Source organism: Allgaiera indica, from assembly GCF_900106675.1.
Lineage (GTDB): Bacteria > Pseudomonadota > Alphaproteobacteria > Rhodobacterales > Rhodobacteraceae > Acidimangrovimonas > Acidimangrovimonas indica.
In genome coordinates, this window is record NZ_FNOB01000010.1 from 1 (window position 1) to 114002 (window position 114002).

Consider the following 114002-nt stretch of genomic DNA (forward strand, 5'->3'; position numbering starts at 1 on the left):
CTTGGTGTTCATGCCGCCCTTTGTCCGGCCAATCAGGCGTCCACGCCCCCCTTTTTCACGCCCATGCTGGTCGCTGTTCGGTGTGCCTTCAGGTAAGTGGCGTCGATCATCACAGTCTTCTTTTCGCCATGCTCGGCGGCCAGACCGGCCATCATCCGGGCGAAGATGCCCTTGTCACTCCACCGTTTCCAACGGTTGTACAGCGTCTTGTGCGGCCCATAGGCAGCAGGGGCATCGCGCCACCGTAAACCATTGCGATTGATAAAAATAATTCCACTCAACACGCGCCGATCATCAACGCGGGGTTTGCCGTGTGACTTGGGGAAGAAGGGCTCAAGACGCGCCATCTGCGCATCCGTCAGCCAGAAGAGATCAGACATGTTCACCGCTCGTTTTTCGAACTGTGAATCACGCGGCCAACCGGAAATCAATGGGTCCTGACCCTAGGCGCCCAAGGCACCCGCACCGGGCGACAATGGGACCTGGTCGCGCCCCAGGCCGCCAATTCGGGGGTTTCCCAATCCCCCCGATCCGCATTAGGTTCCGCGCCGAATGGAACCCGAGGCACGGACAATGCGCCCAGAGACCGGCGGCCCGCACCGCTCTGCCCTGCTGGCACTCTATCTCGGATTCAGCCGCCTCGCGCCGCCGCTGTTCCGTCGCGCCCAGCGTCGGCGCCTGGCGCAGGGCAAGGAGGACCCGGCGCGCGCAGCCGAGCGCTGGGGCCATGCCGCCGGCCCGCGCCCCGAGGGTCCGCTGATCTGGTTCCACGCAGCCAGCGTCGGCGAAAGCCTCTCGCTTCTCGGTCTGGTCGATGCGCTGCATGGCGCGCGCCCCGATCTGCGCGTTCTGGTCACCACCGGCACCGTCACCTCGGCCGCACTGATGGAGGACCGGCTGCCCGCCTTCGCCAGCCATGCCTTCGCTCCCTACGATACACCGGGCGCGATCAGGCGGTTCCTTGACCACTGGCGCCCCGACGTCGCCATCTGGGCGGAAAGCGAACTTTGGCCGCGCATGGTCCATGACACCCATGCCCGCGGCATCCCGATGCTGTTGATCAACGCCCGGCTGTCCGAGGCCTCGGCGAAGGGCTGGGCCCGGGCCCGCGGCCTTGCCCGCGCCATGCTGGGCCGGTTCGACGCGATCCTGGCGCAGGACGATCAGACCGCGCGCCGGCTGACCGCGCTGGGCGCCCCGGCCGCGCGGGTGCGGGTCACCGGCACGCTGAAGGAAGACGCCGCGGCGCCCGATTGCGACCCGGCCGAACTTGCCCGCCTGCAGGCATTGCTGGGCGCGCGTCCGCGCTGGCTGGCCGCCTCGACCCATCCGGGCGAAGAAGAGGTCGCCGCCAAGGCCCACCGCGCCTTTCCCGACCACCTGCTGATCCTCGCGCCGCGCCACCCCGAACGCGGCGCGGCACTTGCGGCAGAGCTGCGCGCGGCGGGCTGGACCGTCGCGCAACGCGCGGCGGGCGAGGATCCGGGCCCCGAGACCCGGATCTACCTGGCCGACACGCTGGGCGAGATGGGGCTGTGGTTCCGCCTCGCGCCGATCAGCTTCGTCGGCGGTTCGCTGACCGAGGTCGGCGGCCACAACCCCTATGAACCCGCGGCGTTGCATTCGGCCATCCTGCACGGGCCGCATGTGGCGAATTTCGCGCCGATCTACGCCCGCCTCGCCGCCGCCGACGGCGCGCTGGAGGTGCGCGACGCGGAAAGTCTGGCGCAGGCGCTGGCGGCGCTTTCTTCCGCCGGGGCGGCCCAGGCTCAGGCCGAGCGCGCCCGCGACGCGGCGACCGAGGCCGCCGGCGCCACCCGCACCGCGCTGGAAACGATCCTGTCGGCACTCGACCGCCCCGGCCCGGCCGAGGTGCTGGTGACCAACCTTCACCGCCGCTTCACCGGTGTCTCGGCCACCGCCGCCGCGGTCACCGCGCGGCACGCACGGCAGGGCCGTGCGGTCGCGCCAGTGGGCCAGCCGCTGCCGGGCTGCCCGGAACCGATGCCTGCCCGCGCGGCGCTGGCGCTGTCGCGCCGCCCGCCGCCGGGCCGCCGCTTCCGCATCTGGCATGTGCGCCGCGACCCCGAGATGGCACTGGCGATCCTGGCGCGCGATCTGCTGCGCCTGCCGATCCGCACGGTCTTCACCTCTGCCGCGATCCGGCGCCATTCGGCCCTGCCGCGCTGGATGATCTCGCGCATGGATGCGGTCATCGCCACGACCGAACGCGCCGCAAGCTTCGTGCCCAACACCACGGCGATCGTGCCGCACGGCGTTGATACCGCCCGTTTCGCCCCCGCCTCGGACCGCGCCGCCGCCTGGGCCGCGCTGGGCCATGGCGGCACACGTGGCATCGCCACCGTCGGCCGGATCCGCCCCGAGAAGGGCACCGACACCTTCGTCGCCGCGATGATCCGTCTGCTGCCCGAGATGCCCGGCACGACCGCCCTGGTGATCGGGGCGGCGAAGCCCCGGGACCAGCCTTTCCTGGACCGGCTGAAGACCCAGGTCGCCGCCGCCGGGCTGTCCGACCGCATCCTCTTTGTCGGCGAGATCCCCGCCGACCGGATGCCGAAGACGATGCGCGCGCTCAGCCTGCTGATCGCCACCCCGCGCTACGAAGGCTACGGTATGACCCCGCTCGAGGCGATGGCCGCCGCGGTTCCCTGCGTGCTGACCGAGACCGGCAATTTCGAGGCCTTCATCGGCAATGCCGACGCCGGCCGCATGGTCCCCTTCGGCGATGCCGAGGCCGCCGCCGAGGCCGCCCGCGCGCTGCTTGCCACCGGCCCCGCCGCGGGCGCCGCCGCGCGCACGCGCGCCGAAACCCTGTTCTCCCTGGACCGAGAGGCCGACGCGATCTGGAAGGTCTACGAAACGCTCTGGTCGGCGCCGGAACACCCCTGATCCACTTTCACTTTGGCGAAAATATCCCGGGCGCCGATCACGGCCCCGCAGCGGGTGCGGCGCGGGCCTCGGGGGGCAGCGCCCCCGCCCCGCGGCGCAGCCTCAGGCCAGCGGATCCTGCCACCATTCGGGAATGTCCTTCCAGCGCCGGTGAATCCAGAACCATTGCTCGGGATGCGCGCGGGTCAGGCGCTCAAGGCTGTCATTCATCGCCTGGGTCATCACCGCCGGATCGCCATGCTCGATCGGCGCCTCGACCACGATGTCGAAGGTCAGCCCGTCGGCCCGCCGGACGCCATAGGTCGGCACCACCAGCGCGTCGTATTTCAGCGCCAGATCCGCCGCCGACAGCGCCGTCAGCGCATCCTGGCCGAAGAACTGCAGCCGCGCACCGGTCTGCATCCATTGGTCCATCAACAGACCCAGCATCCCGCCGCCACGCAGGAATTTCACCATTTCGGCCATACCCCGACGCCCGCGCGCAAACAGCGGCGTGCCGATGCGCGATATGGCACGGACGTAATGATCGTTGAAGAACGGGTTCGACATCGGGCGGTAGAGCGCGCCGATGTTGTAGCCCCGCGCGATCAGCGCCGCGCGGCTGGCGTCGTAATTGCCGAAATGCCCGGTCACCAAGATCACCGGCCGCCCCGCCGCATGGGCCGCGTCCAGCGCCGCAAGCCCCGGCCCGGTCGGCGCCGACGCGGTACACCGGGCGACGAATTCCGCCCCCGAATAGATCTCGATCAAGGTGCGGCCCACGTTGTCGGGCACGGCGCGTTCCAGCCGGCGGACCTCTGCCTCGGGCAGATCGGGCAGCACCTTGGCCAGGTTCTCGCGCACCCTGCGCCGGTATCCGGCCAGCGGCGCAACCAGGCGCGACATCAACCAGCCGCACAGCGGCACACGCCAGGAATAGGGAAGCAGCAACAGTGCCCCTAGAACGCCCCGAAACAGACGGTCCTGCAGCCAGGGGCTCAGCCCGCGTCCTTCGGATGTCGTCATGCGCTAGAGGGCCTTGCGGCTAGGAAAAGAATGGTGCGGTCGAGAAGACTCGAACTTCCACGGGAGTTACCCCACAGCGACCTCAACGCTGCGCGTCTACCAATTCCGCCACGACCGCACTGCCTTGGCTTGATGCGCCGTCTCTTAGCCGAGCGCCCGGCGGATGTGAAGAGGATATTTCGGCGCCCGCGCGGGCAAACCGGCGCGGGCCGGCGCGGCGTTTCCCGCCCGCCCGGCGGCGCATGTCGCGGCACTGCCGGCCTGCGCCCGCCGCGCAGGTGGTTGCAATTCGGGCCCCGATCATCACATCACTGCCCAGATGACTGTACAACGCGGGCGCGCGGCATGGCGGCCCCGCGACCAGGAAGGACCAACGCGATGGTGGAATGGCGCCATTGGCCGGGGCGGGTGCCCTATGAGGCGGCTCTGGCCGCGATGGAGGAACGCGTCGCGCGAATCGCCGCCGGCGAGGCGGACGAGGCCGTCTGGCTGCTGGAACATCCGCCGCTGTACACTGCCGGCACCTCGGCCCGTCCCGAGGATCTGGTCGAGCCCGACCGCTTTCCGGTGTTCTCCGCCGGGCGCGGCGGGCAATACACCTATCACGGCCCGGGCCAGCGGGTCGCCTATGTGATGCTCAACCTCAACACCCGCGGCCGCGACGTGCGCTGCTTCGTGCGCCAGCTCGAGGATTGGGTAATCGCCGCGCTTGCCGAGTTCAACGTCAAGGGCGAGATCCGCGACGGCCGCGTCGGCGTCTGGGTGCAGCGCCCCGAGCGCCCGCCCGGCCCCGATGGCGAGGTGCCCGAGGACAAGATCGCCGCGATCGGGGTGAAACTGCGCCGCTGGGTCAGCTTCCATGGCCTGTCGATCAATGTCGAACCGGACCTTAGCCATTTTTCCGGCATCATCCCCTGCGGCATTCGCGATCACGGCGTGACCAGCCTGGTCGATCTGGGCCTGCCGGTGACGATGGAGGATGTGGATACCGCGCTGCGACACACCTTCGAGCGTGTCTTTTCCGCCCCGCCCGGAGGCGCCTGCGGCGAAGCCTCTCTTCCCTTTCGACCGAAGATGAATATGGTCGAAAGGCGCAACGAGTGACGAGGAGACGCCCGACATGAAACTTCATTTCCTTACCGCGCTGAGTGTGATCGCGCTGGCCAGCCCCGCCTTTGCCGCCGGCGACGCGGCGAAGGGCGAAAAGACCTTCCGCATGTGCAAAGCCTGCCATGCGATCACCGGACCGGAGGACAAGACGATCGTCCGCGGTGGTAGGGTGGGCCCGAACCTTTACGGCGTGATCGGCCGCAAGGCGGCAAGCGAACCGGGCTACAATTACGGCGCCGGAATCAAGGAAGCGGCGGAAAAGGGCCTGGTCTGGAACGAGGAAAATCTTGCCGAATACGTCAAGAACCCGACCGAATTCCTTGAAAAGTACACCGGCGATGGCGCCGCGCGCAGCAAGATGACCTTCAAGCTGCGCCGGGGCGGCGAGGACGTCGCGGCCTATCTGGCCTCGGTCGCGAAGCAATAAAGCGCGGCGCCGGGGGTTTCACGCCCCCGCCCCGCCCCGCCCCCGCGGGATATTTCCTAAAGAAAGAAAGTGGACGCGGCTCCGCACATGCAGGCATGTCTCGCCGGCGGAAGAGGCATGCAACGCGGCCGCAGGCTGCGGCATCGCGCCGCAGAGAGGGGTAATTCCGGCCCATCCGCGCGGCATTTCCGCCCTTCCAGGCACTGAACGATTGTTTTTCCATACGTCGTGCGCTCTAAAATGTGATCTTATATGATCATCGCGTGTGGCGGATCCACGTGCGGCGACGTCAGGAATGGGAGGCACTTCATGGCGGACGCAACCGTTCGGACACAGGACGGGCATGATCCTCGCGGCTTCTTCACCCGCTGGTTCATGTCGACCAATCACAAGGACATCGGGATTCTCTATCTGTTCACGGCTGCGGCGGTGGGCTTCATTTCGGTGGTCTTCACCGTCTACATGCGGATGGAGCTGATGGCACCCGGCACGCAGTTCATGTGCGCCGAGGGGATGCGCCTGATCCCGGCGGGCAATTGCGCGCCCGACGGCCACCTGTGGAACGTGATCATCACCGCGCATGGCATCCTGATGATGTTCTTCGTGGTGATCCCGGCGCTGTTCGGGGGGTTTGGCAACTACTTCATGCCGCTGCAGATCGGCGCGCCGGACATGGCCTTTCCGCGGATGAACAACCTGTCCTACTGGCTGTATGTCGCGGGCACCGCGCTGGCCATCGCGTCGGTCTTCGCCCCGGGGCAGGAAAATCAGGCGGGGTCGGGCGTGGGATGGGTGCTTTATCCGCCGCTCTCGACCCAGCCCGGGGGCTATTCGATCGACCTGGCCTTCTTTGCCGTGCACCTGTCGGGGGTGTCGTCGATCCTGGGGGCGATCAACATGATCACCACCTTCCTGAACATGCGCGCACCGGGGATGACGCTGCACAAGGTGCCGCTGTTTCCTTGGTCGATCTTCGTCACCGCCTGGCTGATCCTGCTGTCGTTGCCGGTGCTTGCCGGCGCGATCACCATGCTGATCACCGATCGCAACTTCGGCACCACCTTCTTCGATGCGGCCGGCGGCGGCGATCCGGTGCTGTATCAGCACATCCTGTGGTTCTTCGGCCACCCCGAGGTCTACATCATCATCGTCCCGGGCTTCGGCATCATCAGCCATGTGATCGCCACCTTCTCGAAGAAGCCGATCTTCGGCTACCTGCCGATGGTCTACGCCATGGTTGCGATCGCGGTGCTGGGCTTCGTGGTCTGGGCGCACCACATGTACACCGTGGGCCTGTCGCTGACGCAGCAAAGCTATTTCATGCTGGCGACGATGGTGATCGCGGTCCCCACCGGCGTGAAGGTATTCAGCTGGATCGCCACGATGTGGGGCGGCTCGATCGAGTTCAAGACACCGATGCTGTTCGCCGTCGGCTTCCTGTTCCTGTTCACCGTCGGCGGCGTGACCGGCGTGATCCTGAGCCAGGCGGCGGTCGACCGCTACTATCACGACACCTATTATGTCGTGGCGCATTTCCACTATGTGATGAGCCTGGGCGCCGTCTTCGCGATCTTTGCGGGCATCTATTTCTGGATCGGCAAGATGTCGGGCCGGCAATACCCGGAATGGGCCGGCAAGCTGCATTTCTGGGGCATGTTCATCGGCTCGAACCTGACCTTCTTCCCGATGCACTTCCTCGGCCGCCAGGGCATGCCGCGCCGCTACAGCGACTACCCCGAGGCCTTCTCGCTGTGGAACCACGTCGCCTCGATCGGCGCCTTCATCGCCTTCGCCTCCTTCGTGTGGTTCATCGGGGTGGTGGCCTACACGCTGTTTAGGGGCGCGAAGGTGACTCAGAACAACTACTGGAACGAATATGCCGACACGCTGGAATGGACCCTGCCCAGCCCGCCGCCGGAACATACGTTCGAGATCCTGCCGAAACCGTCGGATTGGGATCACAGCCGCTCCCATTAGGCGGGCCGCGCGTGCCCTACGAATGGGTCAGAAAACCAGAAGGGGCTTCGGAAGGATCCGAGGCCCCTTTTCCGTCGCCGACCGCCGAGCTGCACCTCTGGCCCCATCGCTCCTTGCCCCGGCGCGGCTTTGCGTGGGTGATCGCGATCATGGCCACCTTCCTGGCGTTGCCGCTCCTCGAGGTGCTGGGCACGCCGCTGCTTTGGGGGCTGTTGCCCTTCGTGCTTCTGGCCGGGGCCGGGCTATGGCTGGCGTTGAAGCGCAGCTACAGGGACGGGCAATTGATCGAGGAATTGCACCTGACACCCGAAAGCATTCGCCTGACCCGCCATAATACCCGCGCGCCGCGCCAGGTCTGGGAGGCCAACCCCTACTGGGTGGTGCTGCATCTGCACCCGACCGAGGGCCCGGTTCCGCAATACCTGACGCTAAGCGGCGCCGGCCGAGAGGTGGAGCTGGGCGCCTTCCTGACGCCAGAGGAACGGACGCGCCTGCACGGCGAACTCGCCCAAGCACTGGCACGGATCAGATCCGGCTGACCCATGTCGCCCGGATCCGGGGTCTCCGGGGTACGCTGAAAACAGTGGCCTCCCGGATTCACGCTGGCGGAAACCTCCCCGGGGGCACAGGCCGGCAGCCCCCCCGCAAGCCGCGCCTCAGCCCAGCCGGTCCTTGACCATCGGCCCGACCGCGCCGAAATCCATCTGGCCGGTGTATTTCGCCTTCAGCGCCGCCATGACCCGCCCCATGTCGCGGATCGAGCTGGCACCGGTTTCGGCGATCGCCGCATCCACGGCCGCGGCGATCTCTTCCTGCCCCAGCTGACGCGGCAGGTATTCCTCGATTACCGCGATCTCGGCGCGCTCCTTCTCGGCCAGCTCCAGCCGACCGCCTTCCTCATAGGCACGCGCGCTTTCCTGGCGCTGCTTCACCATGCGGCCCAGGATCGCCAGTATCTCGGCATCGGTGACCCCGCGTTCGCCCCCCTCGCCGCGCAGCGCGATCCCCTTGTCCTTGATCGCGGCGTTGATCAGACGCAGGGTGGAAAGGCGCTCGGCCTCCCTCATCTTCATCGCGTCCTTAAGCGACGCGGAGATCTGCTCTTGCAGGCTCATCGGTCGGACTTTCCCTTGCCTCGGTCATGACTTGGTCGGCGCCCTCCGGGGCCAAGCGGTCAAGATAATGACTAGCCGGATGGCTTTCAACCTATACCTTAGAGGAAAGCCATTGAAAATACTGACTAAATCAATTCACCACAGGGCCTTGACCCGCCCAGGCCCTCCCCTTAGTTTGCCGAAGATTTGAGCCGAGGAGTCGCCTCATGCCGCTACGCCAGCCGCAAACCGCGCCGCATCCCACCGCCTGTCTCGCCCTGGCGGACGGGACGATCTTCTATGGCCAAGGGTTCGGCGCCACCGGCGTGACCGTGGCGGAACTGTGCTTCAACACCGCGATGACCGGCTATCAGGAGATCATGACCGATCCGTCCTACGCCGGCCAGGTCGTGACCTTCACCTTTCCCCATATCGGCAATGTCGGCGTCAACGAGGACGATGACGAAACCGCCGAACCGGTGGCCGAGGGCATGGTGGTGAAATGGGATCCGACGGTGCCGTCGAACTGGCGCGCCACCGCTGATCTGACAGATTGGCTGCGACGCAAGGGCCGGATCTGCATCGGCGGCGTCGATACCAGGCGCCTGACCCGGGCGATCCGCCAGCAGGGCGCCCCGCACGTGGCGCTGGCCCATGATCCGGACGGCAAGTTCGACATCGCCGCGCTGGTCGCCAAGGCGCGCGCCTGGAAGGGGCTGGTCGGGCTTGATCTGGCGAAGGATGTCACCTGCGCGCAAAGCTATCACTGGGACGAAATGCGCTGGGCCTGGCCCGAGGGCTATACCAAGCGCACCACCCCCGGCCACAAGGTCGTGGCGATCGACTATGGCGCGAAGCGCAACATCCTGCGCTGCCTGGCCTCGGCCGGATGCGACGTGACGGTCCTGCCGGCCACCGCGACCGCCGACGATGTTCTGGCGCAGAATCCGGACGGCGTGTTCCTGTCCAACGGGCCGGGGGATCCGGCGGCGACCGGTGAATATGCCGTGCCGACGATCAAGGCGATCCTGGCCGCGGAGATTCCCGTCTTCGGGATCTGCCTGGGCCACCAGATGCTGGCCCTGGCGCTGGGCGCGAAGACCGTGAAGATGAACCACGGCCATCACGGCGCCAACCATCCCGTCAAGGACCGCGAGACCGGCAAGGTCGAGATCACCAGCATGAACCATGGCTTCACCGTGGACAGCCAGACCCTGCCCGCCGATGTCGTGGAAACCCACGTCAGCCTGTTCGACGGCTCGAACTGCGGCATCAGGGTGGCGGGCAAGCCGGTGTTCTCGGTCCAGTACCATCCCGAGGCCAGCCCCGGCCCCCAGGACAGCTACTACCTGTTCGAGCGCTTCTCCGAGGCGATGCAGGCCCGCCGCGCCGGCTGAACCCGGGTAGGCCTGGCCGCCGGCCGACGCGGAAACAGGTGCGACGCGTTAGCATTAACGACAAATTAAGTAAATTTGCCCGATCCTGCGCCGGCAGAGAACGGGTAAGGCATGGTCACGAAAATCCGAGCCATTTCCGGCGGCGCCACACAGCGCGGGGTTTCGGCACGCGGTGAATCGCAGCGGCTGACCGACGTGCTGATCGAGATGGGCGCGCTCGACCCCGCCGAGGAGCCCCCCGCCGTGGCCCTGGCCGCCCGGCAGGAGGCGCGGCTTGCCGATATCCTGTTCTACCAGGGGCTGGTCGGCGCGCCGCAGCTTCTTGCCGCCCAGGCGCGGCTTTTCGGGACCGAGGCGATCGACCCGCACGCAAGCCCCCCGGACCCGCGGCTGATCGATCGTTTCGGGGCGCATCGCTGCTTGCGCGAGGCGCTGGTCCCCTGGGCGCGGATCGGCGGCGCGGTGATGATCGCCACCGCCCGGCCCGAGATGTTCGAACGCCACCGGGCAGAGCTGCGGGCGCTGTTCGGACCCGTGGTGATGCGCCTTGCGCCGGAAGCCGAACTGACACGGGCGGTCCTGGCACTGCGCGCGCCCGCCCTGTCGCACCGCGCCGAGGGCCGCGTGGCCGAGGCCGAAAGCTGTCGGCCATGGCAACATGGGCGGGCCCGGGCCCTGGTGGTCGGCATGATGCTGGTCATCGCCGCGGGCCTGATCCTTGCACCAGCGCATGCGCTGCTGCTGCTGGGCGCCTGGGCCAGCCTGGCCATGACCAGCACGATCGTGATGAAAGCAATGGCCGCGTTGGCGATGATGCGCGGAAACGGCCGCCCGCCCCCCCGGGACGAAGCACCCGCCGAGCATCCGCAGATCGCCCGGCTACCCTGTGTCTCGATCATGGTGCCGCTCTACCATGAACCCGATATCGCGCCGCGGCTGATCCGACGCCTCGGCCGGCTCGACTATCCGCGCGAATTGCTCGACGTCCTTCTGCTGGTCGAGGCCGAGGACCGGCGCACACTGGAAACCCTGCGCCGCCATGGGCTTCCGCCCTGGATGCGCGTTGCCATCGCGCCGGCGGGCAAGCTGAAGACCAAGCCCCGGGCGCTGAATTTCGGGCTCGACCTCTGCCGCGGGTCGATCGTCGGCGTCTGGGACGCAGAGGACGCCCCGGATCCGCAGCAGATACATGACGTCGTCCGCCGCTTCCACGAGCGCGGCGCCGAAGTCGCCTGTCTTCAGGGGCAGCTGGATTATTTCAACCCGCGCACCAACTGGCTGGCCCGTTGCTTCACCATCGAATACGCGACCTGGTTTCGTGTGGTGCTTCCCGGGATCGAGCGGCTGGGCCTGGCGATTCCGCTGGGGGGAACGACACTGTTCTTTCGCCGCGCCGCGCTTGAGGCGCTGGACGGCTGGGATGCGCACAACGTCACCGAGGACGCCGACCTGGGGATGCGGCTGGCACGGCATGGCTACCGTGCCGAGATGATCGAGACTGTGACCGGCGAAGAGGCGAATTGCCGCCTTCTGCCCTGGATCCGGCAGCGCTCGCGTTGGCTGAAGGGGTTCATGATGACCTGGGCGGTGCACAACCGGGCGCCGCGCGAAACCCTGCGCCAACTGGGATGGAAGAAATTCCTGGGACTACAGGTGCTGCTTTTGGCAACGCTTTCCCAGGTCGTCCTTGCCCCCGTATCGTGGAGCTTCTGGTTGCTGGCCCTGGGCCTCGCCCATCCGCTGGCGGGGCTGCCGGCCTGGGCGGGGCAAAGCTTGATCGTGCTGTTCCTGTCCAGCGAGGCGGTCAATCTGGTTGTGGGGGTCTATGCCTGCCGCGGACGCCGGCATCGGTTCCTGATCCCCTGGGTACCGACGCTGACGCTGTATTTCCCGCTCGCCACGCTGGCCGCCTACAAGGCGCTGTGGGAACTGGTGACCCGGCCCTTCTATTGGGACAAGACGGCACACGGGCTGTTCGATATTGGCGATCTGGAATCGCAACCGCCCCTTAGGTCCGCCGAACGGCGCAGGCATTCAAACGGGCCGAACGGCGCCGTCCGTCGGACGTGAACCCGCGCCAGGCCCGATCTCGGCGCAGCGGGCGGACATGTCCATTCCCAAACTTGCCGCGCGGCACGCCCGCCCCTCCCCGGGACGCGTCCTGTCGCGACGACCCCGCCGGCGGTCTTATGGCCGCATTTGTCCCCGGGGGCCGGCCGTGCCGGGGCACCGGCCGGATCCGCGCCTCGCGACGCCCGAGCAGCATGACGGCAGCGGGCCCATGGCCAGGCCTTCGGACGGCCCCCGCCGCGCCGCGCCCTTCAGTGTCCGCGCGGCTGCAATTCCCCGGCATCCAGCTTCAACCGGGTCTCGAAGGCCTTCGAGATATGGCGGCGCAGCGTCTCGGCGGCGGCGGTTTCGTCGCGCGCCGCGATCGCCGCGACGATCGCGTCATGTTCGTCCAGCGCCACCTCGTCCCTGCCCTCGGCCGCGAAGGAGGTGGTTGCCAGCAGCGCCATGGAGCGGTGCACAAGATCAAGCTGCTGCACCAGGAACCGGTTGTGCGATGCCAGGTGGATCTGCTTGTGGAACCGCCGGTTGGCGCGGCTCAGCGCCTGGGCGTCGCCCAGCATCCGCCGGTCGGCGACCGCCATGTCGCGCAGCACCCGGATCTCTTCGTCGCTGGCGTGGCGGGCGGCCAGGCGCGCGGCCAGGGCCTCCAACTCGGTCCGCACGGCGTAAAGCTCGGCCAACTGGTTGTGATCAAGCGAGGCCACGATCAGGCTGCGCCCGTCGCGCGTCAGCATGGATTGCGTCTCAAGCCGCTGCAACGCCTCGCGGATCGGCGTGCGCGAGACACCGAAGCGTTCGGCCAATTCCGATTCCACCAGCCGGTCGCCGGGACGGTAAAGCCCGGTGTCGATCGCCTCGAGGATCAGCGAATAGGCATCCTTCTGGACGGGCTTGAGATCCTGCATCCTGTTCTCCGGCGCGCCAGCGCGCGATCGTGAAAGCCTAGCCGTGGGCGCCGGTGCCTTCAAGCCCGCGGCAACACCCCCCGGGGGGCCTGCCGCCGCCCCCGATAGCCCCCCCTTGCCGCCCCGCCACGGCGGGCCTAGGGTCCGGCCATGGTCGCGCAGCATTTTTCCCATGTCCGTGCCTGGGTCTTCGACCTGGACAACACACTTTACCCGCCCGAGGCCCGGCTCTTCGACCAGATCGAGGTGAAGATGACCGCCTGGGTCATGCAAAGCCTCGGCGTCCCCCGGGCCGAGGCCGACCGCCTGCGCCACCATTACTGGGCGACTTACGGCACCACCCTGGCCGGGCTGATGCGCGAACATGGCGTCGATCCCGGCCCCTATCTTGACGAGGTGCATGATATCTCGCTTGACCATCTGCAGCCCGACGCGGCACTGGCCGGCCATATCCGCGCCCTGCCCGGGCGCAAGATCGTCTATACCAACGGCTGCGCGCCCTATGCCGAACGCGTGCTGGCCGCGCGCGGCCTCGCGAACCTGTTCGACGCGGTCTACGGCGTCGAACACGCGGGTTTCCTGCCCAAACCCGAGCGCGCGGCGTTTGAGCGCATCTTCACCCGCGACGGCCTGTCGCCCGGTGAGGGCGCGATGTTCGAAGACGATCCGCGCAATCTGACGGCACCCCATGCGATGGGGATGCGTACCGTCCACGTCGCCCCGCGGCCCGAACCGGCACCCCATATCCACCACCATACCGCCGATCTGCGCGACTTCCTGTCGCGGATCTGATACCCCGAAGCCCCCTACTGCGGCCGCGACGCTTCGCCGCGCTGCGGCATCATGACGTTTCCGTGTGCGGACCAGAGCCGCTAGAACACCCCGGAATGCGAACAGGAGCCACGACATGACCGCCGCCGCGCTGCGCCGTACCTTCTTTGCCCTGCCGATCCTGGGCTGGATCGCCCGCGACATCGCCCACAAGGGCCAGGAAAACATCTGGTACGCACTGCTGACCTTCGTCAGCCTGGTCGCGATCGCGACGATCCTGTGGGGCCTGCCCGCCCTGTCGCTAAGCGCCCTGGCCATGGTGCCGGTGATGATGGCGCTGCTGGTCCGCATCGCCGCCGGCTGAGGCGCCCCCCTCCGCACAACCTTCCCGCGCCGCCCGCACCCGCCCGCAGCCGCCCGCAGCCGCCGGCGGGCAAAGCCTTTCCCCGCCCCGCGCCCGGGTCTAAGTTGCCGCGCAGGTATCGCGCAGGAACGGAGGCGGCGATGGAACGTGAAACGGTCGATATCCTGATCTCGGGCGGCGGCGTCGCCGGGCTGACGGCGGCGGCTGCCTTCGGAACCGCCGGCTATTCGGTGCTATGCGTCGATCCCGCGCCGCCGGTCACCTCGGAACAGGACGAGGGCGCCGATCTGCGCACCACCGCCTTTCTGCAACCCTCTGTCCCCGTGCTTACCGCCGCCGGGCTGTGGGAGCGGCTGGAACCCTTCGCGACGCCGCTGCAGATCATGCGTATCGTGGACGCGGGCGGCGACACGCCAGAGCCGCGGGTGATCAAGGATTTCGACGCCGCCGACATTTCCGACCAGCCCTTCGGCTGGAACCTGCCCAACTGGCTTTTGCGGCGCGAGATGGTGGCGCGGCTGGAACAGATCGAAACCGCCCAGTTCCGTCCCGGTACCGGCACGCGCTCGGTCCTGACGCGAGACAACGAGGTGCTGGTGACGCTGTCCGACGGCGCCCAGGTCTCGGCACGGCTGCTGATTGGCGCGGACGGGCGCAATTCGGCGGTGCGCGAAGCGCTGGGCATTGGCGCGCGCACCATCCGCTACGGCCAGAAGGCGCTTGCCTTCGCAGTGACGCACCCGATCCCGCATGCCAATGTCTCGACGGAGATCCACCGCTCTGGCGGCCCCTTTACCCTGGTGCCGCTACCCGACCGCGACGGGTATCCCTGTTCCGCCGTGGTCTGGATGGAACGCGGCCCCGAGGCCCAGCGCCTGGCCGCCCTGCCCGAGGCCGAATTCGAGGCCGCGATGTCGGAACGATCGTGCCACCTGTTCGGGCCGCTGAAGCTTGCCAGCCGCCGCAGCGTCTGGCCGATCATCAGCCAGATCGCGCAGCGGATGACGGGCGCGCGCACCGCGCTGATGGCCGAGGCCGCCCATGTCGTGCCGCCGATCGGCGCCCAGGGCCTGAACATGAGCCTCGCCGACCTGCGGGTGCTGCTGGAACTGGTCGAGGGTCATCCCGGCGACATCGGCGCGGCGTCGGTGCTGGAAAGCTACCACCGCCGCCGCCACCCCGAAGTGCTGGCACGGGTGACCGGGATCGACGCGCTGAACCGGGCCTCGATGCTGGGGGGGCAGGGGCTGCGCGATCTGCGCGCAGGCGCGCTGAATGCGCTTTATTCCCTCGCCCCGGTGCGCAAGACCTTGATGCGCGCCGGGCTGGGAATGCGCTGACCGGAGGCCCCGGCGGCGCCGCACGGGGTGGGCCGGACGAGGGGCGTCAGAGCACCTCGTCCATCACCTCTTTCAGCCGCGTGATCGTGCCGTCCACATCATAGAGCTTGTCCAACCCGAACAGGCCCAGCCGGAAGGTGCGAAAACCTTCGGGCTCATCGCATTGCAGCGGCACGCCGGCCGCGATCTGCAAACCCTTGGCCGCGAATTTCTTGCCGTTCTGGATATCGGGATCGTCGGTATAGCTGACCACCACGCCCGGCGCGCCGAAACCCTCGGCCGCGACCGAGCGCACGCCGTTCGCCGCCAACATCGCCCGCACGCCCTCGCCCAACTTCCACTGAGCCGATTTCAGCCGGTCGAAGCCATAGGCCCGGGTCTCAGCCATCGTGTCGCGGAAACCGGCCAGCGCATCGGTCGGCAGGGTGGCATGATAGGCATGGCCGCCGGCCTCATAGGCCTCCATGATCGCCAGCCACTTCTTCAGGTCCAGCGCGAAGCTGGTGGATTCGGTCGAATCGATGCGCGCCCGCGCCCTGTCCGACATCATCACCAAACCGGCCGATGGCGACGCCGACCATCCCTTCTGCGGCGCCGAGATCAGCACATCGACCCCCACCGCCTTCATATCCACCCAGACCGCGCCCGAGGCCACGCAATCCAGCACGAACAGCGCGCCCACATCGTGCGCCGCGGTCGCCAGTGCGCGCAGATAGCCGTCCGGCAGGATGATCCCGGCGGCGGTCTCGACATGCGGGGCGAAGACCACGTCGGGTTTCATGTCATGTATGCGCGCCACGACCTCGTCGATCGGCGCCGGCGCGAAAGGGGCCTGAACCTCGTTGCCGTTCTGGCGCGCCTTCATCGCCGTGGTCTCCGAAGCAAATCCCCCCGCCTCGAAGATCTGGCTCCACCGGAACGAGAACCAGCCATTGCGCACTACCAGCGCCTTGCGGCCGGAAGCGAACTGCCGTGCCACCGCCTCCATCGCGCAGGTGCCGCCGCCGGGCACCAGCGCCACCGAGGCCGCGTTGTAGACCTCCTTCAACATCGACGAGATATCGCGCATCACCGCCTGGAACCTCGCCGACATGTGGTTCAGCGACCGGTCCGTGAACACGACCGAGAATTCCTGCAGACCGTCGGGATCGACATCGGGGCGCAAAGCGGGCATGGGCCTCTCCATTCAGTTGCTGCCGAAGGTGTAGCCCGCCACCCCCAATCCGGCCAGCCCCTGATCTTCATCTTGGAAAAAATACTCCGGGGGAGTCGCGCCTGCGCGACGGGGGCAGAGCCCCCTGCCGGGGTGCCACAGGCACCTATCCGATCGGTCCCGGCAGGCGCTCTTCGCTCAACAGCACATTGGCATCGACCTGCCCGATCCCCGGCAAGGTCATGACCCGCCGCCGCAATACGCGTTCGAAATCCGCCAGATCGCGGGCTACCACGCGCAGTCGATAGTCATAGGCGCCCAGGATATACTGCACCGTCTGCACTTCGGGGATGGCACTGACGGCGCGCTCGAAGTCCTCCAGGCTCACCCGTCCCCGGGTCGCCAGCTTCACCCCCAGGAAGACGGTCACCGAAAATCCCAGCGCCTCGCGGTCGACCACCACCCGACGGGTGCGGATGACACCGGCCGAGGTCAGCCGCTTCAGCCGCCGCCAGGCCGCCGGCTGCGACAATCCGTAGCGTCGCCCCAACTCTCCGGCGGACAGCGTCGCATCCGCCACCAGCGCCCGCAGGAATGCCCGGTCGAGATCATCGAGCGCGATCACAACGGCAACCCCTCGGCCGACTTGATCACCGAGACATGCATCAGCGCCTCGATATCGGCGATATGGGGCAGGCCCAGGATCCGCTCGCGGTAGACCTGCTGGTAATGCGCCATGTCCCGCGCCACCAGATTCAGCCGCAGATCGACTTGACCCAGGAAAGTCTGGATCTCGATCACCTCGGGGATTTGACGTGCCTCGGCGATCAGCTCCTCAAAGGCGCGCGGCTGGGTCTTGTCGAGCGTCAGCCGCAGGCTCACCTCCACCTCGAAGCCCAGCGCGCGCCAGTCCAGCACCGCCTGCTGTCCCTTCAGCACGCCGCGTTCGCGCAATTTCTCGAGCCGGCGCCAGCACGTAGCGGTGGTCACCCCCGCCCGCGCGGCCAGATCGGGGGTGGACACATCCGGCTCTGCCATCAGCTGGCGCAGGATGCGGCGGTCGGTATCGTCGATCTGCATGAAATTTTCGTTATTATACAATTTTACACATGATATTTTCCATATTTCGCTGGGATGATCAAATCATGAACCGTAATTCGCCCAGATTTCTTTATCCTCCCCGATTGATGACGACCCAAGGAGAGAAGAATGCGCGTTTATTATGACCGCGATTGCGACATCAACCTGATCAAGGATAAGAAGGTCGCGATCCTCGGCTATGGCAGTCAGGGGCACGCCCACGCGCTGAACCTGCGCGATTCGGGGGCGAAGAACCTGGCGGTCGCGTTGCGCGAGGGTAGCCCTTCCGCGCAGAAGGCCGAAGCCGAAGGCCTGAAGGTCATGGGGATCGCGGAAGCCGCCGCCTGGTGCGACCTGATGATGTTCACCATGCCGGACGAGCTGCAGGCCGAAACCTACCGCAAATACGTCCACGACAATCTGCGCGAGGGCGCGGCGATCGCCTTCGCCCACGGCCTGAACGTGCATTTCGGCCTGATCGAGCCGAAGCCCGGCGTCGACGTGATCATGATGGCCCCGAAGGGCCCCGGCCACACGGTGCGCGGCGAATATGTCAAGGGCGGCGGCGTGCCCTGCCTTGTGGCGGTGCACAATGACGCCTCGGGCAAGGCGATGGAGATCGGGCTGTCCTATTGCTCGGCCATCGGCGGCGGCCGGTCGGGCATCATCGAGACCAACTTCCGCCAGGAATGCGAAACCGACCTGTTCGGCGAGCAGGCGGTGCTGTGCGGTGGCCTGGTGGAATTGATCCGCATGGGCTTCGAAACCCTGGTCGAGGCTGGCTATGAGCCCGAGATGGCCTATTTCGAATGCCTGCACGAAGTGAAGCTGATCGTGGATCTGATCTACGAGGGCGGCATCGCCAACATGAACTATTCGATCTCGAACACCGCCGAATACGGCGAATATGTCTCGGGGCCGCGCATCCTGCCCTATGCCGAGACCAAGGCGCGCATGAAGGAAGTGCTGGAAGACATCCAGTCGGGCCGCTTCGTGTCGAACTTCATGGCCGAAAATGCCGTGGGTCAGCCGTTCTTCAAGGCCACCCGCCGCCGCAACGACGAACACCAGATCGAGGCCGTGGGCGAAAAGCTGCGCGCCATGATGCCCTGGATCGGCGCCGGCAAGCTGGTCGACAAGGCCAAGAACTGAATTCCCCGTCAGGCCGGTCCCCCGGCCCTGACCGACTGGGCGCCCTTCGGGGCGCCCTTTTTCATCCGCGGTCCGGGTTCATCCGTGCTCCGGGGCCCTTCCCACACTTGGCGTCGCCCCCGTCCGGCCCCCGGCCCGCCGGCGGGAATTTCTGCCAAAGAGGATGGCAGCGGACGGGCCCGGTTTCCAGCGCAGCCAAACGCCCCCCGGGGACGCACCCGGCGGCCCCCGCGGCCACGGACACCCCGCGCGGGCCGCGGCACCGCCTTGCTCTGATTGACGTCTTCCCTCTGGCGCCCGCCCGCGTCTCACGCTAGCGAGAGCGCATGACCCGTGCGACACCCACCGACTGGCTGCTTCTCATCCTTCTGGGTGTCGTGTGGGGGGCTTCGTTCATGGGGGTAAAGCTGTCGCTCACCGGCTTCGGGCCGGCGCAGGTGGCGGCGATCCGGATCGCGCTGGGGGCGCTGGCGTTGACCGCCTTGGCCTATGGGCTGGGCAAGGGGCTGCCCGGGTTCGGCGCGCGCAGGCTTTGGCTGCATATCATCGGCATGGGGATGTTTTCCAACGCCTTCCCCTTCCTTCTCTTGGCCTGGGCGCAGAAATCGGTGACCTCGGGATTTGCCGGGATCACCATGGCGGTGGTGCCGCTTCTGGTGCTGCCGCTCGCCCATGTCTTCGTGCCGGGCGAAGAGCTGACCCGACGCAAGGGGATCGGCTTCATCGTCGGCTTCGCGGGCGTCGCGGCGCTGATCGGGCCGGCGGCTTTCGCCTCGACCGGCGCCGAAAGCGAAACCCTGGCACGGCTGGCTTGTATCGCCGCCGCCGGCTGCTATGCGATCGGTTCGATCATCACTCGCCGGGCGCCGCCCTCGAATCAGCTAAGCTTCGGCGCCGGCGCCCTGATCGCGGCCAGCTGCGTGATCGTCCCCGCCGCCCTGATCTGGGAACCGCGCCCCAGCCCCGACCCGACGGCGCTGGCGGCCGTGATCTACCTGGGCCTCTTTCCCACCGCGCTGGCCACGCTGATCCTGGTGCGGGTGATCACCTCTGCCGGGCCGACCTTCCTTACCCAGGTCAATTACCAGGTGCCGATCTGGTCGGTGCTGTTCGGCACCTTCCTGCTGCACGAGCAGATGCCCCCCACCTTCCTGATCGCGCTGGTCCTGATCCTGGCGGGCCTGGCGATATCGCGCGCGCCGGTCTGGCGCCGCCGTCCGTAACCGCCCCGGCCCCGCAACCACCTGGCCCGGCAACCACCTGGCCCGATGCGGAAAACCGCCGTTCCCCACCCCCCGACCGCCCGACCACACGGCGCCTTTGCGCCGGCAAAGGCCCCCCATCGGCCATCGGGCGCGCATTCTGCTGGCGGCCGCTCAGCGTGCCATTGATTTCGCGCCTGGGAATGCGCAGATGCTCCTCCGCTCTCCCTCGCATCGGGCGGGGAACGACTCAAGGATTTCGGCCATGCGCCTGACCCTGCTCGACGGCTTTCGCGGCTATTTTCTGCTGTTCATGACGGTCGCCCATGCGAACGTGTATCTCCACACCTTGCTTGGCAAGATCAACCACCAGTACATCGGCTGGGTCGAGGATGCGCAGGGTTTCGTCTTCATTTCCGGCTTCGTGGTCGGGCTGGTCTATACCAAGCGGATGCTGCGCCGGGGCGTGGCCGACATGCGCGACGCCGTGGGCAAACGCATGTTCCATATCTGGCGCTACCACGCGGTGCTGGCGATCGGGTTCCTTGTTGCCGCGCTGGCATTGGCACAACTGGACATCCCGGCCAAGATCCTGGCGCAACAGGCCAAAGAGCCGATCGTCTTCACGCTGGCAGAGCTTGGCCTGCTGACCGGAACGCTGCACATGGGCATCTTGCCGATGTATATCGTCTTCATGGCGTTCACCCCGCTGGTGCTGCGCGCCTTCCAATCCGGTTGCGCGCTGAGCGTGGCCGCAATGTCGCTGGTGGCCTGGCTGTTCGCGCAATCCGGGATGCCGGACCTGGCCGAGCGACCGGTGGAAGCGGCGCTGAAAGCCGCCGGACATCCGGTGCATATCGGTATCTATTTCAACGTCTTCGCCTGGCAGGTCCTGTATATGGGCGGGCTGTGGCTTGGGTATCTGATGGCCGCGGGCAAGCTGGATCTGGGCTTCTTCCGTCGCCCTCAATCCGAACGACTGTTCCACATAGCGCTTCTGGGTTTCGCCATGCTCGCGGTGATGGATGTCGCCGTCTATACCATGTCCTTCGGGATCGATTTCAGCCGGATGATCTGGCGCAAGCTCGATCGTGGCAACCTTGACGCGATCTACCTGCTGAATTTCGCGCTGGACCTCTACATCGTCGCCTGGCTGCTGAACGCCGGGGCCGACAGCCACCACGCGCTGACCCGAGCCGCCGCGGCGGGGCTGCACAAGCTGTTCACCTGGCGGCCGCTGGTGTTCCTTGGCCAGCATTCGCTGCAAGTCTTCACCGCGCACATCGTCCTGATCTACGCGCTTTCGATCTACCTCGACGGCCGCAAGCCCGGTGTGCTTGAGGCGAACCTGCTGCTGCTTGCCTGCCTGCCGCCGCTTTTCCTGGTCGCCTGGGCCCACAAATGGGCCAAATCCCGACCCGCTCCCGCCGCCGCCCTCACCGCGGAATAGCGGACAAGCCAAGGGGCGGCCCCGCATCCGGCCGCCCCTTTCATTGTTCCCCAAATACGCGAATCCCGGCCCTGGCAAATCCTGGCACCGGCCCGGGCAAGTCTAACCTGCCGCGAATTCCACCGCCGCCACGATCTCATCGACAACGCGGCCCAACAGCGCCTCGTCCTCGCATTCCGCCATCACCCGGATCAGCGGTTCCGTCCCCGACTTGCGGATCAGCAACCGCCCGCGATCGCCCAATCGCGCCTCGCCCGCCGCGATCGCCGAGCGCACCGGCGGCGCCTCCAACGGCGCGGCCCCCGCGGCATAGCGGACGTTCTTCAAAAGCTGCGGCACCGTCTCGAAGCTGTTCACCAACCCCGACGCGCGCCGACCCGACCGCGCCATCTCGGCCAGGAACTGCAGTCCCGCGATCAGCCCGTCGCCGGTGGTCGCGTAATCGGTCATCACGATATGGCCCGACTGCTCGCCGCCCAGGTTCCAGCCCCCGCGCCGCATCGCCTCGACGACATAGCGGTCGCCCACCGCAGTGCGTTCCAGCCGCAGGCCGCGGCCGGTCAGGAACCGCTCCAGCCCCAGGTTCGACATGACCGTCGCCACCAGCGTGCCGCCGTTCAACCGCCCCTCATCGGCCCAGCGCGCGGCCAGAAGCGCCATCAGCTGATCGCCATCGGCAACCCGGCCGGTCTCGTCCAGGATCATCACCCGGTCGGCATCGCCATCCAGGCAGATCCCCACGTCGGCGCCATGGGCCACCACCGCCTCGGCCGCGGTCTGGGTATGGGTGGAGCCGCAGCGCTCGTTGATGTTGAAGCCATCGGGCGAGACACCCACCGGCACCACCTCGGCGCCCAGTTCCCACAGCACCTCTGGCGCGGCGCGGTAGGCCGCGCCGTTGGCGCAATCCAGCACCACCTTCAGCCCGTCCAGCCGCAGCCCGCCCGGGAAGGTGGTCTTGGCATATTCCTGATAGCGCCCGCGGGCGTCGTCGATGCGTCGCGCGCGGCCGATATTCTGCGGCTGGGCCGGTTCGATCTCGCCCTCCAAAATCGCCTCGATCTCGGCCTCGGCCTCATCCGACAGCTTGAACCCGTCGGGGCCGAAGAACTTGATCCCGTTGTCCTGATGCGGGTTGTGGCTGGCCGAGATCATCACCCCCACGTCGGCCCGCATCGACCGCGTGAGGAACCCCACGGCGGGCGTCGGAACCGGCCCCAGCAGCAGCACGTTCATGCCGGTCGAGGTGAACCCGGCGGTCAACGCGTTTTCCAACATGTAACCGGACAACCTGGTGTCCTTGCCGATCACCACGCGGTGCACCCCGGCCTTGTCGCGGCGAAAATAGCGCCCCGCCGCGGCGCCCAGGCGCAACGCCATCTCGGCGGTCATCGGGTAGCGGTTGGCCTGCCCCCGCACCCCGTCGGTTCCAAATATCTTGCGCGCCATCTAAGCCCCTCCCCCGCATGTCACCGCCTGCCACAACGCCAGCGCCTGCACCGTTTCGGGCACGTCATGCACCCGCAGGATCTGCACCCCCTGGGCCACCCCGGCCAGCGCCACGGCAACCGAGCCGGGCATCCGATCGCCAGCCGCGGGCGCACCGCCGAGCGTGCCGATGAAACGCTTGCGCGACACCCCCAGAAGCAGCGCGCAGCCCAAGGCATGGAACAGCGACAGATGGCGCAGCAACACCAGATTGTGCTCTGCCGTCTTGCCGAAGCCGATGCCGGGATCGACACAGATCCGGTCGCGCGGAATGCCCGCGGCCTCGGCCGCCGCGATCCGCGCTTCCAGGTGATCGTAGACGTCCAGCAGCACGTCGTCATAACGCGGATCACGTTGCATCGTCTGGGGGTCGCCCTGCGCATGCATCAGGCACAGCACCGCGCCCGAACCCGCCACGACCCGCGCCATGTCCGGATCGAACACCATCGCCGAGACATCGTTCACCAGATCCGCCCCGGCCGCCAGCGCCGCCTGGGCCACGCTCGCCTTGCGCGTGTCGATCGAGATCGCGCCGCTGTCGCCGCGCGCGCGCAGCGCCGCGATCACCGGGGCGGTGCGGGCGGCTTCCGCGTCCACCGGCACCTCGGCCGCGCCGGGGCGGGTACTTTCGCCGCCGATATCGAGGATCTCGGCCCCTGCGGCGCGCATCGCGCTTGCATGGGCCAGTCCGGCCTCTGGCGCCTCATAGCGGCCGCCGTCGGAAAAGCTGTCGGGCGTGACGTTCAGGATACCCATCACCCGCGGCCGGTCCATCGCCAGCCCCGCCAGCGGCGCGCGCGGCGCGCTCAGCCGCGCGGCCACCTCCTCCGGCAGATCCGACGCCGCGATCACCTGCCGTGCCCCGCCCCGTTCGATCACCTCGACCCGGTCGAACCAGCACCAGCCGCCCGCCAGGGTCCGCGCGCCCCTGGGCCGCGCCGGATCCAGCATCGCAATCGGTCGGAAATAGCTCATGGCTTCGCGCAGGCTTTCTTTCTGGCTCAAGTGTCCCCGCCGGAGGCCTCTGCCGCGGGCAGACATCCGGCCATTGCGGACGGGATTAGGCCGCGCCCGAAGCCAAGGCAACCCCTCAGGCCGGCGCGCGCTCTACCCTCACGCGGCTTCCTGCCGGCAATGAAACATCGCCGTGAACGATCAGCCGCGCCGCCGCGAATTCCTCGGCCAGCCAAAGGGCCAGGCGCAGCGGATCGGCGCCGCCCGGGCCGTCGACCGCATCCAGCACCATCTTCGACGGCGCCCAGACGATCACCTGGCCCCGGTGCAGGGCGGAATCGATCTCGGTCCGGCTGGAAACCACCACGCAGCGCCGGTCGCGGCCGGCCAGAACCCAGGCGTTCTGCTCGATTGCCAGAAGGTCGATCCGCCGCCGGGCGGGCGCCACGGCGGAAACCGGGCGGCCACCATCAGGCAGGCCCACGCACAAGATGAGCGGAGCGCCGCCTTGTTGCAGCGCGTCCAGCCGCGCCGGAAGATCCGGCGCCGTAATCGTGTCATTGTCCAGAAACACCACATCGGGATGGATCGCGCCCGCGCCATCGACCGCACCCAGCGGCATCGCCGCGCGCGAGCGCACGATCTCGACCCCCAGTTCGAAAGGCCCTCGGTCGAGCTTGGCGATACGGACGAAGACCCGCATCGCCCGCGGCTCTTGCAGCAGGCGCTCGGCGACGCGCTCGGCCAGGGTCTCGAGCAGATTGAAACGCTCGGCCGCCAGGACCGCGTCGATCGCCTCGATGATCTTCTCGTAGGACAGGATGCGATCGACATCGTCGTCCAGCGGCCCTGCCGCGGGGCGGACCTCGACCACCACGTCGAAGCGCAGCCGCTGTGGCACGCCGCGTTCATGCTGGAAGGCGCCGATATCGGCCTCGACCAGATGGTCGCGCAGGCTGATGCGGTCGCGCGGGTCGCTGGAGGCCGTGGCCGCCGCGCGTTCCTCGGGGTGCGCGAAGGCAAGGCGCGTCTCTTGGGGCATTGGGTATCCGATCTGCTTCGCCGCCCGACCCTATCGTCAAGCGCCGAACCCGCCCCCGCCGGAAGGCGGCAAGGCGGCGCCCGGCTGCGACATCAGCGCTATTTCGCCGCCACGCGGGCGGGCACGCGGTAGAACAGGTGCGCGCCGACGGTCGTGGTGTGCTTGAAGTGATGCGACCAGGACGGATGTACCCAGCGGGTGTGGAAATAGGTGGCCCCGTCGGTCACCTTGCGCGGCGCCCCGTCCAGCAGCAGCCGCGCGATCTTGCCCGCGCGCTCGTAGGCCGCCTCGTTGTGGATGGTTTCGGCCGCGCCATCGCAGGCGAAGGAGAACTGGCAGGCATTGCGCCGGTGCGCACCCTGGTTCACCACGCCACAGACCGTATCCGGGAAGCCCGAGGAATCGACCCGGTTCAGCACCACTTCGGCCACGCCGAACTGTCCCTTGATCGGCTCGCCCCGGGCTTCGAAATAAACGGCCTTGGCCAGGCATTGCCACTGCTTGCCGCCCTCGGCATCGGGCAATTCCGACAGCCAGGACGCGCGATATTCAAGCTTCTTCGGCTCGGGGTAGGCATCTTGCTTGCGCACCACCGTGGTCGGCGGCGTGATGATCTGTTCCAGCTTGTTCGGCGTGATCGAGGTGAACGCCGTCCGCTCGACACCCAGAAGACGCGTCAGCCGGCTATCGACAGAAGCATCAGGATGTTTGGATTGACTCACCGAAACATCGGCATGAGCCATCCCGCCCAGGGCAAGCACCACAACGGCGCCCTGTGCCCAAACGTGAAGCACGCGCATGGATTTCCGTCTCCGGTTCCGCTACTGTTTGAAATGTGCCCCCAGGCAACATCCGCGGCTCATTTAGCCGATACGTCCCCAAAGGTCCAGTCGCGTGACAATATTGTCACGTCGAATCAGCCAAGAGCCGCTGAAATCGAAAGTGGCCGGTGCCGATGCCCGATCGGCGATTGTCGGCCGAAGCCCCATCGCCACCCCGCCAATATATTGTAAATCATGACGTTTTCATGACGGCCGATCGGCCAAGGCCAGATGCGCCGCGGCCAGGCGGGCCACCGGCACGCGAAACGGAGAGCAAGAGACATAGTCGAAGCCGGCCTGCCGGCAGAAGGCGATGGATTCGGGATTTCCGCCATGCTCGCCGCAGAGTGACAGCAAGAGATTCGGCACTGCCGCGCGGCCCCGTTCGGCGCCGATCAGCAGCAGCTCTCCGACGCCCTCGGCATCGAGGATATGGAAGGGATCCTCGGGGAAGACGCCCAGCTGGACATAGGCATTCATGAAGCGCCCCGCGTCGTCGCGCGACAGGCCATAGGTCATCTGCGTCAGATCGTTGGTGCCGAAGGACAGAAAATGGCAATGCTGGGCGATCTCGCCGGCCCGGAGCGCGGCGCGCGGGGTTTCGACCATCACCCCCAGCCGGTAATCGAAGGCCGCGCCCTGATGCGTGCGCACCGCCGCCGCGACCGCATCGACGCGGGTCTTGACCAGTTCGACCTCGCGCTTGGCCGACACCAGCGGGATCATGATCTCCGGCACCACGGCGGCACCGCGGCGGCCGACCTCGATCGCGGCCTCGAAGATGGCGCGGGCCTGCATCTCGTAGATCTCGGGGATGGTGACGCCCAGCCGCACCCCGCGCATGCCCAGCATCGGGTTGGTTTCGCGCAGCGCCTCGACGCGGCGGATCACCTCTGACAGGGGCTTGTCCAGCGCCTCGGCCAGCTCCAGCATCCCGTCGCGGTCATGGGGCAGGAATTCGTGCAAGGGCGGGTCGAACAGGCGGATGCAGACGGGCAGGCCCGCCATGATCTCGAACAGCCGCACGAAATCGTCGCGCTGCATCGGCAACAGCCGGTCGAGCGCGGCCGCGCGATCCTCGCGCGTGTCGGCGAAGATCATCTCGCGCATCACCGTCAGGCGGCCTTCTTCGAAGAACATGTGTTCGGTCCGGCACAGGCCGATGCCTTCGGCATCGAAGCCGCGCGCGGTGGCCGCGTCCGCGGGGGTGTCGGCATTGGCGCGCACGCCGATGTCGCGGACCGCGTCGGCCCAGCCCAGCAGCGTGCGAAAAGCCTGGTCGAGCGCCGGTTTCAGCATTTCGGCCGCGCCGGCAAGGGCCTCTCCCCTCGTGCCGTCGATGGTGATCACGTCGCCCTCGCCAAAGCGGCGGCCGTCGGGGGTGCGCAGGACGCGGTCACGAGGGTTGACCAGGATCCCCGAGGCGCCCACCACACAGGGCAGGCCCAGCCCGCGCGCGATCACCGCGGCATGGCTGGTGATGCCGCCGCGCTCGGTCAGCACGCCGGCGGCGGCATGCATTCCGCGCACGTCCTCGGGCGCGGTTTCGCGGCGCACCAGGATGCAGGGCTCGCCGCGCGCGGCGCTGGCCTGGGCCGCGGCGGAAGAGAACACCAGCTTGCCCTGCGCGGCACCCGGGCTGGCGGCGATGCCGCGCGCGATCCGGTCGCGCGGCGCGCGCGCGTCGACCTGCGGATGCAAAAGCTCTGACAGCGCCCGGGGCTCGACCCGCAGCACGGCCTCTTCGGGGGCGATGATGCCGTCTTCGGCCAGCGCCACCGCGATGCGCACGCCGGCCCGGGACGAGCGCGCGACCTTCACCGCGTCGATGACGAACAGCTGCCCCGCCTCGACGGTGAATTCGATCTGCATCTCCTCGCGCAGGCGGGTGCGGCTGGCCTGGCCGAAGCGGATCAGATCGGCAAAGATTTCGGGCGCCACCTCTTCCAGCGAGGGGCCGCGCGGATCCCGGGTGAGGTAGAGCGCGGCATCCGGATCGGCCAGCGCGTCGCGGCCCTGGCTTTGGCCCAGATAGCGGCCGGTGACCTGCGGCTGGCCGGTGACCGGGTCGATGAACTGGATCACCCCCGCGCCCGACACGCCGCGCCCGATGCCCAGCGCCATGCCCTGCACCACAAGGCCAAGACCGGCCTCGGCCGGGGCGCCCTTGGCCTGCCGCAGCAGGCGCGCGGTGGTGCCTTCCCAGGCGCGCGCCATAGAGCGCAGCACCTCGGCCAGCTGGCGCAGCGGGTCCTGAGGGAAGGGTTCTTCCATCTCGGCCTCATAGGCGGCGAGGACCGCGTCCAGCGCGGCCTCGTCGACCGTGCCGACCATGAAGGGATCGGGGTCGAGCCGGGCGACATGGATCGCATAGGCCTGCACGAAGCGCAGATAGAGCGTGGTCGCGGCCTCTTGCCCATGGGTGGTGGCCAGTTCGGCATGGCGCTGGGCATTCATGCCGATGTTGAGCACGGTCGACGGGCCACCCCATTCGGTTTCCTGCGCCGAGGGCCGCACCGAGACCAGCGGCGCCGGCCCGAAGCACGCGAGGATCGCGGCGGCCTCGACGGGCTGCCCCGCGGCGATCGCCCGCACCGCCTGGAACGACAGCGCCACGGTCTTGGGCACCGGCATTTCAAGCCGAACGAGGCGCTGCAGGCATTTCGCCCGCCACCCATGGGTGTCGCGCGTAATTCGCGCGGTCGGAGAGATTTCGACGAAATCTCTGAAATCCATAGGTTTCTGCATTGCAGCACCTCGCTTGTGCGAAGGCAGGATATACGCCTTCGGTTTTCACGCAAGCTTCAGCGCGCGCGGCGGGGGGCTGTCTGCCCCCCTCGGCCTGCGGCCTCACCCCCCGAGAGTATTTGCACCAAGATGAAAGGGCTTAGCCCTCGATCCGGCCAAGGTCCGCGACCTGAAGGCAGGTACTGCGGATGCGGCTGAGCAGGTTCAGGCGATTGCGGCGCAGGATCTGGTTGTCGCTGTTGATCTGCACCGCCTCGAAGAATGCATCGATCGGGGCCCGCAGCGCGGCCATCGCGGCCATGGCGGCGGGGAAATCCTCGGCCTGCATCGCCGGGGCGATGGCGGCCTCGGCCTGGTCCAGCGCGGTGAAAAGCGCGGTTTCCTCGGGACCTTCGGCAAATTTCGGGTCTGCGCCGAAGCTGTATTCGACGCCGTCCTTTTCCTCGGCCTGAGTGAGGATGTTGTTGGCGCGCTTGAAGCCCTGGATCAGGTTGGCGCCGTCCTCAGTCGCCAGCGTCGCGGACAGGGCTTCGGCGCGTTTGACCAGCAAGGTGAGGTCGTCGGAGCCTTGCATGGCAAGACAGGCATCGATCACGTCGTGGCGGATGCCCGCGTCGCGCAGGTGGACCTTGAGGCGCTCGTGGAAGAAGGAGAGGAGGTTTGGAAGCACTTCCTGCCAACTTCTCAACTCGGCTGCTTTGCGATGGTTAGCCATAGAGACAACGGCGCGCTCAATCATCTCAGGTGTCGGAAAGATTGACTCGGCTGTGCTCGCCGCGAACTCCCTAATTACCTTGGACCACTTCCTCACAATGCCATCTTCGTTTTCTTCCAGAACTTCGAGCAGCCTCATGAGATTCATCGAATCCTCTCGCCGCGAGAGCAATCTGGCTTTGAGAAACTCTCCTTCCGCTCTGATAGCTTGATCGATTGCTACCGTCCGTGATGCGAAAGCAACCTCGCTAAGACCAAGGCTTAGTCCATTTACCAAAATTGTCCGAATAATCCCCAGCGCGGCGCGGCGCAGGGCGAAGGGATCCTTCGATCCGGTGGGCTTCTCGTCGATCGACCAGAAACCGGTGAGCGTATCCAGCTTGTCGGCCAGCGCGACGGCGACCGAGACCGGATCCCCCGGCACGTCGTCCGAGGGCCCCAGCGGCTGGTAATGCGCCTTGCAGGCGTTCGCCACCGCGTCGGGCAGACCCTGAGCGCGGGCGTAATAGCCGCCCATCGTGCCCTGAAGCTCGGGGAATTCGCCGACCATTTCAGAGCGCAGGTCGGCCTTGGCCACCCTCGCCGCCTGCGCCGCCAGATCGGGATCGGCGCCAACCAGCGGGGCGATCTCGCGCGCAAGCGCCTCGATCCGGGCGATGCGGTCGGCCTGCGAGCCGAGCTTGTTGTGGAAGGTCACATTGGACAGGCCCGCGGCCATGCCCTCCAGCCCTTCGGCCTTCACCGCGCGCAGGTCGTTATCCCAAAAGAAGCGCGCATCCGACAGCCGCGCCGACAGCACCTTGAGGTTGCCCGCCAGGATCGTCGCGCCCTCGTCCGCCGTCTCGCGGTTGGCGACGGTGACGAATTTCTCGATCCGTCCGGTTTTGGGGTTCTTCACCGAGAAGAACTTCTGATGCTCCTTCATCGAGGTTTGCAGCACCTCGGGCGGCAGCGTCAGGAAATCGGCGCCGATCGCGCCCATCAGCACCACCGGCCATTCGACAAGGCCCGCGATCTCTTCCAGCAGGCCGCGGTCCTCGACCAGTTCCAACCCCTGGGCGAAGGCGCGGTTGGTGGCGTCGTTCCAGATGTGGTCGGCCCGCTCGGCCGGATCGAGCATGACCTTGGCGGCGCGCAGCTTGGCGGCGTAATCGTCAAAGCCCGTCACGGTGATCTCGTCCGGGGCCATGAAGCGGTGGCCGCGGGTGGTGGCGCCGGCCCTGATGCCGTCGATCTCCAGCGGCACGACTTCGGCGCCGGCCTCGGTGGTCAGCAGGCACAGGATCGAATGCAGCGGACGCACCCAGCGCAGGCTGCCCGCGCCCCAGCGCATCGACTTGGGCCAGGGGAAATTGCGGATCACCGCTTCCAGCACCTCGGCCACGATCTCGGGCGCGGGGCGGCCGGGGCGGGTGATGGTGGCGAAAAGCACGGCGCCCTTCTTGTCCTCGCGCACCTCCAGCTGGTCGCGGCTCAGGCCGGTCGCGCGCAAAAAGCCCTCGATCGCCTTTTCGGGCGCGTCGGCCTTCGGGCCCTTGCGTTCCTCGCGGATGGTGGGGCTTTCGGCCGACAGCCCCTCGACCGCCAGCACCAGGCGGCGCGGGGTGGAAAAGGCCCCGGCCGAGGCATAGGTCAGGCCCGCCTCGACCAGCCCATCGGTGACCAGGCGCTGCAGGTCGGCGCGCGCGCGGGGCTGCATCCGCGCGGGGATTTCCTCGGAGAAGAGTTCGATCAGCAGGTCGGGCATCACTTTTCCTCCGGCGGCGTGGGGCAGCCCTGGGGCACGGGCTGGCCGTCGAACACGGCCCTTCCGCAGCGGTTCAACTGGTTCCACGCGTAGCCGTTGCCATCCTGACTGACGGCCACGACACGATCGACGCCGTAGTGGATATTGGCGCGGCCCAGGAAGGCCACGGCCTTGTGCTGCTTCAGCATCTGGTCGACCTTCTTGGCATCGAAACAGGCGAAATGCCTGGGCGCGGTCAGCGGCGTCGGATCGGGGTATGTCTGGAACGCTTTCACCAGCGTGTCCAACGGGCTTTCCATCTTGAAACAGGCGCGGTAGCGCAGCGGCGAGGAATTGGCGTCGATGCCGGTGAAATCCTTGATCGGCACCTCGGTCACCGCCCCGCCCTGGGCCTGGGTCAGCACCACATCGGCCGCCGGCGTATTGCGCGCGACCGTGGTGTAATAGGCATATTGCAGGCTGTAGTAGAGCCCGCCCCCGGCAATCACGCAGATCGCAAGGATGATCAGGACGACGGCCTTTCCGCTCATGCCGCCACCTCGGCGCCACCGGCTTCGGTGGTGACGAAGGCATCGGCGCATTTCTTGGCCAGCGCCCGGACCCGGCCGATATAGGCCTGACGTTCGGTGACCGAGATCACCCCGCGCGCATCGAGCAGGTTGAACAGGTGGCTGGCCTTGATGCACTGGTCATAGGCAGGATGCGCCATCACGATCCGACGCCCCGCGGCATCCGTTTCGGGGGCGGCCAGGATGCGTTCGCATTCGGCCTCGGCATCCTCGAAATGCTTCAGCAGCATCGCGGTGTCGGCCTGGTCGAAATTCCAGCGGCTATATTCCTGTTCGGTCTGGCGGAAGATGTCACCATAGCTCAGCGGGATCGGGCTGTCGGGGTCGTTGAAGGGCATCTCCATCACATGATCGATGCCCAGCACATACATCGCCAGCCGCTCCAGCCCGTAGGTCAGCTCTCCCGAGACCGGGCGACAATCATGGCCGCCGACCTGCTGGAAATAGGTGAACTGGCTGACCTCCATGCCGTCGCACCAGACCTCCCAGCCCAGGCCCCAGGCGCCCAGCGTCGGGCTTTCCCAATCATCCTCGACAAAGCGGATGTCGTGCAGATCCATGTCGATCCCGATGGCGCGCAGCGATCCGAGGTACAGCGCCTGAAGGTCGGGCGGCGAGGGTTTGATCAACACCTGATACTGATAGTAATGCTGCATCCGGTTGGGATTCTCGCCATAGCGCCCGTCGGTCGGGCGGCGCGAGGGCTGGATATAGGCCGCCGCCCAGGGCCGGGGGCCCAGCGCACGCAACGTGGTGGCGGGGTGGAAGGTGCCCGCCCCCACTTCCATGTCATAGGGTTGCAGCACGGCGCAGCCCTGCGCGCCCCAATAGGACTGAAGCCGCATCAGGATTTCCTGAAAGCTGCGCGGTGGGATGGTTGTCTCTGCCATGGATCGCCCGCCCTGGATAAAGCGTGCCCTCAATAGGCAGAAGCGACGGAAGGGTCAATCGGCCTGGTCTCGCCCCCTTTCGACAAAGTCTCGGTCCAGATCCCCGGCTCTTCATCTTGGCGGAAATACTCCGGGGGGTCGCCATTCGAGCGCCATTGGTCCGAGCGACAATGGCGACGGGGCAGCGCCCCCGCCGCCGCGCCCTCAGCCCGCGCCGCAGCCGTGCAACTCGACCGCGCGGCCCCGGCCCAGCACGGTGATCGTCAGCGTCTTGCGGTCCAGCGTGAAGGGCGCCCTGACGGGGACCACCTCGGCCACCGCGGTCAGCATGTTGCCTCGCCGCGTTGTCTTCGCGCCGGAAACCCAGGTCGTGGGATCGGGCAGTTCCATCACCGTCACCTCGCGCCCCGGCAGCGGCGGCAGCATCAGCCGCGCTGTCACCCGAAGACCGTCCGCGATCGGCTCGACGCTGCAGGTAGCCCGGGTCAGGCCCGCCTCGGCCGCGGTTTCGGGCCGCCGCGCCAGCGCCTGAGCGATCGCGGCATCCTTGCCACCCGGACCGCCTAGATCGGCCGAGACGGACAGGGCGACGGGCAGGCAGATCTCGTCGCAGACGCCCAGATCGACCCCGGCGCGCAGCGCGATCGGCGCGCCTGCCGTCTTCGGCGTCAACTCCAGCGGCAGCACGACGCGGCCGACATAGCCGATCGAACGCACCCCCCCGATGTCGAACACCTGCGGCACCGGCCAGTGGATCGTCACCGCCTTGAGGTTGGTGCTGGCGCTCCAGTCAAGAGAGGGCGGGATCCCCGCCTCGCCCGGCGCGCGCCAATAGGTGTGCCAGCCGGGCGCCAGGCTTAGTTCCAGCGCGGCCATGCGGTGGCCATCGGCCATGCGCCAGCCCGGCAATACCCGCGCGCTCACTGCCTGGGCCGGATCGACGATGCCCGAGGCCCGCGCCGCAAGCGCAAGGCCTGGCCCGCACAGCCATGCCGCGGCGACAACCGCCGCGGCGACAGGGCTCAGGATGGATCGGGCGGCAAAACGAGTCACTGCTTCAGGATAGGGCAGCGGCGACCGCGGGGGAATCACTTTTCGGCGAAACGCCGCCCCTGAGGGTTCCTTGCGCCGCGCCATCTTGCACTGACACGCGGCGCACCCCATCCTTAAGCAATGACGGAGAGCCAGATGAACCTGACCGGAAAGCTTCTGATCGCCATGCCCGGCATGGGCGATCCGCGTTTCGACCATAGCGTCATCTATATCTGCGAACATTCCGATCGCGGCGCGATGGGGCTGATCTGCAACAAGCCGGTCCCCGACCTGCCCTTCGCGCGGCTTCTCGAACAGCTTGATATCGCGGCCGGCCCCGGCGCGCGGGGCGCCAGGGTGCATTTCGGCGGCCCGGTCGAGGCCGGGCGCGGTTTCGTGTTGCATTCGGCCGAATACGGCAGCGCCGAAGGCACCCAGCAGGTCGACAACGGCATCGCCATGACCGCCACGCTGGACGTGCTGGAAGACATCTCGGCCGGGCGCGGGCCGGCGCGGGCGCTCCTGGCGCTGGGCTATGCCGGCTGGGGTCCCGGCCAGCTGGAGGACGAGATCGGCCAGAATGGCTGGCTGACGGCAGAGCCCAGCGACGAGATCATCTTTGCCGCCGACAATGCGACCAAATGGGAACGCGCCCTGAAATCCATGGGGATCGACGCGATCACCCTGTCGGCCACGGCGGGGCGGGCCTGAAGCGGCGGGCCGGGCGGCGGCGTCAGAACGGCCAGATCAGCGGCACCGCCAGGCTGACGACCACCGCCATCACCAGGCTCAGCGGCAGGCCGAAGCGCAGATAATCGGTGAAACGATAGCCGCCGGGGCCATAGACCAGGGTGTTGGTCTGATAGCCGATCGGCGTGGCAAAGCTGGCCGAGGCGGCGAAGATCACCGTCACCACCAGGGGCCGCGGATCGATACCCAGCGACTGCCCCAGCCCGATCGCGATCGGCGTCACCACCAGCGCCACGGCATTGTTGGTCACCAGTTCGGTCAGCACCCAGGTCAGCAGGAACAGCGCGAGCACCAGCCCCTGCGGCGGCAGCGAGGCCAGCGCTGGTGTCAGCGTCTCGACGATCAGCTTCGCCGCGCCGGATCGTTCCAGCCCCGCCCCGACCACCAGCATCGCGAAGATCATCGCCAGAAGCCGCCCCTCGATGAAACCGAAGGCCTCCTCCGCGTCGATGCAGCGGGTCAGCAGCACCAGCGCCACCCCCAGCAACGCCAGCGTCACGATCGGCGCCACCCCCAGCGCCGACAGCCCCACGATGCCCACCAGCGCCGCGATCGCGATCGGCGCATGGCCGCGCCGATAGGCCCGCGCCGAAGGCGTCGCGATATCTACCATGTGCATATCGTTCGCTAGGCGGCGGATGTCGTTCGCCTCGCCCTCCAGCAGCAGCGTGTCGCCCACCCGCACCACCAGATCGTCCAGTTGGCGGCCGGTGTTCTGGTTGCGCCGGTGCACCGCCAACACATAAACGCCATACCGCCGGCGAAGCCGCAATTCCCCCAGCGAGCGCCCGACCATCCGGCAGCCCGGCGCGATCAGCACCTCGACGGTCGAGGTCTGGACCGAACTCAGCTTGTCGACCAGGCGCAGTTCCTTGTTCTGCTGCAGACCCAGCAACTCGGCCATCGGGGTGCGCAGCACCACGCGGTCGCCCGCCGCCAGCACCACGGAAGCCAGATCGCGGCGCAACGAGGCGTCGCCGCGCAGCACGTCGATCACCCGCAGACCTTCGCGGCGGAAGATCTCGGCCTGATCCAACGTCTGACCGATCAGGGCGGAATCCTCTGGCAAGGCGACCTCGGTGAAGAATTTCATCCGCCCGCGATCAGCGATCATCCCGGCCAGCGATTCGCGGCTGGGCAGCAGCCGCGCGAAAAGTGCCAGATAGGCCATGCCCACCACGGCGACGATCAGACCCAGGCCGGAGATCTCGAAAATGCCGAAGGGCCGCATTCCCGCGGCGCGTGCGACGCCGTCGACCAGAAGGTTCGTCGAGGTCCCCAGAAGCGTGAGCGTGCCGCCGAAGATCGTCAGATAGGACAGCGGGATCATCAACTTCGATGGCGCCACCCCCAGTTTGCGGGCAAGCTGCATGAAGACCGGGATCATCACCACCACGACCGGGGTGTTGTTCACCACCGCCGACAGCAGCACCACCACCAGCGCCAGCAGCGCCAGCGTCACCCTCGGCCGGGTCTCGACATGCTGGGCCGCGCGCTGGCTGATCCAGTGAAGCGCCCCGGTACGCACCAGCGCGCCCACGATGATGAACAGCGCGGCGATCGTCCAGGGCGCGGGGTTCGACAGCATCGCCAGCGCCTGCGCCTGCGGCAGCACGCCAAGTACGACCATCAGCACTGCGCCCGAAACCGCGACCACCTCGACCGGGTAGGTTTCGCGCACGAACAGCACGAACATCGTCAGGATGATCGCCAGCGCAGCCAGCGCCTGGGCATTTGGGGGCAGCTCCAGCCCGAACATCACCGTTCCTCAAGTGGCCTCGGGCCGAGTGTCCCCGATTTCATCGGTTTCGCAAAGCGCGCCGGTGTCCCGGGCACCTGCGGCATCGACGACCGGGTCGGGTGCGACGCGGCCTGGCAAGGCCTCTTGCGCGCGCGGCCTGACCAGCGCCAGCCCCAGCAGCATCACCGCAAAGGCCGACCAGACCCAGGCCGAATAGCGCTCATTCAAGATCAGCATGGCCCAGAGCACGCCAAACCCCGTCACCAGATAGGACACCTGCGCCGCGAAAACCGGCCCCGCCCGGCCGATCAGCCAGACATAGCCGGCATAGACCAGCGACGACAGCACCGACAGCGCGACCAGCGCCGCTTCGGGCCCGGCCGGGCGCGGCGCGATGAACTGGCCCGACGCCACCGCGGCGGGCAATGCGAAGGCCAGCCCCACCAGCGACGCACCGAACAGAAGCTGGATCGGATCAAGCCCGGCGGTGCCCCATTTCGCGACGATGTTGCCCTCGAGCGCATAGAAGACCGGCGCGATCAGGGCGACGGGCAGCCAAAGAACGGCGGCACGGTCGGGCAGGCTGCCATGCGGCAGCGCGATCAGGGCGACGCCGGCAAGCCCCAGCCCCAGCCCCGTCAGGCGGAGCGGGCTGAAGCGGTCGATGCCCATGCCCAGCGCGATGGGAAAGGCGAACATCGGCACGATCGACAGCACGATCGAGGTCACCCCCGAAGGCAGGTGGCTGATCGAGAGATAGGAGAAGCTGTTGGGAATGAGCGTGCCCACCAGCGCGATGATCGCGCACATCCGCCAGGCCGCGCGCCCCCGCGGCAGGCCCTTTCCAAGGGCCGCGACCAGCGCGCCCAGCACCAGCGCCGACACCACCAGTTGCCAGAACAAAAGCCCCAGCGGCTGATATCCGGTCGAGACCGCGATCTTCGACAGCGGCTGCGTCAATCCCCAGCCCGCCCCCAGAAGCATCAGCAATGCATAGGGCGCGAAGCGGCGTGTCACGGCAGCGCCGGTTGCAACCGCCCGCCCACGCGGATCATGCTGATCTTGGTCGCCAGACCGGTGCGGTCGTCGGTCTCGACGCAGACGCCCGACAGCGTGGCCTCGCCCGCCGCCGGCTCGAACCTGGCCTTCGGCATGCCGGTGACGAAACGGCGCATCGGTTCGGTCTTTTCCATCCCGATGACCGAATTGTAATCGCCGCACATGCCCGCGTCCGTAAGGTACGCGGTGCCCCCGTTCAGGATCTGCGCGTCACCCGTCGGCACATGGGTATGGGTGCCCACGACCAGGCTCGCGCGGCCGTCGCACCAATGGCCGATCGCCATCTTCTCACTCGTGGCCTCGCAATGGATATCGACGATCGCGGCCTGCACCAGCCCGCCCAGCGGATGCGCCCGCAGCACGCCGTCAAGGGCCGAGAACGGATCGTCGAAGGGCCGCTTCATGAACACCTGACCCAGCGCCTGCGCCACCAGCACCTTGCGCCCGCCCTGCGCGGTGAAGACCCGCGCGCCCTTGCCCGGGGCGCCCTTGGCGAAGTTCAGCGGCCGGATGATGCGCGGCTCCTGCTCGATGAAGGCCAGCATGTCCTTCTGGTCGAAGGCATGATCGCCCAGCGTCAGACAATCCGCCCCGGCGTCGAGCAACGCCTTGGCATGCGCCCCCGAAAGCCCCGCGCCCGAGGTCGCGTTCTCGCCGTTGACGACGACGAAATCCAGGCCCCATTCGGCGCGCAGCCCGGGCAGCCGCTCGGCCACCGCGGCGCGCCCGGCGCGGCCCATCACATCCCCAAGGTACAACAGTTTCATCACTTCGGATTAGGGGCTTGGGCGCAGAAGGGCAAGGGTGCAGACGAAGGTTCCTGCGCCGCCCGGGGTTCAGGCGATCGGCGCGGGATCCAGCCAATCCTCGGCGGTGATCCAGTCGCAGAAGGCGGCGATCGGCCTCACCCGCCGATGGGCGCGCGGCACCACCAGATAGAAGCCGGGGATCTGTTCGGGCGGCATTCCCTGCATCACCTCCATCCCGAAGGGCGCCACCAGCTTGCCGGTCTCCAGATCATCGCGCGCATCGCTGACCGAGATCAGCCCCACCCCCAGCCCGGCCCGCGCCGCGCTGCGCATCGCCGCCGCGTCCTGCAGCACCAGTGCGCCCTTCGGATCGCGCGGCGCCACCCCCAGGTGGCGCAGCACGTCTGGCCAGAGGTCCGCCGACAGCATCGGATGCATCAGGGTCTGGTCCAGCAGATCCTCGGGCCGGCGCAGATCCGCCGCAAGCTGCGGCGCACAGCAGATCACCTTGATATCCTGCAACAGCAACACCTGATCGAAGGCCTTCCAGGTGCCATAGCCCCACTGGATCGCCACATCGACCTCGTCGGCGACGAAATCGGGCAGATCGACCATCGAGGTCAGCCGCAGGTCGGCCTCGGGCAGGATGGTGCGGAAGCGGCCCAGCCGGTCGATCAGGTAGCGGGTGGCGAAATAGGGGCTGGCGTTGACGTTGATGCGGGTGCGGTGGCCGATCTTGGTGATCCGGCGCACGCCTTCCTCGAATTCGTCGAACCCGGCCTGAACGAAATGCGACAGCAGGATCGCCTGCTCGTTGGGCTCGATCCTGCGGCCCTTGCGGTCGAACAGCGCCACGCCCAGCGCCTCTTCCAGCAGCTTGATCTGCTGGCTGACGGCCTGGGGCGAGACCAGAAGTTCCTTGGCCGCGCCGCGAAAGCTGCGGTGGCGCACCACGGTATGAAAGACCCGCAGCGCGTTCAGCGGCGGCAAACGGTCCGGCCTGCCGCCCACCTCAGATCACCGCTTTTTCCAGAAACGGACGGTTCGCGAGAATGCGCTCATAGCCCACTTCCGTCAGATCCAGCGTACGAAACCCGCCATAGGTGATCAGTTCGGACACCCCGCGCCCGGCGGCCGGGCCCTGTTGCAGCCCATGCCCCGAAAAGCCATTGGCATAGACGAAATTCTCCACCTCCGGGTGGCGTCCGACGATCAGGTTGTGGTCGAGCGTGTTGAAATCGTAATGCCCGGCCCATTGGTTCACGACCTTGAGCGCCTCGAAGGCCGGCGAGCGTTCGGCCAGGGCCGGCCAGACGATGTTCTCGAATTCCTCGTAGCGCGGCTCGAAATCGTCCCAGTCGACGGCCGGGTCCCGGGCCGGCACGCAGGCGCCCAGGAAATAGCGCCCCTCGGGGCGGCAGAAGACGCCGCTTGGGTCGATCATCAGCGGCAGACGGCCCTGGTTGATCGTGGCGGTGCCCTCGGGCGAGGCGGCGCAATCGAAGACGAAGCTGGTGCGCTTGCGCGGCTCGACCGGCACATCTAGGCCCGCCATCCGCGCGGTCAGCGCCGCACGCGGCCCCGAGGCGTTCACCACTGTCCCCGCCGCCACGGTCGCGCCCGATTTCAGCGTGACCCCGGTGACGCAGGCGCCGTCGCGGGCGATGGCGACCACCTCGTCGGTGACATATTCCGCCCCCTGGGCGCGGGCCTTGTTGCGAAAGCCCCACATCAGCCCGGTGTTGTTGAACCAGCCCTCGCCCGTGCGCCCGTAGGAGGCCAGCAGAATATCGTCCACCCGCAGATGCGGGAAGGCGCGGGCCAGATCCTCGGGGGCCCACAGCACCACGTCGGCGCCGCAGGCGCGCTGGACCTCGTGGTTTTCGCGCAGCACCTGGGCCTGCGAGGGAGTATTGGCCAGGAACAGGTAGCCGCCGGGGTGGAAGTTCAGATCGGGGCGGTCGTCGCCCACCTGCATGGTGGTCGCGAAATCGCGGATGAACTGCATCCCGAACTGGCTGATCCTGACGTTGACCGCGTTCGAGAACTGCACCCGGATCGACGAAGACGACAGCGCGGTCGAGGATCTCGCATAGCTGGGATCGCGTTCCACCACCAGCACCGAGCCGTCGAAATCGGGGTTGGCGGTCAGGAAATAGGCCACGGCAGAGCCGATCACCGCCCCGCCGACGATCACCACGTCATAGCTGTCTTTCATTCGCGCGCCTCGTCGTCGGGATGGCCCAGATCGACGAACCAGCCGCCAAGGTATCGCACCTTGGGATCGGCCGGATCGGGGGCCGGGGTGCGGGCCTCGACACCGGCGCGGTAAGCTTCGGTATTGTCCTGCGGCCGGTAGCCCAGATGCCCGGCCAGCCGGTTGTCGACCGGCTTCACCTGATTGTCGGACATGCCGAAGGCCACGGTGAATTCCACCCGCGGCGCGGTCAGCGCGGCGCAGGTCAGGCGCACGCAATCGTCGAACGACAGCCACGACCACAACATCCGCCGGTCCGCCGGTTCCGGGAAGGAGGAAAAGATCCGCAGCATCGCGCTCTCGATCCCGAACTTGTCCCAATAGAGCCGGCCCAGATCCTCGACGAAGCATTTCGACAGACCATACAGGCTGTCGGGCCGGTGCGGGGAATGCGCGTCGATATGGGTGGTCAGTTCATGATAGCCGATCGCATGGACCGAAGAGGCATAGACGACCCGCTTCACCCCATGTTTGCGCGCGCCCTCATAGATGTGATAGCTGCCGCGGATGTTGGAATTGAGGACCGTGTCCCAATCCTTTTCCAGCGGCGCGCCACCGAAATGCACGATGGCATCGACCCCCTCGGCCAGCGCCATCACGGCCTCCATGTCGGCAAGGTTGCAGATCACCGCCTCTTCGTTGGGTTGCAGATCCTCGATCTGTGCGATGTCGGTCAGCCGCAGGCGGCGCGCCAGGGGCGCAAGGCCGCGGCGCAGTTCGCTGCCCAGGCGGCCGGCGGCGCCGGTGATCAGAAGCGTGTCGAAGCGAGGCTGTGTCATGGGGTCTCCTGGGGCTTGCGTGGTAGGGATGCCGCGCCCGAGACATAGCCGCGGCGCAGATCCTCGGCGCGGGCGGCGGGGTCGCGCGCGGCAGGCGGGCCGAAGCCGCCGCCGCCGGGCAGTTGCAGCACCAGGCGGCGCCCGGCGGGCACATGTTGCCAGCCCTTCGGCCGCATCCGCGTGCCATCGTCCAGCATCACCGCGCCCGGCGCGCCGGGCCCACCGCCGTCGCGGCCACGGGCGCCATGGTTCACCCGGTCGAACATCGCAGAGAAGTCGAATTCATGCCCCGGCAAGGCCGCGATCTCGATGATCTGCCCCAGGCCGCCGCGATACTGCCCGTCGCCGCCCGACTCCGGGCGCAGTTCCTTGCGCCACACGACGATCGGGCCGGTCTGTTCGGTGGCCTCTACGGCCATGGTCATCACGCCCGACGGAAAAGCCGTGGCCGACAGCCCGTCAAGCCCCGGCCGCGCCCCCATGCCGCCCGAGTTGAACATCAAGATCTCGGCCCGCCGGCCTTCGGCGTTGTTCGCGGGCCGGGCCGAGATGTGGATGTTCCACAGCGCCGCCGCCCCTTCGGCCAGGATCTGCCCGGGCAGGGCCTTGGCCAGCGCCCCCAGCACCAGATCGGGCACCAGATGGCCGATCACATGGCGCAGGCTGACCGGCGCCGGGCGCGGCGCGTTCAGAATGTTGACCGGCGCGGCGATGGTGAACATCTCCAGCGAGGCCCAGTTGTTGGGGATATCCGGCGCCACCACGCATTTCAGCGCATAGCAGGCATAGGCCTTGGTATAGATGATCGGCACGTTGATGCCCCAGCGGCTGACCGGGTCGCTGCCCGCCATGTCGACATGGATGCGCTCCGCCCCGATCTCGACCCGCGTGGCCAGCCGCACGGGCGCGTCGTAGCCATCGGTGACCATGTCGTTTTCCCACGCCCCCCTGGGCAGCGCGGCGATCCGGTCCCGCATTGCCGCGCGGGTGCGGCTGAAGATGAAATCGCCCAGCGCATCGAGGCTCTCCAGCCCGGTCTCATCCATCATGTCGATCAGCCGGCGGTGGCCGACCTCGTTGCAGGCCGAAAGCGAATAGAAATCGCCCACCACCTGGTTCGGCTCGCGCACGTTCTGGCGCAGGATGCGGATCAGATCGCGGTTCACCGCGCCGGCTTGCGCGAATTTCATGATCGGGATCTGGATGCCTTCCTCGTAGACCGACTTGCCATCGGCCCCGAAACCGCGCCCGCCCACATCGACCACATGCGCGGTGCAGGCGAAGAACCCGACCAGCCGGTCACCCCTGAAGGAGGGCGAGACCATGGTGATGTCATGCAGATGCCCGGTGCCCTTCCAGGGGTCGTTGGTGACATAGGTATCGCCGGGGAACATGTCGCCCGGGCCGATCTCTTCGATGAAATGCCCGACCGCCTCGGCCATGGTGTTGACATGGCCCGGCGTGCCGGTGACCGCCTGCGCCAGCATCCGCCCCTCGGGGTCGAAGACGCCAGCGGAAAGATCCCCCGCCTCACGCACCGAGGTCGAGAACGCCGTGCGCAGCAGCGTCATCGCCTGTTCCTCGACCACCGAGATCAGGCGATTCCACATCACCTGCAGGCGGATTTCCTCGATCGTGTCGGTCATGCCGCGGCCTCCTTGCGGGTCAGAAGCAGGCTGCCGTCGGCCTGCATCACCGCATCGAAGGACGAGGTGACGACGGTCGCGGTCTCGTCCTCGACGATCACCGCGGGACCCGCGACGCGCGTGCCCGGGACCAGCGCGGAACGCTCGAAGACGCCCGAGGGCAGTTCCTTGCCCTGGGCCGGGTCGAAGACGGCGCGGCTAGCGGATGCGGGGGCGCGGCCTTCGCCCCGGGTGATTTCGACCCGCTCCGGCGCGGGGCGGATGTCCTCGGCCTTGACCGATATGGTAACGATCTCGATCTCCAGCCCGCCCGACCCGTCGATGGCGCGGCCGAAGAAACGAGCGTAGGCATCGCGGAAAGCCTGTTTCAGCCCCTCGGCGTCGGCGTCGGTGAAGGCCCGGTCGGGCAGCGGCACCGGGATCTCCCACCCCTGCCCCGCGTAGCGCATGAAGGCGGTGATCTCGCGCCGCATCCCGGCATCGGACCCTTGGCGCACGAAGCCCTCGGCGGTGTCGCGCAACCCCGCGATCACCGCATTCACCTGATCCGCGTCAAAGCTGGACAGCCGCACGACGTTCGAGGCCAGCGCCTCGTAGCCGAACGGCGCCCTGAGGAAGCCGATGGCAGACCCCACCCCGGCGCCGGGCGGGATCAGGCACTCATTGATCCCCAGCTTCTCGCACAGGCGGGCGGCATGCAGGGGCGCGGCGCCGCCGAAGGCCACCATCACGTTGTCGGAGATGTTCTTGCCGTTTTCGACCGCATGGACGCGGGCGGCGTTGGCCATGTTCTCGTCCACCACCTCGCAGATGCCGAAGGCCGCGGCGGTCGCGTCAAGGCCCAGCCTCTCGGCCACCTGGGCGCGGATCGCGGCCTCGGCCTTCCCGGCCGACAGCCGGATCGCGCCGCCCGCGAAATTCTCGGGGTCGATCTTGCCCAGCACCAAATCCGCATCGGTGATCGCGGGCCGGGTGCCCCCGCGCTGATAGCAGGCGGGGCCGGGTTCGGAGCCCGCAGATTCCGGGCCGGTCTGGATGCGCCCCATCGCGTCGACCCAGGCCAGCGACCCGCCGCCCGCGCCGATCTCGATCATCTCGATCACCGGGATCGAGATCGGCATGCCCGAGCCCTTGGCGAAGCGGTAGGTGCGCGCCACTTCGAAGCTGCGCGCGGTCTTGGGCGCGAAATCCCCGATCAGGCAGATCTTCGCGGTGGTGCCGCCCATGTCGTAGCTGACCACGTTCTCCAGCCCGAAGCGCCGCGCCATGTCGGCGGCAAAGATCGCCCCGCCCGCCGGGCCGGATTCGACCAGCCGCACCGGGAATTCGGCCGCCGTCTCGACCGAGATCAGCCCGCCGCCCGAATGGATCATGAAGACCGGGCAGCGCGCACCCATCTCGCGCAGGCGCACCTGAAGCCGGGCCAGGTAATCCGCCATCCGGGGCCGCACATAGGCATTGGCGCAGACGGTGTTGAAACGCTCGAACTCGCGCATCTGGGGCGAGACCTCGGCCGAAATCGAGATCGGCACGTCCACCTTGGCCGCGATGATCTCGCGCGCCCGGGCCTCATGCGCGGGGTTCATGTAGGAATGGATGAACCCCACGGCCACGGCGCCGAAGCCCGCGGCCGCGATGTAATCGGCCAGCGCCTCCAAAGCGGGTTCGTCCAGCGGCTCCAGCTCCTGCCCCTGGGCGCCGATACGGCCGCGCACGGTGAAACGATCCTCGCGCGGGATCAGCGGGGCGGGAAGCTGCATGTTCAGGTCATATTGCGCAAAGCGGCTTTCGGTGCGCATCTCGATCACGTCGCGAAAGCCCTCGGTGGTGACCAGCGCGGTGCGCGCGCCGCGCCGCTCGATCAGCGCGTTGGTGGCCAGCGTCGTGCCGTGGATCACCAGATCCAGATCGGCGGGCGTCAACCCCGCCTGCCCCAGAACCGTCTCGATCCCGTCAAGGATCGCCTGTTCCGGCGCGGCATAGTCGGTCAGCACCTTGGCCGAGAATATCTGCCCGCGCCATTCCAGCGCGACATCGGTGAAGGTGCCGCCGATGTCGGCCCCCAGCCGGATCGGATCCTTCGCCATGGTCAGCCCCTGGCCGCAAGCGCGGCGTCGCGCATCTGGGAAAGCGTCTGGCGCGGGGTCAGCGCCTCGGCCGAGATGTTGAGATCGAGCACCGCGCCGGTCTTCGACGCCAGCGCGCGCCCGAAGGCGGCGGCGAAATCGGCGGTGGTCTCGACCCGCTCGCCCAGGAAGCCATAGGCGCGGGCCAGCGCGGCGAAATCGGGGTTCGCCATGTCGGTGCCCGAGACGCGGGTCGGATAGTGGCGTTCCTGATGGGCGCGGATCGTGCCGTAGATGCCGTTGTTGAGGATCAGGATGATCGGGCAGGCGCCCGCCTGCGCGGCGGTGGCCAGTTCCTGGCCGGTCATCTGGAAATCGCCGTCGCCGGCGAAGCAGACGACGGTGCGCGCGGGATCGGCCAGCTTGGCGGCGATCGCGGCGGGCACGCCGTAGCCCATCGCACCCGATTGCGGCGCCAGCAGGCGCGCCTTGGGGCCGAACTTGAAGAACTTGTTCGGCCAGACCGCGAAATTGCCCGCGCCATTGGTGATGATCACGTCCTCGGGCAGCACCGCGCGCAGATGCGCCGTGACCTTGCCCATATCGACGGGCGAGGGCAGATCGGGCAGATCGAAGCCCGCCTCAAAGGCCGCGCGCCCCGCGTCCCGCCAGGCGGCCCAATCGCCGGTCACCGGCCCTTCTGCCAGCGCCTGGGCAAAGGCGTTGGGGCCGGCCTGAATGCCCAGCTCGGGCTGATAGATCTTGCCGATCTCCAGATCCGAGCCATGCACGTGGATCAGCCGCTGCTTCGGCACCGGCACGTCCAGCAGCGTGTAGCCATTGGTCGAATTCTCGCCAAAGCGGTTGTTGACCGCCAGGATCACGTCGGCCTCGCCGATCAGCTTGCGCACCGACGGCACCATGCCCACGCCGGCCTCGCCGCAGAAGGTGGGCGAGGTGTTGTCATACTGATCCTGATAGCGGAACACCGACACGACCGGAATGTCCGAGGCCTCTGCAAAGCGCTGCAACGCGGCACTGCCGGCTTCGGTCCAGTTGCAGCCGCCATAAAGGATCACCGGGCGCCTGGCTTGCGACAGGATCCCGCGCGCCGTTGCCAGCGCCGCGGCCGAGGGCGCGGGTTCGGGCATCTCGGGCAGGCGGCTCAGGGGGGCGGCGTCGGTCGGACGGGTCAGCATGTCCTCGGGCAGCGCCACGACCACCGGGCCGGGGCGGCCCGTGATGGCGGTCTTCCAGGCGCGGGCCAGGATCTCGGGGACCCGCTCGACCTGGTCGATCTCGACCGCCCATTTCGCCATCGAGCCGAAGACGGCGCGGTAGTCGATCTCCTGAAACGCCTCGCGGCCCTTCATGTCGGTTCCGACCTGGCCCACGAACAAAAGCATCGGGGCGGAATCCTGCATCGCCGTATGCACCCCGATCGAGGCGTTGGTGACGCCCGGGCCCCGGGTGACGAAGGCGATGCCGGGCTGGCCCGTCAGCTTGCCCCAGGCGGCGGCCATGAAGCCCGCCCCGCCCTCGTTTCGGCAATTGACGAAATCGAGCCGCCCCTTGCTGTCGTGCAGCGCGTCCAGCACCGCCAGAAAGCTTTCCCCCGGCACGCCGAAGCTTTTGGTCGCGCCCAGCGCCACCAGGCTTTCCACCAGCAATTGCCCGCCATTGCGCATGACCGAATTCTCCCCCGTCGCCGCGGATGCGCACGGTTCGACTCGCACGCTTCATCCCGTGGTGATCCTGCGCCGCCCCGGCGCCGGGCGAAATCAAGAATTTCAAGCGAACGACAAGTACAGCTTGTCAATTCCAACATTGTGATGCGCCGGCAACAGCGGTCCGACCGCGGCGCTGGGTGGCCTTCGCCCCGGGGCGACCGCGCTGCCGGCGGGTCAGAACTCGGACCAAAGTGCAAGGCTGATCCCTGGCCGCCCGCCACCGCCAAGCGGCAGGTCGGGCTGCAGTTTCAGCTGCACCCGGCCCAGACGCAACAGGACCGCCGGCGCCAGCCGAAGGTCGCGGCGCTCGCCGGGATAGGCGCTGGCGCGCAACTCCAGCAGGAAGGTCCAGCGCCTGGACGCCGTGAGGCCCAGCGTCAGGTCAAGCTTGGGAGCGATCGCGCGCGGCCGTGCCCAAAGCTCGGCCTGGATCTCGGCCGAGATCCACCCGCCGCTGGGCAGGCGCAGAAAGCCGATCCTGTCTCCGGCCGAAAAGCCCCGGCCCCAGGCCAGGCCCGGGCGCAGATAGGTAACCGCGCGCCCACCCGCCTGCAGCCGGCGGCCCGCCGCCAGCGTCCAGCCGATCGCCCCGCCATCGGGGCGCGCCACGGCATGACCGAAGCCAAGCAGTACCTCGCCCCCGTCGGTGCCGCGCAAGGATTGCGCCATCACAAGCCAGCCGTTCCCCAGCCCACCCTCGGCATAGATGTCGGTTTCGGCCGAAGCGCCAAGGCCGGGCCCCGCCGGGGCGGAAACGCTCAGCCCGCTGGACAGAAACCAGCGCCCCGCGTCGCGCGGCCAGGCCCCCGCCCACGCGGGCCCCGCGGCGGCAGACAGGAACGCAACCGCCGCCAAGCCCCAGGCAGCCGCCCCCGGGATGGCATCGCGAAATGATCGCCGCAGCATGGCTGCCTCCCCCCGTCGCCTGGCGAAGTCTGCGGTAAACAACGTTAACGAACCGTAAATATCCACGGCATCGAGCGCCGGGCGAAGGAACGGGCTGGCGGCTTCCGATCCAGCGCGCTAGGCGTTGTGCGAAGCGCGGGGCAAGTCGCGTTGCCAAGGCGCGCAGGAGGGATCGATGACCGATATCACCATGATCGAGGCGGCGGCGCGGCGGCTGCAGGGCCATATTCGGCGCACGCCCCTGCTGGGGGCTCCGCAGCTGGACCAAATCGCGGGGCGCCGTCTTTTGATCAAGGCGGAATGCCTGCAGCACACCGGCAGCTTCAAGGCGCGCGGCGGCTGGTCGGCGGTCTCGGCGCTGTCACCCGAGTTGCGGGCGCGGGGGGTGATCGGCTATTCCAGCGGCAACCACGCCCAGGGGCTGGCCCGGGCCGCCGCCGAACAGGGCGCGCCCTGCGTGATCATCATGCCTTCGGACGCGCCGGCCTTGAAGATCGCCAACACCCGGGCGCTGGGGGCTGAGGTGGTGCTGTACGACCGCGCCAACGAGAGCCGCGAGGCGATCGGCGAGGCGCTGTCGAAGGAACGCGGGCTGACGCTGATCCGGCCCTATGACGACCCTCAGGTCGCTGCGGGCCAGGGCACGACCGGGTTGGAAATCGCGGCCCAGGCCGCCGAGGCGGGTATCACCCGCGCCGAGGTTCTGGTGCCCTGCGGCGGTGGCGGGCTGACTGCCGGCGTGGCCCTGGCGTTGCAAGCAAAGGCGCCGGAAATGCGCGTGCACCCGGCCGAGCCGGAAGGGTTCGACGATACCGCCCGGTCGCTGGCATCTGGCCGGATCGAACGCAACGATCGGCTTTCGGGGTCGCTGTGCGACGCGATCATGACGCCGGAACCGGGGGCGGTGACCTTCCCGATCAACCGCCTGCTGTGCGGCCCCGGCCTGGTCGTCACCGACGCTCAGGTCCTGCGTGCCATGGCGCTTGCCTTCCTGCATCTGAAGCTGGTGATCGAGCCGGGCGGCGCCGTGGCATTGGCCGCGGCCTTGTTCCACGGCGACAAGCTGGAAGGCGACACTGTCATCGCGGTGGCTTCGGGCGGCAATGTCGAACCCGCGGTCTTTGCCGACGCCTTGAAGACACTGGCCGGCTAGGCAAGGCGGGCACGCCCCGCGCCTGCGATCACATCGCGCGTCAATTTAATTGACAATGACAACTACCAGCCTCAATCCTGGGGCGGGAGGACGCGCGATGAAAACCCAGGTTTGTATCGTCGGCGGGGGGCCGGCCGGGCTTCTGCTGTCACATCTTCTGCATCTTGCGGGGATCGAGAGCGTTATACTGGAACGGCGCCCGCGCGACCATGTGCTGGGCCGAATCCGTGCCGGCGTGCTGGAATGGGGCAGCGTCAAGCTGCTGGAGGAAGCCGGGCTGGGGGCGCGGATGCGCAAGCGGGGGTTCGTGCATGAAGGCACCTATCTGGCATCGCAGAACCGTGGCTTTCGCATAGATTTCAAGGCCCGCGCCGGGCACCCGGTGATGGTCTACGGCCAGACCGAGGTGACCCATGACCTTTACGACGCGCGCGACGCGGCAGGCGGCGTGGTGATCGACAGGGCCGAAGGCGTCACCCTGCATGGCCTGCCCGACACCCCCCATGTGACCTATGTGAAGGACGGCACCGAGCACCGCGTCGATTGCGACTATATCGCTGGCTGCGACGGCTATCACGGGGTCAGCCGCCAGGCGATACCCACCAGCCTGCTGAAGACCTTCGAGAAGGTCTATCCCTTCGGCTGGCTGGGCGTGCTGACGGAAACCAGACCGGTCTCGGACGAGCTGATCTACGCCAACCACGGCCGCGGCTTCGCGCTTTGCTCGATGCGCAACGAACACCTCAGCCGCTACTACATTCAGGTCCCCGTCGATGACCCGATCGGGAAATGGTCCGACGATGCCTTCTGGGACGAGTTGAGGCGCCGCATCCCGCATGACGCGGCCGACCGGCTGGAGACCGGCGCCTCGATCGAGAAATCCATTGCGCCGCTGCGCAGCTTCGTGGCCGAGCCGATGCGCTGGGGCCGGCTGTTCCTGGCCGGCGACGCGGCCCATATCGTGCCGCCGACCGGCGCCAAGGGGCTGAACCTGGCGGTATCGGACGTGCATTACCTGTCGCAGGCGCTGATCGCCCACTACCGCGACAGCGCCGACGACCTGATCGAAGGCTATTCAGACCGCGCCCTGACCCGGGTATGGAAGGCAATCCGCTTTTCGTGGTGGATGACGACACTCTTGCACCGCTTTCCCGACCAGACCGAATTCGACCAGCGTTTGCGCGAGGTGGAAATGGACTACCTTGAAGGCTCGGAGGCGGCGCAGAGGTCGCTGGCGGAAAATTACATCGGCCTGCCCTACTAGGGCGGCAGGCAAGCAGGGCCGCCCGGCGGGGCGGAAAGGAGGATGAGATGAAGATTTGCGATCTGGGCGATATCAAGCTGCACTACCGCGAGGACGGCGACCCGAACGGCGCGCCGCTGGTCTTCGCCAACTCGCTGGGCACCGACCTGCGGCTGTGGGATCAGGTGCTGCCGCTGTTGCCCAAGGGGCTGCGCATCATCCGCTACGACAAGCGCGGCCATGGCCTAAGCGACTGCCCCCCCGCGCCCTATTCGATGGGCACGCTGGTGCGCGATGCCGAACGGCTGCTGGATGCGCTGAACGTCAGGAACAGCGTCTTCGTGGGCCTGTCCATCGGCGGCATGATCGCCCAGGGGCTGGCGGTGAAGCGGCTGGACCTGATGCGCGCCATGGTGATCTCGAACACCGGCGCCAAGATCGGCACCGTCGATATCTGGGACCAGAGGATCGCGGATGCGCGCAAGGGCGGCATCGAGGCGCTGGCCGACGCGGTGATGACGCGCTGGTTCTCGAAGGATTTCCGCGCCACGCCCGAACTGACCGCCTGGCACAACATGTTGGTGCGTACCCCGGCCGAGGGCTACATCGGCTGTTCGGCCGCGATCTCGGGCACCGACCTTTATACCCCGACCGCAAGCCTGACCCTGCCGACGCTGGCGATCGCGGGGTCCGAGGACGGATCGACCCCGCCCGATCTGGTGCGCGAGACCGCGGATCTGATCAAGGGCAGCCAGTTCCACCTGATCCGGGGCGCGGGCCACCTGCCCTGCGTCGAGAAACCCGAGGAATATGCCGAAGTGCTGACCAGGTTCCTGAAGGACACCGGCCATGTCTGACAGCACATCCACGATCCGCGCCCGGGGCGAGGCCACCCGCCGCCGCACCCTGGGCGACGCGCATGTGAACCGCTCGCGCCAGGATCCCGGGGGGTTCAACGCGCCGTTCGTCGACCTGCTCACCGATGCCGCCTGGGGCCATGTCTGGGGCCGCGACACGATCGCGCCGCGGGAACGTTCGATGATCACGCTGGCGCTGCTGGCGGGCCTGGGCAACTGGGAAGAGTTCGAGCTGCACCTGCGCGCCACCGCCAACACCGGCGCCAGCCGCGCCGATATCCAGGAGGTGCTGCTGCATGTCGCGATCTACGCCGGCGTGCCGCGGGCCAATACCGCCTTCAAGCTGGCCGGACGGATCCTCGACGACATGGAGGAGGGCTAGGAATGGCCGACGCCGCTGCACAGGCCCCCACGCGCGGGCCGCTGGTCGCGCGCGACCGGCTCTGGCACCCGCCGGCCTATGCGCCGGGCTACAAGACCTCGGTCACCCGGGCGCCCAGCCGCGCGCTGATCGCCGCGCCCTCGACCCTGAGCGAGGAAACCGGCCCCGTCTTCGGCCGGGACATGCTGGGCGAGATGGACAACAACCTGATCCTCAACTTCACCGGCCAGCCGGCGATCGGCGAGCGCATCATCATGCACGGCCGCGTGCAGGACGATCAGGGCCGCCCGGTACCGGGCGTGCTGCTGGAGATCTGGCAAGCCAATGCCGGCGGGCGCTACCGCCACAAGAAGGACGGCTATGCCGCGCCGCTCGATCCGAACTTCGGCGGCGGCGGGCGCACGGTGACCGACGACGGCGGCCGCTATGAATTCCTCACCATCCGCCCCGGCGCCTATCCCTGGCCGAACGGGCCGAACGACTGGCGCCCGATGCATATCCATGTCTCGGTCTTCGGCTCGGGCTTCGGCCAGCGGCTGATCACCCAGATGTATTTCGAGGGCGACCCGCTGATCGCGCGCTGCCCCATCGTCAACACGATCAAGGACCGCTCGGCGATCGAACAGCTGGTCGCGCCGCTCGACATGGCGGCCGCGATCCCGATGGATTGCCTGGCCTACCGCTTCGACATCACCCTGCGCGGGCGCCGCCAGACCTTCTTCGAAAACCGGCCGGAGGGCCTGTGATGACGAAGCTTCCCTATCTTCCCGAAACGCCCTCGCAGACCGCCGGGCCCTATGTCCACATCGGGCTGACACCGAATGCGCTGGGCAATGCGGGCATCTATCCGCAGGATCTGGGCGCCGCGCCGATCCGCGACGGCGCCAAGGGCGAAAGGATCACCATCCGCGGCACGGTCACCGACGGCGCCGGCATGATCCTGCGCGACGCGCTGATCGAAACCTGGCAGGCCGATGCCCAGGGCATCTACCCGGCCCCGAACGACCCCCGCGGCCGGGCCGACCCCAACGTCACCGGCTGGGCGCGGATCATCGCGGATTTCGATTCGGGCGTGTGGACACTGGAAACGATCAAGCCCGGCACGGTGCCTCACCCGTCTGGCGATACGATGGCGCCGCACCTATCCGCCTGGGTTGTCGCAAGGGGCATAAATATCGGACTCCAGACAAGAATTTACTTCGAAGATGAGGTGGCGGCGAACGAAAAATGCCCTATTCTTGCCCGGATAGAACATAAGGATAGAGTCAGCACTCTCCTGGCGAAGAAGACGGGTAAAGGTGAATATTGGTTCGAGGTTAAGCTGCAGGGAGAGGATGAAACAATTTTCTTCGACCTCTGAGGCCATGAATGACCCGAATTATCCTGATCCACGGCGCCTGGGGCTCTGCCCAGACCTGGGACTTCGTCGTGCCCCTGCTGAAAGCGAAGGGACATGACGTCACTGCCGTGACCCTTCCCGGGCACGGGGCGGACAGCCGTGATCCGGGCGAGGTGGGGATGGATGATTACATCGCCCATGTCTCCGAGATCGTCGCGGATGGCCCGCCGGCCCTGCTGGTCGGACATTCCATGGGCGGCATGGTGATCTCCGGCACCGCCGAACAGGTGCCCGGCTCGATCCGCAAGCTGGTCTATGTCGCGGCGCTTTTGCCGCGCAGCGGGGAATCGCTGCTGGACCTGATCAAGGGCCAGGACACGATGGGCCTGGTCGAGGCCGTGCGCCAGGGCCGCATCCCGATGACGACGGAACTGGACCCCGAGACCGCCGCGCCGATCCTGTACCCCGAAGCGACCGACGAACAACGCGCCTGCGCCACCTATGTGGCCGAACCGAACCGCGCCCAGACCGATCCCGTCACACTGGGAGAGAAATTCGCCTCGCGTCCGCGCGCCTATGTGTTCACCGCGCGCGACAAGGTCGTGACATATCCGCTGCAGAAGGCCATGGTGGCGCACACGCCCTGCGCCGAGACCTTCACACTCGATTGCGGTCATGTCCCGCAGCTGACCCGGTCGAAGGAACTCGCCGCGATCCTGGACCGGCTCTGAAGGACCTTGATGGAACACCCCTGCATCGTCTGCGCGGCCATAACGGGGCTGTTGGATCGCCACGAAGACCGCCCGGCCGGCGCAGGCCCCGGACGCGGGGGGGCATGATGCCGGCGTCCCCGCTCGACAGCGCGCTTTACCGCGGCCTTCTGGGCGACGACGACACCGCGCGCCTGTTCACCGACAGCGCCGAAATCCGCGCCATGTTGCTGGTCGAGGGCGCGCTGGCGCGGGTCCAGGGCGCCCTTGGCCTGATCCCCGAGCCAAGCGCCGCCTTCCTGCACCGCGCCTGCCATGAGGTGCAGATCGACCCCGCCGCGCTGACCGAGCGCATCGCCCAGGATGCGGTGCCCGTCCCCGCGCTGGTGGATGCCACCCGCAAGGCGCTGGAGGCGCCGGCACATGCACAATATCTGCACTGGGGCGCGACTTCGCAGGACATCGCCGAGACCGGGCTGGTCCTGCGCCTGCGCCAGACCCTGGCGATCCAGCAGGCCCGCCTGGTCGCGCTGATCAAGGCGCTGGGCGTGCTGGCCAAGACCCACGCCGAAACCCCGATGGCGGCGCGCACCTATGGCCAGGCGGCCACGCCCACCAGCTTCGGCGCCCTGGTCGCCAGTTGGGGCGCGCCGCTGCTGCGCCACCTGCAGCGGCTGGAGGAACTGCGCCCGCGCCTTCTGGTGGTGTCCTTGTCGGGCGCCGCCGGGACGCTTGGCGCAATGGGCCCAGAGGGCCCCATGGTGCGCGCCGAACTGGCCCGGGCCCTGGGCCTGTCCGACCCGGGCGCAAGCTGGCATTCGCAGCGCGACCGGATCGCGGAACTGGCCGGCTGGATGACCGGCCTCACCACCAGCCTGGGCAAGATGGGCGAGGACCTGATGCTGCTGGCGCAGAGCGGGATCGAGGAGGTGGCGCTGGGCCAGGGCGGCGGTTCGTCGACCATGCCGCAAAAACAAAACCCGGTGGCGCCCTCGGTGCTGGTGGCGCTGGCGCGGCAGGCGGCAGCGCTGAACGCGGCGCTTCAGGGCGCCTCTGTCCATGCCTTGCAGCGCGACGCGGCCGCCTGGATCACCGAATGGATGGCCTTGCCGCAACTGGCGATCGGTACCGGCGCGGCGCTGGCCCGGGCCGCCAGCCTGGCCGGAACGCTGGGGCCTGATGCAGCGAAGATGCGCGCGGCGCTCGACGGCGGCCTGGGGCTGATTCACGCCGAAGCGCTGAGCTTTGCCCTGGCGCGCCGGATGCCCCGCCCCGAGGCCCAGGCAGCCGTCAAGGCGCGGGCCAAGGAGGCGCGCGAAACCCACACGCCCCTGCCCGTGATCGCCGCCCGCGACTGGCCGGATACCGACTGGGCCGCGCTGCTGTCGGCGGAAAGCCAGATGGGCACCGCCCCGGCCGAGGCCCGCGCCTTCGCCGCCGAGGCCGAGGCTCTTCGCACCGGCGCGCCCCAGGGCTAGGCTCCGCCGGGCCGCAGGCGCGACCTGCAAGGGCGATCAAGGCGGCACCCGACCGGGCTACCGGGGGGGGGGAAAGACGCAAAGGGGGGGCGATGGCAAACCGCGCGGCAATGACCTTCGTGGTCCTGACGGTCCTGCTCGATTCGATCGGGATCGGGCTGATATTCCCGGTGATGCCCGAACTGATCGAATCGGTCACCGGCGGCGGCCTTTCGAACGCCGCGCTGTGGGGCGGGGTGTTGACGGCATCCTTCGCGGTGATGCAATTCGCCTTCGGGCCGGTCATCGGCAACCTGTCGGACAGGTTCGGCCGGCGGCCGGTGATGCTGCTGGCGCTGGGGGTCATGGCGGCCGATTACCTGGTGATGGCGGTGGCCGGCACGATCTGGCTACTGCTTGCGGGCCGCGTGGTCGCGGGGCTGGCCGCGGCGACCCAGACCACCGCCGCGGCCTATGTGGCCGACATCTCGCCGCCCGAGCGGCGCGGCCGCAACTTCGGCCTGATCGGCGCCGCGCTGGGCCTGGGCTTCATCCTGGGCCCGGCGTTGGGCGGGCTCTTTGCCAGCTTCGGCACCCGCGCCCCGTTCTGGATCGCCGCCGCCATGGCCGCAGCAAATCTGGCCTTCGGCGCGCTGGTGCTGCCCGAGACCCTGCGCACGCCGCGCGCGTTTTCCTGGCGCCGCGCAAATCCGCTGGGCGCCTTCCGTGCCGCCGCCCGCCTGCCCGGCCTGTCGCGGCTGATGGTGGTCTTCCTGATCGCCCAAATCGCGAATTTCGTCTATCCTGCGGTCTGGGCCTATTGGGGCGCCGCCCGCTTCGATTGGGACGCACAGATGATCGGCCTGTCGCTGGCCTTCTACGGCGCCGGCTTCATGGCGGTGCAGGCGCTTCTGGTCGGCCCCGCGATCCGCCTGATGGGCGAACGCCGCACCGCCACCCTGGGATTGGTGATCGACGTGGTTTCCGCCTTCTTCTTCGCCTTCGTCTGGAACGGCAACGCGGCGCTCGCCTTCGTTCTGGTCTCGGCGCTGGGGGGCATCGCCGCGCCGGCGCTGCAGGCGATCGCATCCCACGCCGCGCCCGACGACGCGCAGGGCGAATTGCAGGGCCTGCTGGCCAGCCTTTCCGCGATCACCATGATCGTTGCGCCGCTGATATCCACCACGGTCTTCGCCGCCTTCACCGGGCCCAAAGCCCCGATCTTCGCCCCGGGCGCGCCATTCCTGGTCTCGGCGCTGCTGCTTGTCGCCGCCGTCGCGCTTCATGTCGCGCCTGCCCCTTGCGCTCGACGCACAACATCCTAGCCTCAGCCAAAACATCGAGAGGACCAAATGCAGAAGATCCGCGCCGCCGTCTGCCACGCCTTCAACGAGGATCTGAAGATCGAGGAGGTGCTGCTGGCCCCGCCCGGCCCCGGCGAGGTCGAGGTCGCGATCGACGCCGTCGCCATCTGCCATTCGGACATCCACTATGCCGAGGGCGCCTGGGGCGGCACCCTGCCCGCCGTCTACGGCCACGAGGGCGCCGGCCGCATCACCGCGCTGGGCGAAGGCGTCACCAACTACGCGGTCGGCCAATCCGTGCTGGTCACCCTGATCCGGTCCTGCGGCACCTGCCCGACCTGCGCCTCCGGTGACCCGGTGCATTGCGAAACCCCCTATGACAAGGACAACGGCCCGCTGAAGACCGCGCAGGGCGGCACCTTGCAGCATGGCCTGGCCTGCGGCGCCTTCGCCGAAAAGGCGGTGGTCCACCACAGCCAGATTGCCGCCTACCCGGCCGAAATCCCGGCCGCCTCGGCCTGTCTGCTGAGCTGCGGCGCGATCACCGGCATCGGCGCGGCGGTGAACACCGCCGGCGTGCGGCCCGGCGACGTGGTGGTGGTGATCGGCGCCGGCGGCGTCGGCCTCAACGCGATCCAGGGTGCCCGCATCGCCGGCGCCGCGCGGATCATCGCGGTGGACATGAGCCAGGACAAACTTGACGCCGCGCGCGACTTCGGCGCGACCGACGGCGTGCTGGCGACCGACCCCAAACCCTGGTCCGCCGCGCGCAAGCTGGCCGGGCGAAAGGCCGATGCCGTCCTCGTCACCGTCGGCGCCATCCCCGCCTATGACACCGCCACCCGCTACCTCGCGCCCGGCGGCAAGGTGGTCGCCGTCGGCATGCCCCATTCGGGCGCCACCTCCAGCTACGAGCCGGTGATGCTTGCCGCCACCGGCCAGCATCTGATCGGCTCGCTGATGGGCGAAACCGTGCTGGGCCGCGACATCCGCTGGATGGTCGATCTCTACCAGCAGGGCCGCCTGAAACTCGACGAGCTGGTCACCAAGACCTACACGCTGGACCAGATCAACGAGGCGATCGCCGACACCAAGGCAGGCCATGCCCGCCGCAACGTCATCACCTTCGCCGCCCTCCCCGGCTGACCTCGGTCCGGCGGAAATATCCCCGGGGGTCCGGGGGCAGCACCCCGACCCCCGCACACGGAGTCCGCAATGCGCCTGCAGGATCTCGACATCATCACCACCGCCCCGCCGGCCCCCGGCTGGGGCGGCCGCTACTGGACCTTCGTGAAGCTGACCACCGATGACGGCATCATCGGCTGGGGGGAATGCTACGCCTCGACCGTCGGCCCCAAGGCGATGCGCGCGGTGATCGAGGATGTCTTCGCCCGCCACATGCAAGGCGAAAGCGCCGAAAACATCGAGCTGATGTTCCGCCGCGCCTATTCCGCGGGCTTCACCCAGCGCCCCGACCCTACGGTGATGGGCGCCTTCTCGGGGCTGGAAATCGCCTGCTGGGACATAATCGGCAAGGCGCGAAACCGCCCGGTCTGGGCGCTGCTCGGCGGCATGATGAACCGCCGCATCCGCTCCTACACCTATCTCTACCCGGATGGGGACGATCCGGACCCCGAGTTCTGGATCAACCCCGACCTTACCGCCGAAACCGCCGCCGCGCGCGTGGCCGAAGGCTTCACCGCGGTGAAATTCGACCCCGCCGGCCCCTACACGATCCGCGGCGGCCACCAGCCCGCGATGTCCGACATCACCCGCTCGGTTGCCTTCTGCCGCGCCATCCGCGAAGCCGTGGGCGACCGCGCCGACCTGCTGTTCGGCACCCATGGCCAGTTCACCACCGCCGGCGCAATCCGGCTGGGGCAGGCGCTGGAACCCTACAATCCGCTCTGGTTCGAGGAACCGATCCCGCCCGACAACCCACTCGAGTTCGCGAAAGTCGCGGACGCAGTTCGCATCCCCATCGCCACCGGCGAACGCCTGACCACCAAGGCCGAATTCGCCACCCTGCTGCGCGCTGGCGGCGCAAAGATCCTGCAACCGGCCCTGGGACGTGTCGGCGGCATCTGGGAGGCGAAGAAGATCGCGGCCCTGGCAGAACCCTTCAACGCGGAAATCGCCCCCCATCTCTACGCCGGCCCTATCGAATGGGCGGCGAACATCCACCTCGCAGCCTCGATCCCGAACCTGTTGATGGCCGAGACCATCGAACAGGGCGGCGCCTTCCACCTGGCGCTGATCAAGCATTCGATCCGCTGGGAAGAGGGCTTCATCCTGCCGCCCGATGCGCCCGGTCTCGGCATCGAGGTCGACGAGGCCCTCGCCCGCGCCCATCCCTATACCGGCGACAAGCTGCATCTCGAAATGCAGGAAGCCCCCTGCGACTACGCCCACGGCAACCGTTTCGAGGGCGGCGCCCCATCAACCTAGGCGCATTAAACGCCTTTCATTGTTCCATAAATACGCCAACCGCGAAGGGCGTCAGCCCTTCGCCCCCTGGCCGCGTGAATAGACATCCTCATAGCGGATGATGTCGTCCTCGCCCAGATAGCCGCCGGTCTGCACCTCGATCAGCACCATCGGCAGCTTGCCCGGATTCTCCATCCGGTGCCTCGCGCCCAGCGGGATGTAGACCGACTGGTTCTCGGTTACCAGCTTCACCTCGTCGTCGATCGTCACCTTCGCGGTGCCCTGCACGACGATCCAGTGCTCGGCCCGATGGTGGTGGCTTTGCAAGGATAGCGCCGCGCCCGGATGCACGACGATGCGCTTGACCTGAAAGCGCTCGCCGATCGCCAGGCTTTCGAACCAGCCCCAGGGGCGGTGATCCTTGGGAAAGCTCTCGGCCTGGGGTGCCGATTTCGCCTTCAGCGCGGCCACCGCCTGCTTCACGTCCTGCGCCCGCGACTTGTCGGCGATCAGCACCGCATCGGGCGTGGCCACCGCGACCACGTCGCGCAGACCGATCCCCACCAGTTCCAGCCCCTCGGCCTCGGAGCGCAGCAGGCTGCCCTGGCAATCGATCGCGGTCACCGGGCCGGCGGCGGCATTGCCGGCAGCGTCGGGGCCCATCTCGTCGCGCACCGCGGCCCAGTCGCCCAGATCCGACCAGCCGCCGCCATAGGGCACAGCCGTCAGGTTCGAGGCCCGCTCCATGATCGCGAAATCGACCGAGATCTCCTCGGCCTCGGCCCAGGGGCCGGGATCGAGGCGCAGGAAATCCAGATCGGATTGCGCACCTTCGACGGCGGCGCGCACCGGGCCCAGAATGGCCGGCGCATGGGCCTCGAAGGCCGCGATCATGGTCTTGGCGGAAAACAGGAAGATCCCCGCGTTCCACAGGAAATTGCCTGCCGCCAGCATCTCGGCGGCACGCGCGGCCTGGGGTTTCTCGACAAAGCGGATCAGGGCCACGGGATCGGTACCGCCGCCGGGCTGCGCTGCCAGTTCCAGCCAGCCATAGCCGGTTTCCGCCCGCGTGGGACGAATGCCGAAGGTCACGATCTGACCGGCGCGCGCGGCGTCCGCCCCGGCCTCGACCGCGGCGCGGAAACCCGCCGGGTCGGTGATCACATGGTCGGCCGGTGCGATCAGCATCAGCGCCTCGGGGTCGGTGGCCGCCAGATGCAGCGCGGCGGCCAGCACGGCGGGCGCGGTGTTGCGCGCCTCGGGTTCGATCAGGATGGCGCCGGGGCGGATGTCCAGCGCCGCCAGCTGTTCGGTGACGATGAAGCGAAAATCCGATCCCGTCACCACCACCGGCGCGGAAAATCCCGGCCCCGAAAGGCGCCGAGCGGCAGCCTGGAACAGGCTTTCCTCTCCCACCAGCGGCACGAATTGCTTGGGATAGCTCTTGCGCGACAGCGGCCAAAGCCGCGTGCCCGCGCCGCCGCACATCAGAACCGGGGAAATCGTCATCGCGGAACTATCCTTCTGCCCTGCCGGGTTTTCGCAATCTGCCGGGCACCATACCCGACCGCGCCCCCGAGGCAAGCGTTCAGCCGCCGGTGATCCGCAGCCGCCCGTCGGGGCGGGCCGCGATCTCGGGGTTGGCGCGGATGTGGCGCACCAGCACCTCGCGGTAGACGAGGCCGCTATTCTGGGATGGCAGGGCACGCAGATCGTAGCCGGGCAGATCCCCCTCAACCCCGCCCGCGATCGGCAACCCGTTCCAGCGCTCGCCGAAGCTGCCCAGCGCCAGATAGGTGGTCATGGCGATGCGAAACGGCCGGTCGGCGACCTTGGCGACGGGCTGACCGAACAGCGCGATCTCCTCGGGCGTGGCCTTGGCGGCCGCGGCGCCGGTGTCGATGCGGTAGCGCAGCCCCGACGAGGTATGCAGAAAGCCCCGCGCGATGAAGCCCGCCGTGTCGATCCCCGTCTCGTCGGGCCGCAACAGGCGGCGCGCGTTCGAGCGCAGGATCTCGGCGATCTGTGTACCGGTCGCGGTCAGGATGAAGACCTCGTCGGAATAGGGCATGACGTCGAACCACTGCCCGAAGGTCACATTGCCCCGCGCCACCCCCGCAAGGATCGAGCCACCGTTCAGCAGCGCCAGATCCGGCGCCCCGCCGGGCAGATCCGCCAGTTCCGCGACCAGCGCGTCGTTCATGTAGTTGGCCAGCGCGCATTCGCCCCGATAGCGGCTGTCGCGGGTGGCGTTCCAATCGAGGCCATCGTCCGGCGCATGACCGACCGGCTGTTCCATCCGCTCGCGCACAAGCGCGATCATCGGCGCCAGATGGGCCCGCGCGAACGCGGCATCGCCGCCCCCCTGCCCCAGCGCGATCAGCCGCGCCTCGGGCGGTGCGCCGGGCGTCAGGGTGATTTCCCCCAGAAAGCGACCGTTGGCCTCGGCCTGGGCGATCAGGATGCCGCGCCGCAGGTTCTGCGCCTCGACCCCGGTTTCGTTCAACCGGGTATGGGTATGGGCGCCGACGATCACACAGGGCACATCGACCAGCCCCGCCGCGGTGTCGGCAAGGGCGAAATCGGCCTCTCCGATGTCGCGCGCGACTACGGCCTTGCCCGAGGCATGGTTGCCGCCGCCGTAGCCGCAATGCGACAGGATCACCACCACATCCGCCAGCGGCGCGACCAGCGGCAGGAGTTTCGCCAGAACCTCGACCGGGCTTGCCACCGCAAGCGTCGGATCCGAGGGCTGACCCACGCGCGTCTCGACCCTAGTGGTCAGGCCGATGATCGCGATCCGCAGTCCCTTCGCCTCGGCCAGCGCGGCGGCATGGAAATGCTGGCCCGGCACCAGATGGGCCGAGCCGTGTACATTGGCCGACAGCACCGGGAAATCGGCATCCGCCACGATCCCGCGCACCAGCTGCGCCGCGCCGCGGTCGAATTCGTGATTGCCGATCGCCGCCGCATCGCAGCCCGCCGCCGACAGCGCCCGGTAGCCGGGATCGAGGGTGAAATCCTCTGCCCCCCAGCCCAGAAGCTCGTCGAAGATCGAGCCGGTATGATCGTCGCCCGCGGACAGGAACAGCACCGCCTCGTCAGGGGCCGCCTCGGCCCGGGCGCGGGCGACGTGGCCGGCGATCTCGGCCATGCGCTGGGGGCCCTCGGGCAGATCGGCCAGATGGTTGTGCAGATCGTTCACATGCAGCAGGCGCAGCCGCCGGGCCACCGGCCGCCGGGCGCCGGGCATGTCATCGGGCGTCGCGGTCAGCAATTCGGCGGGGGCCGGGGCCAGCGGGTCGGCATCGATCAGCCACAGCGCATCGAGACCGCCGCGCGGGTTGGGCGCGGCACGACGGATGCGGGCGCCCCGGCCCTGCGGGTCCAGGCGGATCTGCACGGGGGTGGCTGGCATCGGATCAGACCTTCGCGGCGGTGACTTCGACCTCGACCTTGAACTCGGGCCGGGTGAAGCCCGAGACGATCACCAGGGTCGAGGCCGGCGGCACCGGCACCCCGGCCAGCCAGGCGTCGCGCGCCGCCATGTAGCCCGCCATATGGGCGCGGTCGGTGACGAACGCGTTGATACGGATCACGTCGGCGGGCCCCATGCCGGCCTCGGCCAGGATCGCGGCGATATTGGCGAAGCATTGATCGGTCTGGCCGCGCGCATCCTGGGCCACGCTGTCGTCGGGGCGCACGCCAAGCTGCCCCGAGGTCACGACCAGCCGCGCGCCGGCGGGCACCTCTATCCCGTGGGAATAGCGGGCGAAGGGGCGGCGGATCGTGTCAGGCGAGAGCGGGGTCATGAACTATCCTTTCGCGGGCAGAATCGGCGCGCAGGGACCCTGCCGCGTGTGACGCGCGCGCACAATCGCTTAACCGGACTGGCGGGTGCTGGGGCGCCTGACTGGGCAAAGTGGCCGATTCCAGGCCAAAAAAACAGCAAATGATGGACTCAGGCCACAAGTTTGCTCAAGATTCTGTCACGATCGCCGTGGGAAGCTTACCCCGGACCAAGAGCCTGCCAAGGACCACGAAGGAGGTTTCCTGATGAAGATGATGCACGCGGCCCTGACCGGAGCGGTCGTAAGCCTGGCCCTGGGCGCCGGCCCGGCCCTGGCGCTGGACAAGGTGACGTTCGGCACCAACTGGCTGCCCGAAGCCGAACACGGCGGCTATTACCAGGCGGTGGCCGACGGCACCTACAAGAAATGCGGACTGGACGTGACCATCGTGCCGGGCGGTCCGCAGGTGAACAACAAGGCCATGATGATGGCCGGCAAGCTGACCTTCAACATGGACGGCAACTTCCTGTCGCCGTTCCAGGCCGCCAAGCAGGGCATTCCGCTGGTCGTAGTCGCGGCCGATTTCCAGAAGGATCCGCAGATCCTGATGACCCATCCGGGCCGCGTGAAGGATTTCAAGGAAATCGGCGACCTGCCGAAGATCTTCATCGGCAACAACGGCTATCAGACCTTCTACCAATGGCTGATCACCGCCAGGCATTTCAAGGCCAGCAACCGCGTGCCCTATACCTTCAATTCGGGCCCGTTCATCGCCGACAAGGACAGCGCGCAGCAAGGCTATGTCACGTCCGAACCCTTCGCCGTGGAAACCCAGGGCCATTTCAAGCCCGATGTCTGGCTGCTGGCCGATCACGGCTGGAACACGCCCTCGACCCTGATCGAGACGATGCAGAGCACGCTCCAGGAGCATCCCGAATGGGTGAAATGCTTCGTCGAGGGCTCGGCCGTCGGCTGGGCGAACTACCTGTATGGCGATCCCTCGAAGGGCAACGCCGCGATCCTGAAGGCCAATGCCGAAATGAGCCAGGCGCAGCTGGATTTCTCGGTCAAGGCGATGAAGGAGCACGGCATCGTGGATTCCGGCCTTTCGCTGACCAAGGGCATCGGCGCGATGAGCGGCGAGACGATCCACAGCTTCTATGACAAGATGGTCAAGGCCGGCGTGGTCGAAAAGGGTCTGGATATCGACAAGATCTACACCCTGAAGTACGCCAACACCGGCGCCTCGCTACCGGTGAAGAAGAAACTTCTGGGGCAGTAGATGACCTTGCAGGAAACCGGCGTGGCGGCGGGGGCCGCCGCCGCGCAGCCGGCGCCGCTGTTGTCGCTTGACGGCGTCTCGAAAGTGTTCAACGGCGATCTGGTGGCGCTGAAGGGGATGTCGCTTGATGTGTTTCAGGGCGATTTCATCTCGCTTCTGGGGCCGTCGGGCTGCGGCAAGTCCACCGCGCTGCGGCTGATCGCCGGGCTCAGCCACCCGACCTCGGGGCGGATCAACTGGGCCGGCGGGCAGGATGCGGGCGATCTGGGGGTGGTGTTCCAGGAACCCACGCTGATGCCCTGGGCCACGGTGGCGCAGAATGTCTGGCTGCCCTGGCGTCTGCGCGGCAAGTCCTTCGCCGCGATGAAGGGCCGGATCGATGAGGCGCTGGCCCTGGTCGGGCTGGAGAAATTCGCCGCCAGCTACCCGCGCGAATTGTCGGGCGGGATGAAGATGCGGGTCTCGATCGCGCGTGCGCTGGTGACCAACCCGCGGCTGATCCTGATGGACGAACCCTTCGCCGCGCTGGATGAGATCACCCGCCACAAGCTGAACAACGACCTTCTGGCGCTGCGCGCCAAGATCGGCTGCACGATCGTCTTCGTCACCCATTCGGTGTTTGAATCGGTATTCCTGTCGTCGCGGATCGTGGTGATGGCCGCGCGCCCGGGCCGGGTGATCCACGAGGTCGCCGTAGTCGCCCCCTATCCGCGCGGCGAGGATTTCCGCACCTCGGCCGATTACGCCGCCCATTGCCGCGCCGCCAGCGCCGCGCTTCACGACGCGATCGGAGACTGACATGGCGATTGCCGACACTGCCGCCGCCGCCCCGGTCCTTGACGAGGAAGAAGCCCGCCGCGCCCGCGCCCGCCGCCGCGAACGGCTGGGCCGCTGGCTGATGCCGCTGATCGTGCTGGTCATGATGATCTTCCTGTGGGACCGGATCTGCGTTTGGAACAACATCCCGCATTACATCCTGCCACGTCCGGGGCTGGTGGCCGAAACCCTGTGGGTTGACCGGGTGATCCTGTTCAAGGCGCTGCTGATCACGCTGCGCACCACCTTCCTGGCGCTGCTGGTCGCGGTGATCGGCGGCGTGGGCCTTGCGGTGCTGTTCACGCAAAGCAAGTTCTTCGAGATGTCCTTCTACCCCTATGCGGTGATCTTGCAGGTGACCCCGATCGTCGCCATCGCGCCGCTGATCTTCATCTACATCCAGTCCAAGCTGATCGGCATGCTGCTTTGCGCCTGGATCGTGGCGTTCTTTCCGGTGCTGTCGAACACCACGCTGGGGCTGAAATCGGCCGACCACAACCTGCGTGACCTGTTCTCGATCTACGGCGCCACCCGCTGGCAGCGGCTGCGCTACCTGCAGCTGCCCGCCGCGCTGCCCTATTTCCTGGGCGGGCTGCGCATCGCCGGGGGGCTTGCGCTGATCGGGGCGGTGGTCGCGGAATATGTGGCCGGCACCGGGGGCGTGGGGTCGGGCCTTGCCTTCACCATCCTCGAAAGCTCTTACCGGCTGAACATCCCCCGCGTCTTCGCCGCGCTGATCCTGATCGCGGCGATGGGGGTGGTGATCTTCATGGCGCTGTCGCTGCTCAGCCATCTGTTGCTGCGCAAGTGGCACGAAAGCGCGATCAAACGGGAGAGTTGATGGATTTTCGCGTTCTGCCCAGCGGCGCCTTTGTCCTTCGCAACCTGACCACCCCGGCCTGCCTTCTTGGCCAACCCGGCGATCTGATCCCCCTCGATCTGTGCATCGAGGGCGGCCAGATCGCCGCGCCGCGCCCCGGGTTGCCCGAGGTGGACATGAAGGGGGCGATGGTGTTTCCGGCCTTCATCGACATGCATACGCATCTCGACAAGGGGCATATCTGGCCACGCGCGGCGAATCCCGACGGCAGCTTCATGGGCGCGCTGACCACCGTGGGCGCCGACCGCGCCGCGCATTGGTCGCCCGAAGACGTGCGCGCGCGGATGGATTTCGCCCTACGCTCGGCCTACGCGCATGGGACGCGGGCGATCCGCACGCATCTGGACAGCCTGCCGCCGCAGGACGCGATCTCCTTCCCCGTCTTCCGCGAGATGCGGCAGGATTGGCGCGGCCGGATCGAATTGCAGGCCTCCTGCCTGGTTGGGATCGACAACGTTTCGGGCAACGGGCCCTACGCGAAGACCGCCGACATCGTGGCGGCATCGGGCGGCGTATTGGGCTGCGTCACCTATCCGGTGGCGGATCTGCGCGTGCGGCTTCTGGATTTCTTCCGCCTGGCGGCGGAGCGCGGGCTGGCGGCCGATTTCCACGTCGACGAGACCGGCGATGCCTCGGTCGCGACGCTGCGGGTGATCGCCGAACTGGTGCTGGAAACCGGCTTCGACGCGCCGGTCACGGTTGGGCATTGCTGCTCACTCGCCGTGCAGCCCGAGGCCGAGGCCTTCGCAACGCTCGATCTTGTGGCGAAGGCCGGGCTGAACGTGGTCAGCCTGCCGATGTGCAACATGTATCTGCAAGATCGCAGTCCGGGCCGCACCCCACGCTGGCGCGGCGTCACGCTGGTGCACGAGATGCGCGCGCGCGGCATCAACGTCAGCTTCGCCTCCGACAACACGCGCGATCCGTTCTATGCCTATGGCGATCTGGACATGATCGAAGTGATGCGAGAAGCCACCCGCATCGCCCATCTCGACCATTCCCGGGCGGATTGGGTTCAGGCCTTCCTGACCAATCCCGCCAGGGCCTGCGGGTTCGAGGCGCCCAGCCTGGCGCCGGGCGCGCCCGCCGATCTGGTGATCAGCCGGGCGCGGGGCTGGACCGAGCTGTTCGCGCGGCCCCAGTCCGACCGCATCGTGTTGCGCGGCGGCCGCCAGATCGACCGCACCCTGCCCGATTACGCCGAACTCGATCATCTGATGAGGCAAGCATGACCCCCAACGTCGCCGCCGCCAAGGCCGCCCTGTCGCATATCGAGCAAGACGAAAGCCCCAGCGCGATCCGATCCAAAAGCCGCGATTTCTTCTGGTATTCGCCGCTCTTGAAGAAATGGCTTGATCATGTCAGCGCCGATTTCGTCGTCTGCCCGGCGTCCGAGGCCGAGGTGATCGAGATCCTCAAGACCTGCTATGCCCATGACGTGCCGGTCACCGTGCGCGGCGCCGGCACCGGCAATTACGGCCAGTCGATGCCGCTGGCGGGCGGCTGCGTGATCCACATGAAGAACTTTGCGAAGGTCAAGGAGATCCACCCCGGAAGGGTGATCGCGGAACCCGGCTGCATCATCCGCGATCTCGACCGCGAGACGAAGCAGAAATGCGGGCAGGAACTGCGCATGACCCCCTCGACCGCCGCGACCGCCACGATCGGCGGCTTCGTCGCCGGCGGCTCGGGCGGGGTGGGATCGGTCACCTGGGGCGCGCTGCGCGATCTGGGCAACATCATCCGCCTGCGCGTGATCACCATGGAGGCAGACCCCCGCATCCTGGAATTCCGCGGCGAGGAACTGGCCCGCGTTTCCCACGCCTACGGCACCAACGGCATCATCACCGAACTCGAGATGCCCCTGGCCCCGGCCTATGACTGGATCGACCTCTTCGTCTGCTTCAAGAATTTCCCCGACGCCGCGCGCTACGCCTGCGACCTGGCGAACGAGGACGGCATCCTGATCAAGCTTGCCTCGGTCTACGAGGCGCCGATGGCGCATGACTACTTCCAGCGGGTGAAGCCACATGTGACGCCCGAAGACACGTTGGTCGGGCTGATGGTCGCGCCCCATGCGATGGACGCCTTCCTTACCTTCACCACGCGCTGGCCGGGGGCGACGGTGCTGTATCGTTCGGACGACAACGACTGGCCCCGCGATCCCGGCCCGGTCTTTGAGTTCGGCTGGAACCACACCACGCTGCGGGCGCTCAAGTTCCGGCCGGAGATCACCTATCTGCAGGTGCGCTATTCCTACCCGAACCATCTGGATCTGATCGAGAAGGTCCGCGCCACCTTCGGCGCCGAGGTGCTGCAGCACCTGGAAGTCATGCGCGAGAACGGCAAGGTGATGTGCGCCGGGCTGCCGCTGGTGAGCTACACCACCGACGCGCGGCTGGAAGAGATCGTGCTGATGCACGAGGAGATGGGCTGCATGATCTTCAACCCGCACCGCTACACGCTGGAGGAAGGCGGCCGCCAGATGCACGACCAGCGGCAACTGGATTTCAAGCGCGAGGCCGATCCGAAGGGCCTGCTGAACCCCGGCAAGATGATCGCCTGGGATCGGACGGACTGGGATTACGCGAAACCCTATGCCTATCCCGGAATGAAGGCCGCCGAATGAGCCGCGCCCTGGTCCTTTACGCCCATCCGGTACCGGACAGCTTCAACGCCGCCGTCCACGAGACGGTGGTGACGACACTGAAGGCCTCGGGCTGGGAGGTGGACGATTTCGACCTTTACGCCGAAGGCTTCGATCCGGTCCTGTCGCGTGCCGAGCGCGAGGGCTATCACGACGTCGACACCAACGTGCGGCCCGTCGCCCGGCAGGTTGAACGGCTCTTGGCGGCACAGGCGCTGGTGCTGGTGTTTCCGGTCTGGAACATGGGTTATCCGGCGATCCTGAAGGGCTATTTCGATCGTGTCTTCCTGCCCGGCGTGTCCTTCGTGATGCGCGACGGTGTCGTGCACCCGAACCTGACCCATATCCGCAAGGTGGCGGCCTGCGTCACCTATGGCGGCGCGCGGCTGCGCACCATGCTGGCCGGTGACCCGCCGCGCAAGGTGGTCACCCGCACCCTGCGCTACACCACCCAGGCCAGGCGCCTGCGCTATCTGGCGCTTTACGACATGAACCGCGCCACCGACGCCCGCCGCGCGGCCCATCTGGCCCGTGTCGCCCGCGCGATGGAAGGGCTCTGACGATGCGTGCGCTGATCGTCTATTGCCATCCGCGCGAAGACAGCTTCACCGCCGCCGTGCGCAACACCGTGACTGCCCGGCTGGCGGCGGCCGGGGCCGAGTTCCGGCTGCTCGACCTTTACGCGCGGGGCTTCGATCCGGTGATGGACGCCGCCGAACATGGCGCCTATCTCGACGCCCCCGCGAACCGCGCGCCGGTGGCCGCGGATGTCGAGGCGCTGCTTTGGGCCGATACGCTGATCTTCATCTATCCGACCTGGTGGTATGGGCTGCCGGCGATGCTGAAGGGTTGGCTGGACCGGGTTCTGTTGCCGGACGTGGCCTTCCTGATGCCGGGCCCGGGGCAGCAAGGGATCCGCCCGGGGCTGACCCGGATCACCCGGCTGGGGGTGTTCACCACCTGCGGGGCCAGCCGCTGGCTGACCTGGTTCATCGGCGCACCGGGCAAGCGCACCCTGATGCGCGGGGTGGCGCTGATCTGCGCGCCGCACCCGCGCCGGACCTTCGCCGCGCACTACCTGATGGATGCCTCCACCGCCGCCAGCCGCGCCCGCCACCTGGCGCGCGTGGGCCGCAAGATGGACCGCCTGATCGCCGCCCGCCCCGGGGCCCGCCCCCGCCGCGACGCGCCCCCAGCCCCGGAGACACCATGAGACGCCTCGACTGGGCCCAGTACCGCACCACCGAATTCGCCGCGATGGATCCCGCCGCCACCATCGCCATCCTGCCCACCTGCGCGATCGAGCAACACGGCCCGCACCTGCCCACCGGCACCGACACCATGATCGCCGAGGGCATGCTGGCCGAACTGCGCGCCACCTGCCCCGACGATCTGAACATCCTGATCCTGCCGGTGCAGGCGGTGGGCAAGTCGAACGAACATGTCCACGCGCCCGGCACCCTGACGCTGAGCGCGCAGACCGCGCTGGCCGCCTGGACCGAAATCGGCCTTTCCGTCGCCCGCGCCGGGATCCGCAAGCTGGTGATCGTGAACAGCCACGGCGGCAACCTGGACCTGGTGTCGATCCTGTCGCGCGAATTGCGCGTCCGCGCCGGGATGCTGGCTGTGAAATGCCAGTGGGGCGGGTTCGCGAAGCCCGAGGGCATGTTTTCCGAGCAAGAGCGCCGCTTCGGCATCCATGCGGGCGATTACGAGACCTCGCTGATGCTCGCCTTCCGCCCCGAGACGGTGGACATGCGCCAGGCGCGGGATTTCCGATCCAGCGCCGAAACCGCCCCGATCCCGCCGACCGGGCCCTTGTCCTACGGTTGGGTCTCGTCCGACCTGAACCCCGAGGGCGCTGTGGGAGAGGCGCATCTGGCCACCGCCGAAAAGGGCCGCGCCACCTGTGCCGTTCAGGTTGCGGGCTTCATCGAGATGCTGCGCGAGGTCCGCGATCTGCCGCTAAACGGTTTTGCCCCGACGCTGCCGGGATAAGGCGGGCCGGTGAAGACGGGCGACAGGTGTCGCCGCCTGTCACGAAGGCTCGCGAACCCGTCAGGAATGCCAGGCCGACTTATCGGAACCACCCGCGTTCCGAGCCGATTGGAACGGGGATTGCTTACGATCAGGCCATCGCCGCGCGGATTTCGTCCGCCGAAGCGGGCCGGCGCCCGGCGCCCGCCAGCAGCGCCGCGACGGCCGAGACCAGATCGGCATTATCCGCCGCCAGCCGCCCGTCGGGCAGGAAAAGATTGTTCTCGAACCCTACCCGCACATGCCCGCCCAGAAAGGCCCCGGCGGTGACGCAGGCGGCCTCGTCCGGGCCGAAGGCGCAAGTGCTCCAATGCGCGAAACGCGGCATGTCCGGCGCCAGGAAAGGCAGCAAGTCGGCCGGGCACGAGCGCTGGTCCTTCGCATAGCGCCCCAACACATACAGCACCGGGATCGACGCCCACGGGATCAGGCCGCGCCGCTGCAGATCGGCCAGGGCGCGCGCGTCCGCGGCGTCGTAAAGGATGATCTGGGGCAGCACGCCTTCCCGCGCCATCCAGCCCAGCGTCTCGGCAAAGGCGCCCTCATGCGAGGGATCGGGGACGAATTCACGCAACGCAAGCGAGGCCGCCTCGGGCGCGCAGGCCCGCAGCACGGCGATCTGCTCGGCCGGCGTATAGCGGCCCACGGCCTCTGTCGTGATCTGGATCACCATGTCAGGCCCCACCGCGCGCCTTATCGCCGCGCTCAGGTCGCGGTATGCCTCGGCGTCCAGAAGGTGCCGCCCGGCGGCGTCGCGCAGATGCACATGGATCATTCCCGCCCCCGCCGCGCGGCATTCGGCGGCGGCATGGGTGATCTCCCCCGCCGTCATCGGCAGCGCGGGATGGTCGGCCTTGCCGCGCCGGGCGCCATTGGGCGCGACTGCGACGGCAACAGGCGGCAGGGCGCGGCAAAACGTGGCCCCCAGGTGACCGGCGCCGGGAATGGGATGGGAACGGGGGCCAGGTTGCGATGGCATCGGCAGGACCTCCATGGATATGCCATATGTATCATTTAGTATAGTTATGCAACATATGTTGCAATCCCTGAAACGTGAGCCTAGAGTGAACGGATGGACTCCGCCCCGCTTTCCGCCACGATCATCAAGGCCTTCGACAGCCTTCCCGCGCAGTTGAAGCTGGCGGCGCGATATGTGCTGGACCACCCGCATGACGTGGCGCTTTTGTCGATGCGCGAACAGGCCCGGCGGGCCAATGTGACACCGGCCACGATGACCCGGCTGGCACAGCAATTGGGGCTGGAAGGCTATGACGCGCTCAAGTCCGCCTATGCCGAGGCGGTGCGCGATGGCGCCATAAGCTTCACCCGGCGGGCGGGCGCCCAGGTCGAGCATCAGAAGCTGAAGGGCGACAGCGCGCTGGCGGCCGAACTGCTGGGGTCCGGCGCGCAGCACATCGCGCAGATGACGACACCCGAAACCTTCGCGCGGCTGGCGGCGGCGGCGCGCGATCTTGGCGCGGCGCGGCGGATCTATTGCCTCGGGCTGCGTTCCAGCCACGCGGTGGCCTGGCATTTCGCCTATATCCTGTCGCTCTTCAGCGAAAGCGGCGTGCTGTTGGACGGGATGGGCGGCACCAGCATCGACCGCATCCGCCATGCCACGTCGCAGGACGCGCTGGTCGCGGTCAGTGTGGCGCCCTACACCCGCGCGACGCTGGAGATCGCCGAATATGCCGCCGCGCGCGATGTGCCGTTGATCGCGGTGACCGACAGCGAAGTCTCGCCGCTGGCGCAGATCGCGCGCCACAAGCTGATCGTGCCGATCGAAAGCCCCTCTTTCTTCCACACCATGGCCCCGGCGTTCACCCTGGCCGAGACCCTGGCTGTGCTGGTCGCCGGCCGCGGCGGCGAGGCCGCGCTGGAGGCCCTGCGAAAGACCGACGCGCAGATGGCCGAATTCAACACCCATTCCCACCAGTTCCCGAGGTTCTCGCCGTCATGACCCGTCTGCTGCACCGCCAGACCGCCTCTGCCCTTCCCGTCGCCGTAGGGGGCGAGGGGATCGAACTGATCGACAAGACCGGCAAGCGCTATATCGACGCCTCGGGCGGTGCCGCGGTTTCGTGCCTGGGGCATGGCCATCCCGATGTGCGGGCCGCGCTGCATCGTCAGCTTGACCAGATCGCCTATGCCCATACCGGCTTTTTCACCACCGACGCCGCCGAGGCGCTGGCCGAACGCCTGATCAACGACGCCCCCGAGGGCCTGTCGCATGTCTATCTGGTGTCGGGCGGTTCCGAGGCGGTGGAGGCGGCGCTGAAGATGGCGCGGCAGTATTTCGTGGAAAAGGGAGAGCCGCAGCGCCGCCACATCATCGCCCGGCGCCAAAGCTACCACGGCAACACCTTGGGCGCGCTGGCGGCGGGCGGCAACGAATGGCGCCGCCGGCAGTTCCAGCCCCTGCTGATCGAAACCCACCATGTCGATCCCTGCTTCGCCTATCGCCACCAGGGCCCGACCGAAAGCGATGCCGATTACGCCGCCCGCGCCGCCCGGTCGCTGGAGGACAAGGTGGCGGAACTGGGGGGCGAGAACGTCATCGCCTTCGTGGCTGAAACCGTCGTCGGCGCGACCGCGGGCGCGGTGCCCCCCGTCGCGGATTACTTCAAGCGCATCCGCGAGATCTGCGACCGTCACGGCATCCTTCTGATCCTGGACGAGGTGATGTGCGGCATGGGGCGTACCGGCACCCTGCACGCGGTGGAACAGGAAGGCATCCGCCCCGATCTGATGACCGTGGCCAAGGGCCTGGGCGGCGGCTATCAGCCGATCGGCGCGGTGCTGCTGGGGGGCCATATCCATGACGCTTTCGCCCAGGGCTCGGGCTTCTTCCAGCACGGCCATACCTATATGGGCCATCCGATGGCGGCGGCAGCGGCGCTGGCGGTGCAGCAGGTGATCGCGCGCGACAACCTGCTGGCCAATGTCCGCGCCATGGGCACCGTGCTGCACGACCGGCTGACGGCGCAATTCGGCAATCACCCCAATGTCGGCGACATCCGCGGCCGCGGCCTGTTCCGGGCGATCGAACTGGTCGCCGACCGCGGCACCAAGGCGCCCTTCGACCCGACGCTGAAGCTGAACGCTCGGATCAAGAAGGCCGCCATGGCCGAAGGGCTGATGGTCTATCCGATGGGCGGCACGATCGACGGGGCGCGGGGCGACCACGTCCTGCTGGCGCCGCCGTTCATCGTTACCGAAGACCAGGTCGGCACCATCGTCGACCGCCTGGCCCGCGCCGTCGAGGCCGGGCTGCAAGAGATCGCGGCCATGCCGTGAGGAAATGACCGGCGCCGAAGTGATCGGCACCGGCGAAACCGGCCCCGGGGGACAATCCGGGCGTCAAACGTGCCCCCCGGGCGGGGCGATACCAGACGGGAGTAAGTAAATGTCCAACACCTTGAAAACCCTCTTCTCGGCGGCGCTGGTCGCCGGCGGGCTGCAGGCCGCGCCGGCCTCGGCGGCCGATCAGTTCATCACCATCGGCACCGGCGGCGTGACCGGCGTCTATTATGCCGTCGGCGGCGCGATCTGCCGGCTGATGAACAAGTCACGCGCCGAAACCGGCATTCGCTGCTCGACCGAATCCACCGGCGGATCGGTCTTCAACGTGAACGCGATCCATACCGGCGATCTGGATTTCGGCATGGCCCAGTCGGACGTGCAGTACCAGGGCTACAACGGCACCGGCCATTTCAAGGGCAGGAAGGTCGGGGAACTGCGCGCCGTCTTCTCGGTCCACCCCGAGCCCTTCACCGTGCTCGCCCGCCCCGACGAGGGCATCAAGACCTTCGCCGATTTCAAGGGCAAGCGCTTCAACATCGGCAACCCGGGTTCGGGCACGCGCTCGTCGATGGAAGAGCTGCTCAAGCAGATGGGCTGGAGCGACAAGTCGTTCTCGCTGGCGGCCGAACTGAAGGCCGATGAGCAGGGCTCGGCGCTTTGCGACAACAAGATCGACGGCTTCTTCTACGGCGTCGGCCATCCTTCGGCCGCGATTCAGGACCCGACCACCCAGTGCGGCGCCAAGCTGATCCCGCTGACCGGGCCGGCGGTGGATGCGCTGGTCAAGGAGCATCCCTATTATTCCTACGCCACGATCCCGGGCGGCATGTACAACGCCAACCCGAACCCGACCAAGACCTTCGGCGTGCGCGCCACGCTGGTCACCTCGGCCAAGACGCCGGACAAGGTGGTCTATGCCCTCGTGAAAGCGGTCTTCGACAATTTCGACGAGTTCAAGAAACTGCACCCCGCCTTCGCCCATCTCGACCCGAAAGAGATGATCTCGAAGGGCCTGTCGGCGCCGCTGCATCCGGGCGCGGTGAAATACTACAAGGAGCGCGGCTGGATGTAAGCCACGCCACAGGGGAAGGCGTTTCACCGGCGCCTTCCGCCCACTCTGCCCCGCGGCCCCGCGCCGCGGCGGCAGTTTTCCTTTTTGAACAGACCCAAAATGAAAACAAAGGGACAGGAGAACCCCCATGCGCCAGGCTGACGACGCCCACAGCCATGTCGATGTCGACGCGCTCAACGAGATGGTCGCCGAAGCCGATACCGGCGGGCGCAAACCCGCAGGAGCCACGGGCAAGCTGATCGTCGCGGTCGCGCTGGCCTGGTCGGTCTTTCAGATCTGGTATGCCTCGCCGATCCCCTATGCGATCGGCTGGGGGGTAATCAGCGACGGCATCGCGCGCTCGATCCACCTGGCTTTCGCGCTGTTCCTGTGCATGCTGACCTTCCCCGCCTTCAAGCGTTCGCCGCGCGACCGCGTGCCCTATTCGGACTGGGCGCTGGCGGTGGCCGGCGCGGCCTCGACGCTGTATCTGGTGGTGTTCTACGAGCAGATCGCCCAGCGCCCCGGCCTGCCGACCACCGCCGATATCGTGGTCAGCGTGATCGGCGTGCTGATCTTGCTGGAAGCCGCGCGCCGCGCCGTGGGCCCCGCGATCACCGTGATCTCCGTGGTCATGCTGGCCTATATCTTCCTGGGCCCCTACATGCCGGGGCTCCTGGCGCACAAGGCCTCGTCGCTGTCGCGGGTGGCCTCGCAGATGTGGCTGACCTCGGAAGGCGTCTTCGGCGTCGCGCTGGGGGTGTCGACCAACGTGGTCTTCATGTTCGTGCTGTTCGGCACGCTACTGGAGCGCGCGGGCGCCGGCGGCTATTTCATCCAGCTGGCCTTTTCGCTGCTGGGCAAGTACCGCGGCGGGCCGGCCAAGGCGGGGGTCGTGGCCTCGGGGCTGACGGGGATGATCTCGGGCTCGTCGATCGCCAATGTGGTGACCACCGGCACCTTCACCATCCCGCTGATGAAGAAGGTGGGCTATCCGCCCGTCAAGGCCGGCGCGATCGAATGCGCGGCCGGGGTGAACGGACAGATCATGCCGCCGGTGATGGGCGCCGCGGCCTTCCTGATCGCGGAATATGTCGGCATCTCCTATGCCGAGGTCGTCAAGCACGCCTTCTTTCCGGCGCTGCTGACCTATGGCTCGCTGTTCTATATCGTCGATATCGAGGCCATGAAGATGGGCCTGACCGGCCTGCCCTCGCGGCAGCGCGCGGCGCGTCTGCAGGGGCTGGCACGCGGGCTGATGGGGGTGTCGGGCTTCGTCGTGCTGTGCGGGCTGGTCTATTACGGCATCGGCTGGACCAAGGATGTCTTCGGCCCCGCCGCCACCTGGATCGTGCTGGCGGCGCTGGTCGCCACCTATATCGGGCTGGTGAAATACCGCGCCGGCCACCCCGACCTGCAGTTGGAAGATATCGACAAGGCCTTCTCCGAGGTGCCGCATTTCGGCGAGACCGCGCGCACCGGCCTGCATTTCATCCTGCCGGTGGTGCTGCTGATCTGGTGTTTGATGGTCGAGCAGCTTTCGCCCGGCCTGTCGGCCTTCTACGGCGTCGTCGCGCTGATGGCGCTGATCGTCACCCAGCGCCCGCTGACCGCCTTTTTCCGGCGCGAAAGCGCGCTTGGACATCATTGGACGACCGGCGGCCGCGAACTGCTTGACGGCCTGTCGGCGGCGGCGCGCAACATGACCTCGGTCGGCATCGCCACCGCCACCGCGGGCATCATCGTTGGCACCGTGCTGCTGACCGGCGTGGGCCTGGTGATGACCGAGATCGTCGAGTTCATCTCGGGCGGGCATCTGATCATCATCCTGCTGTTCACCGCCTTCATCTGCATCATCCTGGGGATGGGAATGCCGACCACGGCGTCCTACGTCGTCGTCGCCACCCTGATGGCGCCGGTGATCGTGAACCTGGCGGCGCAGAACGATCTGGCCGTGTCGCTGGTCGCGGTGCATCTGTTCGTCTTCTACTTCGGGCTGATGGCCGATGTGACGCCGCCGGTGGGCCTTGCGGCCTATGCGGCGGCGGCGATCTCCGGGGCGGATCCGGTGAAGACCGGCTTTCAGGGCTTCAAATACGAGATCCGCACTGCCCTGCTGCCCTTCATCTTCATCTTCAACGGCGGCGTCCTGATGATCGGCATCAGCGGGCCGGTGGAATTCGTGATCATCGTGGTAACCTCGGTGCTGGCGATGCTGGCCTTCGTGGCGGCCACCCAGGGCTGGTTCCTGATCCGCAACCGCTGGTGGGAGACGCTGGCGCTGCTGCTGGTGTGCTTCACGCTGTTCCGGCCCGATTACTGGCTGGATCAGTTCTATGCGCCCTTCGTGCGCGAACCGGCGGCCAAGCTGGTGCAGGCCGTCGATGCCACCCCGGCGGGACGGCCGATCCACCTGCTGGTCAAGTCGCTCGACTACAAGGGCGACGAGGTCGAGAAACTGGTGCGCATCAACCTGGCCGAGGGCAAGAGCGCGCTGGACCGGCTGCGCGAGGGCGGTCTGCGGGTGAACGTGCTGGGCGATCAGGTCAGCATCGGTGCCGTCCGGCTGGGCAGCCAGGCCGGCAAGTTCGGCCTGCAGTTCGGCGATCAGATCACCGGCATCAAGGTGCCCGCGACACGGCCTTCGCGCTATTGGTTCACGCTGCCGGCCTTCTTGCTTCTGGGGCTGATCTTCTGGCTGCAACGTCGCAGGCGCGCCCTCGGCGGTGGCGGCGCGCATGGCCCCCGCACGACGGCCGCCACCGCCTGAACCCAACGCCGGCGGGGGACCGACCGCCCCCGCCGGCGCACCTGCCGCCCCCCAGGAATGGCGCTGTTGCCGAACGGGCAACAATCGCGGCGCCAAGGCGGCCCTCGCCAGCGATTTTGGAGCGGGTCGCATCAATGACCCGGAGTTTCCCGCATCGCGTCACGACTTCGCCGCAATGCACGCTGATCTTGAAGCGGAAAGATACGCCGGACCGCATGAGGGGCCGCGCAGGAAAGGAGACGCCGGATGAAGACCGAACGCCGCTGGATGAAGTGGGTGCTGGACGAAACCGCCAAGGATCAGCCGGCGATGCCCTGGCAACGCGGCCAGCGCAGCAAGCCCGAGACGCTTCGGCAGATGCCGGTGGCCGAACCCGCGCAGGCCTTCGCCGCCGAATAGGCCGCATGCCGCAACGGCCGGGGCCGCGTGTGCGCGAACGGCCCGTCGCCCGCGATCGAGACCACCAAGGCCGGGTTGCGCCCGGCCTTTTGCGTCGCCTACCCCCGCTGCGTCGCCGCCGAATCAAGACCTGATAGAGGCCCAAGCCCACGGCACGGCGTCCGAAGCCACTGTGCCATCAGTTGGCCCCCGACCAGGCGTCACTCCGGAAACAATCACGGAGAATTTTTAAAATTGTCACTAAGCAATTGCCAAATAAGAAAAAGTTTTGACAACCCTATGGCGGCGCGGCATCATTACGCTGTCGCGGTTGAAGATTGCGAAACAGTCACGGTCCTACAGCGTGCCCGGGGTCGTCAGCGAACAGCTGCCCCCCCCCGTCGCTCCTCTGGCGACGGGACCGGCCGCTCTGCCCCTCGCCTGACCGCCAATCTCCCTGTCTCCGGACATCCCCTATATCCCGAACAGGCGGCTTCTGGACGCATCAAACGGCCCATAAATCGGCCCATGTCGGAATGCGGCCGTGCGAAAGCCTCTTGCGGGCTTGCACCGATCGGGCTGCGGCGGGTCAGGCGCTGCGGTTGAGACGTTCCTCGAGCACGTCGAAGGGCACGCCGGGCGCGTCCTTGGCGCAGCGGATCACCAGGCTGGTCTTGACCGAGGCCACGTTCTCGGCCGCGGTCAACCCCTCGGTCAGGAAGGTCTGGAAACTGGACAGATCGGGCGCCACGCATTTCAGGATGAAGTCGATCTCGCCGTTCAGCATGTGGCATTCGCGGACCAACGGCCAGTCACGGCAGCGCTTCTCGAAAGCGGAAAGATCGACCTCGGCCTGGGAATGCAACCGCACCATCGCGAACACCTGCACCTCGAAGCCCAGTTCGCGCGGGTCGATGTCGGCATGGTAGCCGCGGATATAGCCGGCCTCCTCAAGGGTACGGACGCGGCGCAGGCAGGGCGGGGCCGAGATCCCCACCCGTCGGGCAAGCTCGACATTCGTCATCCGCCCATCCTCTTGCAATTGCGCGAGAATGTTGCGATCGATCTGGTCAAGCTTCATGCCGGGCATCGGGGATCCTCTCATCAGCGCGTCGGAACTTACGAAATAGCCCGAATTTGCGCAATAATATTTCGCGACTGCGCAAGATTTCTTTGCATGAAGCGGATAATCCCTCACTCGTCCGGACGCAAGCACTTGCGGACCATCCCCGGGGATATCCCGGTCGACGACGGGATCATCGCGCCCCGGCCCAGATTGAACCCGCCGCGCCATGGCTCTAAACTTCGCCCGGCGAAGGTGGGAGACCCCATGAACGACACCCCGATCAGCTTCAAGGCGATGTGCGCGCGGTTCGACGTGACGCCCCGCACCCTGCGCTACTACGAATATATCGAACTGCTCCAACCCATGCGCGAAGGCCGGGCACGGTTCTACACCGCGCGCGAGGTCGCCCGGATGACGCTGATCATGCGCGGCCGCCGCTTCGGCTTTTCGCTGGAAGAATTGCGCCAGTGGCTGGAGATGTACGACAAGCAGGGCACCGTCCCGCAATTCGAGACCTTCGTGAAGATGGCCGATCGCCAGCTTGTCGCGCTCAAGCGCCAGCGCGAGGAACTGGACGCCACCATCGCCGAGTTGCTTGCCCTGCGCGACGAGACCGCGCGGCTTGCCGCCGAAGCCCGCGGCAACGGCGACGATGCCGGCACGGCGGAAGGCGGCTGACGCGCGACCATCCATCGCCGTGACGTCACGTTATGTTGACGTTCGCGTAAACTCGTCTTGTAAGCTATCGCTCTAGATTGCATCTCAGAGGCCGGCGCTGGCCGGCGGACCGAGAGATGAAGCGATGATACCTGATGAACTGATGACGATACGCGAGATGTGCGACATGTTCGAAGTGACGCCCCGCACGCTTCGCTTTTACGAATCGAAGGAGTTGCTGTTCCCGATCCGCGAGGGACAGAAGCGGCTGTTCACACGGCGCGACCGGGGCCGGCTGAAACTGATCCTGCGCGGCAAGCGCTTTGGCTTCAGCCTAGAGGATATCCGCCAGCTTCTGGACATGTACGACCGCGAGGGTAGCCATACAAAGCAGCTTGCCCGCACGGTCGAGAAGGCGCGCGAGCGTCTCGACCAGATGGAACGGCAGCGCGCCGAACTGGGCGAGGCGATCGACGAGTTGAAAGAGCAATTGGCGCATGCCGAAGGGCAGCTGACGCACCGCCGTCAGTCCAGCGCCGCGCGTTAGGAAAGGAAGACCGAATGCCCGCCTACACGGCCCCCACCAAGGACATGCAATTCGTACTGCACGAGGTGCTGAAGGTCACCGAAAGCGGCGTGAAGGGCTATGACGAGATCGACCGCGATTTCACCTCGGCGGTGCTGGAAGAGGCCGGCAAGCTGGCCTCCGAGGTGCTGGCACCGCTGAACCTTTCCGGCGACCGGGAAGGCTGCCGGCTGGAGAACGGCATGGTAAGCACGCCCAAGGGCTTCAAGGCGGCGTTCGAGGCGCTGAAGGAAGGCGGCTGGAACGGGCTTGACCTGCCCGAGGAATTCGGCGGCCAGGGTCTGCCCTATGTGATGGGCAGCGCGGTGGGCGAGATCATGGTTTCGGCCAACATGGCGTTCAACATGTACCAGGGGCTGACCCATGGCGCGATCGGCGCAATCCTGGCCCATGCCTCGCAGGAGTTGAAGGAAACCTACCTGCCCAAGATGGTGTCGATGGACTGGACCGGCACCATGAACCTGACCGAACCCCACTGCGGCACCGATCTGGGCCTGATCCGCACCAAGGCCGAGCCGCAGGACGACGGCTCTTACCTGATCACGGGGCAGAAGATCTTCATCTCGGCGGGTGATCACGACTTGGCCGAGAACGTCATCCACCTGGTCCTGGCCAAGGCCCCGGGCGGCGGCGAGGGTACCCGCGGCATCAGCCTGTTCATCGTGCCGAAGTTCCTGGTGAAAGAGGACGGCAGCCTGGGCGCGCGCAATGGCGTCTCGGTCGGCAATATCGAAGAGAAGATGGGCATCCACGCCAACGCGACCTGCGTGATGAACTACGACGGCGCCCGGGGCTTCCTTGTGGGTGAGCTGCACAAGGGCATGCGCAACATGTTCACGATGATGAACGAGGCGCGTCTGGGCGTTGGCCTGCAGGGCTATGCGGTGGCCGAGGCCGCCTATCAGAACGCCGTCGCCTATGCCAAGGACCGCCTGCAGGGCCGCGACGTGACCGGGACGCGGAACCCCGGCGGCGGCGCCGATCCGATCATCGTGCACCCGGATGTGCGCCGCATGCTGATGGATCAGAAAAGCTTCATCGAGGGCGCGCGCGCCTTCACCTTCTGGGGGGCGCATCTGATCGACCGGGCGCATCGCGAAGGGGATGCCGAGGCCGAGGGGCTGATTTCGCTGATGACGCCGGTGATCAAGGGCTTCCAGACCGACAAGGGTTTCGAGAGCGCGGTGCAGGCCCAGCAGGTCTATGGCGGGCATGGCTATATCGAGGAACAGGGCATGTCGCAATTCACCCGCGACGCCCGCATCGCGATGATCTACGAGGGCGCGAACGGCATCCAGGCGCTCGATCTGGTCGGCCGCAAGCTGGCCCAGGACGGTGGCAAGCATGTGATGGCCTTCTTCGAGATGGTGAAGGCCGAATGCAAGGCGCATAACGGCGACGACCGGATGAAAGCCTTCGTCGAGCCGCTGAAAACGGCCTCGAAACAGTTGCAGCAGGCGGGGATGTTCTTCATGCAGAACGGTATGAAGAACCCCAACGCGGCGCTTGCGGGTTCTTACGACTTCATGCACCTGATGGGCCATGTCTGCCTAGGCCTGATGTGGACGCGGATGGCGAAGGCCGCCCATGACGCGCTGGACGCCGGCGCCGCCGATCCGGCCTTCTACGAGGCCAAGATCGCCACCGGACGCTACTATATGGCCCGCCAGCTTCCGGCCTGCGCGATGCATCTGGCGCGGATCGAAAGCGGCGCCGACCCTGTGATGGCGCTGGAGGAGGCTTCCTTCTAAGCTGGCCCCGCGCAGCCCAGGGGCCCCGCGCGGGGCCCCGCCCCTATGGGGACGAATGGAGGAGACGATGCCCAAACGCTTTCGCCTGACCCGCCGCTTTCCGGTCTCGATGACCGAGGACGGCTATCGCCGCCTGAAGCGTTTCGCGAAGGAGGCCGGTCTGGACGAGGGCGAGGCACTGTCCTTCCTTTTTGAGCATTTCGACAGCGTGACCGACGCGGACAACCTTGGCCACCGGCTACGGCTGTTCAATTCGGAACTCGACGCCCGCAAACGCTGAGACAGCAAGCACGAAAAGCACAGGGAGGAACGGATGACTTCTAGCTGGATGACGGACGAGCACAGGATGCTTGCCGAGATGACGCGCAAATTCATCACCGAGGAATGGACGCCCAAGTTCGAGCGCTGGCGCAAGCAGGGCGAGATGGACCGCGACACCTGGGCCGAAGCCGGGGCGCTGGGCCTGCTGTGCCCTTCCATCCCCGAGGAATACGGCGGCGCGGGCGGCGATTTCGGCCACGAGGCGGTGATCGTCGAGGAGGCCTCGCGCGCCAATCTGGCAAGTTGGGGGCACGGCATCCATTCCGGCATCGTGGCGCATTACATCCTGGCCTACGGCACCGAAGAGCAGAAACAGCGCTGGCTGCCGAAGATGGTGACCGGAGAGATCGTCACCGCTCTGGCGATGACCGAACCCTCGGGCGGGTCGGACGTGCAGGCGGTCAAGACCCGCGCGGTGCGCGACGGCAACGCCTACCGGCTGTCGGGGCAGAAGACCTTCATCACCAACGGCCAGCACGCCAACCTGATCCTGGTGGCGGCCAAGACCGACCCTTCGGCCAAGGCCAAGGGCATCTCGCTGGTGGCGCTGGAAACCGAGGGCGCAAAGGGGTTTTCCCGCGGCCGCAACCTTGACAAGATCGGCCTGCACGCGGCGGACACGTCCGAACTGTTCTTCGACAATGTCGAGATCCCGCCCGAGAACATCCTGGGCGGCGAAGAGGGCCAGGGGTTCTACCAGATGATGAAGCAACTCCCGCAGGAGCGGCTGATCATCGGCTGCGGCGCGGTCGGCGCGATGGAGGGCGCGGTCGAGCGCACCATTCGCTATGCCAGGGAACGCGAGGCCTTCGGCGGCAATCTGATGCAGTTCCAGAACACCCGCTTCAAGCTTGCCGAATGCAAGACCAAGACGATGGTGGCGCGCGCCTTCCTTGACGAATGCATTGCCGAGCACCTGAAGGGCGAGCTGACCGTCGACAAGGCGGCGGCGGCAAAATACTGGCTGACCGATACCCAGGGCGAGGTTCTGGACGACTGCCTGCAACTGCATGGCGGCTACGGCTTCATGCAGGAATATGCCGTGGCGGAAATGTGGACGGACGCAAGGGTGCAGCGCATCTATGGCGGGACGAACGAAATCATGAAGGAGCTGATCGCAAGGTCGCTCTGATGGAGGGAAACATGGGCGCAGCGCGGCTTGAACGGTTGGAGGCGGGGGTTTCACACCCCCGCACCCCCGTGGAGTATTTTCGCCAAGATGAAGGGGACCTGCGTTTCGAACCCTTCGGTCGCGCGCGGGCAGCCTGCAGTCCACCCCGCCGCCGCGCCCGACCGTCAGACGGAACGCACGGCGCGCGGCGGGGCTTCACCTTGGGCGGCCATCGGCTCTCCAGCCTGTGCCGCGACCATGATTTTCAGGGATCAGGGTTAATCGTCCGTTACCGGAAGAGTGTCTGCTCTTCATCTTGGTCCAAATACTCAAACACGGCGCCCGCGATAGGCGCAGCATCGGGAGGGATGTGCTGATGACCGCAAAACTTTACTGCTTCGGGGAATCCGGGAACGCCTACAAGGCGGCCCTGACCCTGGCGCTGACCGGCTACGACTGGGAGCCGGTCTATGTCGATTTCTTCAACGGCGAAAGCCGCAGCCCCGAATTCCGCAAGCTCAATGAGATGGGCGAGGCGCCGGTCTTCGTAGAGGGCGACCTGAAGCTGACGCAATCGTGCGTGATCCAGCTGCATGTGGCCGAAAAGACCGGCAAGCTGATGGAAGGCGACCGCAACGAGATCCTGCGCTGGATGTTCTGGGATGCGCAGAAGGGGTCGGGCCAGCAGGGTAGCCTGCGCTTCCTGATGAACTTCCTGCCCGAGGAGAAGCGCCCGAAAGAGGCGATCGGTTGGCTTGGCGGCCGCGTGATGAGCGCGCTCAAGGTGCTCGACGGGCATCTGGCCGGGCGCGACTGGATCGTGGGCGACAAGCTGACGCTCGCCGATATCGCCTGCTGCGGCTACCTCTATTACCCCGAGCCTTACGGGTTCGAACGCAAGGATTTCCCCAATATCGACGCCTGGCTTGACCGCATCGCGGCGCAGCCGGGCTGGAAACACCCCTATGAACTGATGCCCGGCTCGCCCGCCGACCGGGCGTGAAGGAGGATATCATGACCGACGCATTCATTTACGACACAGTGCGCACGCCGCGCGGCAAGGGCCGCAAGGACGGCAGCCTGCACGAAGTCACCGCCGCGCGCCTGTCCGCGCTGGTGCTGAACGAGTTGAAGGCGCGCAACGGGCTGGACGGCCACGCCGTCGAGGACGTGATCTGGGGCAATGTCACCCAGGTGATGGAACAGGGCGGCTGCCTGGCGCGGACCGCCGTGCTGGCCTCGGATCTGGACGAGTCGATCCCCGGCGTGTCGATCAACCGCTTCTGCGCCTCGGGGCTGGAGGCCGTGAACATCGCCGCCAACCAGGTGCGCGGCGGCGGCGGCCACGCCTATATCGCCGGCGGCGTCGAGATGATGGGCCGGGTGCCGATGGGCAGCGACGGCGCCGCCATCGCCGCCGATCCCGACATCGCGATGAAGTCCTATTTCGTGCCGCAGGGCATCGGCGCCGACATCATCGCCACCGAATACGGCTTTTCCCGCGACCAGGCCGATGCGCTGGCCGTCGAAAGCCAGAAGCGCGCCGCCAAGGCCTGGGACGAGGGCCGTTTCGCCCGCTCGGTGATGACCGTGCGTGACGTGAACGGCCTGCCGATCCTCGATCATGACGAATACATCCGCCGCGGCACCGACATGCAGGCGCTCGGCGCGCTGAAGCCCAGCTTCAAGGAGATCGGCGAACAGATGCCGGGCTTCGACAAGGTGGCGATCATGAAATATCCGCATCTCGAGCGGATCGAACATGTCCACCACGCCGGCAATTCCTCGGGGATCGTCGATGGCGCCGCGGGGGTTCTGGTGGGGGATGCCGAATTCGGCAAGCAATACGGGCTGACGCCGCGCGCGCGGATCCGCTCGACCGCCAAGATCGGCACCGATCCGACGATCATGCTGACTGGCCCGGTGACGGTGACCGAGAAGATCCTGCGCGAAAACGGCATGGCGTTCACCGACATCGATCTTTTCGAGGTGAACGAGGCCTTCGCCTCGGTCGTGCTGCGCTTCCAGCAGGCGTTCGACGCCGACATGGACAAGGTCAACGTCAACGGCGGCGCGATCGCCATGGGCCACCCGCTGGGCGCCACCGGCGCGATCATCCTGGGCACGCTGCTCGACGAGTTGGAGCGCAGCGACAAGGAGGTCGGCCTGGCCACCCTGTGCATCGGGTCGGGCATGGGCGCGGCCACCATCATCGAGCGCGTCTGATGGCGGTCTTCCGCAAGGATAGCCTGCCCGAACACGAAAGCGTCTCTGGCTACCCCGCGCCCTACAACCTTGGGCGCGGCAATTTCAGCTACCGTGAACTGACCGAGGCCGGCGGCCTTACGCAGTTCGGCATCGCGCTGCAGACGCTGCATCCGGGCAAGCAATCCAGCCAGCAACATTGGGAAGAGCACGAGGACGAATTCCTCTACATGCTGGAGGGGTCGCTGACCGTGGCCGAGGATCAGACCGAAACGATCCTGACCCCCGGTGATTTCTGCTGCTGGAAGGCGGGCGACCCGGTCGCCCACACCTTGCGCAACCACACCGATGCGCCCGCAGTCTACCTGATCGCGGGCGGCCGTCAGCCACACAACATCTGCCACTATCCGGGCCTCGACCTGTTGGCGACGCCCGCGGGGTACACGCATCTCGACGGAGCCCCCTACCCGAAGGAGGGAGACAAGACATGAGCGATTTTCACTACGAGAAGGGCGCCGACGGCGTCGCCATCATCACCTGGGACGTGCCCGACAAGTCGATGAACGTCATGAGCTTCGAGGGGCTCGAACAACTGGACGCCCATGTCGCGGCGGCGCTGGAGGATGACGCGGTCAAGGGCATCGTCATCACCTCGGCGAAGAAGGACTTCGCCGGCGGCATGGATCTGAACGTGCTGGCCTCGCTGAAGGACAGCGCGGGGGATGAGCCCGCCAAGGCGGTGTTCGACGGGATCATGCGCATGCACGGCGTGCTGCGCCGGATCGAACGTGCCGGGATGGACCCCAAGACCCTGAAGGGCGCCAAGCCGATCGCCGCCGCCCTGCCCGGCACCGCCGCCGGCATCGGGCTGGAACTGGCGCTGGCGACGCACCGGATTTTCGTGGCCGACAACCCGAAGGCCAAGCTCGGCCTGCCGGAAATCCTGGTGGGCCTCTTCCCCGGCGCGGGCGGCACGACGCGGCTGGTGCGCAAGCTGGGCGCGATGGGTGCGGCGCCGCTGCTGCTGGAAGGCAAGATGAACGACCCCAAGAAGGCCAAGGCCGCGGGTGTCATCGACGAGGTGGTCGATGATCCGCTGGCCGCCGCGAAGGCCTGGGTGCTGAATGCCAAGGACAGCGATTGCGTGAAGCCTTGGGACATGAAGGGCTACAAGATGCCCGGCGGCGCGCCCTACCATCCGGCGGGTTTCATGACCTTCGTCGGCGCCGCCGCGATGGTGCATGGCCGGACGCAAGGCGTCTACCCGGCCGCCAAGGCATTGCTGAGCGCGGTCTATGAGGGCGCGCTGGTGCCCTTCGACACTGCCCTGAAGATCGAGGCGCGCTGGTTCACCCATGTGATGATGAACCCCTCCTCGGCCGCGATGATCCGGTCGCTGTTTCTCAACAAGGAGGCGCTGGAGAAGGGCGCGGTGCGGCCCCAGGGCGTGCCCGACCAGAAGGTGCACAAGGTCGGCATCCTCGGCGCCGGGATGATGGGGGCGGGCATCGCCTATGTCAGCGCGCGCGCCGGGATCGAGGTGGTGCTGATCGACGCGGCGCAGGACGCCGCCGACCGCGGCAAGGCCTATTCCGAGGGGCTGATGGACAAGGCCATCGGCCGCGGCCGCGCGACCAAGGAGCAGAAGGAAGACCTGCTTGCCCGGATCACGCCGACCACCGATTATGCCGCGCTGAAGGGCTGCGACCTGATCGTCGAGGCGGTGTTCGAGGATCCCAAGGTCAAGGCCGAGGTCACAGCGAAGGCCCAGGCGGTGGCCGGCAAGGATTGCATCTTCGCCACCAACACCTCGACCCTGCCGATCACCGAACTGGCCAAGGCCTCGGTCGATGCCGAAGGCTTCATCGGCATCCACTTCTTCAGCCCCGTCGACAAGATGGCGCTTGTCGAGATCATCAAGGGCAAGGAAACCGGCGACCGCGCGGTGGCCAAGGCGCTGGATTATGTGCGCCAGATCCGCAAGACGCCGATCGTGGTCAACGACGCGCGCTTCTTCTACGCCAACCGCTGCATCATCCCCTATATCAACGAGGGCGTGCGCATGGTGGCCGAGGGCGTCGAACCGGCGCTGGTCGAGAACGCGGCCAAGCTGGTCGGCATGCCGCTGGGCCCGCTGCAACTGGTGGACGAGACCTCGATCGACCTGGGGGTGAAGATCGCCAAGGCGACCAAGGCGGCGATGGGCGCGGCCTATCCCGACGACGCGGTCGATGACGTGCTGTTCTGGATGTACGATCAGGGCCGCCTGGGGCGGAAATCCAAATCGGGTTTCTACGCCTATGACGACAAGGGCAAGCGCACCGGCCTGTGGCAGGGGCTGGCCGACAAGTACCCCGCGCAGGACGATCAGCCCGACGTGACCGAGGTGCAGCACCGGCTGCTCTTCGCCCAGGTGCTGGAAGCGGTGCGGGCGCTGGAGGACGGCGTGCTGATGGACATTCGCGAAGGCGATGTCGGCGCGATCCTGGGCTGGGGCTTCGCGCCCTGGTCGGGCGGCCCGCTGTCGTGGCTGGACATGCTGGGGGCTGCGCGCGCGGTCGAGTTGTGCGACGGGCTGACCGAACGCTATGGCAAGCGTTTCGCCGCGCCCAAGCTGCTGCGCGAGATGGCCGAGAAGGGCGAAACCTTCTATGGCCGCTTCGCCCCCACCGCGAAGGCGGCCTGAGCCGGGCCCTTCCTTCTGCCACGAAGATCCTCGGGGGGGGCCGGGGGGCAGACAGCCCCCCGGCTTCCTCTTTTCTAGCCGTCGAACCGGTAGCCGAAGCGCGCGATATCCTCGGCGCATAGATCCGCCACCAGATTCCGCGTTCCCGCATCGTAATACCCCCGCCAATCGCGGCGCCGGGCCGAGGCATTGGCGCGTTCCAGCGGGGCAAGCGCAAACCCCAGATGCGCCTCGAACCGGGCGACATCGGTGTTGAAATGTTCCAGCCGGATGAACAGATCGCAACGCTCGCGCCCGTCGGGGCCGCGCAGATAGGCGCCATAGGGCGCCGCCTTGACGCTGTCGCGGGTCTGGGGCGCGCGCAGGAAATCCGCGAAATCGGTAGCCTTGGCCAGATGCACCGCGGGGTGGTCCCAGCCCTGTTCGCGCAACCAATGATAATAGCTGACCATCCGGTCCCAGGGGTTGCGCACCAGGGTGACGATGAAGAAGGCGGCGATCTCGTCGCCGCTCACCAAGCCTTCGATATCGGCCAGGGCGGCGTGCTTCCACAACCGCCCGCGCGCACCCGCGCCCTGCAGCCGCCGCGCGCGGGCCCGCGCCTTCGGGGTATCGCCGATCAGGATGTCGTCCTTCATCGCGCGCGCCTCCAGCGCGAGGCTAAGCGCCGTGCCCCCGGTCTTGGGAATATGAACGAAGATGTAGCGGCGCCCGCGCGAGATGATCATGCGACCGAGAGTGCCCTGTCGCACGCGGGGCGTAAAGCCATCTGCGGAAACGGATATCCCGGCCGCCGCGATGGGCGGGTCGCGCCCGCTTGCCCTCGCCCCGGGGCGTTGCGACCGGTTCCGCCCCCGGCCCGCCCCTCTTTGACAACGGCGCGGCGCAAGCCACCATCCCGTCTTTTCCCCGGCAAGACGCGGGATCCAGGCCATGCGTGATGCGCGCGGGCTTTCCTTTCGTCTTCCGCGCGGTATTACTCGATCAGGCACAATGATTGGGGGGAGGCCGCGCAGATGGGCTGGCTGGCTGACGAGACGGGATTGGAACGCAACGCGGCGAACTATGTGCCCCTCACGCCGCTGTCGCATCTGCGCCGGGCGGCCGACATCTTCGCGACCCGGCCCGCGCTGGTCTATGGCGGCACCCGCCGGACCTACGCCGAATATGCCGCACGGGTAAGCCGTCTGGCCTCGGGCCTTGCCGCGCGCGGGGTGCGGCCGGGTGACGTGGTGGCGACGCTCTTGCCCAACATCCCGGCCCAGGCCGAGGCCCATTTCGGCGTGCCCGCCGCGGGCGCGGTTCTGAACGCGATCAACACCCGCCTCGATGTCGAGACTGTCGCCTATATCTTCGGCCATGGCGGCGCCAAGCTGGTGCTTGTCGACAGCCCGCTGATCCCCCTGGTCGAGGCGGCGATCGAGACGATGGAGGGCCCGCCGCCCCAAATTGTCGAGGTCGCCGATACCGAGGCGGGCCATGTGCCTTCGGGGCGGTACCCGGATTACGAGACGCTGCTGGCCGGGGGCGACCCCGATGCGCCCTGGGTGATGCCGGAAGACGAATGGGAAAGCATCGCGCTTAACTATACCTCGGGCACGACCGGGCGGCCCAAGGGCGTGGTCTATCACCACCGCGGCGCCTATCTGTGCACGATGGGCAACGCGATCGCCTGGCGCATGGTGCTTTACCCCGTGTATCTGACCATCGTTCCGCTGTTTCACTGCAACGGCTGGTGCCACACCTGGATGGTCCCGATGCTGGGCGGCACGCTGGTATGTTGCCGCGACATCACCGCGGCCAACATCTATGCTGCCATCGCCGACGAGGGCGTGACCCATTTCGGCGGCGCGCCCATCGTGCTGAACGCGATCATCAATGCCAAACCCGAGGAACGACGCCCCTTCGATCATGTGGTCGAGGTCTTCACCGCCGGCGCGCCGCCCCCCGCGGCCACCCTGGCCGCGATCGAGCCGCTGGGGTTCAACATCACCCAGGTCTACGGGCTGACCGAGGTCTACGGCCCCGCCACCGAATGCACCTGGAACCCGGATTGGAACGGGGTCGAGGGCGATGCCCGGGCCGAGTTGAAGGCGCGCACCGGCGTGTTGATGCCGATGATGGAAGAGGCGGTCGTGCATGACGAAGCGGGCCGGCCGGTGCCGCGCGACGCCCGCCATCTGGGCGAGATCGCGATGCGCGGCAATGGCGTGATGAAGGGCTACTATCGCAACCCCGAGGCCACGCGCGAGGCCTTCCGCGGCGGCTACTTCCGCTCGGGCGACATCGCGTTCCAGCACGAGGACGGCTATATCAAGATCACCGACCGCGCCAAGGACATCATCATCTCGGGCGGCGAGAATGTGAGTTCCGTCGAGGTCGAGGGCGTGTTGATGCGCCACCCGGCGGTCAGCCTTTGCGCCGTGGTCGCGAAACCGGATCAGAAATGGGGCGAGGTGCCCTGTGCCTTCGTCGAGTTGAAGGACGGCAGCCAGGCCAGCGAGGCCGAGTTGATCGCCTTCGCCCGCGAACGGCTGGCCGGATTCAAGACGCCGAAAAAGGTGATCTTTTCCGAATTGCCCAAGACCTCGACCGGCAAGATCCAGAAATTCGAACTGCGCGCCGTGGCAAAACTGCTGGATGCCTGAGGCGCCGCGCGCCCGGCCCGCGCTCGCCCCCCGGCGCGCACCGCAAAACTGCTCGGGCGCATCCCCACTGCCCTTTGCCCCGGACACGACATGCGGTAGAGTCCCGTGAAAGAGGCACAAAGAGCAGGCCCATGCCGCGCGTCACGGCGCTGTCGAAATACCAACGGCTGGAAAGCCAAGGCATCTGGCGCGAGACGCCGGACGCGCAACGGCGCGATGTCATCGTCTCGTTCGGCGAGGCGTCGCTGGTACTTTCCGACAGCCGCTCGGAATCGGCGTTGACGCATTGGTCGCTGCCGGCGCTGATCCGGATGAACCCGGGCGAGATGCCGGCGCTTTTCACCCCCGGCCCGGATGCCGTCGAAACCCTTGAACTGGACGACAAGGACATGATCGGCGCGATCGAGACCGTGCGCGGGGTGATCGATTCCCATCGGCCGCGCCCTGGCCGGCTGCGCCATGTGCTGATCGCCGGCACCCTTCTGGCGGCGGTGCTCCTGGCGGTGTTCTGGCTGCCCGGCGCGTTGATCCGCCACACCGCGCAGATGGTGCCGGCATCGAAACGTCACCAGATCGGCGAGATGGCGCTTGCCGATCTGACCCGCGTGACCGGACCGCGCTGCAACGGCCATCCCGGCACCGAGGCGCTGGCGAGATTGACCGACAGGCTGTTTCCCGAGGGCGGGGTGCAAATCGTCGTGGTGCCGGGCGGCCCGGCCCGCGCGACGCATCTGCCTGGCGGAATCATCGTTCTAAGGCGCGATCTGATCGAGGATTTCGACGGCCCCGACGTCGCCGCCGGCTACATCCTGGCCGAACGTGCCCGCGCGGCGGAAGCAGATGCCCTGCTTGGCCTGCTGCATTGGGCGGGGCTGGGCGCGACGGTGCGGCTTCTGACCACGGGACAGATGGCACCCGGCGCGCTGCACGGCTATGGCGAGGCGCTGCTGCGTACGGCCAGGCACGCGCCGCCCCCGCCCGAAGGCGCGCTGATCGCTCGCTTCAGGGCCGAAGGTCTGCCGACCACGCCTTATGCCAAGGCGCTCGAAGCGGCCACCCCCCCCGTGCCCCGGACTGCGGCGGAAGCCACCCGGTTGATCGCGGCGGATCCCTTCGCCAAGGGCCAGCCGCCGCCAGCGCTGATTTCCGATGACAGCTGGGTGGGACTGCAGGGCATCTGCGACGAATAGGAAGCCCGCCCTCAGGGGCCGGGCATCTGGGGCCGGGCATCCGGGGCCCGCCACCCAAGAACCGCCATCTAGTTCCGGTATCATGCGCAGGTCAGCTTTCGCGCCTGCCCAAACACGAAGGCGCCCCCACCCAAGCGGGATGGGGGCGCCTCGCTTCTTGCCTGTCTTCTGCCTTCGCTACTGCCGGGTCTTGCCTGTCCCTGGTCGTCTCTTATGTCGTTTTCCGTCCGATCGGAGGCCTTGCGCCTTCCTAGCGGATATAGGCGTCGCCGAAACCCGCGGCGCGAACCTGGCCCAGCGCCGCGGAAAGCTGTGCGGAGGACCCGAACGGCCCCGCCATCACCGTCTGCAGGCTGCGCCCATGCACGCGGACACGCCCCATCGCCACGGGATAGCCCATCGATCGCAGCCGCGCGGCCGTATGGCTGGCATTCGATGGGACGCCGAAGGTGCCCACCTGCACGTAGCTGCCGCCCGCAACGGGTGCGGCGGCGCGCGCCCTGCCGCGGCTTGCGCCGATGTCGTTCAGCGGCGCATGGCGCGTCACCACCACCTGACGCGTCGGGCGCGGCGGCGTGGCCGTCTGCGGGTAGCGCAGCCCGGGATATTGCGCCGCGGCACCGCGCATCGTCGTGGTGTCGATCAGCTTGCGCGGGACCGAATGGGTCCACACCAGATCCATCTGGGCATTGCCCTCGGGGGTGCGCGGCCCGCGCAGGGGGTTCAGGCGGCCATCGTCCCAGGCCGGTTTGTAGCCTGGCGGAACCTCGGGAACGGCAGTGGCCGACCGCGGAAGGCTATTCTGCGACCGGGCGAATATATCGCCCGTGGAAATGGCGGTGTAGACCCGCTGACCATCCGAGCCCGCCGCCGGGGCCGGGGTCGGTGCCGGGGCACGATAGCTGGCCGTGACGCCACCACTGCCGCCCTTGTAGGGCAGCAATGGCTCGGGCGGTGCGATCGGCACATTGGCGCTGCTGTCATCGTCGGGCCGATAATCCGAAGTATAGCTCGGCGCTTGCGGGCCGAGACTATCGACCACCCTGACCACCAGGTAGCGGTTCGACCCGGGCGCGCAGCTGATCGCGCTGCGCCCGTCCGAAAGCCTGTAGACCCGCGAGACCTCGGGCGCGTAAGCGGGGCATTGCACCTTGCTGACCAGATGCACAGGGCGCCCCGCGATCGACGGCCCGCCATCCGCCACGGCCGGGATCACCTGGGCAGCCGGGGCGCGAGCACGCCGCAACGCCCTGGCGGCCGGCACCGCCGCGACCGACGTGCCGCTGGCGACGCCCGGGGTGCTTTGCGCCGAGAAGGTTTTGGCGCTTCCGCCCGCGACATCCGGCCGTGTGGGGGCGGCAGCCGCCACCTTATCCGCAGCCGGGGCGGGCGCGGGGGCCGAGGCGATCTGCTTGGGCTTTTGCGGGGTCAGCGGCATCGACATCGAGAAGCTGCCCTCGTGGTTGGGGCGGGTCTCGTTGGCCGCAAAAGTGGGCTTGTAGCCGCACATCAGGCGCCGGTCACGCGTGACACGCGGCACCCACGAGGTTTGCGAGCCAAACCCCGCGCGCATGAAGATGCAACCGCTGCTGTCGACGAACTGGTTGCCCTTGAACTTCGCCGGAGGCAGCTCAGCCGGGCCTTGCGACTGGTCCATCGTCCGCGCCAGCCCCATCTGGGGGGCCAGACCGGTCGCCACCATCGCCACCGCGAGAACTCGAAACAACATGTCTACCCCCTTCGTGCGTTGGGGAATCATGCCGGAAGCGGGTCGCTGAGTAAAGAAAGAATTGGCTTATTTTGTGCCAAACATCCTGTCACCCGCATCCCCTAGCCCTGGGACAATATATCCATTGTCGTCCAGCCTTTCGTCTACCGCCGCTGTGACGATCGGCACGTCGGGATGGGCTTCTCGCATCCTTTTGATCCCTTCGGGAGCGGCGAGAAGGCACAGGAAGCGCAGATTCTTGGCCCCCGAAGCCTTCAGCAGATCGATCGCGGCGGCCGAGGAATTGCCGGTGGCCAGCATCGGATCGACGACGATCACCGGCCGGTCGCCCAACTCGGCCGGGACCTTGTAGTAATACTGCACCGGCTTCAGCGTCTCTTCGTCACGGTAAAGGCCGACAAAGCCCACCCGCGCCGCCGGGACAAGCTCCAGAATGCCGTCAAGCAAGCCGTTGCCGGCGCGCAGGATCGACACCAGCACCAGCTTCTTGCCGTCGATCGCCGGGGCGTCCATCGGGCAAAGCGGGGTCTCGATGCGCTTCGTTGTCAGCGGCAGTTCGCGCGTCACCTCATAGGCCAGAAGCTGGCTGATCTCGCGCAGAAGCTGGCGAAAGCTCGCGGTCGAGGTCTCTCGGTCGCGCATGATCGTCAGCTTGTGCTGCACCAGCGGGTGGTCGACGACGGTCAGATGGGTCTTCATGGCTGGCCCTCCAGTCTCTTGATCAGCGCGGCGCGGGTGGCGCCGTCACAGAAGGCGGCCTCGGCGGCGGTCCTGTTCAGGGTATGGAACACAGCGTCGTCCCAGTCCAGCGCCTCGGCCAGACGATCGTATTCGCGCGTCAACGTGGTGTGGAAGAACGGCGGGTCGTCGGTCGAGACGGTGACCTTCACCCCACGCTCGTAAAGGCGCCCGATCGGATGCGCGCGCCAATCCTTGTAAAGGCCCAGCGCGACGTTCGATCCGGGGCAGACCTCCAGCACCACGCCGGCCTCGGCAAGATCGTCCACCAGCGCCGGGTCCTCGATCGCGCGGACGCCATGGCCGATGCGTTCGACCCGCAGATCGCGCCACGCGCGGCGCACGCTGTCGGGCCCGCCCCATTCGCCGGCATGGCAGGTCAGCCGCAGGCCGGCCTCGCGCGCCATGTCGAAGCTGTATTGGAAATCCTTGGGTTCGCCCGCCTTCTCGTCGCCGCCCATGCCGAAGCCCACGATGAAATCGCCCGCCGTTTCAGCGGCGCAAAGCGCGGTTTCGCGCGCCTTCTCGGGGCCGAAATGGCGGATCGGGGTGATGATGCCGCGCAAGATCGGGCCGCCCTGGGCCTCGACCTCCGCCGCGGCTTCCTGGATCGCGGCCAGATAGTCGCGCCAGGCGGATAGGTCGCGACCGCCGCAAAAATCGGGGCTGAGGAAGGCCTCGGTATAGATCACGCCGTTGGCCGCGCTTTCCTCCAGCACCGCGCGGGTCAGGCGGGCGAAATCCTCGGGCGTCTGCAAGACGGAAGTGGCGGCCTCGTAGACGCGCAGGAAATCCCAGAAATCGCGATAGGCGTAATGGCCGCGCTCATTGAAGATGCCGGAGATGTCGATGTGCTTCTCGGCCGCCAAGCCACGGATAAAGGCCGGCGGCGCCGCGCCTTCGATATGTAAGTGCAGTTCGATCTTCGGGATCACAGGAAGCTCCGTCCGGGGCCTTGCGGCGTCAGTCCAAGATGCGCGGCGATGGAGGCCGCGACATCCGCATAGGCCACCTGACCGATGGGCCGCAACCCTTGGCCCGCGCCGATCACCGGCACCCGTTCGCGGGTGTGGTCGCCGCCGGTCCAGGTGGGATCGTTGCCGTGATCGGCGGTGAAGATCATCAGATCGCCCGGACGCAGCGCCGCGATCAGGCGCCCGGCCTCGGTGTCGAACCATTCCAGCGCGCGGGCATAGCCCGCCACGTCGCGGCGATGCCCCCAAAGGCTGTCGAATTCGACGAAATTGGCGAACACCAGCGCGCCATCCGGCGCCTCTGCCACCAGCCGGTGCAGATGCGTCATCAGCGCGGCGTCGTCGGGGCCCTTGTGCAACTCCCCCACCCCGCGCATCGAGAAGATGTCGCCGATCTTGCCCACCGCATGAGTCTGATGTCCCGCGTCCTGCGCCCAGTCCAGCAGCGTCGGCGCCGGCGGCGCGATGGCATAATCGTGGCGGTTGGGGGTGCGGCGGAAATCGCCCAAACCGCCGGTGAAGGGCCGCGCGATCACCCGGCCCACGCGCATCTCATGCAGCCGGGGCGCCAGCGCCTCGCACAGCGCATGGAGGCGGTGCAGTCCGAAATGTTCCTCATGCGCGGCGATCTGGAAGACGCTGTCGGCCGAGGTGTAACAGATCGGCCAGCCGGTGCGGATGTGTTCCTCGCCCAGCCGCGCGATGATCTCGGTGCCCGAGGCGTGGCAATTGCCAAGGATCTCCTCGGTGCCGGCCAGGCGGCAGACCTCGGCCACCAGATCGGCGGGGAAACTGTCCACGGGGTCGGTGAAATAATGCCATTCCCACGGCACCGGAACACCGGCCAGTTCCCAGTGCCCCGAGGGCGTGTCCTTGCCGCGCGACACCTCCGTCGCGGCCCCCCAAAGGCCCTGCGGCCGGGCCGCTAGCCCCGGCGTTTCGTCGCCCGAGGCCAGCCGCACCGCCGCCCCCAGACCCAGCGCATCCAGGTTGGGCAGCGCCAGCGGGCCGCTGCGCCCCTGTTCCGCCTGACCCGCGGCGCAGGCCCGCGCGATATGGGCCAGCGTGTTGGCTCCGGTATCCGGGATGTCGCCATTGAAGAATTCGCCCGCGTCCGGCGCCCCGCCCGCGCCGACACTGTCCATCACGACAAGGAAGGCGCGGGGCATCACGCGATCCTCTCGTAGATCAGCGGCGGCTCTTCCACCTCTGCCTCGCCCAGAGAGAAGGCCGCGCGCACCGCGGCTTCGGCGGCGTCAGCCTCGGTTTCGGTCGCGGCATGGACGATCGCGACCGGCAGATCGGCCGAGACATGTTCCCCCACGCCCGCGATATCCGACAGCCCGACCGAGGGGTTGATGCGGTCGCCCCCCTTCATCCGCCCGCCGCCGAGGGCCACCACCGCCAGGCCCAGCGCCTCGCCGTCGATCGCAGCGACGTAGCCCGCGCGCCCGGCCAGAACCTCGCGCATCACCGGGGCCGAAGGCAGCCGGTCGGGCCAGCGTTCGACGAAATCCACCGGCCCGCCCTGCGCCGCGACCATGCGGCCGAACACCTCGGCCGCGCTGCCCGATTCCAGCGCCGCCTCGATCCGGTCGGCACCGTCCTCGGGATCCGCCGCAAGCCCGCCCAGCGCCAGCGCCTCGCCCCCCAGCGCCGCAGTCAGATCCCACAGCGCCGCATTCACCGAAGTGCCGGTCAGCGTCTCCATCACCTCGATCACCTCCAGCGCATTGCCGGCGGCGGCGGCCAGCGGCTGGCTCATGTCGGTGATCAGCGCGGTGGTCATGCAGCCCGCCCCCTGCGCGGTGGACACCAGCGCCTGGGCAAGATCCAGCGCGTCGTCATAATCCTTCATGAAGGCCCCCGAGCCGGTCTTGACGTCCAGCACCAGCCCTTCCAGCCCCGCGGCCAGCTTCTTCGACAGGATCGAGGCGGTGATCAGATCGATCGATTCGACCGTGCCGGTGACATCGCGCACCGCATAAAGGCGCCGGTCCGCCGGGGCGATCTGGTCGGTCGCGGCGACGATCGCGCAACCGACATCGCGGGTGACCTCACGCAGCTTTTCCACCGAGACCTCGGCGCGAAAGCCCGGGATCGCCTCCAGCTTGTCGAGCGTGCCGCCGGTATGGCCCAGCCCGCGCCCCGAGATCATCGGCACATAGGCGCCGCAGGCCGCCAGCGCCGGCGCCAGCAGCAGCGAAACGCAATCGCCAACCCCGCCGGTCGAATGCTTGTCCAGCACCGGTCCCGGAAGATCCCATTCCAGCACGCGACCCGACGCGCGCATCGCCCGGGTCAGCGCCACCCGGCCGGCATCGCCCAGCCCCCGCAGGCAGACGGCCATCGCGAAGGCACCGGCCTGGGCGTCGCTTACCGCACCCGAGGCCAGGCCGCGGGCGAACCAGTCCAGCGCCTCGGCATCGGGGCGCTCTCCCCGGCGCAGCGCGGCAATGATCTGACGGGCATCCACCTCAACCCTCCATATGGGCGCCGCTGAAGGCCCCGGGCAGCAGGTCGGCCACGGAGACCTGCCGCGTTTCGCCGCCAAGTGTGCACATCGTGACCGTCGCCGCCGCACCCGCGAATTCGGCGATCTTCTGGCGGCAGCCGCCGCAGGGAGGCACCGGCGAGGGGCTGTCGGCGACCACCAGGATCTCGGCGATTTCGGTCTCGCCCGCCGCCACCATCGCGGCGATCGCGCCGGCCTCGGCGCAGGTGCCCTCGGGATAGGCGACGTTCTCGACATTGCAGCCGACATGGACCCGGCCCGAAGGCGTGCGCAGCGCCGCCCCCACCTTGAAGCGTGAATAAGGCGCATGGGCATTTTCACGCACCGCCCTGGCGGCATCTAGCAGGGTCTTCGGCATGGCGGCCTCCGTTGCTGTGGCCGGCAATGTGCGGCGCGCGGGCGGGCGATGCAAGAGGCGCCGGCGCGGCAGTACAATCGCGCGCATCTTTCGGACATGTGAAAACCGCGCGCTGTGATAGGCTGCACAGTGGCGCCTGCGCACCGGCCCGCACCGAGCACGCAACTTCGTCTTGAAACTGCCGCACCAGAGGCGCTAACTGCGGCGCGGATGGAATGGTTTAGCATTAAACTAAATCCCAGGGAGGACGCCGATGGACGAGCACAGGCAGGACGGCGCGCGCCAGGCGGCGCTCGATTACCACGAATTCCCGAAACCCGGTAAGCTGGAGGTCCGCGCGACCAAACCGCTGGCGAACGGCCGCGACCTGAGCCGCGCCTATTCCCCCGGCGTGGCCGAGGCCTGCCTGGAAATCAAGGCCGATCCCGCGACGGCCAGCCGCTATACCGCGCGCGGCAATCTGGTGGGCGTCGTCTCGAACGGCTCGGCCGTGCTGGGCCTTGGCAACATCGGCGCGCTGGCGGCCAAGCCGGTGATGGAAGGCAAGGCCGTTCTGTTCAAGAAATTCGCCAATATCGACTGTTTCGACATCGAGTTGAATGAGAAGGACCCCGAGAAGCTGGCCGAACTGGTCTGCGCGCTGGAGCCCACCTTCGGCGCGATCAACCTTGAGGACATCAAGGCGCCCGATTGCTTCATCGTGGAAAAGATCTGTCGCGAACGGATGAACATCCCGGTCTTCCATGACGATCAGCATGGCACCGCGATCGTGGTTGGCGCCGCCGCCACCAACGCGCTGCGCGTCGCGGGCAAGGCGTTCGAGGATATCAAGGTCGTCTCGACCGGCGGCGGCGCGGCCGGCATCGCCTGCCTGAACATGCTGCTCAAGCTGGGTGTGAAGCGCGAAAACGTCTGGCTGTGCGATATCGCGGGCCTGGTCTACGAGGGCCGCACCGAAGAGATGACACCCCAGAAGGCGGCCTACGCCCAGCCCACCGACAAGCGCCGGTTGGACGAGGTGATCGACGGCGCCGATCTGTTCCTGGGCCTGTCGGGGCCGAACGTGCTGACGCCCGAGATGGTCAAGCGCATGGCCGCGCGGCCGATCATCTTCGCGCTGGCCAACCCGATGCCTGAGATCATGCCCGATGCCGCGCGCATTGCGGCGCCGGACGCCATCATCGCCACCGGCCGGTCTGATTATCCCAACCAGGTCAACAACGTGCTATGCTTCCCGTTCATCTTTCGGGGCGCACTGGACGTGGGCGCGACCACGATCAACGACGAAATGCAGATCGCCTGCATCGAAGGCCTCGCGGCGCTGGCCCGCGCCACCACCAGCGCCGAGGCCGCCGCCGCCTATCAGGGCGAGGCGATGAGCTTCGGCGCCGATTACCTGATTCCGAAACCTTTTGACCCGCGCCTGATGGGCGTGGTGGCCACCGCGGTCGCGAAGGCGGCGATGGAATCTGGCGTCGCCAGCCGCCCGCTTGAGGATATATCGGCCTATCACCGGCGGCTGGATGGGTCGGTGTTCCGCTCGACCCTGCTGATGCGGCCGGTGTTCGAGGCCGCCCGCACCGCCAACCGCAAGATCGTCTTCGCCGAGGGAGAGGACGAGCGCGTGCTGCGCGCCGCCGCCGCGATGCTGGAGGAAACCACCGAGGTGCCGATCCTGATCGGCCGCCCCGAGGTCGTGGCGATGCGCTGCGAGCGGGCCGGCCTGCCGATCCGGCCCGGCAAGCACTTCGAGATCGTCAACCCGGAAAACGACCCGCGGTATCGCGATTACTGGGGCACCTATCACGACCTGATGGCGCGCCGCGGCGTCACGCCGGACATCGCCCGAGCGGTTCTGCGCACCAACACCACGGCGATCGGCGCCGTCATGGTCCACCGTGGCGAGGCCGACAGCCTGATCTGCGGCACCTTCGGGCAATATCTGTGGCATCTGAACTATATCCGTCAGGTGCTGGCCCGCGACGGGCTGCATCCGGTCGGCGCGCTCAGCCTGATGATCCTGGAAGACGGGCCGCTGTTCATCGCCGATACCCATGTGAACCAGGAACCCACGCCCGACCAGATCATGGAAACCGTGATCGGCGCCGCCCGCCATGTCCGCCGCTTCGGCATTGCGCCGAAGGTCGCGCTGTGTTCGCATTCCCAGTTCGGCAATCTCGAAGGCATCTCGGGCGAGAAGATGCGCGCCGCGATGGAGATGCTCGACGATCGTGAACCCGATTTCGCCTATGAGGGCGAGATGCATATCGACGCCGCGCTCGACCAGGCGGTGCGTGAACGCATCTTTCCCTCGGCCCGCTTCGAGGGCGCCGCGAATGTGCTGGTGTTCTCGAATTCCGACGCTGCCTCGGGGGTGCGCAACATCCTGAAAATGAAGGCCGGCGGGCTGGAAGTGGGGCCGATCCTGATGGGCATGGGCAACCGCGCTCATATCGTCACGCCGTCGATCACCACGCGCGGCCTTCTGAACATGGCCGCGCTGGCCGGCACGCCGGTGGCCCATTACGGCTAAAGCACGAAGGACCGGGCGGAGGCCGCGGATCCGGTGGGTTTGCAAACCCCCGGCTTCAGCCTCCGCTGTCTGTACAAGCGACAAGAATTTGCAAATCCTCGCAGCAATGCGCTGCGAAGATCTGCAAAATTCTTCGTGCGCAAGCCCCGGCGGGTCGCAAGAAACTTGCGCGCCCCCGCCGCCCTTCCTAACACGGTTGCAGCCCGACCGGGACGGTGCCGCGTGTGCGCTGCCGCGAGATCCCCCTGTCGGCCACCGGAGGAGAGCGCCCCGCGGGGCGGGAGGAGGCAGAGATGAGTTACAACGACGTCTATGCGCGCTGGAAGGCCGACCCAGAGGCCTTCTGGATGGAACAGGCCGAGGCGATCGACTGGGTAAGAAAGCCCTCCAAGGCGCTCTGGGACGAGAACGCCCCGATCTATGAATGGTTCAAGGACGGCCTGATCAATGCCTGCTGGAATGCGGTCGATCGCCATGTCGCCGCCGGGCGCGGGCCGCAATATGCGATCGTCTACGACAGCCCGATCACCGGCCGCACCCACAAGATCACCTATTCCGAGCTGCGCAACCGGGTGGCCACGCTGGCCGGCGCGCTGCGCGCCAAGGGCGTGGAGAAGGGCGACCGGGTGGTGATCTACATGCCGATGGTGCCCGAGGCGGTCGAGGCGATGCTGGCCTGCGCGCGGCTTGGCGCGATCCATTCGGTGGTGTTCGGCGGGTTTGCCGCGAACGAATTGGCGGTACGGATCGACGACGCCAAGCCCAAGGCGATCCTGGCGGCGTCTTGCGGGATCGAGCCGGGGCGCGTGGTGCATTACAAGCCGCTTCTCGACGCGGCGATCGAACAGGCCAGCCACAAGCCCGACTTCTGCGTCATCCTGCAGCGCGAAGAGGAAGTCGCGAAACTGATCGAGGGCCGCGATTTCGGCTGGCACAGCTTCCAGTACGGCGCGGCGCCCGCGGAATGCGTGCCGGTCGAGGGCGATCATCCGGCCTATATCCTCTATACGTCGGGGACAACGGGCCAGCCCAAGGGCGTGGTGCGCCCCACCGCGGGCCATCTGGTGGCGCTGAACTGGACCATGAAGAACATCTTCAACGTCGACCCGGGAGAGGTGTTCTGGGCCGCCTCGGATGTGGGCTGGGTGGTAGGTCACAGCTATATCTGCTACGGGCCGCTGGTGCACGGCAACACCTCGGTCCTGTTCGAGGGCAAGCCCGTGGGCACCCCCGACGCGGGCACCTTCTGGCGGGTGATCCAGGACCACAAGGTCGCCAGCTTCTTCACCGCCCCCACGGCGTTCCGCGCCATCAAGCGCGAAGACCCCAAGGGCGAGATGGTGAACAGATACGACCTGTCGTCCCTGCGCGCCCTGTTCCTGGCCGGCGAGCGGGCGGATCCCGACACGATCGTCTGGGCGCAGGACAAGCTGGGTGTGCCGGTGATCGACCATTGGTGGCAGACCGAAAGCGGATGGCCCATGGTCGCCAACCCGCTGGGGATCGAGGAATTGCCGGTCAAGCTGGGGTCCCCCACCGTGCCGATGCCGGGTTATGACGTGCAGATCCTAGACGAGGGCGGACACCCCATGAAGCCGGGCGAACTCGGCTCGATCGCGATCAGGCTGCCACTGCCGCCGGGCACGCTGCCGACGCTGTGGAAAGCCGAGGCGCGGTTTCGCAAGGCCTACCTCGAACATTTCCCCGGCTATTACGAGACCGGCGACGCGGGCTATATCGACGAGGACGGATATCTCTACATCATGGCGCGCACCGACGATGTGATCAATGTGGCCGGACACCGCCTGTCGACCGGCGCGATGGAAGAGGTGCTGGCGAGCCACCAGGATGTGGCCGAATGCGCGGTGATCGGCGTGGCGGACGAGTTGAAGGGCCAATTGCCGCTTGGGTTTCTGTGCCTCAACAAGGGGACCAACCGGCCCTCGGACGAGATCGTCACGGAATGCGTGGGTCTGGTGCGCGAAAAGATCGGCCCGGTGGCGGCCTTCAAGCTGGCCTGTGTGGTCGACCGGCTGCCCAAGACGCGGTCGGGCAAGATCCTGCGCGCGACGATGGTGAAGGTCGCCGATTCCCAGCCCTTCAAGGTGCCAGCGACGATCGACGACCCGGCGATCCTGGATGAAATCCGGGCGGCATTGCGGGGCTTGGGCTACGCGCGATAGTGAACCCTCTGTCCTACAACGAAGAATTGCTATCGCCGGGCGCGAAAATTTGCGCCTGGCCTCGCGTACTACCTGTCTTTCCAGCCATGTTGGCGGATCACGGCGCTTGGAATAGTCTGCTGACAACTGCAACCAAGAAGCGTCCGTTCGGGCCCCGCGAGGGCCAGACCCGACCCGATCCGCACCATGACCCAAACAATAACGGTTCCCGAACACCCCGCCGCCACGGCGGGCCTCTCTCCCGCCCTGCCGGGCCATGATCTGGGCGCAGCGATATCGGAAGACTTCGGTGGCCCGCGCCTTGCCGCACAGAGAAGGCCCCCCCCTCCGGCGCGGAAGCCATTGGGGCGGCTGAGCCATGGGACCGGCATCGCGGCCCAAGACGACACCGTCCAGTTGCAGCGCGGGCAATGCGCCAATTCTGGTGGTGCCAGACGAGCAGCGGCTCGCGCGCTGAATGCGGCGGCCCGTCGCGGCAAAGCCGGGCCTTTGGCCCGACAGGACCTGAAAGCGCTGCGCATTCTCGACGACCCGTTTCACCCGATTGCGCGGCCATCGCCGCCAGAGGCCTGCCCATGACCGACCCGGCCCCCTTCCTTCTGATCGAGGACGCGCCCTCGCTGCAGCAATTGTACCAAACGATCCTGACGCTCGAAGGCCATCAGGTCCACGGCGCGGTGACGGCGGCCGACGGATGGGAAGCCTTTCGCACCACCCGCCATCCTGTCGCATTGCTTGACCTGATGCTGCCCGATCGCGACGGGCTGGATCTGATGGCCGACATGCTGGCGCTTGCGCCCGAGACGCGGGTGATCGTGATCACCGCCAATGGCTCGATCAACAAGGCGGTCGAGGCGATGCGCGCGGGGGCCCATGAATTCCTGGTCAAACCCTTCGACGACAAGCGCCTGCTCGCGGCGGTCGAAAATGCGCGCCGCGCCGCGCCCAATCTCACGCGCCTGCCCCCCGCACAGGTCGGGCCGACCGGCGAGCTGATCGGAGAGTCGGCGGTGATGGAGCGCGTCTACGCCACCATCCGCTCGGTCGCGCCCTCTACCGCCACCGCCTTCATCACCGGCGAAAGCGGCACCGGCAAGGAACTTTGCGCGCAGGCGATCCACGATCTGTCGGGCCGCGCGGGCGGCCCCTTCATCGCGCTCAACTGCGGTGCGATCCCCCAGGATCTGCTGGAATCCGAAGTCTTCGGCCATCTGAAGGGCTCGTTCACCGGCGCCATCGCGGACAAGCCCGGCGCGGCCGCTGCGGCCGACGGTGGCACCCTCTTCCTGGACGAGATCTGCGAGATGGACCTGGCGCTGCAGGCCAAGATGTTGCGCTTTCTACAGACTTCGACGGTCCAGCCGGTGGGCGCCACCCGGCCGCGCAAGGTCGACGTACGCATCCTGTGCGCCACCAATCGCGACCCCCAGACCGAAGTCCGTGCCGGCCGCTTTCGCGAGGACCTGTATTATCGCCTGCATGTGGTACCGATCCACATGCCGCCACTGCGCACACGCGGCGAGGACGTCATCACCATCGCCGAAACCATCCTTGCCCGCCTCAACGCCGAAGAGGGCCGCAACTTTGCCGCGCTCGCGCCGGGGGTTCGGGATCGCTTCCGCGCCCATCCCTGGCCGGGCAATGTGCGCCAGCTGATCAACACGTTGCGCAACGTCGTGGTGCTGAACGACGGTCCCGTGGTGACCGAGGCCATGCTGCCACCCGATCTGATCGCCGAGGCCAGCCCAACCTCCGATGCCGGCCCGGCTGCGCGCACGGCGGCGGCGCTGCACAGCGAGGATCTGATCGGTCGCCCCCTGGCCGAGATCGAGCAGATCGTGATCGAGGCCACGTTGGCGCGATGCAACGGCTCTGTCCCGCGCGCGTCGCGCAAGCTAGAGGTGTCGCCCTCCACGCTCTACCGCAAGCTCGAAAGCTGGCGCCAGCGCCGCGACGCCGCGGAATAGCGGCACGTTCCGGCCCCCGCGCGGGTGTTCGGCCCCGGCGGTGAGATCCGGCGTGGCAGGCGTAGCTTAGGCGAATTGCTCTCGCAGCAGCCGTTCCTCCAGCCCATGCCCCGGATCGAACAGGATCCGGTGGCGCACGGCGGGTTCCGAGCGCACCTCGACCACGCGCGCGCCGGACACGCTGCGCCCGTCGCCTTCGGCCATCACGGGGCGCTTTTCCGGCTCCAGCACCTCGAAACGCACCACGGCCCGCTTGGGCAGGATCGCCCCGCGCCAGCGCCGGGGCCGGTAGGCCGCGACCGCCGTCAGCGCAAGAACTTCGGATCCGATCGGCAGGATCGGCCCATGAGTCGAATAATTGTAGGCGGTCGATCCGGCGGGCGTGCTGACAAGCGCACCGTCGCAGATCAGCGGCTCAAGCCGCACCTTGCCGTCGATGCTGATGCGCAGCTTCGCCGCCTGCGGCCCCGCCCGCAGCAGCGACACCTCGTTGATCGCCAGCAGATCGCGCCGCTGACCCTCGGCGTCGGTCGCCGTCATGCGCAGCGGGTTGATCACCTCTTCCTCAGCCGCCTCCAGCCGTTCGATCAAACGCTCCTCGGAGAATTCGTTCATCAGGAAGCCGACGGTGCCGCAATTCATCCCGTAGACCGCCACGTCGCGGGTTTCGGTCGCATGCAGCGTGTCCAGCATGAAGCCATCCCCCCCCAGGGCGACGATCACCTCGGCCTCTTCGAACGGCACCGCGCCATAGCGCGAGACCAGGCGCTCGCGGGCCGCCTGCGCCACATCGCTGCGGCTTGCCGTGAATGCGATTTTCCGGCCCACACGCCGCCTCCTCTGCCCTGCGCGCAGTCTTCACCCGCGCTCGCGCGATTGGCAAGAGCCGCCCGGACGAGAAAAGCCGTCGTTTCCAGCCTTTTTCCCGGGCGACGCATCGGCTAAACAGCCTTTGACCGCAGCCCCGTCGCAGCCCCCGTCAAGGAGATGGCCATGAATACCCAAGCCCCCCGCGATCCCGGCTTCTTCACCGAAGCGCTCGAATCCCGCGACCCCGAGATCTTCGGAGCGATCCGCGACGAGCTGGGCCGCCAGCGCGACGAGATCGAACTGATCGCCTCCGAGAACATCGTCTCGGCCGCGGTGCTGGAAGCGCAGGGTTCGGTGCTGACCAACAAATATGCCGAAGGCTACCCGGGCAAGCGCTACTATGGCGGCTGCCAATTCGTCGACGTGGCCGAGACCCTGGCGATCGAGCGCGCGAAGCAGCTTTTCGGCTGTGAATTCGCGAATGTTCAGCCCAATTCGGGCAGCCAGATGAACCAGGCGGTGTTCCTGGCGTTGCTGAAGCCCGGCGATACCTTCATGGGGCTCGATCTGAACTCGGGCGGGCACCTGACGCATGGCTCGCCGGTGAACATGTCGGGCAAATGGTTCAACGTGGTCTCCTACGGGGTGCGCGCGCAGGATCAGCAGCTTGACCTGGAAGAGATCCGCGCGAAGGCGCTGGAGACGAAGCCCAAGCTGATCCTCGCCGGCGGCACCGCCTATTCCCGCGTCTGGGATTGGGCCGCGTTCCGGGCGATCGCCGACGAGGTGGGCGCCTATCTGATGGTCGACATGGCCCATATCGCGGGGCTGGTGGCGGGTGGCCAGCATCCCTCGCCGCTGCCGCATGCCCATGTCGTGACCAGCACCACGCACAAAAGCCTGCGCGGCCCGCGCGGCGGGATGATCCTGACAAACGACGCCGACATCGCGAAGAAGGTGAACTCGGCCGTCTTCCCCGGCCTTCAGGGCGGCCCCTTGATGCATGTGATCGCCGCCAAGGCCGTGGCCTTCGGTGAGGCGCTGCGCCCCGAGTTCAAGTCCTATGCCGCGCAAGTGGTGGCCAACGCCCGCGCGATGGCCGATCAGCTGATGAAGGGCGGCATCGACATCGTCTCGGGCGGAACCGACAATCACCTGATGCTGGCCGACCTGCGGCCGAAGAAGGTAACCGGCAAGGCCGCCGAGGCCGCGCTTGGGCGCGCGCATATCACCTGCAACAAGAATGGCGTGCCCTTCGACCCCGAAAAGCCCTTCGTCACCTCGGGGATCCGGCTGGGCACGCCCGCCGGCACCACCCGCGGCTTCGCCGAGCCGGAATTCCGCCAGATCGCGGACTGGATCGTCGAGGTGGTCGACGGGCTGGCCGCCAACGGCGAAGACGGCAATGCCGAGGTTGAAACCAAGGTGCGCGCCGAAGCGGCGACGCTTTGCGCCCGTTTCCCCCTTTATCCCAAGCTCTAGCCCCGGGCGTCCGCGATGCCATCCGCCCGGCGGCGGGCGGTCAGAGAAAGCCGCGCCAGATCAGGGTCGCGGTGAACAACGCCGCGACCAGCAGAAGGCTAAGAACCACGCTGGTCGCGATGCCGCGCAGCGCGTCGCGACGGCGTTCGCCGCGCCCCAGGTGCGACAGATGCCGCGTCAGCGCATCATGGGCCCGTGCCAGGCGCGGCGCATCCAGTCTTGGCAAAAGCTTCGGGTTTCGCGCCCAGTCGGCGGCGTCGGCCAGCATGGCCGCCTCGCGCCGCAACTTGCGCGGCAACCGACGGCCACCGCGGCGCAGCTTCGCCGGCACGTCCCTGCCCCGCACACGCAGCCGGTCTTCCATCAGCGCAGAGACCCGCTCGGCCATCTGCTGAACACTCAGATCACTCATAATCCCGCCCCCTCGCGGCCTCAGTCTAGCCGGTCTTGCCCCCTTCCGGGAAAGGAAAATGCACGCGACCCATTGCCCTTTACGCCGCTGCGCCTATACCTCCGACCATGCTGACCACGATTCTTCAGGGCGAATCCAGCGCCCGGCCCCCGCTGCTGATCGCGCACGGCCTGTTCGGTTCGGCCCGCAACTGGGGCGCGATCGCCAAACGGCTGGCCGTGGGGCGGCAGGTGATCTCGGTCGACATGCGCAATCACGGCACCAGCCCGCGCCGCCCGACTCAGGGCTATGACGGCATGGCGGGCGACCTGGCCGAGGTGATCAACATGCACGGTGGGCGCGCCGATGTGCTGGGCCATTCGATGGGCGGCAAGGCGGCGATGGTCCTTGCGCTGACCCGGCCCAAGCTGATCGAGCGGCTGATCGTCGCCGATATCGCGCCGGTCGCCTACGGCCATAGCCAAAGCGGGCTGATCCGGGCGATGCGGGGGCTGGATCTGGAGGGGCTGACTTCCCGCGTCGAAGCCGACCGGCGCCTTGCCGCGACGGTCGAAGACCCCGCGACCCGGGCCTTCCTTCTGCAATCGCTCGATCTGCGTCAGGAACCGCCGCGCTGGCGGCTGAACCTCGACGTGCTGGAGACAGAGATGAGCCGCCTCGTCGGCTGGCCGGGGGTTTCGGGCCAGTTCCCGGGCCGGGCGCTGTTCATCACCGGGTCGGAATCGAGCTATGTCGACGACGACGGTCGAGCGCAGATCGCCAAATTGTTTCCCTCCGCCGAGTTCCACGAGATCAAGGGCGCGGGCCATTGGCTGCATGCCGAGAAACCACGCGAATTCGAGATCGCCGTCGCCGCCTTCCTGGAGCGCGGGGGCTGAAGCCCAAATGTGGCCGAGGCCTTCGGCCCGCGACCGTGGGGCCGGCCGGATCAGTCCTTTCCTTCCGCGACCAATTGCCAGCGTCCCGGCTTGCACGCGACCAGGCGGCCGCGCATCTCTCCGCTGTCGCCGCGGGAAGCGTCGTCGGACAGCCGGCAGCCCGTCACCTGCGGCACAAGCGAGACCATCGTTTCGCGGATCGCGCGGTGTTCGCCGGGGCGAGCATACCCCAGGCGGATCACCTCTACCCGATCGCCCTTGCGGTAAACGACATACTGGCGCCCGTCGCGCAGCACCTCGGCCCGGGCGGCACCGAAGAAGGCCGGGGCGGGCTGCGCCCCGCAACCGGCGATCGAAAACAGCATCAAGAGGCCCGCGCCCCAGCGCATCCGCATCCACCGCCCCCCGCTTCGCCCCCGATGCAGCACCGTCGCGCCCCTTTCACCGCCCTATCGCCCGCGTGGCGGCGCGCCCGCCCGTTCGCGCCCCGGCAGGAACCAGCCTGCCCCGATCGAGGTTAATAGCCGGTAAAGTCACATGTCCGCGCCCTTACCGCGTGGCAGAGTTGACACTGGCGTGGCCGCCCGGCAACGTGCCGGCCTGATCTTCCACCGGAGCAGGGAGTTCCGCATGATCCGCATAGTTTTTCTTCTCACCATCGCCCTGGGCCTTGCCGGCTGCGACACGATGGCCGGGGCCGGGCAGGATATCGCGACGGCTGGCCACACCCTGACCAGCACCGCGAAGCAGACCCAGGCGAACATGGACTGACCCCTAGCAGCGTCCCGGCGGGATCCGCTTGGGGCGCACGGGCGGGGCCGGGCTGGGCCGGGGGCTTGATGTCCGCTTGACCGGCCTTCGATTCCTGCTCATATGCGCCCCATGACCGAGCTTGACCGTATTCGCAACTTCTCGATCGTGGCGCATATCGACCACGGAAAATCCACGCTTGCCGACCGGCTGATCCAGCTGACCGGCACCGTCGCCCAACGCGACATGAAGGAGCAGATGCTCGACGCGATGGATATAGAGCGCGAGCGCGGCATCACCATCAAGGCGAACTCGGTCCGCATCGAATACCCGGCGAAGGATGGCCACACCTACATCCTGAACCTGATCGACACCCCCGGCCACGTCGACTTCGCCTATGAGGTCAGCCGCTCCATGCGCGCGGTCGAAGGCTCGCTGCTGGTCGTCGACGCAAGCCAGGGGGTCGAGGCCCAGACGCTGGCGAACGTTTATCAGGCGATCGACGCGGATCACGAGATCGTCCCGGTGCTGAACAAGATCGACCTGCCGGCGGCCGAGCCCGACCGCGTGAAGGAGCAGATCGAGGACGTGATCGGTATCGACGCCTCGGACGCGATCCCGATCAGCGCGAAATCCGGCATGGGCATTCCCGACGTGCTGGAAGCGATCGTGCAGCGCCTGCCCGCGCCGAAGGGCGACCGCGACGCGCCCTTGAAGGCGATGCTGGTCGATTCGTGGTATGATAGCTATCTGGGTGTCGTCGTGCTGATCCGGGTGATGGATGGCGTGATCCGCAAGGGCGACACGATCCGCATGATCAAGACCAAGGCGACCTACAAGCTGGACAAACTGGCGGTGCTGAAGCCGCAGATGGTGGATATCGCAGAGCTGGGCCCGGGCGAGATCGGCGTCTTCACCGCCTCGATCAAGCAGGTCCGCGACACCCGCGTGGGCGACACGATCACCCATGAACGCGCCCAATGCGCCACCGCCCTGCCCGGCTTCAAACCCGCGCAGCCGGTGGTGTTTTGCGGCCTTTTCCCTGTCGACAGCGCCGAATTCGACGCCCTGCGCGACGCGATCGAGAAGCTGGCGCTGAACGATGCAAGCTTCAGCTACGAGATGGAAACATCGGCCGCGCTGGGCTTCGGCTTCCGCTGCGGCTTCCTGGGGCTGCTGCATCTGGAGGTCGTGCGCGACCGGCTGGAACGCGAATACGATATCGACCTGATCACCACGGCGCCCTCGGTCGTCTACCATATCCACATGCGCGACGGCGAGATGCGCGAATTGCACAACCCCGCCGACATGCCCGACCTGACCCTTGTCAACCATATCGAGGAGCCGCGCATCAAGGCCACGATCATGGTGCCCGACGACTATCTGGGCGAGGTGCTGAAGCTGTGTCAGGACCGGCGCGGGATCCAGCTGGATCTGACCTATGCGGGCAGCCGCGCGATGGTGGTCTACGACCTGCCGCTGAACGAGGTGGTATTCGATTTCTACGACCGGCTGAAGTCGGTCACCAAGGGCTATGCGTCGTTCGATTACCAGATCACCGGCTACCGCGAGGACGTGCTGGTGAAGATGTCGATCCTGGTCAATGACGAGCCGGTCGACGCGCTGTCCTTGATGGTGCACCGCGACCGGGCCGAGATGCGCGGCCGCGCGATGTGCGAGAAGCTGAAAGAGCTGATCCCGCGGCATATGTTCAAGATCCCGATCCAGGCGGCGATCGGTGGCCGGGTGATCGCGCGCGAGACCATCGCGGCGCTGCGCAAGGATGTCACCGCGAAATGCTATGGCGGCGACGTGACGCGCAAGAAGAAGCTGCTGGAAAAGCAGAAGGCCGGCAAGAAGAAGATGCGTCAGTTCGGCAAGGTTGAGATCCCGCAGCAGGCCTTCATCAACGCGCTGAAGATGGATGACTGACGGCGCCTGCGGCCGGATGCCCGGCGGCGCCCAGGTGACCGCCTACAGCCGGATGACCGAGATCAGCCGGCCGTAATCGGCCTCGCCCCGATGGGTGGTGCGGCGGTAGGAATAGAACCGCGCCGGATCGGCATAGGTGCAGTGGCGCGTCCATTCCGCCGCCCCCACCCCGGCGGCGCGCAGCCGGTGCAGACCGTAGGCGGGCAGATCGAACTGCACCCGATCCCCGGCACCACCGGCAAAGAAGCGCGCGTTGGCGGGATCTTCGGCCAGGAAATCCTCCATCAACTCGGGGCCGACCTCATAGGCGGCCTGGCTGATCGCGGGGCCGATCACCGCGCGGATGTCTCCGCGCCGCGCGCCCAGGGTTTCCATCGCGTCCAGCGTGGCCTCCAGCACGCCGCCCAGCGCCCCGCGCCAGCCGGCATGGGCCGCACCAACCACCCCGGCCCGCGCATCGGCGAACAGCACGGGCTGGCAATCGGCGGTCAGGATGCCCAGCGCCAGCCCCGGAACCCGCGTCACCATCGCGTCGGCGCGGGGCCGATTGTCGCCTTCCGGCGCGGGCTTCGGCGCTTCCGTCAGGGTCACGACGTCGGCGGAATGAACCTGGTTGATCGTCACCAGGGCCTCGGGCGCGACCTCCATCGCCGCGGCGACCCGGGCGCGGTTCACCGTGACCGCAGAAGCCTGATCCGAAGATCCCGGCCCGCAATTCAACCCCTCGAAGATCCCCGAGGAGGCCCCGCCACGGCGGGTGAAGAAGCCGTGGCAGATGCCGGCGAGACTGGGCGAGGTGATGATTTCCAGGGTCATGATCACGCTGATGTGGTCTTTGCGGCGGGCTCCAACCCGGGTGGCAGGCTCTGGCCGGGCCTGGCCAGACCCAGCACCTTGAAGAGCCTTCCCATTTCTTCCACGGCGGTCAAGCGCCGCGTGGCGGCGCGATGCGCCTCCAGCGCGGGGCCGCTCAGCCGCTGGGCAAGGATCTCGGCCCGCTGCCCGATCCCCAGACGGGCCAGCCAGGCCCCCTGTTCCGTCAGGCCCGACGCCGCCAGCCGCGGGGCGGCCAGGCGCAGCGCCTCGAAATCGACATGCGCGGTCAGGTCGGCCTCTCCGGGATGGGCCAGCGGTGGGTCACTTTCGCGTGCCCGAAGGGCCTGCAGCGTATCGCCCAGCGAATGCCAGCCGCCGTAGTCGATGATCAGCGCGGCCCCGCCACGGGCGCACAGCCGCGCCTCGATCGCGTGCATCACCGGCACGGCGGCGGGGCAGGTCTCGATCAGATCGCCCTCTTGCGTGTCTTCCAGCCGGCGGGCCAGCGCCGCGGGCGCCACCGTATCGGACAGGCCGAAACGCAGCCCGCCCCCGGTATCCAGGCCAACTAGCCGCTCGCGCCAGGCGCTGCCGGCACGCTGGAACTGGCGAATCGGCAGGGCATCGAAGAATTCGTTGGCGATCAGGTAAAGCGGCGCCTCGGGCAGGCTTTGGGCGCTGTCATGCCATTCGGGCGCGGCCTGGCCCAAGGCCTGCGCCTGGGCCGCCCGCAGGCGCGGCGAGGCCTCGACCAGATGCAGGCGCAGGGCGGCATGAAACCCCGGCACGCCCCGCGTCGCGCGCAGGATGTCGGCCATCAGCGTGCCGCGCCCGGGGCCCAGCTCGGCCAGGGTGAAGGGCGCGGGCGCGCCCTGGTCCAGCCAGCATTGCGCCAGCGCCAGCCCCGCGAGTTCTCCGAACATCTGGCTGATCTCGGGCGCGGTGATGAAATCGCCCTGCCGGCCGAACGGCTCTTGCGTGGTGTAATAGCCATGCGCGGGATGCAGCAGGCATTCCGCCATGTATTCGGCCACCGGAATCGGGCCATCCGCCGCGATGCGCCGCGCCAGGATCTGCGTAAGCGGAGTCACCCCGCCCGGCGCCAGTAGCTGCGCCACAGAAAGAAAAGCCCCACGATGATCATCGGCAGCGACAGCACCTGTCCCATCGACAGCCCGCCCAGGCCGTGACCGAACTCGACCACATTGCCCATCGGATCGGAAATGCTGCGGAATTCCGGATCGGCCTCGCGGAAGAATTCGACGATGAACCGCGCAATGCCGTAGCCCGTCAGGAATACCCCCAGCAAACGCCCGGCATGCTTCAGCGCGCCCGTGCGCCAGGCAAGATACAGCAAGATCGTCCCCAGGATGACGCCTTCCATCCCCGCTTCATAAAGCTGCGAGGGATGGCGCGTGCAGACCCCCACCCAGCCGGGGCCGCAATTCGACGCCGCCGGCCCGGGAAAGGCCACCGCCCAGGGCACATGGCTGGGCAGGCCCCACAATTCGTTGTTGATGAAGTTGGCGATCCGCCCCAGCATCAGACCCGGCGGCGTGGCCACCGCCAGCGCATCGGCGGTCTGCAAAAGCGGGATCTTGTGATGCCGGCAGAACAGCGTCACCGCCAGCATGACACCCAGCAAGCCGCCATGGAACGACATGCCGCCATGCCAGACCTGGGGGATCTGCCAAGGATGGGAGAAATAGAAGGCCGGCTCGTAGAACAGCACGAAGCCGGTGCGGCCGCCCAGCACCACCCCCAGAATCACCCAGGTCAGCAGGTCCTCGACCTGACGCGGCTGCATCGGTGAGCGGTCTCCAGGCCAAAGGCGCGGGTGCTTCACCAGCGACACCACGATCCGCCAGCCAATGACGAGGCCCAGAATATACGCCACCGCATACCACCGCAGCGAGAAGCTGGCCCCGAACAGGTGAATGGTGAACACGATGGGAGAAATGTCGGGAAAGGGGATGTAATGTTGCATGTCACCTCCGTCTGCGCCTGGTTGAATAGGTTTGCCCGGCGAAGTCAACCTTGAGATTCCGGCGCATGCGGCCCATATGGAGACAAGCGTTACCGGAGGCCCCGATGCAGACACGCAACAAGATTCTCGACGACTTCTCGCAACTGATGACAAATGCGATGGGGGTGGCCCAGGGCGCTCGCACCGAAGCCGAAACCGCGATGAAGGGTCTGATCGACCGCTGGCTGGCCGACCGCGACTTCGTCACCCGCGAGGAATTCGACGCGGTGCGCGCGATGGCCCAGAAGGCACGCGAGGAGAACGAGGCCCTCAAGGCCCGCCTCGATACGCTCGAAGCAGCGGCCGGACCCGCCAAGTCCTGAGCCCGACCCCCTTATCCACTTCTCCACTTCGCCTTGGCGAAAATATTCCGGGGGGTCACAGGGGGGCAGCGCCCCCCTCGCCCGGGCCGGACCGGCGCCCCCCCCCTGGGGGCGCTCCGTCAGATGCGGGAAACGGCCGCGCCGCGCTACATCGCCTCCTTCACCCCGGCACGGATGAGCATCAGGTTGGTCGGCCAGGCCGTCAGCAACCCCGCCCCCATCGCGATCTGCATCGCCAGCCAGAAGGGCGGCGAGGCCGGGATCAGCGGCGCGCCGATCAGGTCGGGGAAGATCCAGAAGTGAAAGAGCCCCATCGCGCCGTACATCCCCACCTGCCAGGAGATCAGCGACAGCGTATCGGCCTTCAGCGCCTCGATGATGCCGCGCCACGGGGACAGACCACGCATCGGCACGATCGCGAAATACT

General features: G+C 67.4%; 101 protein-coding genes, 1 tRNA gene and 1 pseudogene (1 of these 103 running past the window's edge). 57 read left to right on the top strand and 46 right to left on the bottom strand.

Going from position 1 to position 114002, the window contains the following annotated elements; genetic code table 11:
* Positions 1-380 (bottom strand): annotated as a pseudogene (locus tag BLV97_RS10585) (IS5 family transposase); the annotation flags it as partial.
* 193 nt (positions 381-573) lie between these two features.
* Between BLV97_RS10585 and BLV97_RS21860 the strand changes: the two are divergent.
* Positions 574-2910 carry a glycosyltransferase N-terminal domain-containing protein gene (locus BLV97_RS21860; protein WP_081825187.1) on the top strand — a complete coding sequence of 779 codons (2337 nt, stop codon included), beginning with the start codon at positions 574-576 and terminating at the stop codon, positions 2908-2910.
* Between the two features lie 102 nt (positions 2911-3012).
* Here the strand turns inward: BLV97_RS21860 and BLV97_RS10595 are convergent, their stop codons facing one another.
* Together BLV97_RS10595 and BLV97_RS10600 are read right to left on the bottom strand one after the other, a co-directional pair.
* The gene (locus BLV97_RS10595) at positions 3013-3915 is read right to left on the bottom strand and encodes a lysophospholipid acyltransferase family protein (protein WP_035846234.1); all 903 of its coding nucleotides are present in this window, start codon (positions 3913-3915) and stop codon (positions 3013-3015) included.
* Positions 3916-3946: 31 nt separating this feature from the next.
* Positions 3947-4033, bottom strand: a tRNA-Leu gene (locus BLV97_RS10600).
* A gap of 260 nt (positions 4034-4293) precedes the next feature.
* Between BLV97_RS10600 and lipB the strand changes: the two genes are divergently transcribed.
* The 4 genes from lipB to BLV97_RS10620 all read left to right on the top strand — a co-directional run bounded on the left by lipB (position 4294) and on the right by BLV97_RS10620 (position 7968).
* Positions 4294-5019 carry a lipoyl(octanoyl) transferase LipB gene (gene lipB, locus BLV97_RS10605; protein ID WP_051646292.1) on the top strand — a complete coding sequence of 242 codons (726 nt, stop codon included), beginning with the start codon at positions 4294-4296 and terminating at the stop codon, positions 5017-5019.
* A 16-nt stretch (positions 5020-5035) separates the two neighbouring features.
* Complete coding sequence (locus tag BLV97_RS10610; protein ID WP_035846233.1) at positions 5036-5452, top strand: c-type cytochrome; 417 nt, start codon at positions 5036-5038, stop codon at positions 5450-5452.
* Between the two features lie 309 nt (positions 5453-5761).
* Entirely contained in the window at positions 5762-7429 is a 1668-nt protein-coding gene (locus tag BLV97_RS10615) for a cytochrome c oxidase subunit I (RefSeq protein WP_035846231.1), read from the top strand.
* An 11-nt stretch (positions 7430-7440) separates the two neighbouring features.
* Positions 7441-7968 carry a DUF2244 domain-containing protein gene (locus BLV97_RS10620; protein ID WP_035846229.1) on the top strand — a complete coding sequence of 176 codons (528 nt, stop codon included), beginning with the start codon at positions 7441-7443 and terminating at the stop codon, positions 7966-7968.
* Between the two features lie 117 nt (positions 7969-8085).
* On the opposite strand, the gene BLV97_RS10625 is transcribed toward BLV97_RS10620, so the two are convergent.
* Positions 8086-8544 carry a GatB/YqeY domain-containing protein gene (locus BLV97_RS10625; protein WP_035846227.1) on the bottom strand — a complete coding sequence of 153 codons (459 nt, stop codon included), beginning with the start codon at positions 8542-8544 and terminating at the stop codon, positions 8086-8088.
* A 206-nt stretch (positions 8545-8750) separates the two neighbouring features.
* Here BLV97_RS10625 and carA point away from each other — a divergent pair, with 206 nt between their 5' ends.
* Entirely contained in the window at positions 8751-9920 is a 1170-nt protein-coding gene (gene carA / locus BLV97_RS10630) for a glutamine-hydrolyzing carbamoyl-phosphate synthase small subunit (RefSeq protein WP_035846226.1), read from the top strand.
* Positions 9921-10031: 111 nt separating this feature from the next.
* A complete protein-coding gene (locus BLV97_RS10635) occupies positions 10032-11990 on the top strand; it encodes a glycosyltransferase family 2 protein (RefSeq protein ID WP_081825186.1) in 1959 nt (652 codons plus the stop codon).
* A gap of 251 nt (positions 11991-12241) precedes the next feature.
* Here the strand turns inward: BLV97_RS10635 and BLV97_RS10640 are convergent, their stop codons facing one another.
* Positions 12242-12898, bottom strand: a complete 657-nt coding sequence (locus BLV97_RS10640) for a GntR family transcriptional regulator (RefSeq protein WP_035846224.1) — start codon at positions 12896-12898, stop codon at positions 12242-12244.
* A 150-nt stretch (positions 12899-13048) separates the two neighbouring features.
* On the opposite strand from BLV97_RS10640, the gene BLV97_RS10645 reads away from it, so the two are divergent.
* The 3 genes from BLV97_RS10645 to BLV97_RS10655 all read left to right on the top strand — a co-directional run bounded on the left by BLV97_RS10645 (position 13049) and on the right by BLV97_RS10655 (position 15373).
* Complete coding sequence (locus BLV97_RS10645; RefSeq protein WP_035846223.1) at positions 13049-13690, top strand: pyrimidine 5'-nucleotidase; 642 nt, start codon at positions 13049-13051, stop codon at positions 13688-13690.
* 115 nt (positions 13691-13805) lie between these two features.
* Positions 13806-14033 carry a hypothetical protein gene (locus BLV97_RS10650; protein ID WP_035846221.1) on the top strand — a complete coding sequence of 76 codons (228 nt, stop codon included), beginning with the start codon at positions 13806-13808 and terminating at the stop codon, positions 14031-14033.
* Between the two features lie 140 nt (positions 14034-14173).
* Positions 14174-15373 (top strand): UbiH/UbiF family hydroxylase, encoded by a 1200-nt coding sequence (locus BLV97_RS10655; RefSeq protein ID WP_035846220.1) that lies wholly within the window; start codon positions 14174-14176, stop codon positions 15371-15373.
* A 46-nt stretch (positions 15374-15419) separates the two neighbouring features.
* Here the strand turns inward: BLV97_RS10655 and BLV97_RS10660 are convergent, their stop codons facing one another.
* The 3 genes from BLV97_RS10660 to BLV97_RS10670 all read right to left on the bottom strand — a co-directional run bounded on the left by BLV97_RS10660 (position 15420) and on the right by BLV97_RS10670 (position 17606).
* The gene (locus BLV97_RS10660; RefSeq protein ID WP_035846218.1) at positions 15420-16547 is read right to left on the bottom strand and encodes an aminotransferase class V-fold PLP-dependent enzyme; all 1128 of its coding nucleotides are present in this window, start codon (positions 16545-16547) and stop codon (positions 15420-15422) included.
* A 145-nt stretch (positions 16548-16692) separates the two neighbouring features.
* Positions 16693-17151 (bottom strand): Lrp/AsnC family transcriptional regulator, encoded by a 459-nt coding sequence (locus BLV97_RS10665; RefSeq protein WP_035846217.1) that lies wholly within the window; start codon positions 17149-17151, stop codon positions 16693-16695.
* The gene (locus tag BLV97_RS10670; protein ID WP_035846215.1) at positions 17148-17606 is read right to left on the bottom strand and encodes an Lrp/AsnC family transcriptional regulator; all 459 of its coding nucleotides are present in this window, start codon (positions 17604-17606) and stop codon (positions 17148-17150) included. Before BLV97_RS10670 ends, BLV97_RS10665 begins: the two co-directional genes overlap by 4 nt.
* A gap of 129 nt (positions 17607-17735) precedes the next feature.
* Between BLV97_RS10670 and ilvC the strand changes: the two genes are divergently transcribed.
* The 3 genes from ilvC to opgC all read left to right on the top strand — a co-directional run bounded on the left by ilvC (position 17736) and on the right by opgC (position 21410).
* Positions 17736-18758: a ketol-acid reductoisomerase gene (gene ilvC / locus BLV97_RS10675; RefSeq protein WP_035846214.1), complete on the top strand. Its 1023-nt coding sequence runs from the start codon at positions 17736-17738 to the stop codon at positions 18756-18758.
* Between the two features lie 326 nt (positions 18759-19084).
* Positions 19085-19981, top strand: a complete 897-nt coding sequence (locus BLV97_RS10680; RefSeq protein ID WP_035846212.1) for a DMT family transporter — start codon at positions 19085-19087, stop codon at positions 19979-19981.
* Positions 19982-20225: 244 nt separating this feature from the next.
* Positions 20226-21410 carry an OpgC domain-containing protein gene (gene opgC, locus BLV97_RS10685; RefSeq protein ID WP_035846211.1) on the top strand — a complete coding sequence of 395 codons (1185 nt, stop codon included), beginning with the start codon at positions 20226-20228 and terminating at the stop codon, positions 21408-21410.
* Positions 21411-21512: 102 nt separating this feature from the next.
* On the opposite strand, the gene glmM is transcribed toward opgC, so the two are convergent.
* The 9 genes from glmM to BLV97_RS10730 all read right to left on the bottom strand — a co-directional run bounded on the left by glmM (position 21513) and on the right by BLV97_RS10730 (position 33436).
* Positions 21513-22859, bottom strand: a complete 1347-nt coding sequence (gene glmM, locus BLV97_RS10690; RefSeq protein WP_035846209.1) for a phosphoglucosamine mutase — start codon at positions 22857-22859, stop codon at positions 21513-21515.
* Positions 22860-23873 carry a dihydropteroate synthase gene (gene folP / locus BLV97_RS10695; protein WP_035846207.1) on the bottom strand — a complete coding sequence of 338 codons (1014 nt, stop codon included), beginning with the start codon at positions 23871-23873 and terminating at the stop codon, positions 22860-22862.
* A 115-nt stretch (positions 23874-23988) separates the two neighbouring features.
* The gene (locus BLV97_RS10700) at positions 23989-24894 is read right to left on the bottom strand and encodes a dihydroneopterin aldolase (RefSeq protein ID WP_035846205.1); all 906 of its coding nucleotides are present in this window, start codon (positions 24892-24894) and stop codon (positions 23989-23991) included.
* A gap of 98 nt (positions 24895-24992) precedes the next feature.
* Positions 24993-25694 (bottom strand): cell wall hydrolase, encoded by a 702-nt coding sequence (locus tag BLV97_RS10705; RefSeq protein ID WP_035846202.1) that lies wholly within the window; start codon positions 25692-25694, stop codon positions 24993-24995.
* 225 nt (positions 25695-25919) lie between these two features.
* The gene (locus tag BLV97_RS10710) at positions 25920-28463 is read right to left on the bottom strand and encodes a putative PEP-binding protein (RefSeq protein ID WP_035846200.1); all 2544 of its coding nucleotides are present in this window, start codon (positions 28461-28463) and stop codon (positions 25920-25922) included.
* Between the two features lie 139 nt (positions 28464-28602).
* Positions 28603-30924 carry a glycine--tRNA ligase subunit beta gene (gene glyS / locus BLV97_RS10715; RefSeq protein ID WP_035846198.1) on the bottom strand — a complete coding sequence of 774 codons (2322 nt, stop codon included), beginning with the start codon at positions 30922-30924 and terminating at the stop codon, positions 28603-28605.
* Positions 30924-31454, bottom strand: coding sequence for a DUF6446 family protein (locus BLV97_RS10720; RefSeq protein WP_035846196.1), 531 nt, complete (start codon positions 31452-31454; stop codon positions 30924-30926). Before BLV97_RS10720 ends, glyS begins: the two co-directional genes overlap by 1 nt.
* Positions 31451-32383 (bottom strand): glycine--tRNA ligase subunit alpha, encoded by a 933-nt coding sequence (locus BLV97_RS10725; protein ID WP_035846194.1) that lies wholly within the window; start codon positions 32381-32383, stop codon positions 31451-31453. Before BLV97_RS10725 ends, BLV97_RS10720 begins: the two co-directional genes overlap by 4 nt.
* Before the next feature lie 204 nt (positions 32384-32587).
* The gene (locus BLV97_RS10730) at positions 32588-33436 is read right to left on the bottom strand and encodes a protein-disulfide reductase DsbD domain-containing protein (RefSeq protein ID WP_244521008.1); all 849 of its coding nucleotides are present in this window, start codon (positions 33434-33436) and stop codon (positions 32588-32590) included.
* Between the two features lie 135 nt (positions 33437-33571).
* Between BLV97_RS10730 and BLV97_RS10735 the strand changes: the two genes are divergently transcribed.
* Entirely contained in the window at positions 33572-34126 is a 555-nt protein-coding gene (locus tag BLV97_RS10735) for a YqgE/AlgH family protein (protein ID WP_081825183.1), read from the top strand.
* Positions 34127-34148: 22 nt separating this feature from the next.
* On the opposite strand, the gene BLV97_RS10740 is transcribed toward BLV97_RS10735, so the two are convergent.
* From BLV97_RS10740 to BLV97_RS10785, 10 genes are all read right to left on the bottom strand, one after another.
* Entirely contained in the window at positions 34149-35924 is a 1776-nt protein-coding gene (locus tag BLV97_RS10740; protein WP_035846190.1) for an SLC13 family permease, read from the bottom strand.
* Positions 35925-35933: 9 nt separating this feature from the next.
* Positions 35934-36923 (bottom strand): DMT family transporter, encoded by a 990-nt coding sequence (locus tag BLV97_RS10745; RefSeq protein ID WP_244521009.1) that lies wholly within the window; start codon positions 36921-36923, stop codon positions 35934-35936.
* Positions 36920-37732: a TIGR00282 family metallophosphoesterase gene (locus BLV97_RS10750; protein ID WP_035846188.1), complete on the bottom strand. Its 813-nt coding sequence runs from the start codon at positions 37730-37732 to the stop codon at positions 36920-36922. The genes BLV97_RS10745 and BLV97_RS10750 overlap by 4 nt, the downstream gene beginning before the upstream one ends.
* A 69-nt stretch (positions 37733-37801) precedes the next feature.
* Complete coding sequence (locus tag BLV97_RS10755; RefSeq protein ID WP_244521010.1) at positions 37802-38704, bottom strand: LysR substrate-binding domain-containing protein; 903 nt, start codon at positions 38702-38704, stop codon at positions 37802-37804.
* Between the two features lie 22 nt (positions 38705-38726).
* The gene (locus tag BLV97_RS10760) at positions 38727-39932 is read right to left on the bottom strand and encodes an NAD(P)/FAD-dependent oxidoreductase (RefSeq protein WP_035846184.1); all 1206 of its coding nucleotides are present in this window, start codon (positions 39930-39932) and stop codon (positions 38727-38729) included.
* Positions 39929-40750 carry an NAD-dependent epimerase/dehydratase family protein gene (locus BLV97_RS10765; protein ID WP_035846182.1) on the bottom strand — a complete coding sequence of 274 codons (822 nt, stop codon included), beginning with the start codon at positions 40748-40750 and terminating at the stop codon, positions 39929-39931. The genes BLV97_RS10760 and BLV97_RS10765 overlap by 4 nt, the downstream gene beginning before the upstream one ends.
* Entirely contained in the window at positions 40747-42396 is a 1650-nt protein-coding gene (locus tag BLV97_RS10770; protein WP_051646291.1) for a hydantoinase B/oxoprolinase family protein, read from the bottom strand. The genes BLV97_RS10765 and BLV97_RS10770 overlap by 4 nt, the downstream gene beginning before the upstream one ends.
* The gene (locus BLV97_RS10775) at positions 42393-44483 is read right to left on the bottom strand and encodes a hydantoinase/oxoprolinase family protein (RefSeq protein ID WP_035846180.1); all 2091 of its coding nucleotides are present in this window, start codon (positions 44481-44483) and stop codon (positions 42393-42395) included. The genes BLV97_RS10770 and BLV97_RS10775 overlap by 4 nt, the downstream gene beginning before the upstream one ends.
* 2 nt (positions 44484-44485) lie before the next feature.
* The gene (locus tag BLV97_RS10780; protein ID WP_035846178.1) at positions 44486-46150 is read right to left on the bottom strand and encodes a thiamine pyrophosphate-dependent enzyme; all 1665 of its coding nucleotides are present in this window, start codon (positions 46148-46150) and stop codon (positions 44486-44488) included.
* Positions 46151-46366: 216 nt separating this feature from the next.
* A complete protein-coding gene (locus BLV97_RS10785) occupies positions 46367-47098 on the bottom strand; it encodes a hypothetical protein (RefSeq protein WP_035846176.1) in 732 nt (243 codons plus the stop codon).
* Positions 47099-47273: 175 nt separating this feature from the next.
* On the opposite strand from BLV97_RS10785, the gene BLV97_RS10790 reads away from it, so the two are divergent.
* From BLV97_RS10790 to BLV97_RS10840, 11 genes are all read left to right on the top strand, one after another.
* Entirely contained in the window at positions 47274-48251 is a 978-nt protein-coding gene (locus tag BLV97_RS10790) for a threonine ammonia-lyase (RefSeq protein ID WP_035846174.1), read from the top strand.
* Positions 48252-48348: 97 nt separating this feature from the next.
* Entirely contained in the window at positions 48349-49515 is a 1167-nt protein-coding gene (gene pobA, locus BLV97_RS10795; RefSeq protein WP_035846172.1) for a 4-hydroxybenzoate 3-monooxygenase, read from the top strand.
* Positions 49516-49562: 47 nt separating this feature from the next.
* Positions 49563-50351: a 3-oxoadipate enol-lactonase gene (gene pcaD / locus BLV97_RS10800; protein WP_035846170.1), complete on the top strand. Its 789-nt coding sequence runs from the start codon at positions 49563-49565 to the stop codon at positions 50349-50351.
* Positions 50344-50733 (top strand): 4-carboxymuconolactone decarboxylase, encoded by a 390-nt coding sequence (gene pcaC / locus BLV97_RS10805; RefSeq protein WP_035846168.1) that lies wholly within the window; start codon positions 50344-50346, stop codon positions 50731-50733. Before pcaD ends, pcaC begins: the two co-directional genes overlap by 8 nt.
* Before the next feature lie 2 nt (positions 50734-50735).
* On the top strand, positions 50736-51479 hold the full coding sequence (pcaH, locus tag BLV97_RS10810; RefSeq protein ID WP_092164058.1) for a protocatechuate 3,4-dioxygenase subunit beta: 744 nt from the start codon (positions 50736-50738) through the stop codon (positions 51477-51479).
* Entirely contained in the window at positions 51479-52093 is a 615-nt protein-coding gene (pcaG, locus tag BLV97_RS10815) for a protocatechuate 3,4-dioxygenase subunit alpha (RefSeq protein ID WP_035846166.1), read from the top strand. Before pcaH ends, pcaG begins: the two co-directional genes overlap by 1 nt.
* A gap of 8 nt (positions 52094-52101) precedes the next feature.
* Positions 52102-52803 (top strand): alpha/beta fold hydrolase, encoded by a 702-nt coding sequence (locus tag BLV97_RS10820; protein WP_035846164.1) that lies wholly within the window; start codon positions 52102-52104, stop codon positions 52801-52803.
* Positions 52804-52910: 107 nt separating this feature from the next.
* The gene (locus BLV97_RS10825) at positions 52911-54260 is read left to right on the top strand and encodes a lyase family protein (RefSeq protein WP_035846253.1); all 1350 of its coding nucleotides are present in this window, start codon (positions 52911-52913) and stop codon (positions 54258-54260) included.
* 92 nt (positions 54261-54352) lie between these two features.
* Positions 54353-55564 (top strand): tetracycline resistance MFS efflux pump, encoded by a 1212-nt coding sequence (locus tag BLV97_RS10830; RefSeq protein WP_035846162.1) that lies wholly within the window; start codon positions 54353-54355, stop codon positions 55562-55564.
* Positions 55565-55591: 27 nt separating this feature from the next.
* Positions 55592-56689, top strand: a complete 1098-nt coding sequence (locus tag BLV97_RS10835; RefSeq protein ID WP_035846160.1) for a zinc-binding dehydrogenase — start codon at positions 55592-55594, stop codon at positions 56687-56689.
* Between the two features lie 69 nt (positions 56690-56758).
* Positions 56759-57991, top strand: coding sequence for a mandelate racemase/muconate lactonizing enzyme family protein (locus BLV97_RS10840; protein WP_092164059.1), 1233 nt, complete (start codon positions 56759-56761; stop codon positions 57989-57991).
* A gap of 51 nt (positions 57992-58042) precedes the next feature.
* On the opposite strand, the gene BLV97_RS10845 is transcribed toward BLV97_RS10840, so the two are convergent.
* From BLV97_RS10845 to BLV97_RS10855, 3 genes are all read right to left on the bottom strand, one after another.
* Complete coding sequence (locus BLV97_RS10845; protein WP_035846156.1) at positions 58043-59479, bottom strand: mannose-1-phosphate guanylyltransferase/mannose-6-phosphate isomerase; 1437 nt, start codon at positions 59477-59479, stop codon at positions 58043-58045.
* 79 nt (positions 59480-59558) lie between these two features.
* Positions 59559-61388, bottom strand: a complete 1830-nt coding sequence (locus BLV97_RS10850; protein ID WP_051646289.1) for a bifunctional metallophosphatase/5'-nucleotidase — start codon at positions 61386-61388, stop codon at positions 59559-59561.
* A gap of 4 nt (positions 61389-61392) precedes the next feature.
* Positions 61393-61782: a RidA family protein gene (locus tag BLV97_RS10855; protein ID WP_035846154.1), complete on the bottom strand. Its 390-nt coding sequence runs from the start codon at positions 61780-61782 to the stop codon at positions 61393-61395.
* 244 nt (positions 61783-62026) lie between these two features.
* Between BLV97_RS10855 and BLV97_RS10860 the strand changes: the two genes are divergently transcribed.
* Genes BLV97_RS10860 through BLV97_RS10895 form a run of 8 tightly spaced genes read left to right on the top strand, consistent with a single transcriptional unit; the run spans position 62027 to position 69384 of the window.
* Positions 62027-63043: an ABC transporter substrate-binding protein gene (locus tag BLV97_RS10860; protein ID WP_244521011.1), complete on the top strand. Its 1017-nt coding sequence runs from the start codon at positions 62027-62029 to the stop codon at positions 63041-63043.
* Positions 63044-63841, top strand: coding sequence for an ABC transporter ATP-binding protein (locus tag BLV97_RS10865; RefSeq protein WP_035846152.1), 798 nt, complete (start codon positions 63044-63046; stop codon positions 63839-63841).
* Between the two features lies 1 nt (position 63842).
* A complete protein-coding gene (locus BLV97_RS10870; RefSeq protein WP_051646288.1) occupies positions 63843-64700 on the top strand; it encodes an ABC transporter permease in 858 nt (285 codons plus the stop codon).
* Complete coding sequence (locus BLV97_RS10875; protein ID WP_035846150.1) at positions 64700-65971, top strand: cytosine deaminase; 1272 nt, start codon at positions 64700-64702, stop codon at positions 65969-65971. Before BLV97_RS10870 ends, BLV97_RS10875 begins: the two co-directional genes overlap by 1 nt.
* Positions 65968-67368, top strand: a complete 1401-nt coding sequence (locus BLV97_RS10880; protein ID WP_035846148.1) for an FAD-binding oxidoreductase — start codon at positions 65968-65970, stop codon at positions 67366-67368. Before BLV97_RS10875 ends, BLV97_RS10880 begins: the two co-directional genes overlap by 4 nt.
* On the top strand, positions 67365-67946 hold the full coding sequence (locus BLV97_RS10885) for an NAD(P)H-dependent oxidoreductase (RefSeq protein WP_035846146.1): 582 nt from the start codon (positions 67365-67367) through the stop codon (positions 67944-67946). The genes BLV97_RS10880 and BLV97_RS10885 overlap by 4 nt, the downstream gene beginning before the upstream one ends.
* 2 nt (positions 67947-67948) lie before the next feature.
* The gene (locus tag BLV97_RS10890) at positions 67949-68599 is read left to right on the top strand and encodes an NAD(P)H-dependent oxidoreductase (RefSeq protein WP_035846144.1); all 651 of its coding nucleotides are present in this window, start codon (positions 67949-67951) and stop codon (positions 68597-68599) included.
* A complete protein-coding gene (locus BLV97_RS10895; protein WP_035846142.1) occupies positions 68596-69384 on the top strand; it encodes a creatininase family protein in 789 nt (262 codons plus the stop codon). The genes BLV97_RS10890 and BLV97_RS10895 overlap by 4 nt, the downstream gene beginning before the upstream one ends.
* 130 nt (positions 69385-69514) lie before the next feature.
* Here the strand turns inward: BLV97_RS10895 and BLV97_RS10900 are convergent, their stop codons facing one another.
* On the bottom strand, positions 69515-70402 hold the full coding sequence (locus BLV97_RS10900) for a beta-keto acid cleavage family enzyme (RefSeq protein WP_081825188.1): 888 nt from the start codon (positions 70400-70402) through the stop codon (positions 69515-69517).
* Positions 70403-70495: 93 nt separating this feature from the next.
* Between BLV97_RS10900 and BLV97_RS10905 the strand changes: the two genes are divergently transcribed.
* The 5 genes from BLV97_RS10905 (at position 70496) to BLV97_RS21190 (ending at position 76949) form a co-directional block, all read left to right on the top strand.
* On the top strand, positions 70496-71386 hold the full coding sequence (locus BLV97_RS10905) for a MurR/RpiR family transcriptional regulator (RefSeq protein WP_035846140.1): 891 nt from the start codon (positions 70496-70498) through the stop codon (positions 71384-71386).
* Positions 71383-72723, top strand: a complete 1341-nt coding sequence (locus BLV97_RS10910; protein WP_035846138.1) for an aspartate aminotransferase family protein — start codon at positions 71383-71385, stop codon at positions 72721-72723. Before BLV97_RS10905 ends, BLV97_RS10910 begins: the two co-directional genes overlap by 4 nt.
* 109 nt (positions 72724-72832) lie before the next feature.
* Complete coding sequence (locus tag BLV97_RS10915) at positions 72833-73801, top strand: TAXI family TRAP transporter solute-binding subunit (RefSeq protein ID WP_035846136.1); 969 nt, start codon at positions 72833-72835, stop codon at positions 73799-73801.
* Positions 73802-73928: 127 nt separating this feature from the next.
* Entirely contained in the window at positions 73929-76550 is a 2622-nt protein-coding gene (locus BLV97_RS10920) for a TRAP transporter permease (protein ID WP_051646287.1), read from the top strand.
* 246 nt (positions 76551-76796) lie between these two features.
* Positions 76797-76949, top strand: a complete 153-nt coding sequence (locus tag BLV97_RS21190; protein WP_160169200.1) for a hypothetical protein — start codon at positions 76797-76799, stop codon at positions 76947-76949.
* 568 nt (positions 76950-77517) lie between these two features.
* Here the strand turns inward: BLV97_RS21190 and BLV97_RS10925 are convergent.
* Entirely contained in the window at positions 77518-78018 is a 501-nt protein-coding gene (locus BLV97_RS10925) for an Lrp/AsnC family transcriptional regulator (RefSeq protein ID WP_035846134.1), read from the bottom strand.
* 240 nt (positions 78019-78258) lie between these two features.
* Here BLV97_RS10925 and BLV97_RS10930 point away from each other — a divergent pair, with 240 nt between their 5' ends.
* From BLV97_RS10930 to BLV97_RS10970, 9 genes are all read left to right on the top strand, one after another.
* On the top strand, positions 78259-78672 hold the full coding sequence (locus BLV97_RS10930) for a MerR family transcriptional regulator (protein WP_035846238.1): 414 nt from the start codon (positions 78259-78261) through the stop codon (positions 78670-78672).
* 124 nt (positions 78673-78796) lie between these two features.
* Positions 78797-79198 carry a MerR family transcriptional regulator gene (locus BLV97_RS10935; protein ID WP_035846132.1) on the top strand — a complete coding sequence of 134 codons (402 nt, stop codon included), beginning with the start codon at positions 78797-78799 and terminating at the stop codon, positions 79196-79198.
* Between the two features lie 14 nt (positions 79199-79212).
* Positions 79213-80988, top strand: a complete 1776-nt coding sequence (locus tag BLV97_RS10940; RefSeq protein WP_035846130.1) for an acyl-CoA dehydrogenase C-terminal domain-containing protein — start codon at positions 79213-79215, stop codon at positions 80986-80988.
* A gap of 67 nt (positions 80989-81055) precedes the next feature.
* Complete coding sequence (locus BLV97_RS10945) at positions 81056-81268, top strand: hypothetical protein (RefSeq protein ID WP_035846236.1); 213 nt, start codon at positions 81056-81058, stop codon at positions 81266-81268.
* A 33-nt stretch (positions 81269-81301) separates the two neighbouring features.
* Positions 81302-82441: an acyl-CoA dehydrogenase family protein gene (locus BLV97_RS10950; protein WP_035846128.1), complete on the top strand. Its 1140-nt coding sequence runs from the start codon at positions 81302-81304 to the stop codon at positions 82439-82441.
* A gap of 355 nt (positions 82442-82796) precedes the next feature.
* Positions 82797-83423, top strand: coding sequence for a glutathione S-transferase family protein (locus BLV97_RS10955; RefSeq protein WP_035846126.1), 627 nt, complete (start codon positions 82797-82799; stop codon positions 83421-83423).
* An 11-nt stretch (positions 83424-83434) separates the two neighbouring features.
* Positions 83435-84646, top strand: coding sequence for an acetyl-CoA C-acetyltransferase (locus tag BLV97_RS10960; protein ID WP_035846124.1), 1212 nt, complete (start codon positions 83435-83437; stop codon positions 84644-84646).
* Entirely contained in the window at positions 84646-85116 is a 471-nt protein-coding gene (locus BLV97_RS10965) for a cupin domain-containing protein (protein ID WP_092164060.1), read from the top strand. Before BLV97_RS10960 ends, BLV97_RS10965 begins: the two co-directional genes overlap by 1 nt.
* On the top strand, positions 85113-87311 hold the full coding sequence (locus BLV97_RS10970; RefSeq protein WP_035846119.1) for a 3-hydroxyacyl-CoA dehydrogenase NAD-binding domain-containing protein: 2199 nt from the start codon (positions 85113-85115) through the stop codon (positions 87309-87311). Before BLV97_RS10965 ends, BLV97_RS10970 begins: the two co-directional genes overlap by 4 nt.
* A 74-nt stretch (positions 87312-87385) precedes the next feature.
* On the opposite strand, the gene BLV97_RS10975 is transcribed toward BLV97_RS10970, so the two are convergent.
* Positions 87386-88039 (bottom strand): sulfotransferase family 2 domain-containing protein, encoded by a 654-nt coding sequence (locus BLV97_RS10975; protein ID WP_035846117.1) that lies wholly within the window; start codon positions 88037-88039, stop codon positions 87386-87388.
* 288 nt (positions 88040-88327) lie between these two features.
* On the opposite strand from BLV97_RS10975, the gene BLV97_RS10980 reads away from it, so the two are divergent.
* Both BLV97_RS10980 and BLV97_RS10985 read left to right on the top strand, forming a co-directional pair.
* The gene (locus BLV97_RS10980; protein ID WP_092164061.1) at positions 88328-89959 is read left to right on the top strand and encodes an AMP-binding protein; all 1632 of its coding nucleotides are present in this window, start codon (positions 88328-88330) and stop codon (positions 89957-89959) included.
* Between the two features lie 131 nt (positions 89960-90090).
* Positions 90091-91149 (top strand): hypothetical protein, encoded by a 1059-nt coding sequence (locus tag BLV97_RS10985; protein ID WP_035846103.1) that lies wholly within the window; start codon positions 90091-90093, stop codon positions 91147-91149.
* Between the two features lie 250 nt (positions 91150-91399).
* Here the strand turns inward: BLV97_RS10985 and BLV97_RS10990 are convergent, their stop codons facing one another.
* The 6 genes from BLV97_RS10990 to BLV97_RS11010 form a co-directional block, all read right to left on the bottom strand.
* Complete coding sequence (locus tag BLV97_RS10990; protein ID WP_035846101.1) at positions 91400-92878, bottom strand: SPOR domain-containing protein; 1479 nt, start codon at positions 92876-92878, stop codon at positions 91400-91402.
* Positions 92879-92944: 66 nt separating this feature from the next.
* Positions 92945-93577 (bottom strand): uracil phosphoribosyltransferase, encoded by a 633-nt coding sequence (gene upp / locus BLV97_RS10995; protein WP_092164062.1) that lies wholly within the window; start codon positions 93575-93577, stop codon positions 92945-92947.
* The gene (locus tag BLV97_RS11000; RefSeq protein WP_035846099.1) at positions 93574-94551 is read right to left on the bottom strand and encodes an adenosine deaminase; all 978 of its coding nucleotides are present in this window, start codon (positions 94549-94551) and stop codon (positions 93574-93576) included. Before BLV97_RS11000 ends, upp begins: the two co-directional genes overlap by 4 nt.
* Positions 94548-95759, bottom strand: coding sequence for a phosphopentomutase (locus tag BLV97_RS21195; RefSeq protein ID WP_035846097.1), 1212 nt, complete (start codon positions 95757-95759; stop codon positions 94548-94550). The genes BLV97_RS11000 and BLV97_RS21195 overlap by 4 nt, the downstream gene beginning before the upstream one ends.
* Positions 95759-97066: a thymidine phosphorylase gene (locus BLV97_RS11005; protein ID WP_035846095.1), complete on the bottom strand. Its 1308-nt coding sequence runs from the start codon at positions 97064-97066 to the stop codon at positions 95759-95761. Before BLV97_RS11005 ends, BLV97_RS21195 begins: the two co-directional genes overlap by 1 nt.
* A 1-nt stretch (position 97067) precedes the next feature.
* Complete coding sequence (locus BLV97_RS11010) at positions 97068-97463, bottom strand: cytidine deaminase (protein WP_035846093.1); 396 nt, start codon at positions 97461-97463, stop codon at positions 97068-97070.
* Between the two features lie 253 nt (positions 97464-97716).
* Here BLV97_RS11010 and BLV97_RS11015 point away from each other — a divergent pair, with 253 nt between their 5' ends.
* From BLV97_RS11015 to BLV97_RS11025, 3 genes are all read left to right on the top strand, one after another.
* Positions 97717-99996, top strand: coding sequence for an NADP-dependent malic enzyme (locus tag BLV97_RS11015; protein WP_035846092.1), 2280 nt, complete (start codon positions 97717-97719; stop codon positions 99994-99996).
* Between the two features lie 293 nt (positions 99997-100289).
* Complete coding sequence (gene prpE / locus BLV97_RS11020) at positions 100290-102179, top strand: propionate-CoA ligase PrpE (protein ID WP_035846090.1); 1890 nt, start codon at positions 100290-100292, stop codon at positions 102177-102179.
* Between the two features lie 575 nt (positions 102180-102754).
* The gene (locus BLV97_RS11025) at positions 102755-104146 is read left to right on the top strand and encodes a sigma-54-dependent transcriptional regulator (RefSeq protein WP_035846088.1); all 1392 of its coding nucleotides are present in this window, start codon (positions 102755-102757) and stop codon (positions 104144-104146) included.
* A 66-nt stretch (positions 104147-104212) separates the two neighbouring features.
* On the opposite strand, the gene BLV97_RS11030 is transcribed toward BLV97_RS11025, so the two are convergent.
* Positions 104213-104974 (bottom strand): NAD kinase, encoded by a 762-nt coding sequence (locus tag BLV97_RS11030; RefSeq protein ID WP_035846086.1) that lies wholly within the window; start codon positions 104972-104974, stop codon positions 104213-104215.
* 165 nt (positions 104975-105139) lie between these two features.
* Here BLV97_RS11030 and glyA point away from each other — a divergent pair, with 165 nt between their 5' ends.
* On the top strand, positions 105140-106438 hold the full coding sequence (glyA, locus tag BLV97_RS11035; protein WP_035846084.1) for a serine hydroxymethyltransferase: 1299 nt from the start codon (positions 105140-105142) through the stop codon (positions 106436-106438).
* Positions 106439-106478: 40 nt separating this feature from the next.
* On the opposite strand, the gene BLV97_RS11040 is transcribed toward glyA, so the two are convergent.
* Positions 106479-106850: a hypothetical protein gene (locus BLV97_RS11040; protein ID WP_092164064.1), complete on the bottom strand. Its 372-nt coding sequence runs from the start codon at positions 106848-106850 to the stop codon at positions 106479-106481.
* 107 nt (positions 106851-106957) lie between these two features.
* Between BLV97_RS11040 and BLV97_RS11045 the strand changes: the two genes are divergently transcribed.
* On the top strand, positions 106958-107728 hold the full coding sequence (locus tag BLV97_RS11045; RefSeq protein ID WP_035846080.1) for an alpha/beta fold hydrolase: 771 nt from the start codon (positions 106958-106960) through the stop codon (positions 107726-107728).
* 50 nt (positions 107729-107778) lie between these two features.
* Here BLV97_RS11045 and BLV97_RS11050 read toward each other — a convergent pair whose 3' ends face one another.
* A complete protein-coding gene (locus tag BLV97_RS11050) occupies positions 107779-108123 on the bottom strand; it encodes a hypothetical protein (RefSeq protein ID WP_051646285.1) in 345 nt (114 codons plus the stop codon).
* Between the two features lie 235 nt (positions 108124-108358).
* On the opposite strand from BLV97_RS11050, the gene BLV97_RS20730 reads away from it, so the two are divergent.
* Both BLV97_RS20730 and lepA read left to right on the top strand, forming a co-directional pair.
* Positions 108359-108499, top strand: coding sequence for an entericidin A/B family lipoprotein (locus tag BLV97_RS20730; protein ID WP_143037514.1), 141 nt, complete (start codon positions 108359-108361; stop codon positions 108497-108499).
* A 111-nt stretch (positions 108500-108610) separates the two neighbouring features.
* Entirely contained in the window at positions 108611-110410 is a 1800-nt protein-coding gene (lepA, locus tag BLV97_RS11055; protein WP_035846078.1) for a translation elongation factor 4, read from the top strand.
* A 42-nt stretch (positions 110411-110452) separates the two neighbouring features.
* On the opposite strand, the gene pgeF is transcribed toward lepA, so the two are convergent.
* Genes pgeF through lgt form a run of 3 tightly spaced genes read right to left on the bottom strand, consistent with a single transcriptional unit; the run spans position 110453 to position 113213 of the window.
* Positions 110453-111226, bottom strand: a complete 774-nt coding sequence (pgeF, locus tag BLV97_RS11060; RefSeq protein ID WP_092164066.1) for a peptidoglycan editing factor PgeF — start codon at positions 111224-111226, stop codon at positions 110453-110455.
* Between the two features lie 2 nt (positions 111227-111228).
* Complete coding sequence (locus tag BLV97_RS11065; RefSeq protein ID WP_035846071.1) at positions 111229-112317, bottom strand: class I SAM-dependent methyltransferase; 1089 nt, start codon at positions 112315-112317, stop codon at positions 111229-111231.
* Positions 112314-113213 carry a prolipoprotein diacylglyceryl transferase gene (lgt, locus tag BLV97_RS11070; protein WP_035846052.1) on the bottom strand — a complete coding sequence of 300 codons (900 nt, stop codon included), beginning with the start codon at positions 113211-113213 and terminating at the stop codon, positions 112314-112316. The genes BLV97_RS11065 and lgt overlap by 4 nt, the downstream gene beginning before the upstream one ends.
* Positions 113214-113317: 104 nt before the next feature.
* On the opposite strand from lgt, the gene BLV97_RS11075 reads away from it, so the two are divergent.
* Entirely contained in the window at positions 113318-113575 is a 258-nt protein-coding gene (locus BLV97_RS11075) for an accessory factor UbiK family protein (RefSeq protein WP_035846050.1), read from the top strand.
* Between the two features lie 146 nt (positions 113576-113721).
* On the opposite strand, the gene BLV97_RS11080 is transcribed toward BLV97_RS11075, so the two are convergent.
* On the bottom strand, positions 113722-114002 hold the end of the coding sequence (locus BLV97_RS11080; protein WP_035846048.1) for a DUF4396 domain-containing protein. It continues 433 nt past the right edge of the window; 281 of the gene's 714 nt are visible here — the last part of the coding sequence; its start codon lies off the right edge, out of view; its stop codon occupies positions 113722-113724.

Coding starts and splice junctions, on each gene's coding strand:
- BLV97_RS21860 (WP_081825187.1), top strand. CDS start 574: ATGCGCCCAGAGACCGGCGGCCCGCACCGCTCTGCCCTGCTGGCACTC.
- BLV97_RS10595 (WP_035846234.1), bottom strand. CDS start 3,915: ATGACGACATCCGAAGGACGCGGGCTGAGCCCCTGGCTGCAGGACCGT.
- lipB (WP_051646292.1), top strand. CDS start 4,294: ATGGTGGAATGGCGCCATTGGCCGGGGCGGGTGCCCTATGAGGCGGCT.
- BLV97_RS10610 (WP_035846233.1), top strand. CDS start 5,036: ATGAAACTTCATTTCCTTACCGCGCTGAGTGTGATCGCGCTGGCCAGC.
- BLV97_RS10615 (WP_035846231.1), top strand. CDS start 5,762: ATGGCGGACGCAACCGTTCGGACACAGGACGGGCATGATCCTCGCGGC.
- BLV97_RS10625 (WP_035846227.1), bottom strand. CDS start 8,544: ATGAGCCTGCAAGAGCAGATCTCCGCGTCGCTTAAGGACGCGATGAAG.
- carA (WP_035846226.1), top strand. CDS start 8,751: ATGCCGCTACGCCAGCCGCAAACCGCGCCGCATCCCACCGCCTGTCTC.
- BLV97_RS10635 (WP_081825186.1), top strand. CDS start 10,032: ATGGTCACGAAAATCCGAGCCATTTCCGGCGGCGCCACACAGCGCGGG.
- BLV97_RS10640 (WP_035846224.1), bottom strand. CDS start 12,898: ATGCAGGATCTCAAGCCCGTCCAGAAGGATGCCTATTCGCTGATCCTC.
- BLV97_RS10645 (WP_035846223.1), top strand. CDS start 13,049: ATGGTCGCGCAGCATTTTTCCCATGTCCGTGCCTGGGTCTTCGACCTG.
- BLV97_RS10650 (WP_035846221.1), top strand. CDS start 13,806: ATGACCGCCGCCGCGCTGCGCCGTACCTTCTTTGCCCTGCCGATCCTG.
- BLV97_RS10655 (WP_035846220.1), top strand. CDS start 14,174: ATGGAACGTGAAACGGTCGATATCCTGATCTCGGGCGGCGGCGTCGCC.
- BLV97_RS10660 (WP_035846218.1), bottom strand. CDS start 16,547: ATGCCCGCTTTGCGCCCCGATGTCGATCCCGACGGTCTGCAGGAATTC.
- BLV97_RS10670 (WP_035846215.1), bottom strand. CDS start 17,606: ATGCAGATCGACGATACCGACCGCCGCATCCTGCGCCAGCTGATGGCA.
- ilvC (WP_035846214.1), top strand. CDS start 17,736: ATGCGCGTTTATTATGACCGCGATTGCGACATCAACCTGATCAAGGAT.
- BLV97_RS10680 (WP_035846212.1), top strand. CDS start 19,085: ATGACCCGTGCGACACCCACCGACTGGCTGCTTCTCATCCTTCTGGGT.
- opgC (WP_035846211.1), top strand. CDS start 20,226: ATGCGCCTGACCCTGCTCGACGGCTTTCGCGGCTATTTTCTGCTGTTC.
- glmM (WP_035846209.1), bottom strand. CDS start 22,859: ATGGCGCGCAAGATATTTGGAACCGACGGGGTGCGGGGGCAGGCCAAC.
- folP (WP_035846207.1), bottom strand. CDS start 23,873: ATGAGCTATTTCCGACCGATTGCGATGCTGGATCCGGCGCGGCCCAGG.
- BLV97_RS10700 (WP_035846205.1), bottom strand. CDS start 24,894: ATGCCCCAAGAGACGCGCCTTGCCTTCGCGCACCCCGAGGAACGCGCG.
- BLV97_RS10705 (WP_035846202.1), bottom strand. CDS start 25,694: ATGCGCGTGCTTCACGTTTGGGCACAGGGCGCCGTTGTGGTGCTTGCC.
- BLV97_RS10710 (WP_035846200.1), bottom strand. CDS start 28,463: ATGCAGAAACCTATGGATTTCAGAGATTTCGTCGAAATCTCTCCGACC.
- glyS (WP_035846198.1), bottom strand. CDS start 30,924: ATGCCCGACCTGCTGATCGAACTCTTCTCCGAGGAAATCCCCGCGCGG.
- BLV97_RS10720 (WP_035846196.1), bottom strand. CDS start 31,454: ATGAGCGGAAAGGCCGTCGTCCTGATCATCCTTGCGATCTGCGTGATT.
- BLV97_RS10725 (WP_035846194.1), bottom strand. CDS start 32,383: ATGGCAGAGACAACCATCCCACCGCGCAGCTTTCAGGAAATCCTGATG.
- BLV97_RS10735 (WP_081825183.1), top strand. CDS start 33,572: ATGAACCTGACCGGAAAGCTTCTGATCGCCATGCCCGGCATGGGCGAT.
- BLV97_RS10740 (WP_035846190.1), bottom strand. CDS start 35,924: ATGTTCGGGCTGGAGCTGCCCCCAAATGCCCAGGCGCTGGCTGCGCTG.
- BLV97_RS10750 (WP_035846188.1), bottom strand. CDS start 37,732: ATGAAACTGTTGTACCTTGGGGATGTGATGGGCCGCGCCGGGCGCGCC.
- BLV97_RS10760 (WP_035846184.1), bottom strand. CDS start 39,932: ATGAAAGACAGCTATGACGTGGTGATCGTCGGCGGGGCGGTGATCGGC.
- BLV97_RS10765 (WP_035846182.1), bottom strand. CDS start 40,750: ATGACACAGCCTCGCTTCGACACGCTTCTGATCACCGGCGCCGCCGGC.
- BLV97_RS10770 (WP_051646291.1), bottom strand. CDS start 42,396: ATGACCGACACGATCGAGGAAATCCGCCTGCAGGTGATGTGGAATCGC.
- BLV97_RS10775 (WP_035846180.1), bottom strand. CDS start 44,483: ATGGCGAAGGATCCGATCCGGCTGGGGGCCGACATCGGCGGCACCTTC.
- BLV97_RS10780 (WP_035846178.1), bottom strand. CDS start 46,150: ATGCGCAATGGCGGGCAATTGCTGGTGGAAAGCCTGGTGGCGCTGGGC.
- BLV97_RS10785 (WP_035846176.1), bottom strand. CDS start 47,098: ATGCTGCGGCGATCATTTCGCGATGCCATCCCGGGGGCGGCTGCCTGG.
- BLV97_RS10790 (WP_035846174.1), top strand. CDS start 47,274: ATGACCGATATCACCATGATCGAGGCGGCGGCGCGGCGGCTGCAGGGC.
- pobA (WP_035846172.1), top strand. CDS start 48,349: ATGAAAACCCAGGTTTGTATCGTCGGCGGGGGGCCGGCCGGGCTTCTG.
- pcaD (WP_035846170.1), top strand. CDS start 49,563: ATGAAGATTTGCGATCTGGGCGATATCAAGCTGCACTACCGCGAGGAC.
- pcaC (WP_035846168.1), top strand. CDS start 50,344: ATGTCTGACAGCACATCCACGATCCGCGCCCGGGGCGAGGCCACCCGC.
- pcaH (WP_092164058.1), top strand. CDS start 50,736: ATGGCCGACGCCGCTGCACAGGCCCCCACGCGCGGGCCGCTGGTCGCG.
- pcaG (WP_035846166.1), top strand. CDS start 51,479: ATGACGAAGCTTCCCTATCTTCCCGAAACGCCCTCGCAGACCGCCGGG.
- BLV97_RS10820 (WP_035846164.1), top strand. CDS start 52,102: ATGACCCGAATTATCCTGATCCACGGCGCCTGGGGCTCTGCCCAGACC.
- BLV97_RS10825 (WP_035846253.1), top strand. CDS start 52,911: ATGCCGGCGTCCCCGCTCGACAGCGCGCTTTACCGCGGCCTTCTGGGC.
- BLV97_RS10830 (WP_035846162.1), top strand. CDS start 54,353: ATGGCAAACCGCGCGGCAATGACCTTCGTGGTCCTGACGGTCCTGCTC.
- BLV97_RS10835 (WP_035846160.1), top strand. CDS start 55,592: ATGCAGAAGATCCGCGCCGCCGTCTGCCACGCCTTCAACGAGGATCTG.
- BLV97_RS10840 (WP_092164059.1), top strand. CDS start 56,759: ATGCGCCTGCAGGATCTCGACATCATCACCACCGCCCCGCCGGCCCCC.
- BLV97_RS10845 (WP_035846156.1), bottom strand. CDS start 59,479: ATGACGATTTCCCCGGTTCTGATGTGCGGCGGCGCGGGCACGCGGCTT.
- BLV97_RS10850 (WP_051646289.1), bottom strand. CDS start 61,388: ATGCCAGCCACCCCCGTGCAGATCCGCCTGGACCCGCAGGGCCGGGGC.
- BLV97_RS10855 (WP_035846154.1), bottom strand. CDS start 61,782: ATGACCCCGCTCTCGCCTGACACGATCCGCCGCCCCTTCGCCCGCTAT.
- BLV97_RS10860 (WP_244521011.1), top strand. CDS start 62,027: ATGAAGATGATGCACGCGGCCCTGACCGGAGCGGTCGTAAGCCTGGCC.
- BLV97_RS10865 (WP_035846152.1), top strand. CDS start 63,044: ATGACCTTGCAGGAAACCGGCGTGGCGGCGGGGGCCGCCGCCGCGCAG.
- BLV97_RS10870 (WP_051646288.1), top strand. CDS start 63,843: ATGGCGATTGCCGACACTGCCGCCGCCGCCCCGGTCCTTGACGAGGAA.
- BLV97_RS10875 (WP_035846150.1), top strand. CDS start 64,700: ATGGATTTTCGCGTTCTGCCCAGCGGCGCCTTTGTCCTTCGCAACCTG.
- BLV97_RS10880 (WP_035846148.1), top strand. CDS start 65,968: ATGACCCCCAACGTCGCCGCCGCCAAGGCCGCCCTGTCGCATATCGAG.
- BLV97_RS10885 (WP_035846146.1), top strand. CDS start 67,365: ATGAGCCGCGCCCTGGTCCTTTACGCCCATCCGGTACCGGACAGCTTC.
- BLV97_RS10890 (WP_035846144.1), top strand. CDS start 67,949: ATGCGTGCGCTGATCGTCTATTGCCATCCGCGCGAAGACAGCTTCACC.
- BLV97_RS10895 (WP_035846142.1), top strand. CDS start 68,596: ATGAGACGCCTCGACTGGGCCCAGTACCGCACCACCGAATTCGCCGCG.
- BLV97_RS10900 (WP_081825188.1), bottom strand. CDS start 70,402: ATGCCATCGCAACCTGGCCCCCGTTCCCATCCCATTCCCGGCGCCGGT.
- BLV97_RS10905 (WP_035846140.1), top strand. CDS start 70,496: ATGGACTCCGCCCCGCTTTCCGCCACGATCATCAAGGCCTTCGACAGC.
- BLV97_RS10910 (WP_035846138.1), top strand. CDS start 71,383: ATGACCCGTCTGCTGCACCGCCAGACCGCCTCTGCCCTTCCCGTCGCC.
- BLV97_RS10915 (WP_035846136.1), top strand. CDS start 72,833: ATGTCCAACACCTTGAAAACCCTCTTCTCGGCGGCGCTGGTCGCCGGC.
- BLV97_RS10920 (WP_051646287.1), top strand. CDS start 73,929: ATGCGCCAGGCTGACGACGCCCACAGCCATGTCGATGTCGACGCGCTC.
- BLV97_RS21190 (WP_160169200.1), top strand. CDS start 76,797: ATGAAGACCGAACGCCGCTGGATGAAGTGGGTGCTGGACGAAACCGCC.
- BLV97_RS10925 (WP_035846134.1), bottom strand. CDS start 78,018: ATGCCCGGCATGAAGCTTGACCAGATCGATCGCAACATTCTCGCGCAA.
- BLV97_RS10930 (WP_035846238.1), top strand. CDS start 78,259: ATGAACGACACCCCGATCAGCTTCAAGGCGATGTGCGCGCGGTTCGAC.
- BLV97_RS10935 (WP_035846132.1), top strand. CDS start 78,797: ATGATACCTGATGAACTGATGACGATACGCGAGATGTGCGACATGTTC.
- BLV97_RS10940 (WP_035846130.1), top strand. CDS start 79,213: ATGCCCGCCTACACGGCCCCCACCAAGGACATGCAATTCGTACTGCAC.
- BLV97_RS10945 (WP_035846236.1), top strand. CDS start 81,056: ATGCCCAAACGCTTTCGCCTGACCCGCCGCTTTCCGGTCTCGATGACC.
- BLV97_RS10950 (WP_035846128.1), top strand. CDS start 81,302: ATGACTTCTAGCTGGATGACGGACGAGCACAGGATGCTTGCCGAGATG.
- BLV97_RS10955 (WP_035846126.1), top strand. CDS start 82,797: ATGACCGCAAAACTTTACTGCTTCGGGGAATCCGGGAACGCCTACAAG.
- BLV97_RS10960 (WP_035846124.1), top strand. CDS start 83,435: ATGACCGACGCATTCATTTACGACACAGTGCGCACGCCGCGCGGCAAG.
- BLV97_RS10965 (WP_092164060.1), top strand. CDS start 84,646: ATGGCGGTCTTCCGCAAGGATAGCCTGCCCGAACACGAAAGCGTCTCT.
- BLV97_RS10970 (WP_035846119.1), top strand. CDS start 85,113: ATGAGCGATTTTCACTACGAGAAGGGCGCCGACGGCGTCGCCATCATC.
- BLV97_RS10975 (WP_035846117.1), bottom strand. CDS start 88,039: ATGATCATCTCGCGCGGGCGCCGCTACATCTTCGTTCATATTCCCAAG.
- BLV97_RS10980 (WP_092164061.1), top strand. CDS start 88,328: ATGGGCTGGCTGGCTGACGAGACGGGATTGGAACGCAACGCGGCGAAC.
- BLV97_RS10985 (WP_035846103.1), top strand. CDS start 90,091: ATGCCGCGCGTCACGGCGCTGTCGAAATACCAACGGCTGGAAAGCCAA.
- BLV97_RS10990 (WP_035846101.1), bottom strand. CDS start 92,878: ATGTTGTTTCGAGTTCTCGCGGTGGCGATGGTGGCGACCGGTCTGGCC.
- upp (WP_092164062.1), bottom strand. CDS start 93,577: ATGAAGACCCATCTGACCGTCGTCGACCACCCGCTGGTGCAGCACAAG.
- BLV97_RS21195 (WP_035846097.1), bottom strand. CDS start 95,759: ATGCCCCGCGCCTTCCTTGTCGTGATGGACAGTGTCGGCGCGGGCGGG.
- BLV97_RS11010 (WP_035846093.1), bottom strand. CDS start 97,463: ATGCCGAAGACCCTGCTAGATGCCGCCAGGGCGGTGCGTGAAAATGCC.
- BLV97_RS11015 (WP_035846092.1), top strand. CDS start 97,717: ATGGACGAGCACAGGCAGGACGGCGCGCGCCAGGCGGCGCTCGATTAC.
- prpE (WP_035846090.1), top strand. CDS start 100,290: ATGAGTTACAACGACGTCTATGCGCGCTGGAAGGCCGACCCAGAGGCC.
- BLV97_RS11025 (WP_035846088.1), top strand. CDS start 102,755: ATGACCGACCCGGCCCCCTTCCTTCTGATCGAGGACGCGCCCTCGCTG.
- glyA (WP_035846084.1), top strand. CDS start 105,140: ATGAATACCCAAGCCCCCCGCGATCCCGGCTTCTTCACCGAAGCGCTC.
- BLV97_RS11040 (WP_092164064.1), bottom strand. CDS start 106,850: ATGAGTGATCTGAGTGTTCAGCAGATGGCCGAGCGGGTCTCTGCGCTG.
- BLV97_RS11045 (WP_035846080.1), top strand. CDS start 106,958: ATGCTGACCACGATTCTTCAGGGCGAATCCAGCGCCCGGCCCCCGCTG.
- BLV97_RS11050 (WP_051646285.1), bottom strand. CDS start 108,123: ATGCGGATGCGCTGGGGCGCGGGCCTCTTGATGCTGTTTTCGATCGCC.
- BLV97_RS20730 (WP_143037514.1), top strand. CDS start 108,359: ATGATCCGCATAGTTTTTCTTCTCACCATCGCCCTGGGCCTTGCCGGC.
- lepA (WP_035846078.1), top strand. CDS start 108,611: ATGACCGAGCTTGACCGTATTCGCAACTTCTCGATCGTGGCGCATATC.
- pgeF (WP_092164066.1), bottom strand. CDS start 111,226: ATGACCCTGGAAATCATCACCTCGCCCAGTCTCGCCGGCATCTGCCAC.
- lgt (WP_035846052.1), bottom strand. CDS start 113,213: ATGCAACATTACATCCCCTTTCCCGACATTTCTCCCATCGTGTTCACC.
- BLV97_RS11075 (WP_035846050.1), top strand. CDS start 113,318: ATGCAGACACGCAACAAGATTCTCGACGACTTCTCGCAACTGATGACA.